Below are 113,415 nucleotides of genomic sequence, written 5' to 3'. Positions count from 1 at the left end.
CGGCCGAGGATCTCACGCCGGAGCTATCCGCCCATATTCAACGGCTGGCCAAGCGCATCTACCGGACGCTGGGGCTCGACGGCTATGCGCGCATCGACTTCCGCCTGTCCACCAACGGCGTTCCCTATTTCATCGAAGCCAATCCCAATCCCGAGATCGCCAAGAGCCAGGAGTTCGCGACCGCCGCCGGGCATGACGGGCTGGACTATCCGGATCTTCTGCAGCGCATCGTGACGCTCGGGATAAGCCGCGCCAAGGCCGGCGCATCGCTGGGCTGACTCGAGGCCGCTAGATCATGATGCGTTTCCACAGAATCGCATCATGATCTCATCTCCTTGTTTGAGCATGATCTTTTCGGAAAACCGGTTTCCACTTTTCCGGATCATGCTCTAAAGGCTGCGCTGCATCGGATGGCGTCGCGCTTCTTTGGGAATGAACATCGCAAACGTTTCCCTAACGCGCGCGGCCGGCGTCACGGTGCCGGCGGCCGCGGACACCGGGGCCGCCGTCGGATGAAACGCGTCCGGTTCCGGCCAGCGCCGTGCAAGGATTTCGTTTACCGAAACCGGCATGGCGAGCCCATCACTGCGGAAGCTGTCGTAGACGTACAAACCGGCAAGAAAAATCGATACGACAACAAGGATCGTCCTGAAAATCGGCATTGTGCTTGCGCCTTCTTGATTGAGGCGAACAATGCCCGGTGACGGTGAACCGCGCGTTTAGCGCTGCGGCCGATCAGCCGATACGGTTCCCAACTCATGAATGGGCTTGCGTAAACGGCCCGCTTACCAATGCCTTCAAGGTTGCGGCAACCAGCTTTCCTCACCGGCGGGAAAGGAGTCTCTGGCATTGAAAGACCAACAACAAGACTGAGGAGGCACCATGTTCGTCGCCATTCGAGTCATGATCCTGATCGCCAGTGCATACGCCGGCTCGGCCGTTGCAGAGATGCAGTTTGCACCGCTGCCGAGCCTTGCGGCGTCGTCCGCGCCGTAGCGCCGGCAAGCGAGACGGCGCGCACTACGCCGGATTGGGCGCCGCCGCGCCGACCCCGATAGCGCGGGCCGCGTTTTCCGTCATCCTCGTTGCCGTCAAGCGCAGGAAATACAGCGACAGTCCCGGGTTGCGCTCGCACAGCTTCCTCAGCGCGCCGTCGCTGATCCAGAGCAGCTCCACATCGGTCGCGGCTTGAGCCGTTTGCGTGCGGCGGCGCTCGAGCGAAAACAGCCCGATCTCGCCGAACAGTTCGCCCGCCGAGACCCCGCGATCGATCTCGGGAAACCTGACCTCGCCGGACACGACCATGTACAGCAGGTCGGCGTCGTCGCCCTTCCTGAAGATCGTTTCTCCCGCCTTGAGATGCTTCGGCTGCATGAACGGCTGCAGCCAGTTCGGAGAAAGGTCCGTCGCTGCAGCACGCTTCGCTTTCCGAAGCAGCCGAACCATCTGGAACAGCAACACCACGTTCAGCGGCAGCAGAATGATATGCAGGATGAGCACCGGGTAGATCCGGTCGCCCAATCCATAGCTGATGAATGCCAAATTGCTGAATATCGCGACAGCGCGCAGGCTCAACATCGTACTCATGCAGAACGTCAGCAACACAAGCGCCGACGCCAGATAACCCAAACCATCGATCAACGTCATGACAACGCCCACTGGGAAATGAAAATTGCAAGCAAACCGATCTCAAAACGACCGGCAACATACACCAGTGCGCTCAGTTTCCTGAGCGGAAATATCGCCGGCCCACGCTTGCGGCAGTGCACGCGTCGTGACGCGACCTCAGCTCGACGAGCGCACCCGCGAGGCCACGTGAATGGCGCGGGTCTTGCCGGATTTCGTTTTGGCGGCGACGACGGTCGGGCGCGCCTTGCCGAGCCGGGCCGCGCCCGGCGAGCTCTTTCTGAGCACGAGCGCGAGCCGCTTGCGCGCGCGGCCGGCGACCGACCTTGCCGCCTCTCGCGCGGCCTCGGCCTTGCGGATGATCGTCGTCACCGCGGACGCCGGCGACGCCGCGACGAAGGCGACATCCTTCGCCTTCGAGAGGCCGCCTATGCCTTCGCACGGCGCTTCGCCCGGCAAGTCGACGCGGATGGCGAGCGTCTCGGCATGCTCGACCCAGTCCTCCGCCTTGGTGCCGGTGATGATCCGGACATAGTCGCGGGTCTCGCGCGGCAGCTCGCTCTGCCGGGCGAGCCATTTCTGGACGCGGCCGCTGCCGGCATTGTAGGCGGCCGCCGCCAGGCCGAGATTGCCGAAATCGTCGCGCAGCTTGCGCAGCAGTCTTGCGGATGCGGGCAACGCCTGCAGCGGATCGAAGGGATCGTCGAGCCCGACTTCGGCCGCCGTCTCCGGCATGAACTGCGCAACGCCCTGCGCACCGGCATGGCTGATCTCGTTCGAGCGAAAGCGGCTCTCCTGCCAGATCAGCCGCGCAAAGAACGCAACGGGGATTTCGCTCGCCTGCGCCGCGTCCTTCAGGCTATGGCAGAACTTGTCGATCGCGGACAGCTGTGACTCGGCCGCGGCATCGCTCGGCTGCGCCGCAGGCGCGGGCGTCTTGTCCGCGTCCGTCGCAGCGGGTGCCTCGCTGGCATCAGCGCTTTCGATAAAGCGTGCGGCAAACGGAACGGCGTCGGATGTCGGGTCGCGCGAGAATGTCGGAGCTTGGGTTGAGGCATTGATCGAGCCGGGCGACCGATCGAAGTCGAGCATCAAGACAAGAAACGCGGCAAGCGCCGCGATGACAAATCGCATTTGCTTCCAGAGACCTGAATTGTGATGTGAGTTGCGCGCAAATGCACTTCGGATCGCGACTTTTTAGCGGGTCGATTGCGGCGAAGCCGCGAAATCAGCTGTTCCGCCGCGGAACTTGGCCGCTATTCGCATTGGAACTTCGACGCTTTCCGTAGCTTTACGGAAGATGATCACGGTGGGATGCACGATGTTCCGATCGTTTTCCGTTGCACGTTTTGCGATTGCACTTTTGCTTGTGTCGGCCGCGCCGGCGGTGGCCGCGGGTCTTGATGCCGCCGCGATCAACGACGTGGCCGCGCCGCCGGCAAAATTGCCGGACCGTCGTCAGCTCAGCGCCTTCATTGCCAAGCTCGAGATCCTGCTCGACCGCGCGCATTTTTCTCCCGGCGAGATCGACGGCAAGCTGGGCGACAACGCGCAGAAGGCACTCAGGGCGTTTGCCGAGGCGAATGGATCGTCCTTCGACAAGACGGTGACGCCGGAGCTCTGGAGCGGGCTCACAGCCGCCAGCGACGGGCCTGCGATCGTCAGCTACACGATCGTCGATGCGGACGTGAAGGGGCCGTTCGCGAAGAGGATCCCCGCGAGGATGGAGAGCATGAAGAGCCTGCCGGCGCTGGGTTACATCAGTCCGCGCGAAGCGCTCGCGGAGAAATTCCACATGAGCGAGGCGCTGCTTCAGGCGCTCAATCCAGGACAGACGTTCGACAAGGCCGGCGAGACCATTGCGGTTGCCAACGTCGTCAACGCCGAAAAACCGCCGCCGGTCGCGCGCGCCGAGGTCGACAAGACGCGGCAGGCGCTCAGCACGTTCGATGCAGCAGGCAAGCTGCTCGGCTTCTATCCTGCGACGGTCGGCAGCGCGGAGAAGCCGACGCCGAGCGGAACGCTGAAGGTGACGGCGATCAACAAGAACCCGACCTATCACTACAATCCGAAATACGCGTTCAAGGGCGTCAAATCGAAGACGCCGTTCACGATCAGGCCCGGTCCGAACAACCCGGTCGGTGTGGTCTGGATCAACCTCTCGGGTGAAGGCTATGGCATTCACGGCACGCCCGATCCCGGCAAGGTCTCCAAGGCGGAGTCCCACGGCTGCGTCCGGCTCACCAACTGGGACGCGCAGCGCGTCGCGGCCGGTGTCGCGAAGGGCACGCCGGTTGCGTTCATCGATAGCGCGACAAGCTCAGCAACGGCGGCGCGCTGACCTTGACGCAACATCGTCACAGATCAGCAACCGACAGAAATGTCGGCGCGCTCGGCCTCGGGCCGGGCGCCCGCGCGCTCGGGAGATGATGCGCAAGCCTGCGAGCAAAGCGGCTCCGCTTTCCAAGCCTAGCGCGGGATTCGCTGGTATGCCAATGTCGCGTCGTGCCAAACCCGCAGGAGGTCAGCATGCGAACGATCATAACGAACATAGTGGGAGCACTCTGCGCCATCGCGATGGTTGCGAGCGCACACGCAGCGGTCAAGGAAGAGCCGGTCACCTATAGCGATGGCGAGACCACGATGAAGGGCTTCGTCGTCTATGACGACGCGACCCAGGCCAAGCGGCCCGGCATCGTCATGGTGCACGAATGGTGGGGCATCACCCCGCATATCCATAACGAGGCGCGGAAGTTCGCGGAGCAGGGCTACGTGGCCTTCATCGCGGATATGTACGGCGACACCAGGACTGCCGACAACCCGAAGGATGCCGGCGCGCTCTCGGGCTCGGTGATGAAGAACCCGAAGGTGATGGAGCAGCGCTTCAATGCCGCGCGCGAGCAACTCGCCAAGCAGGCCTCGGTCAATCCGCAGCGGATCGGCGCCGTCGGTTACTGCTTCGGCGGCGCGGTGGTGCTGAACATGGCGCGCACTGGCGCCGATCTTGCCGCCGTCGCGGGCTTCCACGCCTCGCTCGGTCTCAACACCCCCGCACCGGCGCCGGGCACCGTCAAGGCGAAAATCCTGATCCTGAACGGCGCGGACGACCCGTTCGTGAAGCGCGAGCAGTATGATGCGCTGAAGAAGGATTTCGACGCCGCGAAAGCCGATTACCGCATCGTCGAGTATCCCGGCGCGGTTCACGCGTTCACCAACCCCGAAGCCACCGAGCTCGGCAAGAAGTTCAACCTGCCGCTCAGATACGACGCCAAGGCCGATCAGGAATCCAAGGCCGAAGCCGCAAAGCTGTTTGCCGCCAACCTCAAGAAATAAGCAAAAGGGCCACCTAAACGGTGGCCCTTTTCTTTGGCTGGTTCGGCCGCGGAAGTGGCAGGGCCGCGGCCTCGCTGGCGCGGCCGCGCCTTGAAGCCATGCGGAAGACGCAGCCGGGCGCGCGGATGCTGGCCGTCTCGCACGGTTGCCACGGGGCGCTCCCCGGCCGATGATGCGCAAGACGGATCAGAACAATCGAGAGGGAGCGAATGCGCGGGCGTCGTGTGCTGATGGAATCGTTCGTGTCGCACGGCGTGCGTCATATCTTCGGCAATCCTGGCACGACCGAAACGCCACTGCTTGACAGCCTGCCGGCATTTCCGCAACTCGAATACATCATGGCGCTGCATGAAGGTGTCGCGGTCAGCGCCGCCAGCTTCTACGCGCAGGCGTCGGGGCGTGTCACGGTCGCGAACCTGCACGTCGCTCCCGGCCTCGGAAACGGCATCGGCTCGCTGTACGGCGCGCTGAAGGCGGGTTCGCCCGTGGTCGTGACGGCCGGCCAGCAGGATACGCGAATGCGGCTGAAGAATCCGCTGCTCGGCCATGACCTCGTCGCGATGGCGGCGCCGGTGACCAAGTGGAGCGTGCAGATCGAGCGCGCCGACGAGATCGCGCCGATCATGCGCCGCGCGTTCAAGGTGGCGACCGATGCGCCGCAGGGGCCGGTGTTCGTGTCGCTGCCGATCGACGTCATGGAACAGGAGACCGCGGTCGATGCTCTGGCGCCGGACAATTTGTGGCGCTCGACGCGCCCCGATCCGGCCGGCATCGAAGCGCTTGTCGCGCTGCTTCTGAAGTCGAAGAAGCCGGCCATCATCGCCGGCGACGACGTGGCACGATCGGGCGGCGAGCAGGCGCTGGTGGCGCTCACGGAAGCGATCGGCGCCACCGTGTGGTTCGAGGGGCTGCGCCATCACGCGCCGTTCCCGACCAGCCATCCGAGCTATCGCCAGTCGCTTCCGGGCGACGCAAGGCAGGTGCGCAAGGCGCTCGGCGATATCGATCTCGTGCTGCTGATCGGCGGTCCGTTCTTTGAGGACATCTGGTTTGCGCCTGGTGGTCACATCCCTGACGGTGCGTCCCTGCTGCAGATCGAAGCCTCGGCCGAGCGTCTCGCGCTCAACAACCGGCTCGATGCCGGCATCGTCGGCGACATCGCCGTCAGCGTCAGTGCATTGTCGGAAGCGGTGCGTGCAAAGGCCAGCGCCGACTTCAGGCAGGCCGCGCAGAACCGCAATGCCGCGCTGGCCGAACTGCAGGCGAAGGAGAAGGAGGCCTATCGCGCGCGGGTCGAGAAAAGCTGGGACCGGCAGCCGACCGCGATGCCGCGTGTCACCGCGGAGCTTCGTCGCGGCCTGCCCGATGATGTCGTCATCGTCGATGAAAGCATCACGGCGAGCCTCGATCTCGCGCGCGCCTTCGACTATCGCGGCTTCGGCGATTATTTCGGCGGCCGCGGCGGCGGCATCGGCCAGGGCCTCGCCGGGGCGATCGGCGTCAAGGTCGCGATGCCGGATCGTCCGGTGGTCGCGATCTCCGGCGACGGTTCGGCGATGTACGCGATCCAGGCGCTGTGGACCGCCGCGCACCACAGGCTTGCGATCGTGTTCGTGGTGCTGGCCAACCGCGAGTACCGCATCCTCAAGCACAATGTGGACGTCTGGCGCCAGAACTTCGAAGCCGGCACCCAGCATCCCTATCAGAACATGGACATCACCGGCCCCGCGCTCGACTTCGTGCATCTCGCGGCCGGCATGGGCGTCGAGGCGGTCAGGGTCGAGAAGGCCGACGACATTGCCGGTGCCGTCGCAAAGGCTGTCGCGGCGCAGCGGCCGTACCTCGTCGAGATCGCAATCGAAGGCAAGCGCTAGAGCATGATCCGGAAAAGTGCGAAGCGATTTTCCGACAAGAACATGCTCAAACAAAGAGCTCATGCGCATTAATGATTCAGCCCAATTTCATCGCACTCTCATCGCGCTCGAGGAGTTTCTCATGGCAGGCATTCTGGACGGCAAGACCGCATTGGTGACGGGCGGCGGCTCCGGCATCGGCCGGGCGACGGCAATTGCCATGGCGCGTGAAGGCGCGCGCGTGGCGGTATCGGACCTCTCGAAGGACGGCATCGAGGAGACGGTCGCGCTGATCAATGCCGCCGGCGGCCAGTCGATCGCGATCCAGGGCGACGTCACCAACGAGGCCGAGGTCGCGAACATGGTGGCCCGCACGGTTTCGGCGTTCGGGCGCATCGATTGTGCGTTCAACAATGCCGGCGTTGCCGGGCGCTCCGTCGGCCCGCCCGGCCAGCGCATTCATGAACTCAGCCAGTCCTCGGTCGCGAAGATGTTCTCGGTGAACCTGATGGGCGTGTTCCTGTGCCTGAAATACGAGGTCGCGCAAATGCTCAAGCAGGGCGGTGGCGGCGCCATCGTCAACACGGCCTCGATTGCAGGCCTGGTCGGCCTCGCGACGTCGGGCCACTATGTCGCGACCAAGCACGGTGTCGTCGGGCTGACCAAGTCCGCCGCGATCGAATATGCCCAGGACGGCATCCGCGTGAATTGCGTCAATCCCGGATACATCAAGACGCCGATGACCAAGGAGACGATGGATGAACGCTACGACGAGATCATCGCCAAGGTGCCGGTCCGTCGCCTGGGCGTGCCCGAGGAAATCGCCGAAGCCGTGGTCTGGATGTGCTCGGACAAGGCGTCGTTCATGACCGGCGCATCGCACGTGGTCGACGGCGGTTACAGCGCGGCCTGATCTCTGAAGGCCTTGTTTAGGTTAGTGGCCCATTTGCACAAAGCCACGTTGATCTTCGCGACTTCAACGCTCTTGCTGTGAGTGGTGCATCTCAGCCAATATCGCGTTTGGCAACGAAGAGCTTCGAGGTGTTCAAACTCAATCGCATCGTCGGTTTCATCATTCTAGCAGCGCTCGTCTACGGCGTGCTCCAGGCTTACGGGTTACTTCCTGAGGGCGCACCTCGGCTGTTTCCTCAACGCAGCGGCTCGCCCGCGGCTTAAGATTGATGCTCCACATCCGAACGTCCGCTGCTGGACCCATAGCGGGTATCGTTTGACGCCGATTTTGATCGCCTCCTTCGGCAAACGGAACCGAAGCCGGTCCAGCCGGTTTGGTACGATTAGCCAAGGGAGGCCGGAATGAGGATCATTCTGATGACGACGATTGGCTGGGCGTTGTCGTGTGGATTCGCGCTAGCCCAGGCCGATCCCAACAAGGACGTGAACACGGCAACCGGGCGCTCGGCACCGGAAGAAAAAGGTCAGTTGCAGCCACAAGGTTGGACCGGGCCGCTAGAAACAAAATCAGGCGGTGCGCCGCCGGAAAGCCCGCAAGGCCAAAGCCCGCCGGGAATGCAGGGAGCGCCGGACGGATCGACAAAGACGGTGGTCGAGCCGCGGAAGTAGGTCCCACGTCTTGTCTGTGAAAGGCCAGCTTCCCTTAGGGTGAACCGGCCCTCGAGCTCGCACTTTGCGGCAAACGGACATTGCGGCAGCGCGGAATGACGTCAAAGCTTGATCCAAGCGGACCCTGGCTGGCTTGCGCCAACCAGCCGTGCGTATCGATGGGTTGATCCGCTTCCGGCACTAACGTAGTCGTTCGCGATGAGCGAACGCACGGCCGGCGCCAAGGCCGCACCCCTTCCGGATACGAAAGCCATCCTGCTCGGGGTCGCCTGCGGCCTCGGTGCGGCGCTGTGCTGGGCGCTCGGCTTCGTGGCGACCCGACACGGCCTGAGGGTCGGTTTCACACCCGTCGACCTGCTGATGCATCGCTTCCTGTGGTCGGGCATCGTCTTCCTGCCGCTCGTTGTGCGCGCCGGCCTCCGCGATCTCTGCGGCATCGGCTGGGGGCGCGGCATGGCGCTGATGCTGCTCGGCGGGCCGGTGATGTCGCTGATCAGCTATGCCGGCTTCATGTTCGTGCCGCTGGGGCATGGCAGCGTGATCCAGCCGTCCTGCGCGACGCTGGGTGGATTGTTTCTCGCGGTCGTCTTGCTGAAGGAAACGGTCTCGCTCTCGCGCGCAGCCGGCGCTGTCGTCATCGTCGTCGGCCTTGCCGTGATCGGCAGCGAGTCGATCGGCCATATGGGGCCGAGCGCCGTGATCGGCGATTTGATCTTCGTTGCGACCGGATTGATGTTCGCGGGCTTCGCCACGCTGGTGCGCTACTGGCGTGTCTCGGCGTTCTCCGTCGCCAGCGTCATCAGCGTGCTGTCGCTCTCGCTGTTTCCGCTGTATGCCGCCTCGGGTGGGCTCGCTCGCGATGCTTCCATCGGCCTGCCTGAAAACGCGCTGCAGGCCATCGCCCAGGGGATCCTGGCCGGGCCCGCGGCGATGTATTTGTTCGCGGTGTCGATCCAGCGCCTGGGCGTTGCCCGCGCAGCCGTATTTCCTGCGACCGTGCCGGTGCTGACCCTGCTGTTGGGATGGCTCCTGATCGGCGAGCCACCGACCACGCTGCAGGCGGCCGGGTTGGCCGCCGTGTTGGCCGGATTCTATCTCGCGCAGCGGCAGCGCTAGACGGCTTGCCGCTGTCCCGATTGGCGCGGTCGCGGCGACGATTGACAAGCATGCGAGGGATCGCGGATGGTGCGGCTCTCCGCCGTGTCGCATTGAGACGCCGATGCAAGTTCAACGTTTGGCGCTGCCGATGCTTGCAGGGCTCGTGCTTGCAGCTTCGGCTTTGTCGGGCGCAGCCCGGGCGCAAGGCGCCGCCGAGCCGGTGCGGCAGAACTGGCAGTGGCAGACCTCGACGCCGGAAGAGCAGGGGATGGATTCCGCCGCGCTGGCGCGGCTCGTCAAGGATGGCGCGGCCCACAGTCTCGATAGCCTCCTGATCGCGCGGCACGGCCGGATCGTGCTCGACGCCTACTATGCGCCCTACACGCCGGAGATCCCGCATCTGTTCAATTCCGTCACCAAGGCGGTGACCGGCACGCTGGTCGCGATGCTGCTCAGGGATGGCGTGCTCGACAGCCTCGACCATCGCATGGTGGACTTCTTCAGCGATCGCACCATCGCCAATCTCGACGACCGCAAGCGGGCGATCACGGTCCAGTCCATGCTGGACATGACCTCGGGAATGGCCTGGACCGAAGGCGTCGAGGGTGGTCGGCCGGACTCGCTGATCGAGTGGGGTCGCAGCCCTGATGCGATTCAGTTCATCCTCGACCGCCCGATGGCGAAGGCGCCGGGCGAGGCGTTTGATTACAACACCGGCAATGCGCAGCTGTTGGCCGCGATCATCAACAAGCTCACCGGCATGAGCGCGCGGGACTATGCGGTGACGAAACTGTTTCGCCCGCTCGGGATAGCCGCGCCGTACTGGCACAGCATCGGTCCCGGACTGACGCAGGGCGGCGGCGGGCTTCAGCTCGCGCCGCGCGACGCGGCCAGGATCGGTCTGCTCTATCTGCATGACGGTGAATGGGACGGGCAGCGCTTGCTGCCGACCGGCTGGGTCGACCGCATCAGGCATGCGACGACGGAGATGCACGCCTCGTTCGACTCATCGTTGCGCTACGCCAATTTCTTCTGGGTGATGCCGCAGCGGCAGGTTGTCATGGCGGTCGGCGACCGCTGTCAGCTCGTCATGCTGTTTCCCGCGCTCGACATCGTCACGGTCGTGACCGCGCGCGACTATTGCTCGTTCGGCAGAATGGCCGACGAGATTTCGGGCGCGGTCAAATCCGACACGGCGCTGCCGGTGAACTCCGTCGGCGGCAATCAGCTCGCGGGCGCGCTGCGCGATATCGCAACCGAGAAGCTGTCGACGGTTGGTGCCGTGCCCGAGACGGCCGCCGCCATCTCCGGCAAGACCTGGCGCTTCCCGGCCAATGGCTTCAATTTGCGGGCACTGACGCTGCATCTGACGGATCAGCCCGCGCACTACGAACTCGAAACGGCGACGCCGGATTCGGCGAGGCCGGTGACGATACTGGCAGGACCGATCGGGCTCGACGGTGCCTACCGTCTCGGTCAGCCAACGGCGCTCGGCGTGATGGCGCTGAAGGGGACGTGGCAGGACAACCAGACATTCGCGATCGACCTGCGTCTGGTCGGCGGCGATACCGACCGCCGATGGCTGCTGTCATTCGACGGCGGCAAGGCCCGGCTCAGCGGCAAGGATCGCTTCGGCCGCGACGTTAAGGCCGACGCTGAAGCGCCGGGCGCGCAATAGCTCGAGCGCGGGCCGCGTCCCTGTCCATTTCGGGCACGTGAAGCTCGGCTTCCTTCGCGTCGTCCCGGCGAAGGCCGGGACCCATACGGCGCGGCGGACGTTGTAGCTGGGGCTGGTCGTTGCAATAGTGCAGAAGGCGTCGTGCCCGCGCAGCGACCTCGCCGGCATGGCCGCAGGAAATCACGACCGGCGTACGCCAACACGCACACCGGCCATGGCAGACGGCCGCGCGAATCGACAATGCTAAGGAAACTATGCGCCCGAGGCTCTCAGCGCGGCGGCGACCTTATTGGTCCACCTTCGGCGTCTTGCCCACAATGTCGAGGCCGAACCGGAGCGCGCGCTCCTGGCGCTCTTCCGTCAGCAGCTTCAATTCCCGTTCCAGCGACCGCGCCACCTCGTCCTGGGTTTCCTTGGAGCGGCGACGGGAGTCGCCTTGCGGTTTGGCCGGTTCGGCAGTCACGGGAGAAGCCCTTGTCATCACAGTGTCACAGGCCCTGATCGCACGGCGGGAGTCGGGGCGACAATCAAAAAGAATTCAGTGGGCGCATCTTTGGAAGGTTTGTTGTGCGTCTGACTCAAATTTGGGCAGAAAATTCTCTTAAGTGTTGCCTCGAATGGAGCCGAACCCCTTCGGCCTACGGTCTCATCAATTCGGATGAGAGAGCCCGGTTCCGACGAAATCATTTCCGGATTCGCACTCCTGAAACCGACAAGGTCTAACCTTAGTAGCGTTGTGAAGGACGGCTGCCTGGTGAGACGCTGAGGACCGCGGTGGTGAGATTCACAACCTGGGTCGCAAGGTCAGTCGGTCCTGCTGAGACGTTGGGGATGATCCCGGAAATGAAGAAGTTGAATGCTGTGCCATATGTCTGGGCGGCCGCGCTGATTGCGGTCGCGATCTGGGGCGTGAGCGGCACCCCGCAGACGGCACACACCTCTGCCAGCACCCATCTGGCCCGGGTGCGCTAGAGCTTCGGCCGCAGCGAGCGCTGCATATCCATCGTGTAGGTGTAGCGCCCCTCGGGGTGCGTGGTGATGGTGACCTCGAACAGTTCCTCGCGCTGGCCGTAGTAGCGGCGTACCACGGTGAGCGCCGGCGAGCCGGTCTTGACGCCGAGCGCTCTGGCGATCGGCGCCGGCATGCCCCGCACGAAGATTTCCATCTGCGCGCGCTCGGTGACCTGGCCGTACATCCTGGCAATCTGCTCATGCACCGGGGTGCGGCCGTGGTCGGGCCGGGTCACGACATCGGCGAACCTGCGCAGCACGTAGATCTCGGCCCAGCCGAGCGGGGCTGCGAACTGGTCGGAGCGGCGCACCGCCTCGATCAGGAACCAGCTCTTGCCGGGCTCGCATTTCAAGAGCCCGGCCAGCTTGCGGTCGGCGACGATGTCGCTGCTCGCAACGACCTCGCGGTAGGTTTCGTTGGAATAACGCAGCCACTCGCCGAGCGACTTGACGCTGTGGGTAAACAGCACCGGCGGCTCGGATGCGATCACCACCGAGCCGAGGCCGGCGCGGCGCACGATCAGGCCCTGGTCGATCAGGATGCGCAGCGCCTCGCGCACGGTCTGCCGGCTGGCCTGATAGCTCGCCATCAGCTCGGTCTCGGTCGGCAGCAGATTGCCGACCGCGTAGGTGCCGAGCCGGATGTCCTTCTGCAGTCCGGTGGCGATGTCGCGGTAGCGGGACGATCGCGCTCGGTCCGGTTGTTCAGACATGGCGGATCACTGGTATGCCGTATGGCAGACGATCGGATGTCCCGATTGCATCGACTGCAGCGCGGCCTCGAACGCGGCGAGCGTCGCCAGCACGTCTGCCTCGATCACCGGGAACGTCTGCTTGCCTTCGACGGCGTCGGCAAAGGCCGATAGTTCCGCGGTGAGGGTGTCGATTGCCGGATAGCGCGTCGTCGCAGGCGCCTCGCCGGATTTCCGCAGCACCATCGTCTGTTCGTCGAGCACCTCGGCGGATCCCTTCGTTCCGAACACATGCACGCGCCAATAGAACGGTGTTGCGCGAATTGTCGCAAGGGTTGCGCTCACGCCATTCACAAATTCAATCGCCAAGGTTGCAGTGTCGAGCGGCGGCGGTCCCGCCTCGCGCGCACTCAACCGGGCATAGACCTGGCGCGCGGGACCAAGCAGGCTGACGAAGCCGTCGAGCACATGCAGCCCCGCGCCGGTCAGCCCGCCGCCCGGTGATTCCTCGGGCGACAGCCGCCAGCCCTGCGTGATGGCCTGCGAGTTCTCGTTGCTGTTGTGGCCCTCGACATGCAGGATGGTCCCGAGCTCGCCGCTGGCTGTGATCGTGCGCAGCGCCTGCATCGACGGCCAGAACCGGCGGTTATGCCCGACCGCGAGCACCACGCCGGCGCTGCGGCAGGCGGCGAACATCTCTGCGGCAGCGGCGCGCCGAAGCGCCAGCGGCTTCTCGCAAAACACCTGCTTACCGGCGCCGGCTGCCGCGATCACCTGGCCCTTGTGCAGCGAATGCGGCGTCGCCAGCAGCACGGCATCGATGCGAGGGTCGGCGAGGACATCGTCCAGGCTTGCTGTGACGGAGAGGCCGTGCGCCTCGCAAAAGCCGGCGGCGCCGTTGGCGTCGGGTTCCACCGCGCGGACGATCCTGAGCCGCGGCTCGTTGCGCGCGGCTCCGACCAGTGCGCGGCCCCATCGACCGAGGCCCGCGATCGCACAGTTGATCATGACTGTCCCTCACCGTGGCGGCCGGCCCGGATCGCCTCGATGACCGCGGCGCTGTCGCTGTCCGGCCCTTGCAGCGCGATCGCCGCGCGCAGCAGTTCGGCCTGCACCGAGGTCAGCGGCAAGGGCAGGCCGTGCCGACCGGCCTCCTGCAGGATCAGTTCGGCATCCTTCAAGGTCTGCGCGATATGCGATTGCGGCGAGAAATCCCGCGCCAGCATCTTCGGCCCCTTGCTGTCCATCACCTTGGAATATGCCGCCGATTGCCGCGCGGTCGCAAGGAACGCCGCGCCGTCGAGGCCGAGGCTTTCGGCAAAGGCGATGCCCTCGGCCAGCGCGGCGCGGTTGTTCTGCAGGATCAGGTTGATGGCGAGCTTGGTGCGGCTGGCATTGCCGATCGCGCCGACATTGACCCGCTGCGGGCAGAGAATATCGAGCGTCGTCGCGGCGGCGTCGATGATGTCGGCATCGCCGGCGACCAGCGCGGTGGCCGTGCCCGCCCGGACCTCGGCACTGGTGCCCGAGATCGGCGCTTCGATGAAGGCGAGGCGCGAGCGGGAGGCGAATTCGGCGATTGCCACGATCTCACCCGGCGCGCAGGTGGTGGTGCAGATGACGCGCGGCGGCGGCGTCGCGTTGGCGAGGTCCGGCAGCAGCGTCCTGACCTGGGCCGCGTCATACACCGCGATGACGATGGTCCGGCAGCGCGCTGCCACGTCGGCGGCAAACGCCGCGAACTCGGCGCCGCTGGCTCTCAGGCCATCGGTCTTCGCCGCGTCGATGTCGAAGCCGATCACCCCGATGCCGGCGTCGATCAGCCGCGCGGAGAGCGCCGATCCCATCAGCCCGAGGCCAATCATGCCGACAGGTGTCTCGCAAGCCATGATGCGACGCCGCCTCGCTTTATTGCGGCTGGATGCCGGCCGCCTTGACCTCCGCCGACCAGCGCACGACCTCGCTCCTGACGAAGGCGCCGAACTCGGCGGGCGCGAGCGGCGCCACCATCACGCCGACATCGGCGAGCTTCTTCCTCGTCTCCGGCATCGCGAGGTACTTCGCACACTCGGCGTAGAGCTTGCTGACCACGGGTTCCGGCGTGCCGGCGGGCGCGAACAGGCCGTACCAGATCGTGGCCTCGAAGCCCGGCATCGCTTCGGCGAGCGCGGGCAGGCCGGGCGTCAGCTCGTTGCGGGTCGCCGACGTCACGGCGATGCCGCGCAAGGTGCCGCCCTGCATCTGCGGGATCGCGACCGAGAAGTCGCCGAAGGTGAGATCGATCACCCCCGCCATCACGTCGGTCATCGCCTGCGGGACGCCGCGATACGACGCCGCGACCAGCGACAGGCCGCCGCGCGATTGCAGCTGGGCGATCGAGATCTGCGATGCGCCGGAACCGTAGCCCGCGGTCAGGTTGGGATTGGCCTTGGCGTAGCTGAGGAACTGCGGCAGGTCCCTGGCCGCGAGCTTCGGATTGACCAGCAGCACCATCGCCGTCGTGGTGGTGCGGATGACCGGCGCAAAGTCCTTCACCGGGTCGTAGGGCAGGCTCTTCAGCGTCGCGACGTTGCTGGCATGGGTGGTGTTGGTGCCCATCAACAGCGTGTAGCCGTCGGGCGCGCTGCGGGCGACCTCCTGGGCGCCAATGCTGCCGAGCGCGCCGGCGCGGTTCTCGATCAGCACGGTCTGGCCGAACGCGTCCTGCAGATGCTGACCGACCAGCCGCGCGACATTGTCGGGACCGGCGCCGGCCGGGAATGGCACGATGATCTTGAGCGGCCGTTGCGGGAAATCGTCGGCGGCGAAAGCCGGCAGGACCGGAAGCGTCGCAAGCAGGACGACGAGCAGCCCCAGCCGTAACTTCATCCCGGTCCCCTCCCGTGTCTGCTTTTGCAAATTTATACGGACAAATACGTCAGAAAGGCAAGCGCCAGGCCTGCTGCAATGTTGAGGTGTACCATATTTATCCGTATAAATGGCCCATTCAGGGGAGCCCGACGACGATGGTGGACATCAGCGATCTCCATGCGCGCGGACTGCGCCGGCGCCAGAAGATGTTCGGCGAGGGCGATGTCGCCAAGCGGATGGCGGCTGCGGGCGATTTCGGCACGCCGCTGCAAAACATCATCAATGCCTATGTCTACGGCGACGTCTGGGAGCGCAGCGGGCTGTCCGACCAGATCCGCAGCCTCGTGATGCTCGGCATCACCGCGGCGAGCAGCAAGCCGGCCGAGTTCCGCGTGCATGCCAAGGGCGCGCTGGCCAATGGGTGCACCGCCGCGCAGGTGCAGGACGTGCTGCTGCTGGTCGCGATGTATTGCGGCATTCCGGCCGCGATCGAGACCAGCAAGATCGCTGCCGAGGTGTTCGGCGAGGTGTCCCCGGAGGGGTAGGGCACAGGCCGGCGCCGTGATAGGGACGTTGCCGTCTGCGACCGGCAACAGGATCTGCCCATGTCCGCCTTCCCGACCTCGACCACCGTGCTCGATTCCGTATTGTTTCGCGATGCCTTCGGCACGCGCGAGATGCGCGAGGTGTTTTCCGACCTGCGGCTGATCGAGCGCTATGCCGAGGTCGAGGTCGCGCTGGCAAAGGCCGAAGCGCGCTGCGGCGTGATTCCTGCTGAAGCCGCCGCGGAGATCGCAAAACGGACCGATGTTGCCGCGCTCGATTTCGATCTGCTGCGGCAGGAGACCGACGTCGTCGGTTACCCGATCCTGCCGCTGGTGCATCAGATGGCGAAGCAGTGCGGCGAGGCCGGCCGCTACGTCCATTGGGGCGCGACCACGCAGGACGTTATGGACACCGCCGTCGTGCTGCAACTGCGCGATGGATTGAAGATCATCGAGGACGACATCGCTGCGCTGCGCGGCATCCTGGCCGATCTCTCGAAAAAGTACCGCGACACGCCGATGGCCGGTCGCACCCATCTGCAGCAGGCGCTGCCGGTGACGTTCGGCTACAAGACCGCGATCTGGCTCGCCGCGTTCGATCGCCACGCCGCGCGGCTCGTGGAGCTGAAGCCGCGCGTGCTGGTCGGCCAGTTCGCCGGCGCCGCCGGCACGCTGGCCTCGCTCGGCGACAAGGGTTTCGAGGTTCAGCAGGCGCTGTGCGAGGAACTCGGCCTCGGCGTGCCCGTCTCGACCTGGCATGTCGCCCGCGACGGTCTGGCGGAAGCGGTGACTTTCCTCGCGCTGGTCACGGGAACGCTCGGCAAGATCGCGCTCGACATCATGATCATGGCGTCGACCGAGTTCGCCGAGGTCTACGAGCCGTTCGTGAAGGGGCGCGGCGCGTCCTCGACCATGCCGCAGAAGCGCAACCCGATCTCGTCGGAGCTGATGCTCGCCGCCGCCAAGGCGGTGCGCCAGCATGCCGGCCTGATGCTGGATGCGATGGTGCAGGATTTCGAGCGCGCCACCGGTCCGTGGCACGCCGAATGGATGGCGATCCCGGAAAGCTTCGTGCTGACCGCGGGCGCGTTGCACCAGGCGAGGTTTGCGCTCGGCGGTCTGATCGTCGACGAGCAGCGGATGGCCGACAATCTCGACATCAGCCGCGGGCTGATCGTGGCCGAAGCCGTGATGATGGGCCTCGCGCCCGCGATCGGCCGGCAGGAAGCACATGACGTGGTTTATGACGCCTGTCGCCTCGCCAACGACAAGGGCCTGACGCTGGCCGAGGCACTGGCGGCGGATGATCGCGTCGCCAGCCGGATCGATCGGGCGACGATCGACCGCCTCACCGCGCCGAAAAACTATCTCGGCCTCGCGCCTGAGATGGTCGACCGGGTGCTGGCCTCGGTGAAACGGTAAAATTCGGAGCAATTGCTCGCCGTCGCGTGATCGAGCGCGCCGGCCAGGAACCTTGCGGATGCGGATCGAATTGGACTACGAATCCCGAGGGTTCCTCAAACGACACGGCGCTTCATGACCGCACATCAACGCAACCTTTCCGCATCGATCGATCCCGTGAAGCTCGACCGGCTCGCCGAAGTCGCGATCAAGGTCGGCCTGCAGCTGCAGCCGGGGCAGGATCTGCTGCTCACGGCGCCCGCCGGAGCGATGCCGCTGGTGCGGCGGGTGGTGGAGCATGCCTACAAGGCCGGTGCTGGTCTCGTGACCCCGTTCTTCTCGGACGAAGAGCTCACGCTGGCGCGCTACCGTTACGCCAACGATGCGAGTTTCGATCGCGCCGCAAGCTGGCTCTATGAGGGCATGGCGAAGGCGTTCGGCGCCAACACCGCGCGGCTTGCGATCGTCGGCGACAATCCGATGCTGCTGTCGGGCGAAGACCCGGTCAAGGTGGCGCGCGCCAGCAAGGCCAATTCGATCGCCTACCAGCCGGCACTGGAGAAGATCGTCAATTTCGACACCAACTGGAACATCATCGCTTATCCCAGCACGTCCTGGGCCAAGCAGGTGTTCCCCGACGATGCCGAGGACGTCGCGGTGGCCAGGCTTGCGGATGCGATCTTCTCCGCCTCCCGCGTCGATCAGGACGGCGCCGTCGCCGCCTGGGCACAGCACAATGCGAAGCTCCGCGAGCGCACCGAATGGCTGAACGGCCAGCGCTTCCACGCGCTGAAATATTCCGGACCCGGCATGGACCTCACGATCGGCCTAGCCGACGGTCATGAATGGGAGGGCGGAGCGTCGACCGCCAAGAACGGCATCGTCTGCAATGCCAACATCCCGACCGAGGAAGTCTTCACCACCCCGCACTGCCGCCGCGTCAGCGGCCACGTCGTCAGCTCCAAGCCATTGTCCTATCAGGGCACGCTGATCGACAATATCTCGGTCAAGTTCGAGGAAGGCCGCATCGTCGAGGCCAAGGCCTCGCGCGGCGAGGAAGTGCTGAAGAAGGTGCTCGACACCGACGAGGGCGCGCGCCGCCTCGGCGAGGTCGCGCTGGTGCCGCACTCCTCGCCGATTTCGAAGAGCGGGCTGCTGTTCTTCAACACGCTGTTCGACGAGAACGCCGCCTCACACATCGCGCTCGGCCAGTGCTACTCGAAATGCTTCGTTAATGGCGACAAGCTGACGCCGCAGCAGATCGCCGAGCAGGGCGGCAACAAGAGCCTGATCCATATCGACTGGATGATCGGCTCCGCCCACACCGACATCGACGGCATCCACGCCGACGGCCGCAGCGTGCCGGTGTTCCGCAAGGGCGAGTGGGCGTAAGGGGGCCGACGCTCTTCACCTCGCCCCGCGTGCGGGGAGAGGTCGGATCGCATCTTCAGATGCGATCCGGGTGAGGGGGCGCCTCCGCGAATGCAGCTGTCACCGAATATGTGGAGAGGCCCCTCACCCCAACCCTCTCCCCGTAAGAACGGGGCGAGGGAGCGCAATCCCGTCGCCGTCGCTACCGACCCAATGTCATCGCGCTCTACTGAAACCTCCGCCCCCGCGCGGCGAGCAGGTCGCCGCGTGGCGCGCTGAAGCGACAGGTCTCGTGCTGCGGCCGGAATCCGAGCCGGCGATAGATCTTCAGCGCGGGAGCGTTGCGGCTCGAGACGTTGAGCCAGCACGGGTGCTCGATCGAGACGTCGTGTGCAGCCAGCACGCGATACACCAATAGCTGGCCGAGCCCGCGTCCCTGCCGCACCGGATCGACGGCGACCGACTCGATCCACATCGAGTTCCGTTCCGGCTCGGTCAGGCAGAAGCCCGACATCTGTCCATCCTCCGACGCGATCCAGACTTCGCTTTCGGTCAGGACCTGCGCCATCTCCTCCGGCGAGTACAGGCGGAAGGCGGCGTCTGAGGCATAGGCGGCATTGTGGATGCGCGCGACCTCGCCCGCGCAGGCGCTGACGTCGCTGACCTGCTCGATGGTGGCGCGCGCGGCCGCGAGCGTGCGCGCCGGCTGCAGCGGCTCGACGCACTTCATCCCGATCTCGGACTCGACATGAACAAAACCGAAGGCCGCGACGAAGGCCATTCCGGCCGGCCAGTCGCTGCTCACCAGCGTCTGCACGGTGAGATCGGCATCGGCGTCGATCGCAAGCACCTCGTCGAACAGCGCGAGGCCAATCCGGCGGCGGCGCATCTCGGGCGCCACGACGATCTTGAGGAATCGGGTGTGATGCGCACCCTGGTCGCGCAACGAGGACTCGGCGAGGCCAACGAGTGCGCCATCGCGCTCAGCAACACGAAAGCCGCGCCCGCCGCGGTTCTGCGGCAGCTTCAGGAACTGGTCCCATTGCGGCAGCGTGACAGGGCCTAGCCGCGGTTCCACCGCGGCTGCCTTTGCGTAAAGTTCGACCACCGCTTCCGCATCAGCCTCTCGAAGCGGCCGGATGGTGATGCCGTCATCCATGAGTCGAGAGTTTACCCGATATCGAGCCGATAGACATCCTTTGCCGTCTTCAAGAACAACGCCGTCTTTTCGGCTTCGCTATATTGTGATGCAAGCCGTTTAAAGGTGTTGAAGATGACCTGGTAGCTGCATTGCCCCTTATCAGGTGGGAAGTTGCTCTCGAACATGCAACGGTCCGGACCGAACGCCTCGATGCAGGTCTCGACATAAGGCCGCCAGGCGGCGGCAAGTTCCTCCGACGAGGGCGGCCTGGGGCGGAGGTGAAAGTCGTAGCCGAGCAGGCACATCGCCAGCCCGCCGAGCTTGACCACGACGTTCGGGCATCTGGCGATCTCCCGGATCGACGCTTGCCAGACCGGAAAGGTTTCCGCGCGCTTGTCGGCGAAACGGCCGGTGCCGACCGGCCCGCCGCAATGGTCGAGCACGATCCTGGTATCGGGGAAGGTGCGGGCGAGGTCGGTCAGCTCGCCGATCTGCGGGTGGAACAACCAGGCATCGAAGCTGAGCCCGAGCGGTGCCAGGCAGGCGAACCCCCTACGAAAGGTGGAGTCCAGCAGAATGCCCTTCGGTCGGTTCGCGTACATATGGGCGACGTTGGGGTCTTCATCCCAGGCCGAGGAGTGGCGGATGCCGCGGAACCGGCCGTTGCCGGCAGCAATCTCCGCCTCCAGCACCGCCTTGGCCTGATCGCCGATCAGAAGGTTAACGTGGCTGACGATGCCGGCGCAGATCGCCGCCTTGCCGTAGCCGCCGCTCGCCGCCATCGCCGCGACGCCGTTGGCGAACTCGACCTCGCCAACCGGACGGAACGCCTCCGGGCCGTCGGCGCGGTACATCGACCGGCAATCGACATAAACGGTCGCCACGATGTTGTGGCCGGACGCGATGTCGTCGCGCATCTCCTCGATCAGATAGCGCAAGCCCCCACGGTCCCAGAGATGGTGATGCGGATCGACGATCGGCCGGGCCGGATCGATGATCTCCTCGGTGTATTGGGCGAGCCAGTCTTCGCGCGGATTGGCATAGAGCCCGCTGGCGGAGGCGGGCAGAGTGCTGGCCATCGATGATGCTCCCTGTTCTTGCTCTTGTCGGCCGCCGATACGATGTCGGCTGCGTGGAGGATAACGAGCCGCGCAGCGACGCGTCAAACCCGGGCCTCTGCCTGACCTCTGCCTGAGGAGGCATGCGTACGTCTGCGCGTGCCGGTCAACCCGACCGTATTGCCGGTCGCGACCATGTCATCGACTGAGCTTGCCTCGCCGACGCCGGCGATGCCTGCTCGGCGCGCCAGGTGATGATGACCGAGGCGATGACAAGAAGCGCTCCAAACAACATCGTGACGGAAAACGGCTCGCCCAGAATCAGCGTGCCGAGCAGCACGGCGATGATCGGGTTGACGAAGATGTAGGTCGAGACCATGAACGTCGACACATTGTCGAGCAGCCAGCGAAATGCCGTGAAGCCGATGACGCTGCCGGCAATGGCGAGATAGATCACGGCCGCGAGCGAGGGCGCCGAAACGTCGCGCGGCGAGAAGCCTTCCAGTTCACCGGACGCAAGACTGATTGCAAACAGGACCGCGCCGCCGATCGACAGTTGCATGCCTGACGACAATGTTGGCGAACCATGATCCGAAGTCCGGCGCGACAGCACCGTGCCCACCGCCCAGGAGAACGCCGCAGCGAGCAGCAGCAGAATGGGAAGGATACTGAAATGGCCCTGTTCGGCCGATTGCCAGCCCACGATTGCAACACCAGCAAGGCCGGGCAGCAATGCGGCGAGCGTCATGGTCGCGGGACGCCGGGTTTGCGGATACAGGAAATCGATGAGCAACACCCAGAACGGGATCGTAGCAAGCATGATCGCGGCGATGCCGGACGGAACCGATTGCTGGGCATAAGCGAGAACACCATGGCAGCCGACGAAGAACAGCACGCCGCAAAGTGCTGCGGTCAGCCAGTTCCACCGCGAAACACGCGTGACGTCCGCCCCGTTCAGCGCGATCAGGATCAGGCCGCCGCCGAGCGAGCGAAGGCCCATCAGCAGGAACGGCGGGATCGACTTCAAGCCGAGCGCGATCGCGAAGTAGGTGGAACCCCAAAGCAGATAGATGGCGGCGAACGCGCCGACAATCAAAAGGCGCTTGGACATACGAGGCTCCCGAGCTAGATTCTAACCCCTTAATGGGTTATCAAATCCAACCCATTAAGGGGTTATGCGTTCCAGAGGAGTTGCTGGACCATGCCGCGCGTTCCTTCGCCTGAGGCGTCGTCCCGGGAAGAGCTCAGCATCAAGTTCGTCAATACCGTCGCATGGCGTCTCCGCGACCTGGTTGAGGATCGGATCGCGACCTCGGATTCCATTCTGAAATGGCTGGTCGATGCCGAACTGGCGGATCGCCGGATCGCCGCGCAACTCAGGGCGCGATGGAAAGCCTCACCGCACGAGGCCGATGCCTTTCTGAATGCGGCGCATGGTCTGCGCGAGGCGCTCTACAGGATCTTTATCGGCCGCATCGGAGGCGGCCGGATCGATCCGACGGCGCTGGCCGATATCAACCGATACCTCGAAGCCGCGTTGGGCGGTGTTGCGCTCGGACCTGTCGGCGACACCCTGCGGTGGCTGCCGACAGCCGGGAAAGTTGCGCCCGAGACGCTGCTCAAGCCGATCGCATGGTCGGCGGTGAGCCTTCTGACCGGGCCCCGTGCGCTGAGGGTGAAGCAGTGCCAGGATGAGCGGGGTTGCGGATGGTTGTTCGTTGACGAGAGCCGTACCCAGAACCGGCGGTGGTGCTCGATGGGCGATTGCGGCAATCTTGCCAAATCGCGGCGGCACTACCGGCGCAGCCAGGCGGCGGAGGAATGAGTCCGTTGAGCCTCACACCCCATCCAGGATGATCACCGTCGGCGTCGCCGGCAGAGTGTCGCGTGAAATCCGCAAAGTGCGCTCGCCGCCGCGGCGATCGATCTCGAACTGCTGGCCGATCAGGCGCATGAACTCGTCGAGCGGGGTGGCGAAGCGGTGCATCGGCAGCACGACGGCGGCGCGCAATCGCCTGGTGATCTCGGAGATGCCGTCGAGCGACATCGTATAGGTGCCGTCGATCGGCACCATCACGATGTCGAGCCGGCCGATCGCCGCGAAATGGCTGTCGTCGAGCTTGACGTGGAGGTGGCCGAGATGGCCGATGCAGAGGCCGGCGACCTCGAAGATGAAGATCGAATTGCCGTCCTTGATCATCTCGCCGCCGGAGTCTTCGCCCCAGTAGCGGCGGATGTCGGTGGTGACATTGCGGATATAGACGTCGCCGATGCGCTCGGCGTAATGCGCGGCCTGGCCGTTCTCGCCCCAGCCATGCAGCACGTGGGGAATCTTGGGATCGGGAAACAGCGTGTAATGGGTCGCGTGGGCCCGGTTCATGGTCGCGACGTCGGGCAGCCGCCCGGTCCGATAGACGCCGTTGTAGTCGGTCGCGATCCGGATGCCGCCGGGCGTGTCGATGTAGTAGGTCGAATGGCCGGCATAGGTGATCGCGACTTCGTCGGACTTGGTCGCGGTCTTGTCCGCGACGCGGCGGTAGCTCACGGGGACGGCGCGCGGCGGCGCGTTGGCCATCGCCAGGCATTCGCTGCGCCGGGCATCCTGCGCGAAAGCGTGACCGGTCAATGATCCCAGCAAGACCAGCGCGGCGAGCAATCTCAGCATGACCTGTTCCGTCTGCGGCGGCATCCGCGGGCGGAAGACTAGCGCGCATTTGGCGCGCCGTCATGATGAGGCCCGTGCATCGCTCCATGGCGCGGGCTGCAACACGAGCCGGGCGATTATTGCGTCGGGACACGCTAGGATGCCGCGCAAACGATCGAGATCAGGGAGTTTTGCGTGACTGATACCGTCTCTTCGCAGCGCGCGCCTTCGACCAAACGGCTCGAGCCATTGCGCCATGTCGACGCCGGTGTGCTCAACATCGCCTATTACGAAGCGGGCCCTTCCGATGGGCCGGCCGTGCTGCTGATGCATGGCTTCCCCTACGACATTCACTCCTATGTGGACGTCGCGCCTGTGCTGGCGGCGCAAGGCTGTCGGGTCATCGTGCCCTATCTGCGCGGCTACGGACCGACGGCGTTCCGCGACAAGGCGACGCCACGCTCGGGCGAGCAGGCGGCGGTCGGCGCCGACATGATCGCGCTGATGGACACGCTCGGCATCGAGCGCGCGGTGTTCGCCGGCTATGACTGGGGCGGCCGCGCCGCATCGATCGGTGCGGCGCTGTGGCCGGAAAGATGTATCGGACTCGTCTGCACCAACGGCTACATGATCCAGGACATCGCGCATGCGATGGTGCCGGCGCCGCCTGATCGCGAGGTGCCGCTTTGGTATCAGTACTACTTCCAGCTCGAGCGGGGGCGGGCGGGGCTCGCCGCCAACCGGCGCGGCATCGCCAAAATCCTGTGGTCGCAATGGTCGCCGAACTGGGCGTTCGACGACGCCTGCTTCGAGCGGACTGCGGTTGCGTTCGACAATCCTGATTATGTCGACGTCGTGATCCACAGTTATCGCCACCGCTACGGCGTTGTCGACGGGGATCCGCAATATGCGGATTTGCAGCGGCGGCTCGACACATTGCCTGTCATCAGGGTCCCCGCCATCTCGCTCGACGGCGCCGACGACGGCGTGACGTTCGCGACCGACGGCAGTCGCACCGCGGCAAAGTACACCGGCCGCCTGGCCCATCGCCTGATTCCGCATGCCGGCCACAATCTGCCGCAGGAAGCGCCGGAGGCGTTTGCCGCGGCGGTGATCGAGGTGATGAACGCTAGCGCCGCGGGCTGATCTTCCAGGCGATGGCAAGCGTCAGCAGCGTCAGAATGCCGCTGACCAGCGCGGCCGTCGGGATTGTCAGGGCCAGTGCCGCGGTTGCGGCCCAGCCGATCGAGGAGAAGGCTTCCGCGAAGGTGGCGATACGGGAGGAGGTCTGACGCCGGCGGAATTGGCTGCGCTTGGCCTGCGCGCGGAACCAGAGCTGGACCGCGGCGGCGGATGCGGTCGCGATGAGGATTGCGATCGCCGTGACCGCGGCCTGCCCTGGCGAGGCAAACGCCAGCAGGGCCACCAGCGGGGCGAAGACCACGGCGATTGCGATCAGGACCACCTCGACCTTGGCGCGGGTCACGCGTGACGGCGGCAGCGGCGCGGTCGCCACCAGATCGGGCGCGTCCTCGCCGGAGATGGTCAGCCAGGCGAGCCCGCCGGCGAGCTGGCCTGCGGCCATCACGATGACGGGCGTAATCAGCACGATCGCGGTCGACGTACCGGAGAAGCTGCGCCACAGCATCAGCGCCGGAGGCAGCAGATAGAGCATCTGCATCAGGCTCTGCGACAGCAGCCACGGATCGCGGCGCAGCAGCAAGAATTCCTTGCGCCGCAGCGCCTGCTGCCGCGAGCCGGCCCGGAAGGCGCGGGCGCGTCCCCGCGTCACCGCAGCCGGATTGGCGGCGACGCTGGCAACCGTATCGGCAAACCGCGGTGCGAATAGCGCCATCACGCCGCCGAGCATCACCAGCGCCGCGGCGAGCAGCAGCAGCATGATTTCGAGGTCGCCGAGCGATGCCCGCGCCGGCCACCACAGCAGGCTGTCGGGGGCGGGGGCAATTCGCGCCGCGGTTTCCGAGGTAAGAAAGGCAAAGCGCGACAGCGTGCCGTAGGACAGCACGGCCACGACCTGCAGCGCGATGACGAAGCCGGCGCCGATCACGGCGGAGACGACCTGCGCTACCAGCCGCGTCCGGCTCGGCCCGATCAGGCGGAACAGGAACGCGGTGACGGCGATCGCGGCGGCTGCCGCCGACAGCCCGATCGCAAGGACGACGCCGAAGCCGGCGAGCCAGCGCGGGCCGCTGAGATAGACCAGCACGTCGATGAACGGCGTCGACAGCAAGAGCGCCATGCTGCTCACCGTCAGCGCGATCGCGGCGATCCGGATCGAGAAGATGTTGGTGAGTTTTGCCGGCGACGACATGATCAGATCGAGATCGGCGCGGGCGTAGAACACGCGCGTCACCGACTCGATCGCCTGCGAGAGCATCAGCGCCCAGGCCAGGAAGATCGTCGCGGTCAGCACGATCAGCGACGACGGGTCGAGCGGAAACCGCAGGTCGGCATAGCGGTTGACCACGGCATAAGCCGGCAGATGCAGGATCGCCGCGAAGATCAGAAGGCCAATCACGGCGCGATTGCGCCGGCGCCGGCCGCCGGTCATCATCGCCAGCCATTCGCGCCACGCCAGGCGGAATTCGTGCCGCGCGAACCAGGTGAGGTGGGCGACCGAGCTCACGCGGCCGCCGCTTCGGTATCGACCAGCGCGATGAACATGTCCTCGAGGGTGGTGTCGTGGCGGCCGTTCTGCGCGCGCAGCTCGGCCAGCGTGCCCTCGGCGATCAGCCTGCCGGCCGCGATCACGCCGATCCGGTCGGCCATCCGTTCGGCGACTTCGAGAATGTGGGTCGTCATGATCACGGTGCAGCCGGCGCGGACGCGCTCCTGCAGCAGTCCCTTGACGTGACGCGCCGACAGCGCGTCGAGGCCGGTCAGCGGTTCGTCGAGAATGATCAGGCGGGGATCGTGCACCAGCGCGCCGGCCAGCGCCACCTTCTGGCGCATGCCCTTGGAGAACCCTTCGCAGCGCTCGTTGAGATGCGGCTCAAGCCCGAGCGACATCAGGAGATCGCGCGCCGAGCTCTCCGAGGTGCGCGGATCGATGCCCCACAGGCCGGCGACGAATTCGAGATATTCCAGCGGCGTCAGCTTGTCGTAAATCATCGGCTCGTCGGACACCCAAGCCATGATCTGCTTGGCGGCGACCGGATCGGCGAGCGCATCGATGCCGAGGATCGACACCGAGCCGGCATCGGGCCGCAATAGCCCCGCCACCATGCGCAGCGTCGTGGTCTTGCCGGCGCCGTTCGGTCCGAGCAGCGCATAGAACTCGCCGATACGGATCGTGAGATCGAGCGCGTCGACCGCCGGGCGATCAAAACGCTTGGTTAACCCTCGCACGGCGAGTGCGGACAGTTCAGGTGTCATGGCGTGGCGGCGATCCGGAATTTCGCTCGTCGGTTGCGCAAAGCTTGGACAAAAACCGTTTCGGTGCAGTGAATCGCACGGGGCAAATCAAAGGTGATATCCGTATTAGTCCGTGCTGCGGCAAATCTCCGCAAATGTGATGATACAGCGACAACAGCGGTTTGTTGACAGGGATCGGGCCTTTTGGCTCAATCGGGGCGGACATAGGCGGCTTTCGGCGCTCCAGACACAAGGGCGTGAAGGCGGGATGCAACGAGCGATCGGATAAGAATCGCCGGGCATCGGGGAGGGAACGATGCTGGACTTTGTTCAGCAGCTCGTCAGCGGCATCGCGCTCGGCTGCGTTTACGGCCTGATCGCGCTCGGCTTCGTGCTGGTCTACAAGGCAACTGAGGTCGTCAATTTCGCGCAGGGCGATTTGATGATGCTGGGCGGCTTTTTCGCCTTCACCTTCATCGGCATGCTCGGGCTGAATTACTGGGTCGGGTTCGCCGGCGCGGTGATCTGCATGGCGTTGTTCGGCATGCTGGCCGAGCGGCTCGTGGTGCGGCCGATCCTCGGCTACCCGCAATTCTCCATCATCATGGCGACGATCGGGCTCGGCTATTTCCTGCGCTCGGTCTCCGGCATGATTTGGGGCACCGACGACTTCAAGATCGAGACGCCGTTCAGCCGGGGCGTCCTGCGGATCGGCAGCCTGGTGCTCGCCTACGACAAGCTGTCGGTGATCGCGGCGACCATCATCTTGTGTGCGCTGCTCTATCTGTTCTTCAACCGGACCACGCTCGGCACCGCGATGCGCGCCAGCTCCGAGAACATGCTGGCTGCCTATTACATGGGCATTCCGGTCAAGCGGGTGGTCTCGATCGTCTGGGCGATCTCGGCCGCGGTCGCGACCTGCGCCGGCGTGCTGCTGGCGCCGATCACCTTCATCCATTCCAATGTCGGCCTGGTGCTGGGGCTAAAGGCGTTTCCGGCCGCGGTGCTCGGCGGCTTCGGCTCGATCCCGGGCGCCGTGGTCGGCGGCGTCCTGATCGGCGTGATCGAGAGCATGGCCGGCTTCTATCTGCCGCAGGGATGGAAGGACGTCGCGCCCTACATCGTGCTGCTCGCGGTGCTGCTGCTCAAGCCCGAGGGCCTGTTCGGCCTTCATGTTCGGAAGAAAGTCTGAGGAGCAACGGATGCGGTTTCTCTTCAAGACCGATTACGAAGACGACATCAAGCTGTTCCCGCATTCGGGCTACATCTATTCCTACGGCCTGTTGCTGCCGGTGCTGCTGATCGCGCCCTACGTGCTCTCGAGCTATCTGATGAGCCAGCTGGTCTTCGTCTGCATCTACGCGACCGTCGGCGTCGGGCTCTTGATCCTGACCGGCTTCACCGGGCAGGCCTCGCTCGGCCATGCCGCCTTTCTTGCGATCGGCGCCTATACCGCGGCCTATCTGCAGCAGTTCAATGCGCCGTTCCCGGTCTACTTCCTCGCCGCGGGGCTGTTGACCGGCGTGGTCGGCGCGCTGGTCGGATTTCCGGCGCTGCGGCTGCAGGGCATCTATCTGGTGATCGCGACGATCTCCTTTGCGTTCATCGTCGAGGAGATCCTGGCGCGCTGGGAAAGCGTCACCAACGGCAATGAGGGCATGCGGGTCAAGACCATGCAGCTGCTCGGCACCACGGTGTCGCGCGACGGCCCGACCTTCTATTACCTCTGCCTTGCGGTGCTGGTGCTGACCATCGTCGGCACGCTCAATCTGCTGCGCTCGCCGACCGGGCGCGCCTTCGTCGCGATCCGCGACAGCGAGACCGCGGCGCGCAGCATGGGCATCAATGTCGCGCTCTACAAGGTGAAGTCGTTCGCGATCTCGGCGGCGATCACCGGTTTTGCCGGCGTGCTATTCGCGCACAAGCTATCCTTCATCTCGCCCGAGATGTTCACGCTGCAGCTTTCGATCGAGTTCATCATCGTGATCCTGATCGGCGGCACGTTCAGCCTGCACGGCGCGGTGCTGGGCGCGATCTTCCTGGTCATGATCGATCCGTTCCTGACCTATCTGAAGGACGATATGCCCGGCGTGATCGGCGGCATGGCGGCGACCCTTGGTGCCGGCACCGAGCGCGCGGGCCACATCCAGGACGCGGTCGCAGCATTCGCCTCCGCCAACGGGCTGAAGGGCGCGATCTACGGCATCATCATCGTGCTGTTTGTGCTGTTTGAACCGCTCGGACTCTACGGCCGCTGGCTCAAGATCAAGCTCTTCTTTCAGCTGTTCCCGCTCTACAAGCGCGCAACCTTCAAGCGGCAGAAGATCTATGTGAAATCGGAGCGGAACAGATGAGCTATTTCCGCGCCGAGAACCTGTCGCTGCACTTCGGTGGCCTCAAGGCGGTCGATGCGGTCAGCTTCGCGGTCGAGAAGGGCGAGATCCTCTCGATCATCGGGCCCAACGGCGCCGGCAAGAGCTCGATCTTCAACCTGATCTCGCGGATCTATCCGCCGACCTCCGGCAAGATCTTTTTCGAGGATCAGGACATCACCCAGGAGCCGGCCTACGATATCGCGAAACTCGGCATCGCCCGCACCTTCCAGAACATCGAGCTGTTCGAGAACGCGGCCGTGCTGAGCAATCTGCTGGTCGGCCGCCATCGCCATTCCACCACGCGGCTGTGGCAGGAGCTATTGTTCCTGCCGAGCGTTCGCGCCGGCGAGAAGGCGCATCGCCGCCGCGTCGAGCAGGTGATCGAATTCCTCGATCTCGAGCCCTACCGCGACAAGCTGATCTCGGGATTGCCTTACGGCGTGCGCAAGGTGATCGAGCTGGCGCGGGCGCTGTGCTCGGAACCGAAGCTGATCCTGCTCGACGAGCCGTCCTCCGGCCTCAATGTCGAGGAGACCGACGACATGTCGTTCTGGATCCGCGACATGAAGAGCGAGCTCGGCATCACCGTGCTGATGGTCGAGCACGACATGACGCTGGTCAACCGCGTCTCCGACCGCGTCATCGCGCTGAACTACGGCCGCGTGCTGGCGATGGGCTCGCCGTCCGAGGTGCAGCACCATCCCGACGTCGTCGCAGCGTATCTCGGCGCATGAGGATGATGCCATGAGCACAGCGGACATCATCCTGAAGCTCTCCAACATCGAAAGCTATTACGGGCCGATCATGGCGATCCGCGGCATCAGCCTCGAGGTGCCGCGCGGCCGGATCGTGACGCTGCTCGGCGCCAACGGCGCCGGCAAGACCACGGTCCTGAAGACGATCTCCGGCATCCTCGACCCGCAGAAGGGCTCGATCGAATTCCTCGGCAAGCCGATCCAGCGCATGGAGGCCGACAGGATCGTGCGGCTCGGGCTGAGCCATGTGCCGGAGGGGCGCGAGGTGTTTCCGTTCCTGTCGGTGCGCGAAAACCTGATGATGGGCGCCTATCTGCGCAAGGACCGCGACGGTGTGGCGCAGGACCTCGAGCGCGTCTACGGCTATTTTCCGCGGTTAAGGGAGCGGCTCGGCCAGCCGGCCGGACAGCTTTCGGGCGGCGAGCAGCAGATGCTGGCGATCGGGCGGGCGCTGATGAACCGGCCGACGCTGCTGTTGCTCGATGAGCCGTCGCTCGGGCTGTCGCCGATCCTGGTGAAGGAGATCTTCACCATCATCCGCCGCGTCAATGAGGAGCAGGGCATGTCGATCCTGCTGGTCGAGCAGAATGCCAAGATCGCGCTGGAGACGGCGCATTACGGCTATGTGCTGGAGATCGGCCGCGTCGTCATGAACGATACCTGCGAGCGGCTGATGAATTCACCCGATATCCAGGAGTTCTACCTCGGCGCCAAGGAAGCCGGTGCGCGCGGCGAGCGGCGCTGGAAAAAGAAGAAGACGTGGCGTTGAGAATGACTGGGCGCTGGCAATGGCGCCGAGGAAGGTTTGGCACTGAACGAGAGTTGGAGCTAGATTTCAGGCCAGTTTCGCCAACAAGACCGGCAACACAAGCCGGCGCGTGAGACCGGCGGCAGAGGAGGGAGCGCGCATGGCAGGGCCAGCGGTGCTGACGGTTGCCGACACGATCGCGAGAAGCTTTCTGCTCGCGGTTCAAACGCGTGGCGACAGGCCCGCGATCCGCGAGAAGAAGTTCGGCATCTGGCAACCGACCAGCTGGCGCGAATGGCTGCAGATCTCCAAGGACATCGCCTACGGCCTGCATGCCACAGGCTTCCGTCCCGGCGACGTTGGCTCGATCATCGCCAACGCGGTGCCGGAATGGGTCTATGCCGACATGGGCATCCTGTGCGCCGGCGGCGTCTCCTCCGGCATCTATCCGACCGATTCGGCCGCGCAGGTCGAATACCTCATCAACGATTCCCGCACGCGGGTGATCTTCGTCGAGGACGAGGAGCAGCTCGACAAGGTGCTGACCTGCCGGTCGCGCTGTCCGACGCTGGAGAAGATCGTCGTGTTCGACATGGAGGGCCTCTCCGGCTTTTCCGATCCGATGGTGCTGTCGCTCGCGGAATTCACGTCGCTCGGCCGCAATCATGCCTGGGGCAATCCGGCGCTGTGGGACGAGATGACCGGCAGCCGCACCGCCTCCGATCTCGCGATCCTGGTCTACACCTCCGGCACCACGGGCCCGCCCAAGGGCGCGATGCACTCCAACCGCAGTGTGACGCACCAGATGCGCCACGCCAACGATCTCTACCCCTCGACCGACAGCGAGGAGCGGCTGGTGTTCCTGCCGCTCTGTCACGTCGCCGAGCGGGTCGGCGGCTACTACCTCTCGCTCGCGCTGGGATCGGTGATGAATTTCGCCGAGAGCCCGGAGACGGTACCGGACAATCTTCGCGAGGTGCAGCCGACCGCATTCCTCGCGGTGCCCCGGATCTGGGAGAAGTTCTATTCCGGCATCACCATCGCGCTGAAGGATGCGACCCCGTTCCAGAACTGGATGTATGCCCGCGCGCTCGCGATCGGCAACCGGATGACCGAGTGTCGGCTGCAGGGCGAGACGCCGCCCTTGTCGCTGCGGCTCGCCAACCGCGCGGCCTATTGGCTGGTGTTCCGCAACATCCGCCGCATGCTCGGGCTCGACCGCTGCCGGATTGCGCTGACCGGCGCCGCGCCGATCTCGCCGGATCTGATCCGCTGGTATCTCGCGCTCGGCATCGACATGCGCGAGGTCTACGGCCAGACCGAGAATTGCGGCGTCGCGACCATGATGCCGGCGGACCGCATCAAGCTCGGCTCGGTCGGCAAGGCCGCGCCCTGGGGCGAGGTGATGATCTGCCCGAAGGGCGAGATCCTGATCAAGGGCGATTTCCTGTTCATGGGCTATCTCAACCAGCCGGAGAGGACCGCCGAGACGATCGACGCCAAAGGCTGGCTGCACACCGGCGACGTCGGGACGATCGACAATGAAGGCTATGTCAAGATCACCGACCGGATGAAGGACATCATCATCACCTCCGGCGGCAAGAACATCACGCCGTCCGAGATCGAGAACCAGCTCAAGTTCTCGCCCTATGTCTCGGATGCGGTCGTGATCGGCGACAAGCGGCCGTATCTCACCTGCCTGATCATGATCGACCAGGAGAATGTCGAGAAATACGCCCAGGATCACGACATCCCCTTCACCAATTACGCAAGCCTGTGCCGCGCCCGCGAGATCCAGGATCTGATCCAGCGCGAGGTCGAGGCGGTCAACGTGAAGTTCGCGCGCGTCGAGACCGTCAAGAAATTCTATCTGATCGAGCGCCAGCTCACGCCCGAGGACGAGGAGCTGACGCCGACCATGAAGCTGAAGCGCAGCTTCGTGAACAAGCGCTACGCGGCCGAGATCGCCGCCATGTATGGCGAACGCGCGGTGGCATAGAGCATGATCCGAGAGAGTGTGAAGCGGTCTTCCCTCGCGACAAGCGCGCAGCGCTTGCGCGGAGATCATGCTCAAAGAAGGATTCGACGACACCGAATTGGCGAAGGAGCGAGCAGGCCCGACCCTTCGCTTAACATGGGCCATGTAAGGAGGAGACTGCAATGTCGAAATCGCTGAAGGCGCTGGGCCTTGCGGTGAGCGCGCTGGCGCTGACCTGTCTGCCGGCCGCAGCCCAGACCAAGGTCACCAATGAAGGCATCTCGCCGACCGAGATCGTGATCGGAACGCATCAGGACTTGTCCGGCCCGATCAAGGTCTGGGGCGTTCCGGTGTCCAACGGCATGAAGATGGCGGTCGAGGAAATCAACGCCGGCGGCGGCATCAACGGCCGCAAGATCAAGATGATCCTGGAGGACAACGGCTACGATCCGAAGAAGGCGGTGCTGGCCTCGCAGAAGATGGTCGAGCGCGACAAGGTGTTCGCGATGATCGGCCCGATGGGCTCGCCGACCGTGCTCGCCGCGCAGGACATCCTGTTCGATGCGGGCGTGTTGCAGCTGTTCCCGCTGACGGCCGCCGAATTCACCTTCAAGTTCGATCCCGCCAAGCCGCAGGAGCGGCTGAAGTTCAACAACCTCCTGCCCTATGTCGAGAGCACGCGCGCCGCGCTCAAATACATGATGGAGTGGAAGAACTTCAAGAAGCCCTGCATCATGCATCAGGATGACGAGTACGGCAAAAACGTGCTCGACGGCTTCACCCAGCAGCTTGGCGCGATGAAGGTGCAGCCGGCCTCGGTCACGAGCTACAAGCGCGGCGCCTCCGACTTCTCGGCGCAGGTCGCCAAGATGAAGGCCGACGGCTGCGACCTCGTCGTGCTCGGCACCGTGATCCGCGAGACCATCGGCGCGATGAACGAGGCCAAGAAGCTCGGCTGGGACGTGACCTTCCTCGGCGCCACCCCGACCAACGTGCTCGAAGTGCCGGCACTCGGCAAGGAAGCCGTCGAAGGGCTCTATGCGGCCTCGGGCTTCGAGATTCCCTACGAGGACACGGCCAAGGGCAAGGTGAAGGACTGGCTGGTGAACTACAAGAAGATGTTCAACACCGACGCCAACACCCAGGCGATCATCGGCTACAACGCGGTGATGACCTTCGCCTTCTACGCGCAGAAGGCGGGCAAGGATCTCTCCGGCCAGAAGATGCTGGACTCACTGGAGTCAGGCGACAAATTCCTCGACATCTTCAGCTCGCCGCCGACCAAGTTCTCCAAGACGGATCATCTCGCCAACACCATCACCCAGGTGCAGCAGGTCAAGGGCGGCCGCTGGGTGCTAGTGAAGGACAATCTGATGTTCTGACGGGCAGTCGCTCATCTGGATTCACTCGTCATTGCGAGGAGCGAAGCGACGAAGCAATCCATCTTTCCGCGGAGGGATGGATTGCTTCGCTTCGCTCGCAATGACGGAAAGGTATGTCTGGCCGGCTCTTAGTTCGTCCGCGCCGCCGGCCGCCACGCAGCCTCGGCGACGAGCGGGGCATCGACATAGCGGCTGACGCCGTGCTGGTCGATCACGAAGGTCGGCCGAAAACTCCTGATGTCGCTGTCCTCGATCATCGCCATGCGGCGGTTGTCGAGGGTCAGCCAGCGGCCGTCGAGCCGCGCGGCGAGCACCGCATGGTCTTCGCCGCCGAGCAGGTCATGCAGGACGACGATCCGCAGATCTTCCGGCGCCACGCCGGCCTTGCGCAGCGCCACCAATTTCGCGATCGCATAGTCCTCGCAGTCGCCGCTGCCGCGGGCGAAGGTGGCGAGCGGCGTCGCCCAGACGTCGGGCTCGCCATAGGCCACGAGATCGCTGCCCGGACGGATCGCAAGGTTGATCGCGCGGTTGATCTCGCCGAGCCGGGCGCGACCCTGACGCGCCCGTCCGGCATCGACGATCGCCAGGAATCGCAGCGCCGCCGGCGACGCGCAGCCGGCGCGGTCGCTCTCGCAGGCTGCCAGTTGCTCCAATTCGTCGGCGAGCTGGCGCTGCACGCCGAGCCATTTGTCGTGCAGGCCGCCGTCGGCAAGCAGGCTGGTTATCAGGCCGAACGGCTCGGTCGACTTTCTGATCAGCGTCGCCGGACCGGGCGAAAGCAGCGAAGCGGCATTGAGCTCGGCAACCGGCGCGGCCAGGGCCAGGCCGAAGCCCAGCATGACGGCGCGCAGCACAAGCGGGCGAAGCGAGAATCTCATCTGACACCCCCTGTCCGCTCTTCGGCGGGTGGACATTGCACCGCGCACGCGACCGGATCGTTTCATGCCGGGCAGCATGGCGAACGATCCATTCGAATCGACTTAAGATGTGGGGAATCAGGGGAAGAGGCTAAAGGGCGCCTGCTTGGGGTCCCGAAAACTTTACCGGTTTGTGAAAGGAAGCGGCGAACCTTTTTCCACTGCTTTGCAACTCATCCTTGCCCTCTGGTTAACCCGGCCGGTCCGCGCACGGGACTGCTGTGATTTGTAAGCTAAGTCACAGCTTTGGCCGGGAAATTGGGGTCAAATGCCCGCTCTGGGCTAAGGGGAAATAGAGGCAAGTACAGAAATGCCAATCAATACCACGAATACGTGGCTCAGTACGTATCTTGGCTTGAATCCCACCTTATGGTACCGTCAAGCGAATCCGAACTACACGGCTCTTCACAGCGTGAGCCAAGTCACATCCAGTCAAACCGCACAACAGGGCCACCTTGCGCAAGCACAGAGTGGTTTCGCCAAGCTTTATCCGATGATATGCAGGCATAATCATTCGGATATTTTAACAATATTAACTCCCGTGCGGTGATCCGCAGTGAACTTTGTCGAGAAATTCGACGGCCTGTTGCCGAACACGGACGCTTATGCCCGTGGATACGTGCACGTCGACAGCGTTTCCACGCATGCTCCCCCCGGCGCGATCATCGTCGCCGACGGGCAATTGCTGTTCACCGGCGACTTCAAGCGGACCGGGCTCGATCTCGTCATCGCGAAGGACGATCGGGAACTCGTCCTGCACGACTACTTCAAGGGCGAAAAGCGCGCGCCGCTGGCGTCGCCTGACGGCGCGCATCTCACCGGCGATCTCGTCAACGCACTCACCGGCTACACCCAATATGCCCAGGCCGGCGGCGCGGCGGAGCCGGCCAAGGTCATCGGCCATGTCACCAAGCTGACCGGGAACGCCACGGCCATCCGCAATGGCGTCGCGATCGTCCTGAACCAGGGCGACAACGTCAACAAGGGTGACGTGGTGCAGTCCAGCGGCGACTCGACGCTCGGCATCACCTTCATCGACGGCACCGTGTTCGGTCTCGGACCGAACGCCAAGATGGTGCTGAACGAAATGATCTACGACCCGAACGGGTCGAGCAATACGTCGCTGATGAGTCTGGTCTCGGGCACGATCTCCTTCGTGGCCGGCGCGACCGCCAAGCACGGCGACATGAAGGTCGATACGCCGGTCGCGACCATGGGCATCCGCGGCACCGCGGTGCTGGTCGAGATCGATTTCGACGTGCAGGGCACCGGCGGCGTGCCGCCGGCCAAATTCCAGGTGCTGGTCGAGCCCGATGGCAGCACCGGCTCCTACATCCTGTTCGACAAGACGACGCTCAATCCGATCGCGACCGTCGATCAGGCCGGCACCCAGACCATCGTCAACGGCCAGGGCAGCGTCAGCTTCGTCTCGTCGGCGCAACTGTCGACCGATGCGCAGAAGCTGATCTCCGACGTCTTCGCGCTGAAGTTCACCGACAACAACAATCCCAACACCAAGCTCACCACCAACTTCACGGACAGCGTCGTCCCGGTATCGAGCAGCTTCAAGCTCACCAGCAGCGACGGTGGCGCGCCGATCATCATTCTGCTGACCTTCGTCAACACGACCGGCCCTCAGGCCGGTGGCGTTCCCAACAGCAGGATCGACCACATCCCGGGGCCGCCGCAGGTCGTGACCCAGGACGCGGCATTTACCGAGCGGCCGGGGCTGACCCAAAGCGGGCTGTTCGACACTGCGACGGGCCAGATCAAATGGCTGGACCTCAATGTCGGTGACATACCGAGCGCGAAGGTCGACTATTCCGCGTTCAGCTACCGGGACGCCAACGGCAGCGACGTGACCTCATCGCTGACGGCAGCGCAGCTTGCGGCCATCAAGACCGTCGAGATCCCGTTGCTGCTCGAGCCCGATCCGAACAACAAGAATGCCGGTTCGGCGACCTGGACCTACAACCTTGCCGACAGCGCGTTCGACTTCCTGGCTGCCGGAGAAACGCTGACGCTGGCCTATGTCGCGCGCGTCGATAACAATTTCGCGCCGAACAACGAGACCACGTTCAAGACCTTCACGATCACGATCACCGGCACCAACGACACGCCGGTGGTGACGTCCTCGGCGCAGGCCGGTTCGATCACCGAACTCCCAGCAACGACGAATTCCGCCCAGCCTGATACGGCGCACGGCACGCTGACATTTACCGATGCGGATCTGACCGACACGCATACGGTCACCATCACCGGCGTCACCGAGGCCGGCGTCACCACCGGACTTGCCGGCCATGCCACCGTGCTGAGCTGGCTGTCGTTGGGCGCGCTGACGGATTCGACCGATGGCGTGACGGGATCGCGCTCCTGGACGTTCTCGGCCGCCGACAGGAGCTTCGACTATCTCGCCACCGGCGAGACGCTGACGCTGACCTACACGGTCGAGATCGACGACCATCAGGGCGGCGTCGTCACGCTGCCGGTCACCATCACGATCGTCGGCACCGACGACAGGCCGGCGATCACCTCGCCGACCCAGTTGGCCGCCATCACTGAAGCCGAGGAGACGACCGGCTCGGTCGTGCCGGATACCGCATCCGGTACCGTGACCTTCGTCGATGTCGATCTCAGCGACACCCACAGCGTCACCGTGGCCAGCGTCACCGAAACTGGCGTTACCGCAGGGCTTCCCGATCAGGCGACGATACTGGGCTGGATGTCGCTCGGCACGCTGACGGATTCGACCGGCGGCGTAACCGGATCGCGCGCCTGGACTTTCTCGGCCGCCGACAGGAATTTCGACTATCTCGCCGTCGGCGAGACGTTGACGCTGACTTACCTGATCCAGGTCGACGACCACCACGGCGGTGTCGTCACCCAGCCCGTCACCATCACCATCACGGGCACCAACGACGTGCCGACGTTCACGTCGGAGCCGCCGACCGCCACGGTCCCCGAGATGATCGGCGAGACCGGATCGATCAAGCTCGACGTGGCCCAGGGCGCGGTGACATTTGCCGACGTCGATCTCAGCGACACCCACATCGTGTCCATCACCGGCGTCGCGGAATCCGGAACGACCACAGGCCTGCCTGAGGACGAGTCCATCATCCTGAACTGGCTCTCGCTGGGGACGCTGACCGATTCGACCGGCGGGATCGCCGGATCCCAGGCCTGGACCTTCTCGGCCGCCGACCGCAATTTCGATTATCTTGCCGACGGTGAGACACTGACACTGACCTATACGGTCGAGGTCAATGACCATCATGGCGGCGTGATCAGCCAACCGGTGACGATCACGATTACCGGCAGCAATGACGCGCCGATCGTCACGTCGGTGCCTCAGGCGGCCATCATCCCCGAACAACCCGATACGACCGGTTCATCGACGCTGGACAGCGCATCCGGCACCGTGACGTTCACCGACGTGGATCTCAGCGACACCCACACCATGACCATCACTGGCGTCGCCGAATCCGGGGCGACCACGGGCCTGCCGGACGAGTCCACGATCCTGAACTGGCTGTCGCTGGGTACGTTGACGGACGCGACCGGCGGTTCAACCGGATCGTCGACCTGGACGTTCTCGGCCGCGGACCAGAATTTCGACTATCTCGCCCTCGGCGAGACGCTGACGCTGACCTACACGATCCAGATCGACGACCACCATGGCGGCGTCATCAACGAGCCTGTGACGATCACGATCAACGGCGCCAACGACGCGCCGATGCTCGCCGACGTCAATGCCGGCACGCTCACCGATACCGCTGATAACGACACGTTCGGCACGCTGACCGGCACGCTCCATGGCAACGACGTCGACCATGGCGAAACCGCGACGCTGACTTATGCCGCGCTCAATTCGGACCACGCCGCGGTCACGCAGATCGCAGGCCTCTACGGCTCGCTGACCGTCAACCCGGACGGCACCTACAGCTATGTTCCCGATGCTGCCGCGATCAACGCGCTCGGCAAGGGCACCTATGCCGACACGTTCGATGTGGAGACGATCGACGCGCATGGCGCCGTCGGGACCGCGAAGCTGACGATCGACGTGATCGGCGCCAACGACACGCCCGTGATCCATACCGACAACGTCAGTATCATCGAACATCCCAACGGGACCGAGACGATCTCCGGCCTGACCGTGACGGACGCCGATGCGACGGCCGACGAGACCTTCACCATGGCCGCGGCGACGACGCCCGGTGCGGGCAGCAGCGTTGCGCCTTCGTCGCAGGAGGGGCTTCTCTCCGGCATCAACACCGCGCTTGGATCGTCGGGTCTCGTTTACAACTCCGGCCAGACGGCTCCGGCGACCGACACGATCGCGCTTTCCGTGACCGATGGCCATGGCGCAACCGATACGGTCAACCTGATCTTCAACGTCCAACAGGATCGGCCCGAGCCCGTGATTCTGACCGGGACCAGCGACAAGGACGTGTTTTTCGGGTCGGGTTACCAGGACAAGTTCGTGTTTGCGCCGAACTTCAACCACGACACGATCCTGAACTTCACGCCAGGCGAGGACCAGATCGACCTGTCCACGGTCGTCTCGGCAAGCACCTTCAGTAGCTGGTTCGATCAGCATGTTGCGATATCGCCGACCAATTCGGCGGATACGCTGATCACGATCGACAGCGCAGACACGATCACATTGCACAATGTCGCCAAGGCGAGCCTGTCCCAGAACGACTTCATTATTCATTTTACGTGACGGGCGCGCGGCCGTGCCGCCAGGGGGCTGGCCCGGCTGATTGTGCACTGCGCATGCTTGCTCGATTGGAACAATTCTGCGCGCGTGATATCCAGATGGCATGAAACGGCTGAAGGCGATACGCAGGTGGTTCGCACGGCGCTTCGGCTATGCGCGGCTGGTCTGCGTGGCGCTGTTGATCGGCATTGCTGCGCTGCGGATCGTGGATCCGGCTCCGGTCCAGGAGCTTCGTGTCAGGACGTTTGACACATTCCAGGCGCTGCAACCGCGCCAGAAGACGGCGCGGCCGGTCACCATTGTCGACATCGACGAAAAGAGCCTCGCCGATCCCCGGCTCGGACAGTGGCCGTGGCCGCGGACCCGGCTCGCCGACATCGTCACCAATCTCACCCGGCTCGGCGCCGTGGTGATCGCGTTCGACGCAGTGTTCTCCGAGCCGGATCGTCTCAATCCCGATATCGCCGCCGATACCTTCAGCAGCCTCGATGAGGAGATGCGCGCCAGGCTGCGGCAGCTGCCGAGCAACGACAGCATCATGGCCGAAGCCATCAAGAACTCGCGCGTGGTGCTCGGCGAATCCGGTGGACCCAACGTGCGCGCCGACCTCAACGAAAAGCTTCCGGTCACCGGACTTGCGATGCTCGGCGAGGAGCCGCAGCCTTTCATGTTCATGTTCCCGGGGCTGCTGCGCAACGTGCCGTTGCTCGAGGAGGCGGCTGCCGGGCGCGGCCTGTTCACGATCAGGCCGGAGCGCGACGGCATCGTCAGGCGCGTGCCGATGATCATGGTGGCGCAGGGCATCACGATGCCATCGCTGAGCTTCGAGATGCTGCGGGTGGCGAGCGGCTCGGGCACGATCCTGATCAAGGCCGACAAGGCCGGTATCAAGAGCCTGGGTCTCAAGGGCTTTGCGATCCCGACCGATCTCCACGGCCAACTCTGGATCCACTACGCTCGCCGCGATCCCTCGATCTATGTCTCGGCGGTCGATGTGCTGGACGGGCGCGTCTCACCGGACCGAATTGCCGGCAAGCTGATCGTGATCGGCACCTCAGCAACCGGGCTGAACGACATCAAGACGACGCCGGTGACGCCGGCGATGCCTGGTGTCGAGGTTCACGCCCAGGTGCTGGAGAGCGCGCTGACCGGCGATGTCGTTTCGCAGCCGAATTACGGCATCGGCATCGAGTTCTTCGCCGCGCTGATCATGGGGCTCCTTGTCATCGCCTTCGCGCCGAAGTTCGGTCCGATCACGCTGGTCGCCGTCGGCGGAATGTTTGCCTCGGTGCTGATCGGCACGTCCTGGTATTTCTATTCCCAGCACCGGCTGCTGATCGACTTCACCTATCCGCTGATGTCGACCACGGCGATCTATCTCACGCTGATCTTCTCCGCCTTCGTGCGCGAGCAGCAGCAGCGTCGACAGATCAGGTCGCAATTCGTGCAGTACATGTCGCCCGCGCTGGTCGAGCAGCTGGCGCAGTCGCCGGAGCGGCTGGTGCTCGGCGGCGAGGAACGCGAGATGACCATCATGTTCTCGGACATGCGCGGTTTCACCTCGATCTCGGAAACCTACAAGAGCAATCCGCAGGGCCTTACGGCGCTGATGAACCGCTTCCTTACTCCGCTTTCCAACGCGATCCTCGCCCGCAAGGGCACCATCGACAAATATATGGGCGACGCCATCATGGCGTTCTGGAACGCGCCGCTCGATGACAAGCAGCACCAGCTCAACGCCTGCGATGCGGCGCTCGACATGCTGGAGCGCGTCGACGACCTCAACCGGGAGCGCGAGCAGGAGGCGAAGGACGGCGGCCACGTCTATGTGCCGCTCAACATCGGTGTCGGTCTCAACACCGGCTCCTGCGTGGTCGGCAATATGGGCTCCGACGTGCGCTTCGACTATTCGGTGTTCGGCGACAGCGTCAATCTGGCCTCGCGGCTCGAGGGACAGTCCAAGGAGTATGGCTTCCCGATCATCGTGGGATCGAAGACTGCGCTTGCGGTGAAGGAGAAGTTTGCGATCCTCGAGCTCGACTTCATCATGGTCAAGGGCAAGAAGGAGCCCGAGGTGATCTATGCGATTGCCGGCCGCGAGGATGTCGCGAGCTCCGGCCGCTTCCAGCGGCTGCGCAATCTGACCATCGAGATGCTCGCCTGCTACCGCGGCCGCGATTGGGACGGCGCGCTCGCCGCGATCGAACGCGGCCGCAAGACCGACGACGCGCAGACGCTGCAATATCTCTACCGCCTCTATGAGGCGCGCATCCACGCCTTCCAGAAGGAGCCGCCGCCCGACGACTGGAACGGCGCATTCGCGTTGACGACGAAATAGACTCCGCAGGCCCGCTGTCGTCCCGGCGAAGGCCGGGACCCATACGCCGCGGCCCGCGCAATGGGCAAGCGGCCAGGCGGCCTTCTAACAACACCCCTTCGTGGTCATGGGTCCCGGCTCCCGTACGCAATTGCGCACCAAGCCGGGACGACGATGGAATGTTTACTCCAACCCGATCTGGGTCAGATCCTGGAACCAGTGCTGCGCCTGCACGAAGGTCTTCACCTTCGGCGACAGCGCGTGCGGATTGGTATCGTGCACCACCCACACCAGCGCCGCATCGTCGACGATCAGCGCGTGTGCCTGCGCCAGCAGCGCATCCTGTTTGGTGGTATCGAAGGTCTGCTTGGCCTCGTCGATCAGCGCATCGACCTTCGGGTTCTTGTAGCCGCCCCAGTTGACGCCGACCGGCGCGACCTGGCCGGAATGGAAGAACCGCACGATGGCGTAGAGCGGATCCGACGTGACATAGGCGATGTTGTTGGCGGTGATGCCGGCGTTCATCTCGTCCGCCGCGCCCTTGCGCCAGTGCGTATATAATGTCTCGAGCTCGACCACCTTGAAGTCGATGTCGATGCCGATCTCCTTGAAGCTCTGCTGCAGGAACTCGTTCATCGGCAGCGACAGCATCTGCCCGGTGCCGCCCTGGGCGATGATGAAAGTTGTCTTCAGCGGCTTTTCCTTCGAATAGCCGGCTTCCTCCACCAGCTTCCTGGCGGCTGCGAGATCGTATTTCAGTTCAAAGGTCGGCTTGCCGAACCACGGGCTCGACGGATCGACCTGGCCCTTGGCGGGCTTGGCGAGGCCGTTCATCAGGCCAACCACCGCGTCGCGGTCGATCGCGAGGTTGAGCGCCTTGCGCAGGCGGATGTCGGTCCATGGCGAGCCCGGCAGCACGCTCAAGTGATAGTTCCAGACATGCGGCGTCACGTTGTCGACGATCCTCATGCCGGCGGCCTTGAGCTGCGGCACGGCATCGGGCGCCGGTGTTTCGATCAGGTCGACCTGGCCGGCCAGCAGCGCGTTGGTGCGGGTCAGCGCTTCCGGCATCGGAATCAGGATCATCTTGTCGACCTTCGCAAGCCGCTTCTTGTCCCAATAGTCCGGGTTCTTCGTCAGCTCGGCGAGCTCGCGCGGCACCAGCTTGGTCAGCTTGAACGGACCGGTGCCGGAGGGCTGACTGGCGAACTTGTCCCAGTCCTTGCCGAGCTTTTCATATTGCGCGGGGCTCGAGACCAGGAACCAGAGCATCTGATAGGGGAAGAAGGAGTCGACCGTCTTGGTGGTGATCTCGATGGTGAAATCGTCGACCTTGGCGTAGCTCGCAACCGAAGGCAGGCGGGTCTTGACCTGCGCGCTCTGCCGCTTGTCGAATTGCGGTGCCTTGTCGTTCAGCACCTTGTCGAGATTCCAGATCACCGCGTCGGCATTGAAGTCGCTGCCGTCGTGGAATTTGACGCCCTTGCGCAGCGTGAAGCGCCATTTGGTCTTGTCGCTGTCGTCGACCTTCCATTCGGTCGCAAGCCCCGGCACCAGCTTGCCCGGCCGGTCGGCAACATCCATCTCCCAGGCAACCAGCGGATCGTAGATCGTGTAGGCGGTGAACTGATAGGCGCCGGCGCCGCGATCGGGCTGGCCGGTGGTCAGCGGAATGTCGGCCATCGAAATGCCGTAGCGCACAATGGACTCTGCTTGCGCCGACATGGCCGGCCAGCCCGCGGTCAAGGCAAGCGCCATTGCCGCCATCAGGATCGAATTGCGCGCACGCATATGAAGGCTCCGTTGGAAAGACGTTGGAGTCAAATCCTGCAAGCATGATGCCAGAATAGGCATCTTCGCTCCGTTCGGGCCCGAGGTGGGAAGAAATGACGCGCCCGGCGGTTATTTGCTGATGAACTATTCCCCTTGGCACAGGCATTGCATACGCTTGCCCAAGAAATAATCACCAAAACGTCACCAGACTCGAAGGGGCTGCTCAGATGCGTAACAGGAAAACCAATGCGACGGCGATCATGCTGGCGCTTGCGATAGCCACAGGCGTGCCGGCGATCGCCGGCGCCGAGACTGTGCTGCGCATTGGCATGACCGCTGCCGATATTCCGCGCACGCTCGGCCAGCCCGACCAGGGTTTTGAGGGCAATCGCTTCACGGGTCTGACGATGTATGACGCGCTGACGATGTGGGACCTGTCGTCGTCGGACAAGGCGAGCGCGATGATCCCCGGCCTCGCTACCGAGTGGAAGGTCGACGATGCCGACAAGACCAAGTGGATTTTCAAGCTGCGCTCTGGCGTCACCTTTCATGACGGCTCGCCGTTCAATGCCGACGCCGTGGTCTGGAACGTCGACAAGGTCTTGAAGCAGGACGCGCCGCAATACGATGCGAGCCAGGTCGGCGTCACCGCCTCGCGCATGCCGACGCTGGTCTCGGCGCGCAAGATCGACGACATGACGGTGGAGCTGACCACCAAGGAGCCGGACAGCTTCCTGCCGATCAACCTCACCAATTTGTTCATGGCGAGCCCGGCCAAGTGGCAGAAATTCTACGACAAGGCCGAAGGCGCCGACGCCAAGGCGAAGTCGCAGGCCGCGTGGGCCGCGTTCGCCAAGGACGCGTCGGGCACCGGACCCTGGAAGATGTCGAGCTTCACCCCGCGCGAGCGGCTCGAGCTGGTGAAGAACGAGAACTACTGGGACAAGGCACGGGTGCCGAAGGCCGATAAGATGGTGTTGCTGCCGATGCCGGAGGCCAATGCCCGGACGGCGGCGCTGCTGTCGGGGCAGGTCAACTGGATCGAGGCGCCGGCGCCGGACGCCCTGCCCGAGATCAAGCAGCGTGGTTTCAACCTCTATTCCAACGAGGAGCCGCATGTCTGGCCGTGGCAGTTCTCGCGCGTCGAGGGCTCGCCGTGGAATGACATCCGCGTCCGCAAGGCGGCCAATCTCTGCATCGATCGCGAAGGGCTGCGTGAGGGCCTGCTCGCCGGCCTGATGGTGCCGGCGACCGGCACCTTCGAGCCCGGTCATCCCTGGCGCGGCAATCCGACCTTCCAGATCAAGTACGACAAGCCGGCCGCGCAGAAGCTGATGCAGGAGGCGGGCTTCGGTCCGAACAAGAAGCTGACGGTCAAGATCCAGACCTCGGCATCGGGCTCGGGCCAGATGCTGCCGCTGCCGATGAACGAGTATCTGCAACAGGCGTTGGCCGAGTGCTACTTTGATGTGCAGCTCGACGTCATCGAGTGGAACACGTTGTTCACCAATTGGCGGCGCGGCACCAAGGATCCGACCGCCAACGGCTCGAACGCCATCAACGTCACCTATGCGGCGATGGATCCGTTCTTCGCGCTGGTGCGCTTCCTGCAGTCGGGCATGGCGCCGCCGGTATCGAACAATTGGGGCTTCAACAACAACCCGAAGTTCGACGAGCTGGTCAAGAAGGCCCGCCAGACCTTCGAGCCGGCGGCGCGCGACGCCGCGCTGGCCGAGCTGCATGCGGCCTCGGTCGACGACGCGGCCTTCCTCTATGTCGCCCACGACGTCGCACCGCGCGCGATGAGCCCGAAGATCAAGGGCTTTGTGCAGCCGAAGAGCTGGTTCGTCGACTTCTCTCCGGTCACGGTCGCGCCGTGAGGCGCTAGTCGCGCAACAGGTGCACCCTCTCCCCTTGTGGGAGAGGGTGGCTTCGCGAGAGCGAAGCCGGGTGAGGGGTTGTCTCCGCGGACACGCCTCCCTGGGAAATGATTGTATCCGCGGATAGAAACCCTCATCCGGCGCGCTCGGCGCGCCACCTTCTTCCACAAGGGGAGAAGGAAGAAAGAACGCAACGTGTTCGCCTATACGTCCAGACGGATCGTCTACGTCATTCCGATCGTGCTCAGCGTGGCGCTGGTGTGCTTCCTCCTGGTGCACATCACGCCCGGCGACCCCTTGGTCGCGGTGCTGCCCGCCGATGCCTCGCAGGAGCTCGCCGCGCAATTGCGCACGGCCTACGGCTTCGATCGCCCGTTGCCGGTGCAATTCGGCCTGTGGCTGTGGCGCGCGATCCATGGCGATCTCGGCAATTCGATCGCAACCGGGCGGCCCGTCCTGACCGAGGTGATGCGTGCCGTCGGCAACACCGTGATGCTGGCGATCGCGGCCGCGATGATCGGCTTTACGCTCGGCCTGCTGTTCGGCCTGATCGCCGGCTATTTCCGCGACACCTGGGTCGACAAGGTCGCGACCTCGGTGGCGATAGCCGGCGTGTCGCTGCCGCATTATTGGCTCGGCATGGTGCTGGTCATCATCTTCTCGGTGCAGCTCAACTGGCTGCCCGCGGTCGGTGCCGGGCCCGGCGGCTCCGGCGCCTGGGCGTGGGACTGGGAGCATCTGCGTTATCTGGTGCTGCCGGCGATCACCACCTCGGTGATCCCGATGGGCATCGTCACCCGCACGGTGCGCGCGCTGACCGGCGACATCCTGAGCCAGGACTTTGTCGAGGCGTTGCGCGCAAAGGGCCTGCGCGAGACCGAGGTGTTCCGCCACGTCATCAAGAACGCGGCGCCGACCGCGCTCGCGGTGATGGGCCTGCAGCTTGGCTACATGCTGGGCGGCTCGATCCTGATCGAGACCGTGTTCTCCTGGCCGGGTTCGGGCCTGCTGTTGAACTCGGCGATCTTCCAGCGCGATCTGCCGCTGCTGCAGGGCACCATCCTGGTGCTGGCGCTGTTCTTCGTGCTGCTCAATCTCCTGGTCGACATCGCGCAGGCCGCGATCGATCCGCGCATCAAGCGGAGTTAGAGCATGAGCGCGATGAGCGATACTGCGTTGCAGGCTGCCCCGACCACCAAGGCGCGCGGCTATTGGGCGACGGTTGCGCGCCGCATCAGGCGCGACAAGGTCAGCATGGCCTGCGCCATCATTTTGGTGCTGATCTTTGCCTCGGCGCTGCTCGCACCATGGCTGCATCTCGCCGATCCCTATCAGGGCTCGATGATCCGCCGCCTGCGCCATATCGGCACGCCGGGCTATCCGCTCGGTACCGACGAGCTCGGCCGCGACATGCTGGCGCGGCTGATCTATGGCGGACGGCTGTCGCTGGTCATCGGCATCCTGCCGGTGATCTTCGCGTTCGTGATCGGAACCTCGCTCGGCCTCGTCGCCGGCTATGTCGGCGGCAAGCTCAACACCGCGATCATGCGCACCGTCGACGTGTTCTACGCCTTCCCGTCGGTGCTGCTGGCGATCGCGATCTCGGGAGCGCTCGGCGCAGGCATCACCAATTCGATCGTGTCACTGACCATCGTGTTCGTGCCGCAGATCACCCGCGTCGCCGAAAGCGTCACCACGGGCGTGCGCAACATGGATTTCGTCGAAGCGGCGCGGGCGTCCGGCGCCGGCCCCTTCACCATCATGCGCGTCCACATGCTCGGCAATGTGCTCGGCCCGATCTTCGTCTACGCCACCGGCCTGATCTCGGTGTCGATGATCCTTGCGGCCGGCCTCTCGTTCCTTGGGCTCGGCACCAAGCCGCCGGAGCCGGAGTGGGGTTTGATGCTGAATACGCTGCGCACCGCGATCTACGTCAATCCGTGGGTCGCGGCGCTGCCGGGCGCGATGATCTTCGCGGTCTCTATCTGCTTCAATCTGCTCAGCGACGGCATGCGCAGCGCCATGGACATCAGGAATTAGAGCATGAGCGACGCCAATCTCTCCGTCGATATGCTGGAGCCGGTCGCCGACATCGGCGGCGCCGCGCAGCCGCTGCTGCAGGTCAAGGGACTGACCAAGCATTTTCCGGTGCGCGGCGGGCTGTTCAGCCCGCGCAAGACCGTGCGCGCCGTCGACGACGTCACCTTCGCGGTCATGAAGGGCGAGACCGTCGGGATTGTGGGCGAATCCGGCTGCGGCAAATCGACCACGGCGCGGCTGTTGATGCACCTGATGGCACGCGATGCCGGCGACATCATCTATGACGGCCGGCAGGTCGGTCCGTCGCTCTCGCTGCGCGATTTGCGGCGCGGCGTGCAGATGGTGTTCCAGGACAGCTACGCCTCGCTCAACCCGCGCCTTACCATCGAGGAATCGATCGCCTTCGGGCCGAAGGTCCACGGCATGGCCGACGACACGGCGCGGACGCTGGCGCGCGAGCTGCTCGGCAAGGTCGGCCTGCGGCCGGAGATTTTCGCCAACCGCTATCCGCACGAGGTGTCCGGCGGCCAGCGTCAGCGCGTCAATATCGCGCGTGCGCTCGCGCTGTCGCCACGGCTCGTGATCCTCGATGAAGCGGTGTCCGCGCTCGACAAATCGGTCGAGGCCCAGGTGCTCAATCTGCTCGCTGACCTGAAGCGGGAATTCGGCCTGACCTACCTGTTCATCAGCCACGATCTCAACGTCGTCCGCTACATCTCCGATCGCGTGCTGGTGATGTATCTCGGCGAGGTCGTCGAGCTCGGCCCGGTCGATGCGGTCTGGGACGCGCCGGCGCATCCCTATACCCGCGCGCTGCTGGCGGCGATGCCGTCATCCGATCCCGACAAGCGCACCGAGGTGCCGCCGATCTCGGGCGATCCGCCCAATCCGATCGATCCGCCGTCGGGCTGCCGGTTTCACACCCGTTGCCCGTTTGCGGAGCCGCTCTGCGCAAACGACACGCCAAAACTCAGCGATCTCGATACAATGGGCCATCAAGCGGCGTGCTACATGACCATTCCTGGCTCGGGGCACAGCCGCGCGCCGGCAAAAGCAAAAGGAGAAAACGCGGCATGACCAGACCTACTCCCAAGGATGTCAAGGTGATCGCGCACGTCGCCGACGTGCCCGCCGCCGACGAAGTCGCCACCCGGATCGCCAATTCGATCGGCCCGGCATTCGACGGCTTCGCGCCGATCTCCGGCACGCTGCCCTTCGATCTCGAACCCGCGAGCTTCCTGCTGGCGCAGATCGCGCAGAAGATCGAGAAGGTGTCGAAATGAGCTCTGATCCGGCCCTGATGACGCTGACCGCAGTCGCCAAGGCGATTGCCGACAAGAAAGTTTCCTCGCATGAGGTGACGCGCGCCGTGCTGCATCGCATTGCGGAATGGCAGCCGCGCCTCAACGCCTATATGGCGATCGAGTCCGAGCAGGCGCTGGCCGCCGCCACCGAGGCCGATGCCGCGCTCGCCAGGGGCAATAGTCGCGGCGCGCTGCACGGCGTGCCGCTGGCGCACAAGGACATGTATTACGACGCCGGCAAGGTCGTGACCTGCGGCTCGCTGATACGCCGCGACTTCGTGCCGAAGACGACCTCGACCGCGCTGCAGCGGCTGAAGGATGCCGGACAGGTCCGTCTCGGCTCGTTGCAAATGGTCGAGTTCGCCTATGGGCCGACCGGCCACAACGTGCATTACGGCGCGGTGCGCAATCCCTGGAATACCGAGCACATCACCGGCGGCTCGTCGTCGGGCTCGGGCTCGGCGGTCGCCGCGCGGCTCACCTTCGCGGCGCTCGGCTCCGACACCGGCGGCTCGGTGCGCATGCCGGCGCATTTCTGCGGCGTCACCGGCCTGAAGACGACGGTCGGCCGCATCAGCCGCGCCGGTGCGATGCCGCTGTCGCAGTCGCTCGATACCGTCGGTCCGCTGGCGCAGACCGCGGAGGACTGCGCGCTGCTGCTCGGCCTGATGGCCGGCGCCGACCCCGAGGATCTGACGGCGTCGACGCAGCCGGTGCCGGACTATATGGCCGCGACCAAACAGTCGCTGAAGGGCCTGAAGATCGGCGTGCCGACGGCGTTCTATGTCGACGACCTCGATCCCGAGGTGGCGCGTATCCTCGACGAGAGTATCGCCACCCTGAAAAAGGAGGGCGCCAAGATCATCAAGGTCGAGTTGCCCGATCAGCGCCAGCTCTCTGCGGCATCGCAACTGGTGCTCGCGGTCGAGGCTGCCGCCTTTCACAAGCGCTGGATGATCGAGCGGCCGCAGGATTACGGCGCGCAGGTCCTGATGCGGCTGCAGAACGGCCTGACCATTCCGGCGGTCACCTATCTCGAGGCGATGCGCTGGCGTGGCCCCGCGCTCGCCGCGCACAACGCGGCGGTCAACGGGGTCGATGCGGTGATCGCGCCGTCGTCGCCGGTGCCGGCGCCCACGATTGCCGAGAGTGATGTCGGCAATGGTCCGGGCGCCGACGCGGTGCTGCAGCGGCTGACGCGCTTCACCCGCCCGGTCAACTATCTCGGTCTGCCGTCGCTCTCGATTCCCTCCGGCTTCACCAAGACGGGTCTGCCGGTCGGCATGCAGCTGATCGGCCGCTCCTTCGAGGAAGCGGTTCTGCTTCGGATCGGCGCCGCGTTCCAGCGCGCCACCGATTTCCACGCCAGGGTGCCCAAGCTCGCATGACCAACCTCGTCGAGATCGACAACCTCAACATCCGCTTCACCGGCGATCGCACGGTTCATGCCGTGAACGATCTCAGCCTACAGCTCGGCGAGGGCGAGGTGTTGGGGCTGCTCGGCGAGTCCGGCTCGGGCAAGAGCGTGACGCTGCGCGCGTTGATGCGGCTGTTGCCGAAGAAACGCACGCAGGTCTCCGGCAGCGTCAAGGTGCTGGGCCAGGAGGTGCTGGCGATGGACGATGAGGCGCTGTCCGCGTTCCGCGGCCAGACCGTCTCGATGATCTTCCAGGAGCCGGCGCTGGCGCTCGATCCGGTCTACACCATCGGCCGCCAGATCGCGGAAACGGTGATGCGTCACGAGGGCAAGAGCGAGCGCGAGGCTACGGCCCGCGCGCTTGAAATGCTCGAGGTGGTGCGGATTCCCTCCGCGAGGCGGCGGCTGGACTCTTATCCGCACGAAATGTCGGGCGGCATGCGCCAGCGTGCGATGATCGCGCTGGCGCTGGCCTGCAAGCCGAAGATCCTGCTCGCGGACGAGCCGACCACGGCGCTCGATGCCACCGTGCAGATCCAGATCCTGCTGCTGCTGCGCGAATTGCAGCGCGAGTTCGGCATGTCGGTGATCTTCGTCACTCACGACATCGGTGTCGCGATCGAGATCTGCGACCGCGTCGCGGTGATGTATGCCGGCCAGATCGTGGAGCAGGGCGCCTTGCGCGATATCGTGCGCTCACCGGTGCATCCCTATGCCAAGGGCCTGCTGGCCTCGACCATTCACGGCGCGATGCGCGGCCAGCGGCTGGAAACCATTCCGGGCACCCCGCCCTCGCTCGATCATGCGCCGGCCAGTTGCTCCTTTGCACCGCGTTGCAAGTTCGCCGAGCCGCGCTGCAGCGAGCGCTTGCCGCCGGTCGTGCAGGTCGCTCCCGGCCGTTTGGCACGGTGCATCCTGGCCGAGCAGGCGCCCGCCACGGCCTAGCTCGCCCGCGCGACGGCGTCCGTGATCCAGCGCCGCACCGCCGCGATGCGGCGGTCCCGCGCCTGCTCGGTGCGGGAGACCAGGTAGATCGTCTCGCTGTGCGCCGCCTCGAACGCAAACGGCGCCACCAGCCGCTTGCCGAAGCCCGGCCGCGCCTTGATCAGCGGCGCGATCGCAATCGCGACGCCGAGCCCGTGTTCGGCGGCCTCCAGCATCGCCGGCACGCTGTCGAGCCACAGATGTCCGCGCGGAGCGAGATTCGGCAGCCCGGCCTCCCTCAGCCAGGCCGGCCACGCCCGCGGCTGCGTCGTGACATGGATCAGCACCTCGCGCGACAGGTCCGCTGGGGTCCGAAGACCTGCCTTGACCAGCGCCGGCGTACAGACCGGCAATCCTTTGACCTGTACCAGCGGCTCGACCTTCAGCCCGGTGGCATGTTCCCGCCCGTAACGGATCGCGACATCGACGCGTGATCCGTTGAAGTCGGCATATTGGTGGGTGGCCTCGATCCGCAGCGTCAGTTGCGGATGGCGCCGCTTGAACTCCGGCAGCGCCGGCAGCAGCACGGCACTGGTGAAGAACGGCAATGAGCTGATCCAGAGCTCGCTGCCGGCCTCACCGCGTCGCCGCAGCATGTCACGGCTCGCCTCCTGCAGCGTCGCCAACGCGGCCGACACTTTTGCAAGGTAGCGCTCGCCGTCGTCGGTCAACCGCACCTGGCGCGCGCCGCGGACGAACAGCTTGGTGCCGAACTGCTCTTCCAGCCCGCGGATCTGGTGGCTGATCGCCGACGGGCTCAGCGACAGGTCTCGCGCGGCGCGCCGGAAGCTGAGTTGGGTGGCCGCGCGCTCGAAGGCGAGCAGCGCCGGCAGCGGTGGGATCACCCGCGGATCGGGGGCATCCAATGGGTGAATCTTGCTCACCTGAAGTGATGAATGGCCTTTTGTCATGGCCGCTATTCTTGGATGAGATTGGCCGAACGCTCAATCCTGGTCATCTCAGGGGACCATTCGCCTTGGCCATCTTCGAACCGCTCGCCACGCCCCATCACTGGAAGCCCGCGGCGCTGGCGGCCGGGCCGTTCACCGGCCTTCAGGGCGGGGCGGTCGCAAGCCTGCTGACCGGCGAGGTCGAGGCCATGGCCGGTGCGCGCAATTGGGGCACCGCGATCTCGGCGGCGGCCTGGTTCCTGCGGCCGACGCCAATGGCGGAACTGCGCACGCACGTCACCGTGGTGACCGAAGGCGGCCGGGTCAGCGTCGTCGACAACACGCTCTGGCCGGCCGGCGAGGAGCAGCCCTGCGCGACGGTGCGTGTGACGCTGTCGCGCGAGCGTGCCGTTGAGGTCCCGGGGTTTTACGGGAGCGCAGCCGATCCGGTGGATCCCACGGTGTTTCCGTTGCGTAGCCTGCGCGCCGTCCATGGCCGCAGCTGGTTCATGGATGCGATGGAAGCCCGTGCCGGCGGCGATACCGCCTGGTTTCGCTTGCATCACGCCGTCATTGCGGACGCCGGCCCGCTGGCGCGGGTGCTCGGCCCGGCTGACTGGACCCACGGCATCGCGCGGCCGGTCCAGAACGTGGTGGCAGACCCCAATCCGAACCTTGCGGTGCAGCTGTTCCGGCCACCGCGGGGCGCCTGGATCGGCGTTCGCGCCGATGCGCGCTGGCGCCCGGAGGCCGGGCTCGGCGTCGGCAGCGGGGTATTGCTCGATGTGGATGGCGAGATCGGCCGGGTCTCGATGTCGGTCATTCTCGTGCCGCTTCCGGGAAGCGCGCCCGCGCAGGGCCAGGGTTCCGCCGCCGGTTAACCCTAATTTATTCCGTCAACTGTCGGTGCGATCACAGAATGAGGCCGCGAACCATGCTTTGGTTCACGCGACTTAAAATGGACGGTGGTCGCAAACGTCTATACAACGTGGTGATCACGTAACTCTTTTGTTTTGCAGAGATCAGTTTTTATGGCAGCCGCGCCCGCTGTCCGGCGTTCCGAACTGGCTGAGGCGCTGCGCGCTTGCCGCAGCGCCTTTATCGGCGTCGGCCTCATCAGTTGCATGATCAACCTGCTCTACCTGACAGGTTCGATGTTCATGCTGCAAGTCTACGACCGGGTGCTGCCGAGCCGCAGCGTTCCGACCCTGGTCGGCCTCGTGGTCATCGCCGCGGTCCTCTACATGGCTCAGGGCGTGCTCGACCTGCTGCGCGGACGGATCCTCGGCCGCGTCGGCACCTCGCTCGACGAAGCGCTCAATGCGCGGGTGTTCGACACTGTCGTGCGGCTGCCGCTGATGGCCGGCAATCGCAGCGAGGGCCTGCAGCCGCTGCGCGACCTCGACAATGTGCGCTCCTTCCTCGGCAGCATGGGTCCCGGCGCGTTCTTCGATCTGCCATGGCTGCCGTTCTACATGGTGATCTGCTTCGCCTTCCACTGGCTGCTTGGCGTCACGGCGCTGGTCGGTGCGATCATCCTGGTGACGTTGACGCTGATCACCGAATACTTGTCGCGCACGCCGGCCAAGGAAGCGATGACGCTCGCGGCGCGGCGCAACGATCTTGCCGCCTCCAGCCGCCGCAACGCCGAAGTGCTGGTGGCGATGGGCATGGCCGGCCGCATGAACAGGCGCTGGAACGAGGCCAACGAGGAATACCTGTCCGGCAACCAGCGTGCGAGCGACGTCACCGGCGGGCTCGGCGCGGTCGCCAAGGTGCTGCGCATGATGCTGCAGTCCGCGGTGCTCGCGGTCGGCGCCTATCTCGTGATCCATCAGGAGGCCACCGGCGGCATCATCATCGCCGGTTCGATCCTGAGCGCGCGGGCGCTGGCGCCGGTCGATCTCGCGATCGCGCATTGGAAGGGCTTCGTCGCCGCGCGGCAGAGCTGGCAGCGGCTCAACCGCCTGCTGCAGCAGATGCCGGCGCGGCCCGAGCAGACGCTGTTGCAGGCGCCGGAGAAGAAGCTCTCGGTCGAGGCCGTGACCATGGTCGCGCCGGGCGACCAGCGCGCCATCGTGCAGGACATCACCTTCGCCGTCGAGGCCGGCAGCGGTGTCGGCGTGATCGGCCCGAGCGGCTCCGGCAAGTCGTCGCTGATCCGGGCGCTGGTCGGCGTCTGGGTTCCGGCGCGGGGCAAGGTACGGCTCGACGGCGCCGCGCTCGACCAGTGGTCGTCGGACCAGCTCGGCCGTCATGTCGGCTATTTGCCGCAGGACGTCGAACTGTTCGCCGGTACGGTCGCGCAGAACATCTGCCGGTTCGATCCCAATGCCAAGTCCGACGGCATCATCGCGGCGGCCAAGGAGGCCGGTGTGCATGAGATGATCATCAAGATGCGCGAGGGCTACGACACCCAGGTCGGCGAACAGGGCACTGCGCTCTCCGCGGGCCAGGCGCAGCGCGTGGCGCTGGCGCGGGCGCTGTACGGCAACCCGTTCCTGATCGTGCTGGATGAGCCGAACTCCAATCTCGACAGCGAAGGCGACGAGGCGCTGACCCGCGCGGTGCGCGGCGCCCGCGAGCGCGGCGCGGTCGTCATCGTGGTTGCGCACCGGCCGATCGGCATCGAGGGCGTCGATCATCTGCTGGTGCTGAAGGACGGACGCATGCAGACCTTCGGGCCGAAGGAGGCCGTGCTCGCGCAGGTGCTGCAGCGTGCCGCGCCGCCGATGCCGACGCCGATCAAGATCGTCGCCGACGCGGGGGCCGCCAAATCATGAGCGACCGCATGACCGATCAACCGCGCAACGCACATCGCTCGATCCGCAAGCATCTGATCGTCGGCCTCGCCGTGGTTCTGGTTCTCGGCGGTGGCGTCGGCGGCTGGGCCGCAACGGTACCGATCTCGGGCGCGCTGATCGCGCCGGGCTCGGTGGTGGTCGAATCCAACGTCAAGAAGGTGCAGCATCCGACCGGCGGCGTGGTCGGCGAGGTGCGGGTGCGCGACGGCGACGTGGTCAAGGCGGGCGACATCGTCGTGCGCCTCGACGAGACCGTCGTGAAGGCCAGCCTCGCAATCGTGGTCAAGACGCTGAACGGTCTTTATGCGCGCGCGGCCCGGCTCGAGGCCGAGCAGCAGGGCCGCGACAAGATCGCCTTCCCGCCGCAGCTGCTCGAGCAGGCCAAGGAGCCGGACGTTCGCGACATCATGGCGAGCGAAACCAAGCTGTTCGAGGTTCGCGTCAACGGCCGCACCGGCCAGAAGGCGCAGCTGCGCGAGCGCGTCACCCAGCTCAACGAGGAGATCTCCGGCCTGCAGGCGCAGGAGAGCGCCAAGGACAAGGAGATCGCGCTGGTGCAGCAGGAGCTGGTCGGCGTCCGCCAGCTCTATGAGCAGCATCTGGTGCAGCTGACGCGCCTGACCACGCTCGAGCGCGACGCGGCGCGGCTCTCCGGCGAGCGCGCGCAGTACATCGCCTCGCGCGCGCAGGCCAAGGGCAAGATCACCGAGACCGAGTTGCAGATCATCCAGGTCGACAAGGACATGTTGTCGGAGGTCTCGAAGGACCTGCGCGAGACCAACGACAAGATCGGCGAGTTCGTCGAGCGCAAGGTCACCGCAGAGGACCAGCTCCGCCGCATCGACATCCGCGCGCCGCAGGACGGCGTCGTGCTGCAGTCGACCGTGCACACCGTCGGCGGCGTCATCACCGCGGGCGACGCCATCATGATGATCGTGCCGAAGGCGGACGATCTGTCGGTCGAAGCCAAGGTCAATCCGCAGGACATCGACAAGCTGCAGGTCGGACAGAAGACCGTGCTGCGGCTCTCCGCCTTCAACCAGCGCACCACGCCGGAGCTGAACGGCGTCGTCACCCGCGTCTCCGCCGACGTCACCACCGACCAGCGCACCGGGCAGAGCTATTACACCATCCGCGTCTCGATGCCGCCGGAAGAAGTCGCGCGCCTCGGCAGCGAGGTGAAGATCATCCCGGGCATGCCGGTGGAAGCCTTCGTGCAGACCGGCGACCGCACCATGCTGTCCTATCTGATGAAGCCGATGAGCGACCAGTTCATGCGCTCGTTCCGCGAGAAGTGAACCCCGCGCTGCTCTTGTAGCCCGGATGAAGCGCAGCGAAATCCGGGAACAGTCGCGCAGCGGATGAAGTCGTCCCGGATTGCGCTTCGCTTCATCCGGGCTACGCCGTCCTCGTTAGATTGCAGGCTCTTTCCCCAAGTCGTCCCTGCGAAAGCAGGACCCATAACCACAGGATCGAGTTGTTGAAGCGGGCTGTGGCTCCAGCGAACCATCGTCAATGGCCATCGGTGGTTATGGGTCCCGGGTCGCGCTTCCGCGTTCGCTCGTTGAGCTACAGCGGACAAGTCGCTTGCCCGGGACGACAGCGGAGATTTATTGCTCCAAATTCCTCAACAACAACTCCAGCGCCGCTTTCGCAAATGCCTGCATGTTCGCCTGCCGGTCGCCGCTGGCGGTTTCCAGCGTGATCACCTGCTGCCGGGGGCCGGCGACCGCCATGCAGCTGTGGCCGGCGGCATCGCCGTAGCGGTTGCCGGTCGGGCCGGCGGCACCGGTCTCCGACAATCCCCAATCGGTTGCGAGGCGCTCGCGAATCTGCCGCGCCAGCAATTGCGCGTAGGGTTCCGACGACGAGCGGAGCCCACGCATGGCATCGTCGGAAATATCCATCAGCGCGCGCCGCGCGTCGCGGGTGTAGATCACGCCGCCGCCGAGGAAATAGGCCGACGCGCCGGGAACCGCGAGCAGCGATGCGGAGATCAGTCCGCCGGTTGAGGATTCCGCGACCGCAATCGTCTGCTTGTTCCCGATCAGCTTTGCGGCGACCTGTTCGGCGATGGATGTGAGCGCGTTCATCGGCCTTCTTTCTCGTTGCTTGCCATGAAAATCCCGTGGGGCGTTCTGCCTTCCTAGCACAGCACGCAGGCCCTTGCCGAGTTGCAGGCCGCGGCATGGCCTGCTTGAATGCGAGCCAAGAACCAAGCGCCGCCCGACAAGCTTGTTGTGAGAGCGTGCGCGGAGGAAACATCATGACGTCGCCGATCGCGGGCGGCGTGGATTGCGATCTGCATCCCGCCGTACCTCACCTCACCAGCCTGCTGCCGTACATGAACGACTACTGGCGCGACCAGGTGACGACGCGCGGCATGACCGACCTGATCTCGCAATCCTATCCGACCAATTCGCCGATCTCGTCGCGGCCGGACTGGCGTCCTGCACAAGGCAAGCCGGGCTCGAGCCTTGCGGACATGCAGCGGCAGGCGCTCGACAGGTTCGGCACCGCCTACGGCATCTGCAATCCGCTCTACGGCGTGCAGATGGTGTTCTCCGAGGACATGGCCGATGCGTTCTGCCGCGCGCTGAACGACTGGCTGGTCAAGGAATGGCTCGACAAGGATGATCGCCTGCACGGCTCGATCGTGATCCCGGTGCAGAGCATCGAAAAGGCGGTCGCCGAGATCGAGCGCTGCGCGCAGGACAAGCGCTTCGTGCAGGTGCTGATGCTGGTGATGGGTGACATGCCGCTTGGCAAGCGCCACTACTGGCCGATCTACGCCGCGGCCGAGCGGCTCGGCCTGCCGATCGGCATCCATGCCGGCAGCGCCTATCACAATCCGCCGACCTCGGTCGGCTGGGGCTCCTATCACATCGAGGATTATGTTGCGCAGGCGCAGGCGTTCCAGACGCAGCTCACCAGCCTGATCGTGGAGGGCGTGTTCGCGCGCCATCCGAACCTGAGAATGGTGATGCTGGAATCCGGTTTCACTTGGCTGCCGCCATTCCTGTGGCGGCTGCACAAGTTCTGGCGCGGCGTGCGCATGGAGACCCCGTGGGTCGACCGCGCGCCGCTGGAGATTGTGCGCAGCAACATCCGCTTCTCGCTGCAGCCGGTCGATGCGCCGCCGGACGGAGACACGCTGAACCGCCTGTTCGACCATATGCAGTCGGACGAATTGATCCTATTCTCGTCAGATTATCCGCATTGGCAGTTCGACGGTGACGAGGTGCTGCCGCAGAGGTTGTCGCAGGATCTGGTACGCAAGATCATGATCGATAATCCGCATGCGACCTATGGCCGGCTCAAGGTGAAGGAGATGACGCCATGAACATCCAGCTCCGCGAGCGTCCCGAAACCGCATCGCCGACCAGCATCAAGACCGCGATCGCCGACTGCGACATCCATCCGGCCCGCGCCACCAAGGATGAATTGTATCCTTATCTCGAAAAGCGCTGGCATGCGCATCTCGAGGCCTTCGGCGTCCATGCCTATCAGGGCATGATGGGAGGCCCGCCCTATCCGAAGGCGCAGCCGAATGCGTCGCGCCGCGATGCCTATCCGCCGGAAGGCGGCCCGCAGGGCTCGTCGCTGTCCTTCATGCAGAAGCAGCACCTCGATCCCAACAATGTCGCGCTCGGCGTGCTCAACCCGCTCAACACCGGACAGGGCATCCGCAACCAGGATCTCGCCGGCGCGATCTGTTCGGCAATCAACGACTGGCAGATCGAGAAATGGACCAGCAAGGATTCCCGCCTGAAAGGCTCGGTCGTCGTCGCCAATGAGGATGGCATGTCGGCCGCCGCCGAAATCCGCAAGCGCGCGGGCGACACAAATTTCGTCCAGGTGCTGCTGCTCAGCCGCAATGTCGAGCCGCTCGGCCAGCGCCGTTACTGGCCGATCTATGAGGCGGCACAGGAAGCCGGCCTTCCGATCGGCGTGCACGCCTTCGGCTTCGGCGGCAACCCGATTACCGCGTCGGGGTGGCCGAGCTACTATATCGAGGAGATGGTCGGGCATTCGCAGTGCCAGCAGACCGCGCTGGCGAGCCTCGTGCTCGAGGGCGTGTTCGAGCGCTTCCCGAAACTGAAGATGGTGATGGTCGAGGCTGGCTTCGGTTGGGCGCCGTCGCTGGCCTGGCGGCTCGACAAGGTGTTTTCGCGGCTGCATGCCGAGGTGCCGCATTTGAAGCGCAAGCCGTCGGAATATATCCGCGACCACATCTGGTGGACGACGCAGCCGATGGAGGATCCGGAGAGCCGCGACCATCTGTTCCAGACCATCGAGTGGATCGGCTGGGACAGGCTGCTGTTCGCGACCGATTACCCGCATTGGGATTACGACGAGCCGTCGCGCGTGCTGCCGGCCGGCGTCAGCGATGCCAATCGCCAGGCGTTCTATCTCGACAACGCCAAGCAGCTGTACGGTATCGCATGATCCGAAAAAGTGGGAACCGGGTTTTCGAATCAGATCATGCGTGAGAACGATTGATGGCGCGGCATGTGATAGCCCCAGTGGACGAACTGCCGCCGGGCTCGCGAAAATTTCTCGAGATCGACGGACGGCCGATCGCCGTCTTCAACGTCAAGGGCGAGTTCTTCGGCCTGCTGAACCGTTGCCCGCATCAGGGTGCGGCGCTGTGCGAGGGGCCGCTGATCGGGCTCGCGTCGTCGTCGGACCCCGGCGAGATCGAATACACCAAGCTCGGCGAGATCCTGCGCTGTCCCTGGCACGGCTGGGAGTTCGACATCCGCACCGGCCAGTCCTATTGCGATCCGCGCCGCTTCCGCGTGCGCGCCTATCCGGTCAGCGTCGAGCCGGGCACCAATGTGGTGAAGGGGCCGTATGTCGCCGAGACCATCAAGGTTGCGGTGGAGAGCGACTACGTGGTGGTGGATCTGTAGCCGCGACCGTCCCGAAACCCTGTTCACCGGAGATGGCAATCGGTGAGCGTCATGCAAAGCATCCTCTTGCGTGCGTTTGGCCGTCCTCGGGGCCTCCTGGGGAGGCTCGGCGGCATGATCATGGCGCGCACCAATGCCGATTGCGGCGCGTGGGTCGCAGATCGCCTCGAGGTCGGACCTGATGACAGCGTTCTCGAAGTCGGGTTTGGTCCGGGCGTCGTCATTCAACGCCTGTCGACATTGGTGCCGGCGGGACGCGTCGCGGGCATTGATCCGTCGCAGGAGATGGTCGGGCAAGCTCGCGCCCGGAACGCGGCCGCGATCGAGGATGGTCGTGTCGAGCTTCGGCTTGGCTCCGTGGAGCGCATGCCATTCGATGCGGACAGCTTCGACGCGGCGCTGGCGATCAACTCGATGCAAGTCTGGCCGGACGCCGTCGCCGGGCTGCGGGAGGTCCGGCGCGTGATGAAGCCGAGCGGCGGGATCACACTCGGCTTTACGCGTTACTCCGGACAGCCCAAGGAAGGGGTCGCTGAAAAGCTGGCAGCAGCCGGCTTCACGAGGGGTCACCTTGTTGAGACGGATGAGTGGTTCTGTGCCCTGGCGACGAAGCCCGATGCAGAATGATTTCGTAAGCCGGGCTTACGCTGCGCTACCCACCACCATTCATTCCGCCATCATCTGCCGTTCGCGCGCATAACGCACCAACGCGACGAAGCGGTAGATGCCGTGCACGAATTTGCCGTAGGGCATGGTGATGAACAGCGCGAACACCACGCCGAGATGCAGCGCCAGCAGCGGGCCCATCGCGGCGGTCTCGCGCCATAGCAGCAAGGCGAGGCCGGTGATGCTGGTCAGGAACAGCATCAGGATGAACGCGGTGTCCATGCCCATGCGCTGCTCGTCGACCAGCACGCGGTCGCGCTTCCATTTCTCGCCGAGCAGGCCGAGTGGGCCGACCACGAGCCCGATGCCGCCGAGCGTGCCGAGCACGACGGGCAGGTCCCACCACGCATAGGGCGCCTCGCGCGCCAGGAGGTAGTGATACAGCGTGCCGACGCAGGTCGCGGCGAAGCACAGCGCGAAGCCATAGAAGGTGAAGTGGTGATACAGCTTGCGGCGGTCGGTCGGTTGGTCGTCCTCGTTGAAGCAGCCGACGCCGCCGCCGTCGAGATAGCGCAGCTCGCCGGCGTCGCGGACCGCCTGCAACAGCGCCTTCGCATCCGTCGTCATGCCGACCGGCTCGCCGATGTCGCGCCAGAACGCGCGCACGCCCATCACCAGCGCCAGGATCGCGTAGAGCAGGGCGGCGCCGAACAGCAGCGCCATCGCATTGTGCGGCATCAGTTTGTAGAACGCGCCGGGACCGGTGTGGATGCCGGTGAGCACGCCTCGATCATTGACCGCGGCGAAGCCGAAGATGAAGGCGGCGACGCTGAGCGCTGCGATCAGGCTGATGACGAGGCCGTTGCGCGCGAATGCGCCGGCAAAGGCGCGCGGCCAGGCATAGGCGGCATAGGATTCGGCGCGCGCGACCGCCAGCGTCTTCGGCACATTGACGTTGAATTCGTGCGGCGGCGAGAACTGGCAGTCGGTGTAGCAGGCGCCGCAGCTATGGCAGAGGTTGGCGAGGTAGTTGAGATCGCCGTCGGAGAAGGCGCGGCGCATCTCCATCGCGGGAAACACCGCGCACAGGCCCTCGCAATAGCGGCAGGAATTGCACACCGTCATCAGACGGTCGGCTTCCTGCAAGATCCTCGTCCCGTGCATCGCGTCAGTCCCGCCTTCAGTTCCGCGCATTCTTGGCTGCTTCCCGGCCGGCGACGCGACCGAACACGCTGCCGATGGTCATGCCGATGCCGGCGGCATAGCCCTTGCCGAGCACGTTGCCGGCCATGATCTCGCCGGCGGCGAACATGTTGGCGGACGGCTTGCCGTCCTTCATCAGTATCCGCGCCTCCCTGTTCACGCGGGTGCCGAGATAGGTGAAGGTGATGCCGGGCCGCACCGGATAGGCGAGGTAGGGCGGCGTCTCGATCCGGCGCGCCCAATGCGTCTTCGCTGGCGTGATGCCTTCGGTAGCGCAGTCGTCGAGGATGGTGTGGTCGAAGGTGCCGGGCTGCACTGCGGCGTTGAACTCGGTGATGGTCTTTTCCAGCGCGGCTGCGTCGAGCTCGAGCTTGCCGGCGAGCTCGGCAATCGTCGCGCCCGCGATCGGCGGAAACAGCGTCGGCATGAAGCTCGTCACCACGGTCGAGTCGAAGATGATGTAGGCGATCTGGTCCGGCTGCGCGGCGACCAGGCGGCCCCAGATCGCATAGCGCTTCGGCCAGATGTCCTCGCCCTCGTCGTAGAAGCGCTCGGCATGCTTGTTGACGACGATGCCGAACACGACCGAATCGTGACGCGTGATGATGCCGCCGTCGAATTTCGGCGCGCGGGCGTCGATCGCCACGGCATGGCATTGCGTCGGATCGCCGATCTCCTGCACGCCCTTGGCGAGCAGCATCTTGAGGATCGCGCCGCGATTATAGGGCGTGCCGCGGATCAGGAAATTGTCGGCCGCATCGCCCCAGGATTCCTTCAGCCATTTGACGTTTGCCTCGAAGCCGCCGGCGGCCGCAACCAGGGTCGAGGCGCGGACTTCGGTCTTGCCGCCGACCGGCTGCTTCAGCTGCGCCGAAAGGAACATGCCGTCCTCGACCGTGAGGTCGATGACCTCGGCATCGTAGAGGATGTCGACGCCGAGCTCCTCGGCGGTGTGATAGAGCGCGTTCAGCATCGCGCGGCCGCCGCCGAGGAAGAACGAGTTGGTGCGGCCAAGGCTCAGCGTGCCGCCGAGCGACGGCTGCCAGCGCACGCCCTGCTCGACGATCCAGTTCAGGATGTCCTTGGATTCGTGGATCATGAAGCGGGCCAGTTCCTCGTCGGTCTGGCCGCCGGTCACCAGCAGCAAATCCTTCCAGAATTCCTCCTCGGTGTAGGGACCGGTGAGGATTTCGGTCGCTGCGTCATGGGCGCAGCGCATGTTGCGGGTGTGGCGGGTGTTGCCGCCGCGATAGAATTTCGGGGCGCCTTCCAGCACCAGCACCGAGGCGCCGGCGCGCCGTGCGCTGATCGCAGCGCACAGCGCGGCGTTGCCGCCGCCGATCACCAGGACGTCGAACCTGCGCGTCAGATCAACCATGCGCTCTTGTTATCGTTGTTGGCATGGAAAGCAACACGGCCGGGCGCATGAGCATGATCCGGAAAAGCGTGTCGCGATTTTCCGGAGAAGTCATGCCCAGCGAGCCCGCCCGGCCGCGAAGTGGAATATCAGGCCGCAACCGTCTCGCGCTGCTCGATGGTCTGGCCGCCACGATAGACGATCAGCGCGGCGACGATGCCGAGAGCTGCGGCGCACATCAGCCAGTAGCCGGGCGAAGCCTTGTCGCCGGTCCGCTGGATCAGCCAGGTCGAGGCGAACGGCGTGAAGGTGCCGAACAGCCCGGCCGCCAGTGCAAAGGCCAGCGAGAAGCAGGTGGTGCGGACATGCGCCGGCACGATCTCGACCAGGCAGCCCAGCATGGTGCCGCTGTAGACGCCGAAATAGAACGAGAACATCATCTCGACCGCCAGCATCTTGCCGAACGACGGATTGGTCACCAGCCAGTGCAGCGCCGGATAGGCCGTGATGAGGGACAGGCCGGCGATCGCCAGCAGCACCGGCTTGCGGCCGATCCGGTCCGACACCGCGCCGCCGACCGGATTCCAGATGAAATTGGTCACCGCAACCAGCAGCGTCACCAGCAGCGCATCCTGGGTCGAGAGCTTCAGCACGGTCTTGCCGAAGGTCGGCGTATAGACGGTGACGAAGTAGAAGGTGGTGGTGGTCAGCACCGCGATCATCATGCCGAGCACGACGATGCGCCAGTTCGCGATCGCCGAGGCGAACACCTCGCTTGCGGTCGGATGCTTCTTCATCGCGAGGAACGCCGGGGTCTCCTCCAGCGTCCGGCGCAGGAAGAAGATCACCGGGATGATCAGGCAGCCGACGAAGAACGGGATGCGCCAGCCCCAGGAGGCAACGGTCGCGGCCGGCATGCTTTCGCTGAGGACGAAGCCGAGGATCGAGGCGACGAAGATCGCGACCTGCTGGCTCGCCGACTGGAACGAGGTGTAGAAGCCGCGATTGCCGGGCGTGGCGATCTCCGCGAGATAGACCGAGACGCCGCCGAGCTCGACGCCGGCGGAGAAGCCCTGCAGCAGGCGCGCGATCAGCACGATGATCGGCGCCGCAATGCCGATGGTCGCATAGCTCGGGCAGAGCGCGATCACCACGGTGCCGATAGCCATGATCGACAGCGTCACGATCAGGCCCTTGCGGCGGCCGATGCGGTCGATATAGGCGCCGAGCACGACGGCGCCGACCGGGCGCATCAGGGCGCCGAGCCAGAACACGCCGAACGCGTTGAGCAGCGCCGCAGTCTCGTTCTCGGAGGGGAAGAAGGCCTTCGCAATCGCCTGGGCATAGAAGCCGAACAGGAAGAAGTCGAACTGCTCGAGGAAATTGCCGCTGGTCGCGCGCAGGATGGCGCCAAGACGCGATTTGATCTGCGGGACTTGCGATGAACTCGACTGCGACATAACGCCCTTTCCTCCCCGTGACGAAACGGCCGGCGCAAATTGTTTCGCCGGCCAAAGCAGTTAACTGCCATGTGCGGCAATTTGGCACGCCTGTCCGGCGCGACCAACCCGAAATCACGCGGGGGGCTATGGGAAAAAAGCCGTAGGTGGAAATCGCAGGGAGCCTTTCGAGCGAAGGGGATATTGGTTCGCGCGAAGAAACCTCGTCAAAACAATGATCTAGTGCTTCGGCCCAGGTTCAATCAGAACCGAAGCCGGCGCGTGCGCCGCATCAAGGCGCGGCGTGCGCCGTTGTGCCGAGCCAGCTCCGGAACGCGGAGAGCTTTGGCGTATCGGCGCGTCCCTGCGGCGAAACCAGGTAGAAGCCGGCGTCGGCCGGCAGCGTGATCTTGAAGGGAACCACGAGGCGGCCCTTGGCGATGTCGTCCTGCACATAGGAGGTGCGGCCCATCGCGATGCCGATGCCGTCGATCGCGGCCTGGATCGTCACGAACAGCAGGTCGAAGGTGACGCCGGGCTGCTTGGAAATATCGGTCGGCAGCCCCGCCGCGGTCAGCCACAGCCGCCAGTCGTCGCTGTTGGCGTTGCTGGTGTGGAGGAGCGTGTGATCCCTGAGGTCTTCAGGGCATTTCAGCGGTCTGGTTCCCTGCAACAGCGACGGGCTGCACACCGGAAACAGCTCATCTGCCATCAGCCAGTCGGCACGCAGGCCCGCCCATTGGCCGCGGCCATAGCGGATCGCCGCATCGACCTTGTCGCGCTGGAAGTCGACCAGGCTGGTCGAGGTGGTGATGCGAACGTCGATGCCGGAATGCGCCTCCTGGAACGCCGACAGCCGCGGCAGCAGCCATTTGGCGGCAAGCGATGCCAGCGTCGAGACCGTCAGCACGTGATCGTCGTCCCTGCGCAGCAGGCGATCGGTGGCGAGCCTCAGGTCGTTGAAGGCGGCGCGGACGCCGGGAAGGTATTCGCTAGCCTCCGGCGTCAGGCTCAGCGAGCGGTTCTGGCGGACGAAGAGGCGGACGCCGAGCTCCTCCTCCAGCCGCCGGATCTGATGGCTGATCGCGGTCTGCGTCACGTTCAGTTCGGACGCCGCCAGCGTGAAGCTCATATGCCGTGCGGCGGCCTCGAACGCTCTCAGGCCATTCAGCGAAGGCAGGCGGCTGGTCATCCCCGGCTTGTCTCCAGATACATGACTTTAATTCATCCGAAACGGTACAAAGTGTCGTTTGTGAACGAGCCGAATGGCGCAGATATTACCGCCAACAGGTTACCGATAGGAGCCGCAGATGTCCATTTTCACCCATGAATCGATGACAAATCATCATACGCCAAATCATCACGCGTCGGGGCTGCTGAACCAGGTCGGCGAGACGCTTCACGTCTGGTGGGAGCGCTACGAACGCCGCCGCGAGCTGTCGCAATGGACCGAGCGCGACCTGCACGACATCGGCATGTCCCGCAGCGACATCGTGTTCGAAACCGAGAAGCCGTTCTGGCGGGCCTGAGAAGGACGCCTTCGCTGGCGTCGCCTCGATCGAGGGACGCCGGCCAATTTCTTCACCCGAGGAGCGTGTCATGGTTGCGCTGCATCTCGACGATCTCAAGCAATACTCTGACGTGCTGCGCGCCAAGAACGGCGGCGAAGTCAAGGTGCGCTTCGTCGAGCCGCGCGACCGCGAGGAGCTGCAGAGCTACATCCGCTCGCTCTCCGCGGGGTCCCGTTACAACCGCTTCCTGGGCGCGTTGAGCGAGCTGCCGAAGACGGAGCTCGAGCATTTCATCCATGTCGGCGAGGCTGACCGGTTCACGGTGGTCGCGACGATGCCGGTCGATGGCTTTGAGACCATCGTCGGCGAAGCCCGCTACGCCTTCCATGCCGATAATTCGAGCGTCGAGTTCGGCCTGTCGATCGATGACCGGTGGCAGGGCCACGGCATTGGCAAGGCGCTGGTCAGGAATCTCGAATGCCGCGCGGCGTCCTTCGGAGCCGAGCGCATCTTCGGCGATACACTGCGTTCCAATGCGACGATGGTCGGCCTCGCCCGAAAGTCGGGCTACGCCTTCACCCAGAGCCCCGGCGACTGGAAGCTGGTGCGCTTCGTGAAAGAGATCCACGTCGAACCGCAAGACATTCCCTGTGCCAGCTGGCGGCTTGCCGCCACTTCCCGCTTGGCCGCGATGTCCTCGCTTGCGGTTTGACTGACTAGGCCCGGTTCTGGCCCCTCCAGAACCGGGCCCTTTTCTTTTTGATTGCTCCGACCCCGTAGCCCGGATGAAGCGCAGCGTAATCCGGGGTCGTACCGCCGCGAGACTTGTCCCGGATTTCGCTTCGCTTCATCCGGGCTACGGGTTCTCACCTCCCCCTGAAAAGGGGGAGGTGAGCTTTGCTCGCCAGAGCAACGCGGGTGGGGATCTTCTCTCTCCCCGGCAATGGCGCGTGTGGCTGACCCCCATCCCGACCTTCCCCCTTTCAGGGGGAAGGAGAAGAGATCGCGCTCAACTCCCCCGGAACACCGGCTTCCTCTTCTCGATGAAGGCCTGCACCGCCTCCTTGTGATCGGCCGTCGTGGTGAGGCGGATCAGCCGCTCGGCCTCGTGGTCGCGCGCGGTGGCGAAGTCGAACTGCAGCGCCTCGTCGAGATTGTCCTTCATGTAGCGCAGCGCGAGCGTCGGGCCCTCGGCGATCGACTGCGCCAGCGCAAAGGCCTCGTCCTGCAGCGTCTCGTCCGGCACCACGCGGTTGACGAGACCGATCTGCTCGCATCTCGCGGCGTCGACCTTCTCCGAGGTGAACATCAGCTCGCGGGCGCGCGAGGTGCCCACCAGCCGCGTCAACAGCCAGGCCATGCCGTAATCGCCGCTCAGCGCCACGCGCAAGTAACCGGTCGAGATGAAGGCGGATTGTGCCGCGATCCGGATGTCGCACGCCATCGCAATCGCAAGGCCGGCCCCGACCGCGGGGCCGGGAAGGGCGGCAATGGTCGGCTTGCGCACCGAGGCCAGCGCGCCAGTGAGCAGGCGCTGGCGCTCCTGCAAATCGGCGACCTTGTCCTCATAGGACATCTCGAGCTTCTTCTTGTCGCGATGCGCGCCCATGCCCTTGACGTTGCCGCCGGCACAGAACGCCTTGCCGGCGCCGGTGACGAGCAGCACGCCGACCTCGGGATTCTCGCCGCAGGTCTTGATCATGGTGCGCAGCGCCGGCGTCAAGGTATCCGACAGCGAGTTGCGGGCGTCAGGGCGGTTCAGCGTGATGACGGCGACGCGATCGCGGATCACGCAGAGCAGTTCGTCGGTGCCGGTCTCGATCTTGATTTCAGCGGTCATGTCGTCGCTCCCCATGTCTGTTTGTTTCGTCATTCCGGGGCGATGCGAAGCATCGAGCCCGGAATCTCGAGATTCCGGGTCTGGTGCTAGCGCACCATCCCGGAATGACGGTGAAAGTTACTTCACGCGGTGAGCAAAAGGCGCCAAGCCTCGTGCGCACCGCCTCACAGCTTGCTCGCGATCTTGATCACGTTGGCGTTTCGTGCAGCCTACGCTGCTTACATGATCTCCGTCATCTCAAAACTTCTCAACCCAGGGCCGCAATTCCAGCTCCCAGGTCCAGGCGCTGCGCGGCTGTTGCAGCACGTTCCAGTAGCTGAGTGCAATCGCGTCGGGATCGAGCATCGAGTCCGGCCGATCGGCGGGCTCGGTGCGGGCGGCGCTGCGGATGCCGCCGTCGATCACGAAATGCGCGACATGGATGCCCTGCGGCGACAGTTCGCGTGCCATGCTCTGCGCGAGGCCGCGCAACGCGAACTTGCCCATCGCGAACGGCGCCGACTGCGCATAGCCCTTCACGCTGGCAGAGGCGCCGGTGAACAGGATCGCGCCTTTCTTGCTCGGCAGCATGCGCTTCGCCGCCTCCTGCGCCACCAGGAAGCCGCCGAATGCCGAGACCGCGATCGCCTGCTCGACCTCTGAAGGCACGAGTTCAACGAACGGCCCGCGCGAGCGGCCGCTGGCGTTATAGACCACGAGATCAGGTGTTCCGATCTCGCGCTCGACCAGACCAAAAAGCCGTTCGACATCCTCGGCCTTGGTGGTATCGCAGGCATAGGCGCGTGCGCCGGTTTCGGTGCAGAGCGCGCCGAGTTTCTCGATGCTGCGGGCGCCCAGTGCCACGCGAATTCCCTCCCGCGAAAATAGCCGCGTCAAGGAGGCGCTGAGGCCCGCGCCGGCACCGACGATCAGGGCGATCTTGTATTTTGGAATATCCATTGGGCTTTCCTTTGCTCGGCCGGAGGAGGATAGTCGTGCCCAAACAAATGAGCACCGAAGCCGGGAATTCAATGCAGCCGCACAAGCAGGACCCGAAAACGTCAGCCGCCACCAACCAGCCGGGGCTGCTGGCGCCCGACACGACGGGAATGAATTTCTACCGGGCCGATCCGGCGCTGACCGACCTTCTGAAGCTGCATCTGCCCGAGGCATTGTTCCGCCACATCGAGCCGCATCTCGACCGCCTCGGTGGGTTAGCCGGAGGCTATCTCGACGAATGCGCGCGACTTGCTGACCGGCATACGCCGGTGTTGCACCAGCGTGACAAGTTCGGCCGCGACGTGCAGCACATCGAATACCATCCGGCCTATAGCGAGATCGAGAACGCCGCGTTCGGCGAGTTCGGCATCCACGCGCTGTCGCTCCGCAAGGGCATCATGGGTTGGCCCGACAAATACCCTGTGGTGGCCAAGCACGCCTTCACCTTCCTGTTCAACCAGACCGAATTCGGCATGGGCTGCCCGATCAACGTCACCGACGGGTGTGCAAAGCTGCTGGCAAATTTCGGCAGCGAGGCGCTGAAGGCGAAATATCTCGACGGCCTGACCCAGACCGACATGAGCAGGCTGACGCAGGGCGGCCAGTTCATGACCGAGAAGGAGGGCGGCTCCGATGTCGGCACGCTGACCACGCGCGCCGTGCAGGAGGGCGACCACTGGCGGCTCTATGGCGAGAAGTGGTTCTGCTCCAACGCCGATGCCAAGGTGGTGATGCTGCTGGCGCGGCCGGAAGGCGCCGGGCCGGGCACCCGCGGCGTCGGCCTGTTCCTGATGCCGCGTTTCCTCGACGACGGTTCGCAGAACCATTACCGGATCGTGCGGTTGAAGGACAAGCTCGGCACCCGCTCGATGGCCTCGGGCGAGATCAAGTTCGACGGCGCGATCGCCTACGCCGTCGGCAAGCTCGACCGCGGCTTCGTGCAGATGGCCGAGATGGTGAACTCGTCGCGGCTCTCCAACGGCGTGAAATCGACTGCGCTGATGCGCCGCGCCTGGCACGACGCGATGACAGTGGCGCGTGGCCGCGTGGTGTTCGGCCAGCGCATCATCGACCTGCCGCTGGCGCGGCGGCAGCTGATGAAGATCATGCTGCCGACCGAGCAGGCGCTGTCGATGAGCTTTCTGACCGCCGACGCGCTCGACCGCGCCGAGGCCGGCAGTCAGGACGCCGCGGCGCTGCTTCGCATCCTGACGCCGACGCTGAAATTCCGCGCCACTCGCGACGCCCGCAAGGTCTGCGGCGATGCGATGGAGATGCGCGGCGGCATCGGCTACATCGAGGAATTCGTCACGCCGCGGCTGCTGCGCGACGCGCATCTCGGCTCGATCTGGGAGGGCACCGGCAACATCGTCGCGATCGATGCGCTGAAGCGCGCGGTCGGCCGCCATGGCGCCGACAATGCGCTCGCCGCCGATCTGCATGCGCGGCTCGATGACAGCCCGACTGTTCCGCAGGCCTGGCGCAATCGGCTGCGTGACCTCAGTGACCGTGCGGTCGCGTTTGCGCGCGAGGTGGCGAGCCGCATCGACAATGAGGGCGACGCGCGGCGCGCCACCAGCCTGCTCTATCATGTCGCAAGCGCGGTCGCGCTGGCGTGGGAGGGCGGGCGCATCCACCAGATGCGCGGCGATGCGCGCCGGCTGTTGCTGTCGCGGATGGTGATCGATCACCGCGTGCTGCCGGGCGATCCGTTCCGGCTAACGGAAAATACCGTTCAGCGCAGGATGACCGAGCACCTGCTCGGCGATCGCGCGGTCGGCATGGCCGAGGTTGGCGAATTGCTTGACGCAGCGTAGGCTGCTGCGCGAGCGAACTTTTCAAACAATCAAAAACGTCAAGGGAGACCCCGATGAAGGCCGCCGTCCTGCATGAAGTCAATCAGCCGCTGGTGATCGAGGACGTCAGCGTGCCCAATCCGGGGCCGCGCGAGGTCCTGATCCGCACCGCGGTCGCGGGCCTCTGCCATTCCGATCTGCACTTCATGGAAGGCCTCTATCCGCATCCGCTGCCGGCGGTGCTCGGCCATGAATCGGCCGGCGTGGTCGAGAAGGTCGGCTCCGACGTCAATTACGTGAAGCCCGGCGATCACGTCGTCACCTGCCTGTCGGTGTTCTGCGGCACCTGCGACAACTGCACCACCGGCCGCACCGTGCTGTGCACCGACACCACGGTGAAGATGCTGCCCGGCGCCTCCAACCGCCTGTCATGGGGCAGGAAGGAGAAGCTCAACCAGTTCCTCAATCTGTCGTCGTTCGCCGAGCAGATGCTGGTGCACGAGAACGCCATCGTGAAGATCAAGAAGGAGATGCCGCTCGATCTCGCCGCGCTGATCGGCTGCGGCGTCATCACCGGCTATGGCGCGGTGGTCAACACCGCGAAGGTGACCGCCGGCGAGACGGTGGCGGTGATCGGCTGCGGCGGCGTCGGCATGGCCGCGATCAACGGCGCGCAGATCGCCGGCGCCGGCCGCATCATCGCGATCGACACCAATCCGGCGAAGCTGCAGCTTGCGACCAAGCTCGGCGCCACCGATATCGTCGATCCGGCCCGCGGCGACGTGGTCCAGCAGGTGCGCGAGCTCACCGGCGGCGGCGTGCAGCACTCCTTCGAGGTGCTCGGCCGCAAGGACACCGCCGAGCAGGCCTTCGCCATGCTGGCGGCGGGCGGCACCGCGACCATCGTCGGCATGATCCCGTTCGGCCAGAAGATCGAGCTGCACGGCTTCGACTTCCTGCGCGAGCGCCGCATCCAGGGCTCGTCGATGGGCTCCAACCACTTCCGCGTCGACATGCCGCGCCTCGTCGACTTCTACATGCGCGGCAAGCTGCATCTGGAAGACTGGATCTCGGCCAAGCTGAAGCTCTCCGAGATCAACGAGGGCTTTGCCAACATGAAAGCCGGCAAGACGCTGCGCAGCGTGATCATGTTCGACAGCTGAGCGTCTGTCGTCCCGGCGTAGGCCGGGACCCATACGCCGCGGCCTCGCTTTGGGCACGTGGGTGGACGACTTTCTTTACTCACCACAAGCTGCGGTGGTTATGGGTCCCGGCCTGCGCCGGGACGACACCTGAATCGCTCACCGCGCCACGTGCGCGGATACCGCGAGCCATTTTCCGTTCTGCCGCGCCCAGCAATCGGTGTAGCGGCCGGACGCCGGCTCGCCGTCCGCGTTGGTGTAGCTGGTCTGGGCGTGGATGATGGCGAAATCGCCGAGGATGCGGATTTTGACGTCCTCGGCCTTCAGCCCCTTGATCTTCACCGGGATCGCCGTCTGCTTCAGGAAGGCAGCGCGGTCGACCAGGCTCTTGTCGGGATTGGTGCAGTAGAAGTCCTGCGCCAGAATTTCGTCGAAGCGCTTGACGTCGCAGTTCTGAACGGAATCGACGTAATCCCTGTTGAGCTTTGTCAGCTCCTCGAGATCGTTGCTCATTGGCCTTCTCCCTGGTTTTGTTGTCCGTCATTGCGAGCGCAGCGAAGCAATCCATCTCGCCGCTCGTTGAGATATGGATTGCTTCGTCGCTTCGCTCCTCGCAATGACGGTTTTTTCCAGCACCTAATCATCGAACATCTTCGGCGGCACGAAGCCGCCGAATTCGTGCTCGATCAGCTCGGCGAGCTTGAGCGGCGTGCGGTCCTCGAGCCATGGGCCGACGATCTGCACGCCGACCGGCAATCCGTCGGGCGCAAAGCCGGTCGGGATCGCAGTCGAAGGCAGGCCGGGCAGGGTCGCGATGCCGGGCCAGGCGAGCTGGTCGGTGTAGATGTAAGGCTCGCCGTCGATCAATATTCGCCTCTGCTCCTGGTCGGGCGCATGATCGTGCGGATAGGCCGGCGTTGGCATGATCGGGCAGATCACCGCGTCGAACGACTTGAACAGCTCGCGCCATTGCGCGCGCAGCCGCGAGCGGGCGACCGTCGCCTGCACCCAGTCGCGGTGGCTGAGCGCGATGCCGCGCAGCCGTTCGGCCTGCAGGCTGTTGTCGCTGGCCGGCAGCGCGGCTGCCGCCGCGCAGGCGCCGGCATAGACCTCCGGTGGGAAGGTCGCGGCGAGGAACGACAGCAGCATCCGCATATAGAGCCGCGAGGACGCCGCGAAATCCGGCAGCAGCGGGCTCGAACGCGATATTTTCGCGCCGGCCTTGTCGAGGTGGCTCGCGAGCTTGTCGATGCTGCCGCGAACCGCCTTGTCGGTCGGCAGCACCGGATCGGTGTCGATGACGAGGATGCGGAAATCCTTCAGGCTGGCGTGGCGCGCCGCCGGCAGGTCGAGGCGATAGGCCTTGCCGCCATCGAGCGGATCGGGAGCGGCCATCACGTCGAGCAGCAGCGACAGGTCGGCCGCGCCGCGCGCCATCGGGCCGGTCACCGCAAGGTCGCGCTCATAGATGATGGGCGGCGCCGGCGGCGCGGTGTGGCCGCGCGACGGCAGCAGCGCGAAGGTCGGCTTGTGCGCATAGACGCCGCAATGAAACGCCGGCACGCGCAGCGAGCCGCCGATGTCCGAGCCGAGCGACAGCGCGCCGTAGCCCGCGGCGAGCGCCGCCGACGATCCACCGGAGGAGCCGCCCGGTGTGCGGCCGAGGTCGTAGGGGTTGTTGGTGGTGCCGTAGACCTCGTTGTAGCTCTGCCAGTCGGCGAGCCCGACCGGCACGTTGGTCTTGCCGAGGATCACGCCGCCGGCGTCCTTCACGCGCTGAATCGACAGCGCGTCCTCGGTCGGGACAAAGTCCTTGTGTGGCAGGAAACCCCAGGTCGTCGGCAATCCGGCGACGTTGTAGGATTCCTTCACCGTCATGGGGATGCCGAGCAGCGGCCTGTGCTCGCCGCGCGCGATCGCGGCGTCAGCGGCGCGCGCAGCGGCGAGGCCGCGCTCGAAATCGCGCACGCAGACCGCGTTGACCTTGCCGTCGTGGCGCTCGATGCGGCCGATCGCGTCCTGTGCGAGCTCGACCGCCGAGACCTGCTTGTTGCGCAGCGCCTTCGACAATTCGACGGCGGTCTTGAAGCTGTATTGCGATTTGGCCACGGCGTGCTCCCGGTTTGTTGTTGGCGCGATGATGGGCAGTTTGGTTGCCGCCCGCAAGCGCTGTAGCCGTGACGGTGTCGCCGTGTTTGATCGGAATTGCTCTGCTTTACCTCGCCCCGCTTGCGGGGAGAGGTCGCCGCGCGCTTGCGCGGCGGGTGAGGGGGTACATGTACGTCCACTTGCGTCACGTGTGGATATGGCCCCTCACCCCAACCCTCTCCCCGTAAGAACGGGGAGAGGGAGAATTGAACCGTTGCTACGCCGCGCCGATCAGGATGCCGACCGCGAGCACGATCGCGCCGCCGAGCACGATCTGGAATACCGCCTGCAGGAATGGCGTGTCCATGTAGCGCGCGCGGATGAAGGCGATCGCCCACAATTCGAAGAACACCACGATGCCGGCAATCGCGGTCGCGATCCAGAATGCGTTCGGCCAGGCGTCGGGCACCAGATAGGGAATGGTGTGGCCGAGCCCGCCGAGCGTCGTCATCAATCCGCAGGTCAGGCCGCGCAGCCAGGGCGAGCCGCGGCCGGTCAGCGAGCCGTCGTCGGACAGCGCCTCGGCAAAGCCCATGCTGATGCCGGCGCCGATCGAGGCGGCAAGCCCGACCAGGAAGGTTTGCCAGTTGTGATGCGTTGCGAAGGCGGCGGCGAACAGCGGCGCCAGGGTCGAGACCGAGCCGTCCATCAATCCGGCGAGACCCGGCTGCACATATTGCAGCACGAACATCCGCCGCCGCGTGCGGTCTTCCTCGGCGCGCACGTCCGGCTTGAGGATCTCGCCGGTCAGCTTCACCGCGAGCTTCTCGTGGCCCTTCTCCTCCTCGGCGAGATCGCCGAGCAGCCGCCGCACGCCGACATCCTCGGCCTTCTCGGCGGCTTTGGCATAGAAGCGCTCGGCTTCCAACTCCATGGTCTCGACTTCCTTGCGGATGGTGTCGAGCGGCAGGTTCTTGGTGAGCCAGATCGGGCGGCGGCGCAGGAAGCCTTTGACGTCCTCGCGCCGGATCGGCGGCAGATGCGCCCCGAAGCGCTGCTCGTAGGTTTCCAGCAGTCGGTGGCGATGGCCGCGCTCCTCCTCGGCCATCTCCTCGAAAATCTTGGCGGTATCGGGATAGCGCCCGGCGAGATCCTCCGCGAACGTCATGTAGATGCGGCTGTCCTCCTCCTCGGAGGCGATCGCGACCGCCAGCACCTCGCGCTCGGTCAGATCGGCAAAGTTCTTCACGGCAACGCCTTGTTCACGGAGTTTAAAATTAGAATAGTTCTAAACTATAGGGTTGCACCGGCGCCGGGTCAAATCCGGATCGGCGCGGATTCGCTGCCGCAGCACCGGCAAGCCGCGCGGGTTGAGCGAAGAAAACGCCTGAGATCAACGGGATGCGACGCGACCGCCGAACGGGTGCCTAGCGCTGTGCGCCGGCGTCTCGCAGGAATGTGAGCAGCAGCCGGTTCACCTCATCCGGCTGTTCCTGCTGCACCCAATGGCCGGCGCCGTCGACCAGATGGCAGCCGATCATGTTGGTGCAGGCTTTCGTCTGCATCGCCTCGAACACGCCGGGCCGCTGATAGGTGCCCCAATCCTGCTTGCCGGAAATGAAGGCCGACGGCTGGTCGATCGTGCGGCCGCTCCAGGTCTGCAGTTCCGGGACGAAGGCCCCCGAGGTGCCGCAGCGATACCATTGCAGCCCGCCCTGAAATCCGGTGCGCTGATACTCGGCGCTGTAATAGGCGAGCTCGCTATCCGGCAGCCATGTGTTAGCGGCGATCGCCTCGCGTGACGGCATCTCCTCGGCGACAGTGGCGGCCATGTCCTTGGCGAAATCCATCACGTAATAGGTCGGCAGTTTCGCCAATTCGCCCGCCGACCAGGATTGCGGCGGATACGGCTTGTTGTCGTTCCAGTCCGCGCTCTTGTGGTGGTAATAGGCGCGCAGGAAGTCGTGCACGCCCTGCGGCGCGCGATGCATGTCGTCATTGGCCGGGCGCGTCGAATAGTACCATTGGTAGTGCTTGCGCGGCCGCGGCAGCGCGGCGAGCTCGCGATGCGCGGGGTCTTCGGTCGCGGGCCTTGCCGGTTCATTTGCTGTGTTGAACGGCAGCGACGGCGGTCCCGAGAACGGCGCGCTCATCATCACCACCGCGCGGAACACGTCGGGCCGGATCAGCGCGCACCACGCCGCAACCGAGGAGCCGAAATCATGCCCGATCACCGCATCGACATGCTTGTAGCCGAACGCTGCGACCAGCCCGAGCGCATCGCGCACCAGATTGGGCAGGCGGAACGACGCGAGATCGCCGTCATACTCCGCGCTCCAGCCGGTGGTGCGGCCATAGCCGCGCTGGTCCGGCGCGATGACGTGGTAGCCGGCAGCGGCGAGCTTCGGCATCACCTTGCGCCAGGAGAACGCCAGCTCGGGAAAGCCGTGCAGCAGCAACAGGCAGGGCCGGCCGGATGTTTCAAAGCCCGCTTCCAGCACATGCATGCGCAGGCCGTTGATCTCGTCGACATAACGCGAGCGGATGGTGGAGGGCAGCGGGACGTCGGGGAGGGCTTCCATCGTGCAGATCACCTGTTGGGCATCGCCGCAGAACCAGCGCATTTGGCTGTATGCTGACGGTCATTATTGAACGATAGCAATTTTGCCCAGGGGATGCATACCGCATGCGCCACGCGAGGATTGCAGAGCTGCCCGGCTGGATGTCGCGTCTCGGCGTGATGATCGTGGCGGCAAGTCTGGTGCTGTTGTCGGCGGTGCGTGCCGCCGACATCAAGCAGCTCACCGAGAAACTGCCGCGCGCCTATGTCGGCGAATTCCTGTGGGACGGCGACAACGCGGTGCAGAACGTCGTCATTACCTTCGACAAAGTGCAGGCCCTGAACGAGCAGAACGCGGAAGCGCGCGGCTGCGGTTCATATGAGGTCGGTCGCCACGTGACCAAGATCGGCGTGCAGATGTTCGTCCGGCTGTCCGATCTCGAGGTCGAGATCTTCGAACGCTCGCCCGATGGCAATGGGGCGTTCGAAACCGACGGCAGTCATCGCGGCAAGCTGTCGGAAGATTTTCAGCAGATCGATGCGCAATGGACCACCACGGCATCAGGCAAGCACGGCCAGCTGCATTTGCGTGCCGTGGCATCGGCTGCCTGCGAGCCGGCGGAGGAGTTGTAGGTCGGCGGGCTCGGCGCAAGCGGCGTCCCGCATGCGCTCTTCATCCTCCCTGATGGGCGGGGCGGATCGTTTGCACTATTTCGGAATATTGGAAATATATAGCTGAGTTGCCCGACATGTCAAGCTGCCTTGTCGAATGCCGGCAGCCGCCAGCTCCTTTGCATGGGGTTGTTTTCGATATTTTGGCCGCGCGCGGCGGCGGCCCCTCCGGGGAGGGGCGAACCGCGGTCACCCCCTGGCAGGCGCCTTCGGCCAATAGCGGTCGCGCAGATGGCGCTTCACCAGTTTGCCGGTCGGCGTACGCGGCAGCTCTTGCTCGAAGTCGATGCTCTTGGGGCATTTGATCGGCGACAAGTGCTGCCGGCAGAACGCGATCAGCTCGGCCTCGAGCTCCTTGCCGGCCCTGGTGATGTCGTGCGGCTGCACCACGGCCTTGACCTCTTCGCCCATCTCCTCGTTCGGCACCCCGAACACCGCGACGTCGGACACCGCCGGATGCGTGATCAGGACGTCCTCGGTCTCCTGCGGGTAGATGTTCACGCCGCCGGAGATGATCATGTAGCTCTTGCGGTCGGTGAGATAGAGGAAGCCCTCTTCGTCGAGGTAGCCGACATCGCCGAGCGTCGACCAGCCCTTGGCGTTGTAGGCCTTCTTCGTCTTCTCCGGATCGTTGTGATAGGAGAACGCCGGCGCGTCGGCGAAATAGACCTGGCCGATCTGGCCGGTCGGCGCCTCCTCGTCGTTCTCGTCCAGGATCTTGACCTTGCCGACCACGGCGCGGCCGACCGTGCCGCGGTGGCTCAGCCATTGCTGCGAGGTCGAGACGGTGACGCCATTGCCTTCGGAGCCGGCGTAATACTCGATCAGGATCGGTCCCCACCATTCGATCATCTTGGCCTTGACGTCGACCGGGCAGGGCGCCGCGGCGTGGATCGCGCCTTTCAGCGACGAGACCTTGTAGCGGGCGCGCACTTCGTCGGGCAGCTTCAGCATGCGCACGAACATGGTCGGCACCAGCTGCGACTGCGTCACCTTGTGCTTCTCGACCTGCTTCAAAAATTCCTCGGCGTCGAAATGCTCCATGATGACGGAGGTGCCGCCGAGCACGGTGGCCATCATGTTGAAGCGTAGCGGGGCGGCGTGATAGAGGGGCGCCGGCGACAAATAGATGCTGTCCGCATTCATGCCGCACATGTCTGCGGTGAGAATCCGCAGGAACGGGTTCGGCACGTCGATCCGGTTGCCTTCGAACTGCTTCTTGATGCCCTTTGGCCGGCCGGTGGTGCCGGAGGAATACAGCATGTCGTAGCCGGCGACCTCGTCGGCAACCGGCGTGGTCGGCTGCGCGCCGGCTTCCTTGTCGTAGGAGCGGAAGCCCGGTGAGGGCTCGTCCATCATGTAGAACAGCGGCTCGCCCGCCTCGCCCTTGATCAGGCCCTTCACCTTGTCGGCGCATTGCGGCGTGGTGATGAACACCTTCGCGCCGCAGTCCTTGATGATGTAGGCGATCTCTTCTTCCGTCAGGTAGCGGCTGATCGCCGTGTAATAGAGACCCGAGCGCTGCGCGGCCCAGCAGATCTCCATGAAGGCGAGCCGGTTTTCCATCAGCAGCGCGATGTGGTCACCGGCCTTCAGGCCGAGCGAGCGGAACAGATGCGCGCCCTGGTTCGAAAGCTCGTCGAGCTCGCGATAGGTGATGGCCTTGCCGGACGCCGCCATCTGGTAGGCGATCTTGTTCGGATGGGTGCGCGCGTGGATCGACGGATGGGTCACAGACGTTTCCTCAAACAAGGTGGTCGTCCCTGCCTAGTGCGCAATTGCGCACGGGAGCAGGGACCCATAACCACCGATCTTATTTATTGAAATGAGCTGGGGCCTCAGCTCGCCATAACCACATCGACCTGTGGTTATGGGTCCCGGCTCAAGGCCGGGACGACACCTTTTGTATGGAGGCTCTTGCGGCCTCTCAAACGCTTCTTAAAGGTCAGGCGCTCCTACAGCCGCTCGACAATCGTCACATTCGCCATGCCGCCGCCTTCGCACATGGTCTGCAGGCCGTAGCGCTTGTTGCGCTGCTTGAGGGCATGCAGCAGCGTCGTCATCAGCTTGGTGCCGCTGCCGCCGAGCGGATGGCCGAGCGCGATCGCGCCGCCATTGACGTTGAGCCGGGCCGGATCGGCGCCGGTGGTCTTCAGCCACGCGGTCGGCACCGAGGCGAAGGCCTCGTTGACCTCGAAGAGATCGATGTCGTCGATCTTCATGCCGGCCTTCTGCAGCGCGCGCTGGGTCGCCGGCAACGGCGCTTCCAGCATGATCACAGGGTCGCCGCCCATCATGGTGAGGTGATGGATGCGCGCCATCGGCTTGACGCCAAGCGCCTTCAGGCCCTTCTCGTTGACGACCATGACGCCGGAGGCGCCGTCGCAGATCTGGCTGGCGCTCGCCGCGGTGAGCTTGCCGTTCTCGGCGATCAGCTTGACGCCCTTGATGCCGTCGAGGCTGGCATCGAAGCGGATGCCTTCGTCGATGTGATGGGTGTCGGTCGAGCCGTCGGCGCGGGTGATCTTGACCGGCACGATCTCGTCCTTGAAGTGGCCGGCCTGCGTTGCCGCGATCGCGCGCTGATGGCTGTTATAGGAGTATTCGTCGAGCTCATCCTTCGACAGGCCGTACTTCTCGGCCATCATCTCCGCGCCGGTGAACTGGCTGAACACGATGTTGGGATACTTCGCCTCGATGCCCGGGCTCTTGTAGTGGCCGAAGCCGTTCTTGGCGGGCAGCGAGGAGGCGAGGCCCATCGGCACGCGGGTCATCGATTCCACGCCGGCGGCGATCACGCAGTCCATCGTGCCAGACATCACGGCCTGCGCCGCGAAGTGCAACGCCTGCTGCGAGGAACCGCACTGGCGGTCGATCGAGGTCGCCGGCACGCTCTCCGGCAGCTTCGAGGCCATCACCGCGTTGCGCGCGATGTTGGTGGACTGCTCGCCGGTCTGCATCACGCAGCCCATGATCACGTCCTCGACCAGCGCGGGGTCGGCGCCGGTGCGCTCGACCAGCGCATCGAGCACGGTCGCGGCCAGATCGGCCGGATGCCAGCCGGCGAGACGCCCTCCCTTGCGGCCGCCCGCGGTGCGAGCGGCGGCGACGATATATGCCTCGGCCATGTCTGATCTCCCTGATGTTTCCGGATTGGGCGGTCTGAAAGTTGGGCCGGATTTAAGGGGTGGCTCAGCATTTAGTCAATCAATCAATTAACTCTTGAGTGCGGCCCCGCCATGGGCTTATGTGCGGCCTCGATTTACCGTCGAACCCTGACCTAGAGCGGGACCAGAGCGCAGTTGAATACCAGCGTACCGACGAAACTTCCGGCCGGCAAAAATGCCACCGCCGACAAGCTTTTGGTTGCGGCCAGTGAGCTGATGATCGAGCGCGCCTCGATCGAGGTCTCGTTGTCCGACATCGCGCAGAAGTCGGGCGTCAACGCCGCGCTGGTGAAATATCATTTCGGCAACAAGGACGGGTTGTTGCTGGCGCTGCTGGCGCGCGACGCCGCCACCGAGATATCGCAACTCGAATATCTCATCAGCCAGCCGATCACGCCGTCCGCGAAATTGCGGCTGCATATCGGCGGCATCATCCGCGCCTATCACCAGTTCCCCTATATGAACCGGCTGATCCATTATCTCCTGCACGAGAGCTCGCCTGCCGCTGCGAACGAGGTGTCGAAATTCTTCGTCGCGCCGCTTTTGGATTTTCACCGCCGGCTGCTCGCAGAAGGGATCAAGGCCGGTGAATTCCGCAAGATCGATCCGGTGCTGTTCTACACCAGCCTGATCGGCGCCTGCGATCATCTGTTCTTCGGCCGTCACGCGATGTCGCGCGCGGTCGGCGTCGGCCCGGTCACCGACGAGGTCTGCCGCGATTACATCAAGCACATGGAAGCCTTGATCTTCGGCGGCGTGCTCAATCCCGATAAGGAAACGGCAGCAGTCGCCGCCGGATAACAAGTTCGAAGTCTAGAGAAGAAACGCCCAAGGAAAGGTTGTATCCATGCAGTTGAAAGACGTTGCCGTTCTCATCACCGGCGGTGGCTCCGGCCTTGGTGCCGCAACCGCGCGCGCCATGGCCGCCAAGGGCGCCAAGATCGGCGTGATCGACCAGAACAAGGAAAACGCCGAGAAGGTCGCCGCCGAGGTGAAGGGCGTTGCCCTGCATGCCGACGTCACCGACGAGGACGCGATCAAGGCGGCGATCGCCAAGGCCGAGGCCGCGCACGGCATCGCGCGCGTGCTGATGAACTGCGCCGGCATCGGCGGTTCGCAGCGCATCGTCGGCAAGGACGGCGTCTATCCGCTGGCCAAGTTCGTCCGCATCATCAACGTCAATTTGATCGGCACCTTCAACGTGCTGCGCCTTTTCGCCGAGCGGCTGGCGACCGAAGCCCCGATCGGCGAGGAGCGCGGCGTCGCGATCAACACCGCGTCGGTCGCGGCCTATGAAGGCCAGATCGGCCAGATCGCCTATTCCGCCTCGAAGGGTGGCGTCGTCGGCCTCACGCTGCCGGCCGCGCGCGACCTCGCCAGCCTGAAGATCCGCGTCAACACCATCGCGCCGGGCCTGTTCCTGACGCCGCTGTTGATGGGTCTGAACGAGGAAGCGCGCAAGAGCCTCGGCGCCCAGGTGCCGCATCCGGCCCGCCTCGGCGATGCCTCGGAATACGGCAATCTCGCGGTCCACATCGTCGAGAACCCGATGCTCAACGGCGAAACCATCCGCCTCGACGGCGCCATCCGCATGGCGCCGCGCTAACGGCGAATCCCGCTGTCGTCCCGCCGAAAGCCGGGGCCCATATTCCGCGGCGTCTGTAACAGGCAAGCTGGCAGACGCCGCGCAAAACAACAAAAGCCTGTGGTTAGGGGTCCCGGCTCGCGCTTCGCTTAGCCGGGACGATGGTCGGGAGGACCATGCGCGTGTCTCAGCCGCTGCTGATCGAACATCACGACGGAACAGATTGGGTCACGCTCAATCGCCCCGAGAGCCTCAATGCGCTCGATCCTTCGCTGATCGACGCGCTCAACGTCTATTTCCAAGGCCTGCAGCGCAATCGCGACACCCGCGTCGTGGTGCTGAAGGGCGCCGGTGCGAATTTCTGCGCCGGGCTCGATCTCAAGCACGCGATGGCGCGCCGTGGTGGACAGACCGAGCCGCCCGGCGTCACAGAGTCGCTGGACTCGCAGCGCCGCATTGCCGACATCGTGATGCTGATGCGGCGCGCTCCGCAGCCGATCATCGCGCTGGTGCAGGGCGCTGCCGCCGGCGGCGGCTTCGCGCTGGCGCTTGCCGCCGACATCCGCATCGCCGCGAAGAACGCGCGGATGAACTGCGCCTTCATCAAGCTTGGTCTCGGCGGCTGCGATATCGGCACCAGCTATTTCCTGCCGCGCCTCGTCGGCGTCTCGGTTGCTTCCGAATTGATCCTCACCGGGCGCTTCATCCATGCCGACCGCGCGCTTGCGGTCGGCCTGGTGTCCGAGGTGGTCGAGGCCACCGATCTTGATGCTGCGGCCAATCCTTATGTCGAGGCGATGATGACGGCCTCGCCGGTCGGTCTCCGCCTCTCGAAGGAATGCATCAACATGAGCATCGATGCCGGCTCGATCGAGGCCGTGATTGCGATGGAGGATCGCAATCAGGTGCTGTGCAGCCGCTCGGAAGATTTCCAGGAGGGAATCAGGGCCTTTCTCGAGAAACGAAAGCCTGTCTATATCAGGCGCTGAGAACAGATCCTCTAAAGGACAAGAATTCCGGGAGACGCAAAATGGATGGAGACGCGGCGATGCTGACGAAACCTGCCTTTCGCAAGGTGGATTGGCTCGCACGTGACATCGCGGTCGAGCGGCGCGGTGACGGCACCGTCGTCCTGAAGTCGCGGATTCCGCTCCAGGCCTACGAGACGCATATTCCGGCTTATCTCGCCAAATGGGCGGCGCAGGCGCCGGAGCGGATCTGGCTCGCGCAACGCGGTGGTCCCGACCGGCAGTGGCGCAAGGTCTCCTATGGCGAAGCCAAGCGCACCGTCGATGCGCTGACGCAAGGCCTGCTCGATCTTGGCGTTGGCGACGGCCGGCCCGTCGCGATCCTCTCGGGCAATTCTATCGAGCACGCGCTGATGACGCAGGCCGCGATGCAGGCGCGGCTGCCGGCCGCGCCGGTGTCGCCGGCCTATTCGCTGATGAGCCAGGATCATCTCAAGCTCAAATACCTGTTCAACCTGATCAAGCCGGCCGTCGTGATGGTGCAGGACGGCCCGACTTTCGAGAAGGCGCTCAAAGCGATCGATCTCACCGGCATCACGGTCGTCCACGTCCTGCGTCCCTGCGAGGGCATCAGGAGCGCGGCCTTTGCCGACCTCGCGGCAACGCCGGTGACGGCTGCGGTCGGCGAGTCCATCGCGAAGATCACGCCCAAGACCGTCGGCAAGCTGCTGTTCACCTCGGGCTCGACCGGCATGCCCAAGGCCGTCATCAACACCCAGGAGATGATGTGTGCCAACGCGGCGATGATGATGCAGGTGCGCCCGCGTGAAACGGAGGGACCGATCGCGACGGTGCTCGACTGGATGCCGTGGAATCACACCATGGGCGGCAACGCCGCGTTCAATCCGGTGCTGGTCGACGGCGGCACGCTCTATATCGACGACGGCCGGCCGATGCCGTGCCAGCTCGAGGAGACCATCAGGAACCTGCGCGAGGTGTCGCCGACCTATTACGCCAACGTGCCGGCCGGCTATGCCGCGCTCGCCGCCGCGATGGAGAAGGACGAGGCGCTGTGCGCGAGCTTCTTCAAGAACCTCTCGATCATGGCCTATGGCGGCGCGCGGCTGCCCGACGATCTCTATGACCGCATGCAGGCGCTGGCGGTGAAGACCACGGGCGGGCGCATCGTGTTCTACACCGGCTGGGGCTCGACCGAGACCGCGCCGACCTCGACCGGCACCTATTGGGACACCGAGCGCGTCGGCCTGATCGGCCTGCCGTTCCCCGGCGTCGAGCTGAAGATGGTGCCGTGCGGCTCGAAATATGAATTGCGGCTGCGCGGCGTCAACGTCACGCCAGGCTATTTCGGCCAGGCGGACCTCACGGCCAAGATGTTCGACGAGGAAGGCTTCTACTGCATCGGCGATGCCGGCGTGTTCGTCGATCCCGAAGATCCGCTGCAAGGCATCATCTTTGCCGGCCGGGTGGTCGAAGATTTCAAGCTGACCACCGGCACGTTCGTGCATGTCGGCTCGTTGCGCACCGATGCGATATCAGCCGCGACGCCGGTCGTGCATGACGCGCTGGTTGCGGGGCAGGACCGTGAGTTCATCGGCCTGCTGTGCTGGCCGAACCTGCACGCCTGCCGCCAGCTCGTCGGCAATGCCGATGCCAGCTACGAGGACGTGATCCGGCATCCCGAAGTGCTTGCCTGCCTGAAGAAGGGTTTGCAGGCGCACAATGCGTCCACCACCGGCAGCAGCATGCGTATCGCGCGTGCGATGCTGATGGTCGAGCCGCCGTCGATCGACGGCAACGAGCTCACCGACAAGGGCTACATCAACCAGCGCGCCGGCCTCGAACGCCGCGCCGCACTGGTCGAGAAGCTGTATGCCGGCAAGCCCGGCGACGACGTGATCATCTTGAATTGATCCTACGAAAGCAAACGCGTCATTCCGGGGCGCGCGAAGCGTGAACCCGGAATCCAGAGGTTCCTTACGTCGAGATTCCGGGTTCGATGCTGCGCATCGCCCCGGAATGACAGCAAGAAAAGGTAAGCGCCATGAATTTCGATTTTTCCGACGAACAGAAGCAGATGCGCGACGAGGCGCGGAAGTTCCTCAGCGAACAGTGCCCGCCGAAGGCCGTGCGCGAGGTGCTCGACGGCAAGGCGCCTTACGACAAGGCGCTGTGGAAGGGCCTCGCCGAGATGGGCTTCCTCGGCGTCGCGATCCCGGAACAGTTCGGTGGCGCGGGCGCCGGCCATCTCGAGCTCTGCGTGATCGCGGAGGAAATGGGCCGCGCGCTGGCGCCGGTGCCGTTCTCCTCCACCGTCTATCTCGCCGCCGAAGCGATCCTGATCGCAGGCAGTGACGCGCAGAAGCAGAAGTGGCTGCCGAAGATCGCCGCGGGCGAAGCCATCGGCACGCTGGCGCTGTTCGAGGGCAAGGGCAACCCGTCGCCGAAGGCGATCAAGGTGACGGCCAATGGCGGCGTGCTCAACGGCGTCAAGAAGCCGGTGCCTGATGGTGCGATCGCCGATTTCGCCGTGGTCGCCGCGCGCACCGGCTCGAGCGGACGCGAGTCCGATATTTCCTTGTTCATCGTCGACCTCAAGGCCGGCGGCGTCGAAATCAAGTCGCTGACCAACATCGACCTGACCCGCGGCCAGGCCGAGTTTACCTTCAAGGATGCGAAGGCCGAGCCGCTCGGCGCGGCCGGCGAGGGCTGGAGCGTGATCACCCAGGTGCTCGATCGCGCGGCCGTGTTGACGGCGTTCGAGCAGGTCGGCGGCGCCGACCGCGCGCTGGAGATGGGCCGCGATTATGCGCTTGATCGTATTGCCTTTGGCCGTCCGATCGGCTCGTTCCAGGCGGTCAAGCACATGCTGGCCGATATGTATGTGTCGGCGACCTTGGCGCGCTCGAATTGCTACTACGGCGCCTGGGCGCTCTCGACCAATGCCGGCGAATTGCCGGAAGCGGCCGCCGCCGCGCGCATCAGCGCGACGCAGGCATTCCAGCATTGCGCCAAGAACAACATCCAGGTGCATGGCGGCATGGGCTTCACCTGGGAGTTCGACTGCCACATGTACTACCGCCGCGCCAATGCGGTGGCGCTCGGTCTCGGCAGCCTGTCCTATTGGGAAGACGCGCTGATCGACCGCATGCGCAAGAAGAACGCGGCGTAACGATACGATTCGTCATTCCGGGGCGCGCGTAGCGCGAACCCGGAATCCAGAGGTTGGGAAATCGAGATTCCGGGTTCGATGCTGCGCATCGCCCCGGAATGACGGAAAGAAAGCCACCATGAATTTCGACGACACCCCGCAGGAGGCCGCATTCCGCGCCGAGGCGAAAGCCTGGATCGCGGCCAATGCACCGAAGCAACATGAAAACGAGCTGCGCAAGGCCTCGCTCGGCCGTGTTGCGCTCAAGGGCGCCAACATTCTCGAGGTCGCGAAGGCCTGGCAGAAGAAGAAGGCCGATGCCGGCTGGGCCTGCCTGCACTGGCCGAAGGAGTATGGCGGCCGCGGCTCATCGCCGATCGAGCGCGTGATCTGGCAGCAGGAGGAGGGCCCGTTCGGCCGCCTCAGCTCGATGTTCATCATCGGCCACGGCATGTGCGGCCCGACCATGATGGCGTTCGCCGGCGAGGAGCAGAAGCGCAAATATCTGCCGCCGCTTGCCTCCGGCGAGAAGATCTGGTGCCAGCTGTTCTCCGAGCCGGCCGGCGGCTCCGACGTCGCCGGCCTGCGCACCCGCGCCGAGAAGCATGGCGACGAGTGGGTGATCAACGGCCAGAAGATCTGGACCTCGGGCGCGCATTATTCCGACTACGGCATCTTGCTCACCCGCACCGACCCGACCGTGCCCAAGCACAAGGGCCTCACCATGTTCTTCCTGGACATGAAGAGCCCGGGCGTCGAGGTCAGGCCGATCAAGCAGGCGAGCGGCGCCTCCGACTTCAACGAGGTCTATTTCACCGACGTGCGCATTCCGGACTCGCAGCGGCTCGGCAATGTCAATGACGGCTGGAACGTGTCGCTGACCACGCTGATGAACGAGCGGATGTCGATCGGCGCCGGTGTCGCCACCGGCTTTCCCGAGCTGTTCGACTTCTGCAACAGCCTGATGCTGGAGGACGGCCCCGCGATCGAGAACCGCGCGGTGCGCTCCAAGCTCGCCAACTGGGCCGTGAAGGCGAGCGGGCTGAAATACACCAGCATGCGCGCAATCTCGGCGCTGTCGAAGGGCGAGCGTCCGGGACCGGAGAATTCGATCGGCAAGCTGGTCGCCGGCTCGATGATCCAGGACGTCGCGACCTACGCGCTCGATCTGCAGGGCGCGGCCGGCGCGCTGAACGGGATCGAGGATGCCGAGGTCGCCGGCAAATTCCAGGCGATGCTGCTGCGCGCGCCGGGCACCCGCGTCGAGGGCGGCACCGACGAGATCATGCGCAACATCATCGCCGAACGCGTGCTGGGCCTGCCCGGCGACATCAGGGTCGACAAGGACGTCCCCTTCAACAAGATCCCGACCAAGGGAAGAGCTTAACCGTCGTTCCGGGGCGGCGCGAAGCGGCGAACCCGGAACCTCGAGCGACATAACTTCTAGATTCCCCGATGCGCAACCGCGCATCTGAGGTTCGCGCTGCGCGCGCCCCGGAATGACAAAGAAAAGGAGCCGCCATGAATTTCGATGACACGCCGCAGGAAGCCGAGTTCCGCGCCATCGCCCGCAAGTGGATCGCGGCCAACGCGCCGAAGGAGTTCGAAGAGGAGCTCTCGAAGTCTTCGCTCGGCCGCATCCGGCTCGCCAGGCACGACATGGTCGAGGTCGGCAAGGCCTGGCAGAAGAAGAAGGCAGAGGGCGGCTGGGCCTGCCTGCACTGGCCGAAGGAATATGGCGGCCGCGGCGCCACCCCGATCGAGCGCGTGATCTGGCAGCAGGAAGAGGGCGTCTACGGCAAATTGACCCAGCCGTTCCAGATCGGCGAGGGCATGTGCGGCCCGACCGTGATGGCGTGGGGCAGCGAAGACGCAAAACGCCGCTATCTGCCGAAGCTCGCCTCCGGCGAGGAGATCTGGTGCCAGCTGTTCTCGGAGCCGTCGGCCGGCTCCGACGTTGCGGGGCTGCGCACCCGCGCCGAGAAGAAGGGCGACAATTGGGTCGTCAACGGCCAGAAGATCTGGACCTCAGGCGCGCATTACTCCGACTACGGCCTGTTGATCGCGCGCACCGATCCGAATGTGCCGAAGCACAAGGGCCTCACCATGTTCTTCCTCGACATGAAGAGCCCCGGCGTCGAGGTGCGGCCGATCAAGCAGGCCAACGGCATGCAGGAGTTCAACGAGGTCTATTTCACCGACGTCGTGATCCCGGACAGCCAGCGCCTCGGCGCGGTCGGCGAGGGCTGGAGCGTGTCGCTGACCACGCTGATGAACGAGCGCATGTCGATCGGCGCGCGGCTCGCCACCGGCGTGCCCGAGATGTTCGAGTTCTGCTCCAATTTGATGCTGGAGGACGGTCTCGCGATCGACGATCCGGCGGTGCGCTCCAGGCTTGCGAGCTGGGCGGTGAAGGCGAGCGGGCTGAAATACACCAGCTACCGCGCCATCTCGGCGCTGTCGAAGGGCGAGCGACCGGGCCCGGAAAACTCCATCGGCAAGCTCGTCTCCGGCCTGATGCTGCAGGATATCGCGACCTATGCGATGGACCTGGAAGGCGCGGCGGGCAGCCTCACCGGCACCGACGAGGAGCAGGCCAACGGCCAGTTCCAGCAGATGCTGCTGTCGTCGCCCTCGATGCGCATCGCCGGCGGCACCGACGAGATCCTGCGCAACATCATCGCCGAGCGCGTGCTGGGCCTGCCCGGCGACATTCGCGTCGACAAGGATGTGCCCTACAACAAGATCCCGACCAAGGGGCGGGGTGGTTAGTCGTCATTCCGGGGCGATGCGAAGCATCGAACCCGGAATCTCGAGATTCCGGGTTCACGCTTCGCGTGCCCCGGAATGACGAAAAAAGAGGATATATCATGGACGCGAAGACACCGAACCCGCGCTACGCGACCGAGGACCGTATCGGCGCGCTCGAGGAACTGCTCAACGAGCGCTACTCGGTGCGCGCGTTCCAGCCGCGCGAGGTGCCGCGCGAGGTCATCGAGCACATTCTGTCGACCGCGCAGCGCACCGCATCCTGGTGCAACAGCCAGCCCTGGCAGGTGCTGATCGTCTCCGGCGAGGCCAAGGAGCGGTTTCGCAAGGCGATCTATGCCGAGGCCTCGCGCGGCCTCGGCGAGGACTACGACTTCACGCCGCCGCGCGAATATGTCGGCGTCTATCTGGAGCGCCGCCGCGAAAGCGGTTTCCAGCTCTACAACACGCTCGGCATCGCGCGCGGCGACAGGCCGGCCTACGCAAAACAGGCGCTGGAGAACTACAATTTCTTCGGCGCGCCGCACATTGCCGTGGTCCACACCAATGAGCCGCTCGGCATCTATGGTGCGATCGACTGCGGCGGCTATGTCTCGAACTTCATGCTGGCGGCGCAGGCGCTCGGGCTCGGCACCATCCCGCAGGCGGCGATCGCGCGCCATTCCGGGCTGATCCGCCGTCATTTCAACCTGGCCGACGATCGCCGGGTTGTCTGCGGTATCTCGTTCGGCTATGCCGATCATGCGCACAAGGTGAACAGCTACCGCACGTCGCGCGCGACCGTGGAAGATACTGTCACATTCGTCGATGTATAATTTCCTCAAGGCGGGAAGGCCGGTTCGCCCTCCCGCCGAGGACAAGAAGAGCTACAAGAAGAAACGACAAGAACAACAATGGCGAATAACGCCTCCCTGACGCCGGCGGAGATCAGCTGGCAGCTGCACCGTCTGCCTGCACTCGAGCGCGACGCGTTCGTCGCCGCGCATTATCTGGGACGGCCCGTTGCCTGGAAGACCCGCTTCTTCGACGCGATCGATTGGGGCGCGGGCTCGGTGCTGCAATTCAGCTTCCTGCAGCGCGGCTGGCATCGCCATTCGCGGCTCGACAATCCGATCTATGCCTATATCGACATCGAGCAACATCCGGAAACCCGCGGCCTGCGCCGCGGCCGGCGGATCGATCTTGAGGGCACGATCAAGGGCGTGGACTTCGTGACCGGGATTACGCTGACGCTGGAGCGGTTCGAGATCCTGCCGGTCAATTTTTTCGACCGCTTCGTGATCAGCTCCGACAGCCGCTACTAGCAAGCAGCGAACCGCAGACTCTGCTCCACCTCGCCCCGCGCGCGGGGAGAGGTCGGAACGCATCGTTAGATGCGTTCCGGGTGAGGGGGAGTCTCAGCAAGCGCAGCTATCACCGTATGCGCGGAGACAGCCCCTCACCCCAACCCTCTCCCCGTAAGAACGGGGCGAGGGAGCGCACTGCTCCTGCGGCTCCATTCAACCCAATCTCATTACGCTTCAGCGTCCCGCCACCGCGCGGCGGGCTGGCGCGTCGGCATAGCGCGCGGCCATCGCGCTCGTCAGCTCGGCCATCTTCTCGCGCAACTCTAACGGCGCGACCACTTCGGCCTCGGCGCCGAGCCGCAGCAATTCGGTCGCCGCATGCCACACCGTCTTGCCGACCGGCATGGTGGCGAGCCGCCAGCCGTCGGCGTCGGTGCCATCAGTGAGCCTCATCCGCGCCTTCACGTAAGGATGCGCAAGCGCGTCGAACAGTTTCAGCCCGAGCGGCGACAGCCGCACCGTGGCCTCGTTCGGATGCAGCTCGGCCTCCAGCCGCTCGATCGAGGCGCGCCAATAGGCGGCGAGGTCGAACGCCGCCGGCCGTGCGAACGGGGTCTCCAGCGCGGTGCAATCCAGTACGCGCGCGACGCGGTAGGTGCGCACATTGCCGTCGACGAGGCCGGCGAGATACCAGCTGCCGCCCTTCAGCACGAGGCCGAGCGGCGCCACGCGCCGCCGCTTCTCGGCTTTCCAGCTCTGGTAGCGGATCTCGAGCATGGTCTCGCCCAGCACGGCGCCGGCGATGGCGCGCAGATGCTCCGGCTCCTCGGTCTCGCCGAACCAGCCGGGCGCGTCGAGATGGAAGCACTGCTGCATCCCTCTCGCGTTGGGCCGCAGGTTCTCCGGCAGCGCCGCCATCAGCTTGGTCTGCGCCGCCGCCATCGCGGCATTGAGGCCGAGCGCGGCGGCGGGCCCCGGCAGTCCGGCCATGAACAGCGCCTCGGCCTCGCCCTGCGACAGGCCGTTGAGCCGCACGCGATAGCCGTCGAGCAGGCGATAGCCGCCCTCGGCACCACGGTCGGCGTAAACCGGAACGCCGGCGGCGGCGAGCGCGTCGATGTCGCGATAGATCGTGCGCACCGAGACCTCGCAAGCTTCCGCCAGCTCAGGTGCGGTGACCTGCCCCCGCGCCTGCAGGGTGGTGACGATGGAAAACAGCCGGCTCGCGCGCATGGTCAAATCATACCTGACACAAGATGTCAGGTATAGGCGGGCATAACGGAGCCATGCCCGACGGCGCAAGGAGACCCGCCATGACCACCCCCACCGACCGCGTCACGTTGTATTATTCGCCGCAAAGCCGCGCCACCGGCACCCGCGTGCTGCTGGAGGAACTCGGCGCGCCGTATGACCTGCACGTCCTGAACATGAAGTCCGGCGAGCAGCGCAAGGCCGCCTATCTCGCCATCAATCCGCTCGGCAAGGTGCCGGCGATCCGCCATGGTGACGCGCTGGTCACCGAGCAGGTCGCGATCTTCATCTATCTCGCCGATCTGTTTCCGCAGGCCGGCCTGACGCCGGCGCTGAACGACCCGCGCCGCGGCCCGTATCTGCGCTGGATCGCCTATTACGGCGCATCGTTCGAGCCGGGCGTGATCGACCATTTCATGAAGCGCGAGCCCGCGCCAATCACGCAGTCGCCCTATGCCGATTACGACACCATGCTGGGCGCGCTGGAATCGCAGCTGGCAAAGGGGCCCTATCTGCTCGGCGAAGAGATCACGGCGGCCGACATCCTCTGGGGCATCGCGCTCTCTTGGACCATGATGTTCGGCATCGTGCCGAAAAGGGACGTGTTCGTCCGCCATGCCGAACGCATCGCCGCACGCCCGGCCTTCCAGCGGATATCGAAGGCCGATGACGAGATGGCGGCGCAGCATGCCGCGGCCACCGGAGTGTGATACGGATCGGGCCGATGGCGAAAGTCCTGCACAGCACCAACTGCTTCAACACCCTGATCCGCGTCGCGGAGGACTGTCCGGCGCAGCGCGGCGAGGAGCCGCAGTTGCGCGGTGGCCAGCCGACGGTTGCCTTGCTGCAATACCGGATGATCGCGGGCGCGCCCTACAAGTACACCTCCGACGATGTGGTGTTCGCGACGTCGGCGGCCGGCCGTGCGCTCGATGCGAAAGTGGCGAAGAAAGCGCGCAGCCTCGCCCGCGAGACGTTCTTCTCGCGCGGCCAGGCCTGCATGCGCGCCTCGCCGCTCGGCAAGCGTTTCGGCTGGGGTGTCCATGCCGACGCCGAGGGCCGCATCGCGCTCTACGCCGTCGACAGCAAGCGCTACCAGGCACTCGCCGCGGATCCTGACATCGCGCAGGTCCGCGCGATGCGGAGCAAGCGGGCGTGAGGGGAGGTTGATACGGCCGTCATTGCGAGGAGCGATAGCGACGAAGCAATCCATGCCACCGCGTTCGCGCTGAAATGGATTGCTTCGCTTCGCTCGCAATGACGTCTCAAAGGCTGAGCGCGCCATTAGACCCGTCATCCCCGCGCAAAGGCTTCGCCTTTGTCGCTGGAGGTGCGAGCGGAGCGAGCCTCGAAGGATGAATCGGCCACCAACCGGGCCGTCGACCCTTCGAGACGCCGCTACGCGGCTCCTCAGGTGACGGGATAAAGGAGCCGGGACGCCGACCTAAAACCGCGGCGCCCGCTTCTCGGCGAAGGCCTTGATGCCTTCCTTGATCTCGTCGCCGCGCATGCTGTCGCGGTGGCGGGCGTCGGCGGCGGCTTCATCCAGTGCGCCGCGGGCGAATTCGTTGATTGCGCGCTTCATGCCGGCCATCGCCTTGGGCGCGTTGCCCGCCAAAATCGTCGCGAGCTTGTCGACTTCCTCGTCGAGCAGGTCGAGCGATACCATCGCGGTGAGGTAGCCGATCCGCAGCATCTCCGGCGCCGATATCTTCTGCGCGGTCAGGAACAGCATCCTGGCGTTGTCGACGCCGAGCCGCGTGACGTAGCGCTGAATGCCGCTCTTGTAATAGTGCAGCCCGAGCCGCGCCGCCGGCATGAACATCTCGGCGGTATCGACGCCGATGCGGAAGTCGCAGGCGAGCGCGAGGTCGGTCGAGCCGCCATAGACCCCGCCATTGAGCCGGCAGATCGTCGGCACGCTGAGATCCTCGAGGCGGTTGACCACGACCTCGAACGCCGAACCCGCGCTCTGTTGTTCGCTGGCGCTCACCGCGCGCTCGGCGACGGAGTTGAGGTCGTAGCCGGCGGAGAACGCGCGGCCGGTTCCGGTCAGCACCAGCACGCGGATCGCGGGATCGGCCTCGATCCGGTCGAACAATGTCAGCAGCTCGCCGAGGTCCTCGGCCTGCAGGCGGTTGAGATGCTTCGGCCGGTTGAGGCGGATCGTTGCGCGTGCGCCCGCGATTTCGAGCACGGGTCCGCTGGCGGTGTCGGCCGCGTCAGCCATCTTGGTCTCCATCATTATTGATTTTCACGTTCGCGCCGCTTGGCCTCGGCGTCGATGGTCTCGGCGAGATCGGGATGCCTTGCCATCAACAGGCGGAAATCGACCAGGTCAAGCACCAACAACCTGGTCACCTTGCTGGTCGAGACGCTGGCGCCGCGCTTGGTGTTGCCTAGCAACGCCATCTCGCCGAAGAACTCGCCTTCGCCAAGCTTCACCTTGCGCCCGGGCAGGTCGACCTCGACCTCGCCGGCGGCGACGAAATACATGCAGTCGCCATTGGTGTCCTTGCGGATGATCATGGTGCGCGGCGGCAGGTCCATGGTCCGCAGCATTTGGGTGACGTCGGCGATCGCGGCCGGGCCGAGATGCGCGAAGAACGGCACCTTGCTGACGGTCTCCCAGGTTCTCAAGAAATTGTCGCGGCGGGTTTCGGCGGCAAAACCGGTCGCCAGGATACCGGTCCACAGCCCGAACACGCCGAGGCCCGAGATCATCACCATGGCGGCGACCACGCGGCCGAGCGGGGTGATCGGCACCACGTCGCCGTAGCCGGTCGTGGTCAGCGTCACCACCGCCCACCACAGCGCCGCCGGCACGCTGCCGAAGGTCTGCGGCTGGACGTCCCGCTCCAGGAAATATTCCGCAACGGAGGCCAGGAACACCACCATCAGGAAGATCACGAGCACGCTGAGCAGCGGCCCGGATTCCACCACCAGCACGCGCCGGAGCTGGCGCAGGCCGGGAATGCCCGGCACCACCTTGAGCACCCAGAGTACGCCGAGCAGCCAGGCGGTCTTCGGCTCGACGCCGGACAGCAAGGCCACCGGCACGGCCAGCGCGCCGATCGCGTCGACCACGCCGGCGCTGGACAGCGCGTAGAACCAGAATTTGCCCTGCCGGCCCATGTGGCGCAGCCGCACCAGCCATTCGAATACGAAATAGGCAAGGCAGGCCCACAGCAGCGCATCCACCCAGCGCGGCGCCGCGTCATGGGCCGGCGCGACCGTCAGCAGCGTCATCATGGCGACACCGGCCGCGACGGCGACATAGGCCGCCGTGGTCATGTTGCGGCCGGCGGTGGCGGAAACGAAGCGCGTCAAGGCCGGAAGGACGAGCCGCTTGGACATCGGAACGGAGCTTGCCTGTCGATGAATTGCTGGAATTGAGGCCCTGCGAACGGCAGAGCCGATGTCACAACGTGCCTCTCCCGGTTGAGGCCGTCAACGCGCAGGCCATGGCGGGATGCTCGCGGCGGAAGACCCATCAGTTGGACGAAAGGCCTAACCATGTTGGCCCGATTTTGCGCCCGCGAATGTGAGAAATCGGACAAAACGTCGCTTTTTCCCCGTATATCAGGGATGCTGGTCGCCGATGCGACCTTGGCCGGAATGAAGCGACTAATAAGGCGATCTTATTCACTTCTTGAGAAATTGGTTGGTTTCCGATGGATACCTCACATCTCGCGGAGCACGCAGGCGCCGCCGGCAGTTTCTTCGCATCGATCTTCGTGGTTGCCACGCTGTCGATGCGGACCATGATCCCGTTGCGCGTCTTCGCCATCCTGACCAACATCATCCTGATCGCGACCGCCGTCCCGACCCACAATTACGCGACGCTGATCCTGCATGCCGTGCTGTTGCCGGTGAACACCTATCGGCTGCACCAGATGCTGCAACTGGTCCGCAACGTGAAGAAATCGGTCAACAGCGATCTGTCGATGGAATGGCTGAAGCCGTTCACGACGGAACGCAAATGCACCGCGGGCGAAGTCCTGTTCTACAAGGACGAGAAGGCCGACAGCATGTTCTACATTGTCAGCGGCCGCTTCCGCCTGGTCGAATCCGGCATCGAGCTGCCGGTCGGCGCCCTCGTCGGCGAGTTCGGCATGCTGTCGCCGTCGAACACGCGAACCCAGACGCTGGAGTGCGTCGAGACCGGCATGGTGCTGTCGGTGACCTATGACCAGGTCGAGCAGCTCTACGTCCAGAACCCGGCGTTCGGCTTCTACTTCCTGCGCCTCGCCAGCGCCCGCCTGTTCCAGAATATCTCGACGCTCGAGCAGCAGCTCGCGCAGCACGCCACCCCACAGGTCGCGGAGCCCAAACCTGCATGAGCCCCGTGACGAGTTCTGGAGGCGCCGCAGTGGCGGATGACGACGGTCTCCTGGCTTCGCTCCGTTACCTCTTTGCCGATATCATCGGCGATGAGGACGAGGGGCCGCCGGTGCTGCCCGACGCCTGCCCGGACCATCTCGGGCCGGCCGTCACCAAGGCCATCGATCTGTTGATCGCCTATCAGAGCACGAGCTACGCACAGCTCTATATCGACCGGCTCAAGCGCTTCGTCGGCCGCCGCGGCGTCGACGACGCCCTGCTTGCCGAGATCGGCCGCCTGATGGCGGAGCGCATGGCGTATGAGGACGCGATCCGCATCGCGCAGCTCAAGCTTGGCGAAGTCAGTGCGGCGGGCGGCCTTGCGGCGCGCTCGGCCGACGACGTCAAGAAGTTTCGCCTGGACGAGTTGATCGACGCCCTGCCGGCCGTGGTCGCCGATCCGGTGCTCGGCGTGCTGGATCAGTTCGGCTGGCGGCGTCGCCGGGTCTCGATCCGCTTCAGCGCCAACAACCGCTTCAGCGTTCGCCGGCTCAGGATCGAGGCGGGCCTGAAGCGCTGGCGGCTGTTCTCGGGACGCTATGCCAGGGAGCGCGTCTGGGTCGAGCGCTGGCTGCACATGATCGACCGCAGCCTGACCAAGCAGCCGGGCGCCACCCCGGCGGTCGTGCAGACCGCGACCATGATCCAGGGTTACGGCGATCCCTACCGCCAGGGCATCGCGGACTGGCACGTGATCATCGACGGACTCGCCAAGCCGACCTTCGACGGCGTGCTCGTGCTCCCCGACCTTGCCGGCGCCATTGCGGAAGCGCGCGCTGCCACCATGCCCGATCCGCGGCAGGCAGCGCTGAAGCGCAAGATCGCGGAGATCCGCGCCCGGGCGCCGGCGGTGTCGTAAGAACCTTCGCCGTCATTGCGAGGAGCGAAGCGACGAAGCAATCCAGTTCCCCGCTTGCGGCGCTGTGGATTGCTTCACTTCGCTCGCAATGACGCGGGAATCTGCCGAAGCTATCTACCGCTTGATGTGCGGCGGCTCGTCGTAGCCGCGGCGGCTGGAATAGAACAACAGGCCCATCAGGCCGATGCAGACCGCGGCCAGAAGCGCAATGCCGATCGTGAACACCACGATGCCGTAGGTCGGCACCGGAGCATCCACGGTCAGGCCTTCATAGGCGTAGGCGCCGACGGCGGCCAAAAAGGCCAGCAGGCCGATGCTGATTGCAATGCGCATGCGTGGCTGCCTCTGCTGAGGGCCGAGGGCAACAGGCACTTACGCCGGTTTTCACGCCGCGGCGGTGGCCTTGGCCAACGCCTGCCGTCCGGCTTCGGTCAGCTCGGAAAGCGTCGTCCTGCCGCTCTTGGCGCATTTGATGATGTATCGGGCAACGCGGCGGCGGGTGTCATGTTCCTCGCCGTGAGGTGCGTCTGCGCAAACGCGATCGAGCGCAACGTTCATGGCGAAGAGCGTGCGTGAGTCAAACCGTTCCTCGATCATCGCAGCTCTCCTTTGCGACTCGCGGCTACTTGCGGAACGTCAGCCATTCGCTGACTTCCATCACAGTCTCGGTCTGTCTGGCCTTCTTCATCAGCATTTCGCGTTCCCGTCCCGGCGGCAGCTTGCGTGCCGCAATGCGCGAATCTTCGGCGAATTTTTGCAAGCGGTTTTCAAACGATCCGGGAGGCCGCGACCTGTTGCGCTTCTTCTTGATCATGCCGTCTCCGAGCTGGAACCAGCAATACTAGGCTTGTTCCCGGGAGGCCGTCGTTAACCCATGACATCGGTCGAATTGAAAAAAACGCGCGCCGGAAATTGCGATCCAAGATCGCGACCTGGGATCGCGAAGATCGCAGGAACGATCTTCGGTGCTCCGCGTAGCACCCGTGCGTTCGCTGCTTTGCTCCCCGAAAGGCGGTGGACCACTCCGGTGACGGGCCTCGGCGAATTTGATCGCCGGGGCCCGCATGTCTTCAAGCAAGGCAGCCAAGGCAACAAGAAGGACATAAGCAGTGGCACATTCCAATCAGGGCATCGTGAAAGACAACAAGGGGCAGGAGCAGCCGGCCGACAAGCAGCGCGCGCAGACCGCGCATAAGACCGACCCGCGAAAGTCGAATGCGCGCGAAGCGACGCGTGATCCGAAATTGAACGATGCCGACAAGACGCCGGGATCCGGCATGACATCGGACGACCGCGGCGATCCTCCAACGGGCTGAACGGCGTTCCGCTCTGCAGCAATCGCGGCAATGCGGCAGGAACGATGACCCGGGCCGACCGTTGGCGTCGAGGGATCAATGGAGAACTGACATGGCGATGGACGAGAAGGAGGTCGGAAACCTGATCGGCAGCGACAAGGTCGAGGGCACCGCGGTCTATGGCTCCGACGAGCGCAAGATCGGCTCGATCGAACGGGTGATGATCGACAAGAAGAGCGGGCGGGTGTCTTACGCCGTGCTCGGCTTCGGCGGCATTCTCGGTCTCGGCAACGACCATTATCCGCTGCCCTGGCAGTCGCTCAAATACGACACGAGGCTGGGCGGCTATGTCACCGGCGTCACCGAGAGCCAGCTGCGCGGCGCGCCGAAATACGGCAGCGAGCGCGAGTGGAATTGGTCCGATATCGGCACCACGCGCGCGGTGAACGACTACTACGGCGTGCCGTTCGTCTGAACGTCCCTTAGACGTCCCCCCGAGCCGGGGGACCCGTATTTCACCGGTGGTACCCACCGGGAGCCGAGGTGTGCGTGATGCTCGGGATGTAACCGTCGCATCCTTGGGACGTCTGTACACTAGTGAACATACGTCAATAGCTGTGCAAGGTAACATACGTAATTGAAGTCGGTCCTGCAGTTGCCCGATTAAACATGCGGGAGACCAATCGTTGGCGTCGCTAATCCGGAAATTGGAGCAGTTTGCACGGCTTTCGCCGGTAGACCAGGTCCTTCTCAATCGCGCGTCTACCGAGCGCGTCCGCCATTTTGGTCCGCGGGTCGACATCGTCCGCGAGGGCGAGAAGCCGAAGGACGTCCATCTGATCCTGTCCGGCTGGGCCTATCGCTACAAGCAGCTCGAGGACGGCCGGCGTCAGATCGTGGCCTTCTTTCTGCCCGGCGACATTTGCGACGTGAACGTCTTCATCCTGCGCGAGATGGATCATTCGATCGGTACCGTCACGGCAGTGTCGATCGCCGACCTCTCCCGCGAATTCTTCGACAAGGTCGCGGCCGGACATCCGCGCATCGTGACCGCGTTCTGGTGGGAAACCCTGGTCAACGCGGCGATCCAGCGCGAATGGACCATGAGCCTCGGCCAGCGAACGGCGCTGGAGCGGATGGCCCATCTGCTGTGCGAGATCTGGCTCCGGCTACGTGCTGCAGGCCTGACCCAGGGCGACAGCTGTGATTTCCCGCTGACCCAGGGCGATCTCGCCGATGCCACCGGGCTCTCCAAGGTTCACGTCAACCGAACGCTGCAGGAATTGCGCGCCGGCGGCCTGATCGTACTCAAGGGAAAGACCCTGGTCGTCCCCAATCTCGAGCGGCTGATGCACGCCGGCCTGTTCAACCCGAACTACCTGCATATGGATCACGAGGGACGGCAGCTCGACGCCGCTGCGACGCCGACGGACGCGGCGGTCGGGTAGTAAGCGCTGCGCTCCGGTGCATGTCGAGAGCGTGCGGATGTATGGTTCACCGGCCGTTTAACATAGGCGGTGTTGTCCTGGCGAAAGCCAGGACCCATTACCCCAAGTCTCAATTGTTGCGCGATGCTGGGGCCGCGATCCCGTTCATCAGCAAAAGCGGTGGTAATGGGTCCTGGCTTTCGCCAGGACGACAGTGGTGCATGTGGCGCGATCGCAGGGACGACAGTTGTATCTGTGGCGTGACCAGCGGCTTGGTTTCACCCGTTGGCCGCCTTCACCACCACGAGGTTCTCGTCCGGCGTCGCCGGGTGGCGCTTGAGGTGATCGCGGCGCAGTGCGATCTCGTCGCGGACCAATTCGTAGCCGAGCTTGAACGTGTCCATTCCGTCGCCGGAAACGGTGCCGTCGCGCAGGCCGGTCACCGCGCCGCGCAGGATCGCCTCGAGCTCGTCCTGCAATTCGTCGAGATGCTCGCCGCAAGTGGCGTGCTCGACGCGCTCGCCGATGTCGAGGATCCTGCCCGCCAGCTCGCTGGCCTTCTCCGGTGCGACGCGGGTGATCTTGGTGTAGATCGCGGCGAAGATCGAGCCGATGATGCTGAGCGCGGCGGCAGCGAGATACATCACGTCGCTGTAGCGATCCATGAACGACTTGGTATCGTCGTTGATGTATTCGGCGGCGCCCTGATGGGCGACGATGAAGGCGTCCTTGTCGGTCGCCGCCGGCTCGATCTTGGAGGCGAAGCCGTCGTCCAGCGCGAGTTCCGACTTGTTCTCATAGATGATGCGCGCGAGCTCAGCAGCTGTTGTCGTGGACATCGAGGATTGCGCGACCAGCAGCCATTCCAGCCCGATGGTGTCGACCTCGTCATCGGGGATCGCCGGCGAGGACGACAGCATGCCGGTCGAGACCGTCTCCTCCGAAATCGCCGGGTATTTGCGCGCCAGCGCCTTGGCCGCGTCGATCGCATTCAGCGTGAAGCCGCCGGCGCGCTTGGCATATTGCTCGTAGGTCTTGTCCTTCACGATCTTCGAGGCGTGCTCGATCGCGATCACGGCGGCAAAGCCGGAGGCGAACAGCTTGTCGAAAGGCGTGTTCGGCGGCGCCTGCTGTACCCGCTGCGCCGCGTCGGGGCTGTCGGCAATCTCGAGCGCGCTGCGGACGAAATTGACGCTGTTCTCGCCGTCGCCGACGACCGCGATCCGCTTCTTCTTGAGCTCGCTCAGCGATTTGATCTTCTTGCCGCCGGGGCTGAGCACCAGCACCACGTCATGCTCGAGGATCGCGATGGCGCGGGCACGCGGCGGCACCCTTGCGTCGGTACGCAGGATGGCAAGCGAGGCGTCGCGGCGATCGAATTGCGCCAGCGCCTTGGCGTTGTCGGGGTTCGGCGCGATCTTCAGCCGCAGCCGCGACGAATTGTTCTTCAGCACGGTGGCGAGCTTGGCGGCGAATTTCGCCTCCGGGCCGTTGGCATCGCCGACCGCGAACACCAGCGTTTCGGAATTGCGCAGCCAGAGCCGGCCGCCGATCACGGTGACCGCGCTCAGGAGCAGCGTCAGCAGGGTGAAGACGATGATCTGCGCGCGGTTGGTCTTGACGACCGGTTTGGCGACCGGAGGGCGCGGCGGCGGCATCGGCGCAGGCGAGGGGGCTTCGGCACTCATGGCTGATTACCTGGCTCATCACCCGTCCGGGACGGCCCGTTGCCGCGACCCGATCGGCGCGGCGCTGCCCGGTGAATCCGTAAATGGCTATAAAAGAAAGAAAATTTCCTATGTTGCCGACGATATACCTCCCCGGGGGGAATGCAAACCGGCCGCCGGCCGTAACCTTAATCTCGGCCGGCCTGCGCCGCGATGCCACATGACCATTGCCACTATCCACGGTCGGAGCGAGATGTGATTTTCGAGGAGGCGCAGGTGCATTCCGGCGCCGGAGATGTCATAAATGAGACACGCTTCGGTTTGCGGAATTGTGCTGACGACCTGACCCGGATTTCTTGCAATCACATTCATCGAAGTAAAAGGGCGTCAGCTTGTTGTTTCCCTCCATGTCATCGTCGGTGTCGGTTGGTGCCCTGGTGGGATGGATGTTGCTTCTCACCGCAAAGCACATCATCGCCGACTTCATGCTGCAGAACGCCTGGATGGCGATCGGCAAGGACCAGAAAACCGGCTGGGCGCTGCCGCTGCTGGCGCATTGCCTGGTCCATCTCGCGGTCGCGCTGGCGCTGATCCTGGTGGTGGCGCCGCGGTTCTGGTACGTCGCCTTCATTGACTTCGTGATCCACATCATCGTCGATCGGGCCAAGGGCATCTGCGCCTCGCATTTCGGCGTGACGCTGGAATCCGGCCACCCCTGGTTCTGGACCCTGATCGGGGTCGACCAGGCGCTGCACCACCTCACCGGCTTCGCGCTGTCGATCTACATGGCCGCGAACTGAGCGGTTCGCGCGCACCTTTCCTCACATCCTGGACCAGGAAGCCAGCCGGGCCGCGGCGGGCGGATGTGATTCGCGCGCAACGGGCAAGACCCTCCGGAAGCGACCGGAGGCCGTGGTTAACCTTTCGTTAGAGGATTACGCGGCATCTTCCCCATCGAGGGGGATTTGCAAATGTTTTCAAGCCGCGACGCCTTCGAGAACGATGCCTGCCCGGTTGCCGACGACCTGCTCGGCCAGATGTATCGCGCCAATCCGAACGGGCTCTCGTTGCTGGTTGCCAATGTCGCGCCCGATGTCAGGGCGAGGCTCGCGCTGTTCTGCTATCGCCGCAGCCATCTGCACGCGCTCGCGGTCGCGATCGCGTCGAGCTGCAGCGAGTGGGAGCTGGCGAATTCGGGCGGCCGTGTCGGCTCGACGCTCTACGCGCTGTCGCGCGAGCCGGCCCGCGCCGCGACCGTTTCGCATGGCGGCCGCAAGCCGATCACGCTGTCGACCAAGCCGCTGACGACCTTCGCACCGATCGTCGATGACGAGCTCGACGACGAGGACGTCAGCGAGACCGTCACGGCGTAACGTCTGGTTAGATCGGCTGCGCGCTCGCGATGAGCGGCAGCCCGTGCCGGCGCCGCGCCATCGCGCATTCCGCGTCGCCCGGCTGGCAGGTCCGGCATACTTCCGGCCGCACCGCATAGACTTCGCAGCGCGTGGCCTTTCCGATCTTGCCTGACAGCGCCGAACAGCGGTCGCCCTCGCAGCGCATGCCTGATTGCCGCGCGTTGACGAATTGCGGTGGGATCAGATCGAGCTGCGCGTCGTCCTCGATGGTGAAGCGCGGCCAGTTCTCCGAATAGCTGCAGCAGGCGCCGCAGGACTGGCAGGGGCTTGCGTCGGCTGCGTCGATCGCGTTGTCGGCCATCAGGTGTCCCTCGGCGCTTCCCAGACCAGGCTGCGCCGCCAGCGCGCCCTGAGCAGGTCGCGCCGCTCCGGATATTTCTCGTCGTGATAGACCGCCGTGACCACGCGGTCGGTGCGGAAGCTGCGGAAATCCTTGCGCAGCTCGCACCAGGCGGCGAGCAGCCGCACCGCCTCGTGATAGCCGACCGCGATCGGCCAGATCGTGCGCTCAGAGTCGCGGCCATGCTCGTCGCGATAGTTCAGCGTGATCTTCTTGCCCTCATGGATCTGGCTGCGGGTCCTGACCATGTCGATGCGGTCGGGCTCCCGGTTCCAGGCCGAGCGGGCCCGGCTCGCCGGCTCCAGCACGAACGGCCGCAGCCGGTCGGGCACGGTCTCGGCGATCTTGGCCATCAGGTCCTCGGCCGCGCGCGCCAGCGCGGGATCGGCGTGGCCGACCACCCATTGCGCGCCGAGCACGCAGGCCTCGATCTCGTCGGGTGTCAGCATCAAGGGCGGCAGGTCGAATCCCTTCTCCAGGATGTAGCCCATGCCGGCCTCGCCGCGGATCGGCACCCGCTGCTCGATCAGGCTGGCGATGTCGCGATAGATCGTCCGCTTCGATGTCTCGAGCTCGGCGGCGATTGCATCGGCAGTCAAAGGCTTACGGGTGCGTCGGAGCACCTGGATGATCTGAAACAGCCGGTCGGCGCGTCTCATGGCAACTCTCTCGATCGCTCTCTTGGCACGTGTCTTGTCGACTGTCTCGGTAGCTGTTTTGGCAGCCGTCTTGACGAGTGTCTTGACGGGTCTCGTCGTCTCTCGGTGCGCAGGCTTTTCTGGGTCCCGTCCGGCTGCTGCTGACAGCATGTTGGCAGCAGGTGGGGGCTATATCAGGACAACACCTCAAGTGAAGGGAATTTGTCCATGACGAATCTTGACGAACTCGGTTTCCGGCAGGCGCAAGGCTTTGCGCTGGAACAGCTGGTCACGGTCTACTCCACCTCCGGCGACCTGCGCTGGGCCCTGGTCGCGCTGATCGCACAGTCGATCAGCACGGTTTGGTCCTACGGGCGGGCACGGCTGGTCAAGCGCGTTCGCGAGGCGGTTCGCCGCCTCGCACCCGTCGGCCCGTTCGACAGTGAATGCCACTACTGCTGACACCATGCTGGCAGCAGGGGACGGCTAGCTTCAATTCACGACCACAGGCGATCGGGAGCTTCATATGATTACGCTTTTTGGCTTTGGCACGGGCTTCGGCTTGCCGGAAATTAGCCCCTTCGTGACCAAAACCGAGGTCCAGCTCAAGATGGCCGGGCTCGACTATCGCAAGGAGAAGGCGATGCCGCCGGCGTCTCCCAAGGGCCAGCTGCCGTTCATCGCCGACGACGGCGAGACGATCGCCGATTCGACCTTCATCCGCGCCCATATCGAGGGCAAATACGGCTTCGATTTCGACGCGCCGCTCAGCCTGCAGGCGCGCGCCCAGGCCTGGGCCTTCGAGCGCATGATCGAGCATCACGTCTACTGGGCGCTGGTCGGCGCGCGCTGGGTCGACGACACCAATTTCGCCAAGGGGCCCGCGCATTTCTTCGACGGCGCGCCCGACCATATGCGCGACAAGATGCGCGAGGACGCCCAGTTCCGCGTTGCCGAGAACTATCTGCTAAGCGGGCTTGGCCGTCACGGACCGGACGAAGACGTCGATCTCGCGATCCGTTCGCTGTTCGCGCTGTCGGTGCAGCTCGGCGACAAGCCGTATCTGATGGGCGATGCGCCGTGCGGCACCGATGCCACCGCGTTCGGCGCGCTGGCGGGAATCCTCACCCCGTTCTTCGATTCGCCGCTGCGCGAGCGCACCGAGAAGTTCGACAATCTCACCGCCTATGTCGGCCGGATGATGCGGCAATATTATCCGGAATTCGCTTGGGCGCCGCTGCAGCAGCAGGCGGCCTAAAGCGCGATCGCGCTTTAGGGGTAGTTCTGGGCATGATCCTTTCGGAAAACCGCTTCGCACTTTTCCGGATCATGCCTAAGCCGGCGCGGCAGGTGCGCTCTGGCCCTTCAATGCGGCCAGCTCCGCCTCGAGCTTGGCGATGCGCTGGTCGCGTGAGGCCAGGGCTGCCGCCACATCGGCCGCGTCGAACTTCTGCGGAATGTGCTGCGGGCAGTTGGTGTCCCACGCTGTGACCTTGAACAGGATCGCCTGCTCGGGCCGCGCCCGATAGCCCTGCGGCATCAGCGTGCGCGTCAGCGCCGGATCGTCCTCCACCACCTTCGCCTCGCCCCATAGCTTGACGCGGCGGCGGTGCGCGTAATCCATCACGAAGATATACGCTTTCGCATTTTCCGACAGATTGCCCTGCGTGATGAACTGGCGGTTGCCGCTGTAATCGGCGAACGCGATGGTGTGCTTGTCGAGCACCTTGATGAAGCCCTTCGGTCCGCCGCGGTGCTGGATGTAGGGCTGGCCGTCGGCCGAGGCGGTCGCGAGATAGAAGCTGTTCACCTCGCCGAGGAAGCCGGCGAGGTTCTCGTCGATCTCGCTGCGCCAGCCGCCATGTGCCTCGACTTCGGCGTAGGTGGCGCGTGAGCCCTTGCGGGTCTGGATCGCCTTCACCGCCGGACTGAATGCGACGTCGCTCGCACAGCTGTGACCATCTGACATCGGAGCCTCCCATGACGGGCGCCTTAAGCGGTTGTCCTCGCCGCTTAAGATGGACATTCCCAGATCGTAAGCAATCTTGTGCATTGACACTTCACTGTTGCCGATTATGCGATAGTGCCATGGACCGGATCGACGCCATGCAGGCCTTCGTCGCGGTGGCGGACCTCGAGGGGTTCGCCCCCGCCGCCCGCAAGCTCGGCCTGTCGCCGTCCGCCATCACGCGGCTGATCGCGGCGCTGGAGGAGCGGCTCGGCGCGCGGCTGCTGCAGCGGACCACGCGGCAGGTGACGCTGACGGACGCCGGCTCGCGCTATCTGGAGCGGGCGCGCCGGATCCTCGCCGATGTCGAGGAGGCCGAGGACGCGGTGGAGAACGAGCGCACCCGCCCCGAGGGGCGGCTGGTGATCTCGGCACCGTTCGGCTTCGGGCGGCTCCATGTCAGCCCGGTGGTGAGCGCCTATCTGAAGCGCTATCCCGGCGTCGGCGTCGACCTGCGGCTGTCGGATCGCAGGATCAATCTGGTTGAGGACGGCGTCGACCTCGCGGTCAGGCTCGGGCACCTGCCGGATTCGACGCTGGTGGCGCGGCATGTCGGCCGGATGCGCCGCATCGTGGTGGCGTCGGCCGGCTATCTCAAGCTTCGCGGCAGGCCGAAGCGGCCGGCGGACCTCACCGCCCACGACACGATCCAGTTCGGCGCCATGACCGCGACGCCGGATTGGCGCTTCATGGAGGATGGCCGCGAAGTCCGCATCACCCCTACGCCGCGCTTCACCAGCAACAGCTCGGACGCCGCCATCCAGTACGCCGAGCAGGACGGCGGACTGACCCGGGTGATGGCCTATCAGGCGGCCGAATCGCTGAAGGCGCGGCGGCTCCAGATCGTGCTCGCCGAGTTCGAGCAGCCGGCGGTGCCGATCCACGTCGTCTATCCGACGACGCGGCTGTTGTCGGCCAAGGTGCGGACCTTCATCGATCTCGTGACCGAGATCACCGACTGGTATTTCGACTAGCTCACCGGCGGCTTCTTCGGCACCACGCGGAAGGTGCCGTTGGCGCGCGCGATGGTCGCCCCGTCGGCCTTGATCAGGCTCTGCGCGAAGCAGATCGTGCTGCCGGTCTTGATCACGTCGCTCTCGATCGCGAGCCATTGCCCGACATTGGCGGAGCCGACGAAATCGACCGCGAGCGAGATCGTCACGAACGAGGTGGTCCAGCCGGTCGCCTGGCCGCAGCTATAGCCCATCGCGTTGTCGGCAAGGGCTGCGATCAGGCCGCCATGGATCAGGCCGCGGCCGTTGGTATGCGGCCTCGCCAGCCGCAGGCCGATGATGACGGCACGCTCGGTCTTCTTCTGGTAAAGCGGCTCCCAGGGCTCGGTGAGCGGGCTCTTGCGGAACAGCGGCTCGAAGCCTTGAGGGACGTCTTGGGGATTGTCGGGCGCGACTTGCGTATCGGTGCTCATCTGAAGCTCGCATATGACGTTGGGTTGACGCCATTGAACGCGATGTCGATGACGGTTTCACCGCCTACAAAGTTTTAAACGGGATTTGCACGGCTGTTTGAAGCTCGCTCGCGCCGGGTGCGGGATACAATGTCAGCATCGCGGCCGCTTCCCAACCGTGACGCAGTTCACGCGCATCCGGCCGCAGTTTGTGACATGCTCCGCGCCGCGTCCATGGCGTGAGGAGAGACCATGTCGGCCGAGACCCGCCTGACCTGCCTTCGCATTGCGCTCGTCGCGGTCGGTCTGATCGCGATTTTCGCTGTCTATCCGCTGTTCCAGCTCTGGCCGTCCGGCTGGTCCTGGGGCCACGGCCATTCGCACTACCCGATGATGATCGTCGGCATCTATGCGACGCTCGGCGTATTCCTGTTGCTCGCCGCGCGCGATCCGCTGCGGCACCGCAGCCTGATCTGGTTCACGGTGTGGTCGAGCGTCGTGCATGGCGGCATCATGGCCGTGCAGGCGATCAGTGACGAGGCCGAGCGCGGTCACTTGCTGGGCGACGTCCCGGCGCTGTTGCTGATCGCGCTGGTGCTGGCCTGGCTGATGCCGAAGCCGGCCGTTGCGGCTGCCTAAGCCCAGGCATTACGTCCCGTTATCTCGAAGGATCGACGGCCACCGGCCGGGCCGTGCATCCTTCGAGGCTTGCTGCGCCGGCACCTCCAGCGACAACGGCAAAGCTTTTGCGCCGGGATGACGAAGCCGGCAGTCGGTGATCAGAACGGCAGCCCCACATAATTCTCCGCCAGCGAGGTCGAGGCCGCCTTCGAGCTGACGAGGTAGTCGAGCTCGGCGATCTGGATGCGCGCGGCGAATTCGCCCTCGTCGGGGAATTTGTGCAGCATCGAGGTCATCCACCAGGAGAAGCGCACCGCCTTCCAGACCCGCGCCAGCGCACGTCCCGAATAGGAATCGATGCCGGCGGAGGATTTCTCGTCGTAATATTCGCGCAGCGCCTGCGACAGATAATGCACGTCGCTGGCGGCAAGGTTGAGGCCCTTGGCACCGGTCGGCGGCACGATGTGCGAGGCGTCGCCGGCCAGGAACATGCGGCCGAACCGCATCGGCTCGGCGACGAAGCTGCGCAGCGGCGCGATGCTCTTTTCGATCGAGGGGCCGGTGACGATCTCGTCGGCGGCCTTCTGGTCGAGGCGCCGCTTCAATTCGTCCCAGAACCGCTCGTCCGACCATTGGTCGACATGATCGTCGAGCGGGCACTGCACATAGTAACGGCTGCGGTGGGTCGAGCGCATCGTGCACAGCGCAAAGCCGCGCGCATGGTTGTTGTAGATCAGCTCCGGCGAGACCGGCGGCGTCTCCGAGAGGATGCCGAGCCAGCCGAACGGATACACCCGTTCGTAGCTGGTGATCGCCGACGCCGGCACGCTGGCGCGGCTGATGCCGTGGAAGCCGTCGCAGCCGGCGATGAAGTCGCAGGCGATCTCGTGGGTGACGCCGTCCTTGACGTAGCTGACGCGCGGATGATCGGTGTCGAAATCAAGCGGCTTGACGTCGGCCGCCGAGTAGATCGAGGTCAGGCCGGCCGCCTTGCGGGCATTCATCAGGTCGAGCGTGACCTCGGTCTGGCCGTAGATGGTCACGGTCTTGCCGGTCGAGCCATGCAGGTCGATGCGGTGCCGTGCGCCGCCGAACGCCAGTTCGAGACCGTGATGGACGAGGCCCTCCTGGTGCAGCCGGGCAGCGGCGCCGACGTTCTCGAGCAGCGACACGGTGCCTTCCTCGAGCAGCCCGGCGCGAATCCGCCCCAGCACATAGTCCGGGGTCTGCCGCTCAAGAATGATGTTGTCTACGCCGAAAGTATGAAGTAGTTGCCCAAGCAACAGTCCGGCCGGACCTGCACCAATGATTGCTACTTTTGTCCGCAATACCTTGTCCTCCCGATCGGATAGGCTTTTAGCCGGTGCCCGCGCCGGCAACTTGCCAAGGCAACTATATCATATAACGATTTTGGCAAGGCGGATTTGCGCGGGACCCGCGCGTTCGCCGCAGCGCAAGATGCGGTGGCGCGGGACCGGGCGGAGGGTGCGACGAGGCGTCCGTCCGGCGGATTTCGTCTTGAATATCCCGTCCGAATTAGATAACATGTTAAGTAATGAGACCGGGCAGCAAGCCCGCCCTTGGAGAGGAGGAGACGTGATGAGGAAGACAATGTTGGCGGTGTTGATGGCCGCCGCCATCGTGCCGGCCGCGGGATCTGCCGTCGCGCAGGACAAGACCGTCAATCTCAAAGTGTCGCTATGGGTGCCGCCGGCGCATCCGCTGGTGCCCGCGACCCAGGCCTGGGCCGCCGACATCGAGAAGGCATCGGGCGGCACCATCAAGGTCACCGTGTTTCCGTCCGAGCAACTCGGCAAGGCGTTCGACCATTACGACATGGCGCGCGACGGCATCGCCGACGTCACCTATGTCAATCCTGGCTATCAGCCCGGCCGTTTCCCGATCGCGGCCGCCGGCCAGCTTCCGTTCACCTTCTCCGACGGCAAGAAGGGCACGCTGGCGCTGAACGAGTGGTATCACAAATATGCGCCGACCGAGATGAAGGACACCAAGCTGTGCTTCGCCTTCATCCACGATCCGGGCGCGCTGCACGGCAAGAAGAAGATCGTGCTGCCGAGCGACCTCTCCGGCGTCAAGGTGCGTCCCGCGCAGAGCACCATCGGCGAGATGGTGAAGATGTTCGGCGGCACCAATGTGCAGGCCTCCGCGCCGGAATCGCGCGACGCGATCGAGCGCGGCGTGGCCGACGAGATCACCTTCCCCTGGGGCTCGATCTTCCTGTTCGGCATCGACAAGGTGGTGAAGTACCACATGGACGTGCCGCTCTATTCGACGGTGTTCACCTACAACATGAACCTCGCCAAATATAATTCGATGTCGGCTGCCCAGAAGAAGGTGATCGACGATCACTGCACGCCGGAATGGGCCTCCAAGGTCACCGACCCCTGGACCGATTTCGAAGCCAATGGCCGCACCAAGATGAAGGCGCTGGAAGGCCACGAGGTCTATCCGCTGACTTCGGATCAGCTCGCCGAGTGGAAGAAGGCGGTCAAGCCGCTGCGCGACAGCTGGGCCGAGGCGGTGAAAAAGGCCGGCGGCGATGCGGCAAAGATCGATGCCGATCTGCAGGCCACGCTGAAGAAGTTCGAGGCGGGGATCTGATCCCGCTCCCCTTCACCTCTCCCCGCTTGCGGGGAGAGGTCGGATCGCATCGTCAGATGCGATCCGGGTGAGGGGGTACAGGTCTCACCGCATTCACGACTCGTGGAAGCAGCCCCTCACCCCAACCCTCTCCCCGCAAGAGCGGGGGAGAGGGAGCTCATCGAAGCAACGCATGACGCAATCTGCCGAAGTTTCCCAAGACGGCGCGATCACCGGCCCACCCGAGCCGGCGCGCAAGAATTTCATGGATCGCTTCATCGATTCGATCGAATGGGTCGCGGCCTTCTTCGTCGGCGTCGTCGCGCTCAACACCTTCACCGCGGTGTTCATGCGCAAATTCTTCGCGGTGACGATCCCCGACTACTACAATTTCGGCCAGTTCCTGCTCGGCATCCTGATCTTCTGGGGAATTGCGGCGACGAGCTATCGCGGCACCCACATTACCGTGGATCTGGTCTGGGCCAATGCCTCGCCGCGCTACCAGCGCTGGATCGACATCTTCGCGACGCTGGTGCTGCTGTTCGTGGTGAGCGTGCAGACCTACACGCTGGTCGACAAGGTGATCGACACCAGGAACAGCCATATCGTCACCATGGATCTCGGCGTTCCGGTCTGGCCGTTCTTCCTGGTGTCGTGGATCGGCGACGTCTCCGCGGTGCTGCTGATCGCGATCCGCACCTACCGCCTGATCTTCCATCCGGAAGATATCCATGATGCCAAGATCAAGACCGCGGAGTAGACGGCCATGAGTCTCGATCTCAGTCCCGAGACCGTCGCCGTCATCGGCTTTGTCAGCCTGTTCGTGCTGATGCTGCTCCGTGTCCCCGTCGGCATGGCGATGGGCCTCGTCGGCATCACCGGCTTTGGCTATCTCACCGGCTTCGCGCCGGCGCTCAAGCTGGTCGGCCAGACCACGATGCGCACGGTGACGGATTATTCCTTCGGCGTGATCCCGATGTTCCTGCTGATGGGCGCCTTCGTGTCGGTCTCGGGCATCAGCCGCGAGTTGTTCCGCGCCGCCAACACCTTCGTCGGCCATTGGAAGGGCGGGCTCGGCATTGCGACCATCGCCGCCTGCGGCGGCTTCGCCGCGATCTCGGGCTCGTCGGTCGCGACCGCCGCGACCTTCTCGGCCGTCGCCTATCCCGAGATGCGCCGCTTCGGCTATCCGCAGTCGTTCGCCGCCGGCGTGATCGCGGTCGGCGGCACGCTCGGGGCGATGCTGCCGCCGTCCACCGTGCTCGCGGTCTACGGCATCATCACCCAGCAGGACATCGGCAAGCTGTTCATCGCGGGCGTGGTGCCGGGCCTGCTCGCGATCCTGATGCACATGATCACGATCGGCATCATCGGCGTGACGCGGCCCGGTTTCCTGCCGGCGGGAAAGAAGGCGTCGTGGCACGAGCGCTTCGTTGCGCTGCGCGACGTCTGGTCGCCGCTGCTGCTGTTCCTGTTCGTGATCGGCGGGCTCTATGGCGGCTTCTTTGTCCCGACCGAAGCCGGCGCGGTCGGCGCGGTGGGCGCCTTCATCATCGGTATCCTCCGCGGCAAGCTGACCAGGGAAGGCATCCTGCAATCGCTGCTGCAGGCGACGCGCACCGCGGCCGCCGTGTTCACGGTGCTGATCGGCGCGCTCTGCTTCGGCTATTTCCTCACCATCACCCAGACGCCGCAGCACGTCACTGAATTCCTCACCGGGCTCGGCATCGGCCCCTATGGCGTGCTGGCGCTGATCCTCCTGATGTATCTGGTGCTCGGCTGCCTGATGGACGCGATGGCGATGGTGATCCTCACCGTGCCGATCGTGTTTCCGGTGGTGACCGCGCTCGGCTTCGATCCGATCTGGTTCGGCATCATCATCGTCATGACCGTCGAGCTCGGCCTGATCCATCCGCCGGTCGGCATGAACGTGTTCGTGATCAAGAGCGTGATCAAGGACGTCAACATGTCGACGATCTTTGTCGGGGTGCTGCCGTTCGTCATCACCGACCTGATCCGGCTGGTGATCCTGATCCTGTTCCCGCTGCTTGCGACCTGGCTGCCGCAGCGCATGATTGGTTAGGCCTATGAATCCCGAGCTTGAGACCAGATACGTCTTCACCATAACCGCCCGGATCGCGGAGGTGACGTCCGCCGGTGACATCGGCACCGGCGTCCGCCGCATCATTCCGATCGTCGGCGGCGAGGTGAGGGGCGAGAAGGTCAACGGCAAAGTGCTGGCGTTCGGTGCCGACTTCCAGATCATCCGGCCCAACGAGCTGATCGAGCTGGAGGCGAAATACGCGTTCGAGACCGACGACGGCGCCGTCGTCTATGTCGAGAACAAGGGCATCCGCTTCGGGCCGGTCGAGCTGTTGCAGAAGCTGAAGCGCGGCGAGCCGGTCGACCCGAAGCTGATCTATTTCCGCACCGTGCCGAAATTCGAAACCGGCGCCGAGAACTACCGCTGGCTGATGCAGCACATCTTCGTCGGCTCCGCCGCCCGCCACGCCGACCGCGTCGTGATCGACGTCCACCAGGTGCTTTAGTTTCGCGCACTTGCCGTCTCACCTGCCGGGATCCGCCAACATTCGGTGTCGTCCCTGCGCTTGTGTTTGGTCCCTGCTGATTGGTTTGATGGAATCGGTGTAGAACGAGGCGTGGCCTTTGTCAGGGAGCACCTCGGGTCATGGAACTGAGCCTGCACGCGAACGCCACGACGACGCCGAAGACGCGCGCCTATATCCAGCGCAGCCGGAAGTCGGTTGCCGAATTGGCGACGGAACTGGGGGTCAGCGAGACCACGATCTATCGTTGGCGCGACCGCACGACGGTCGAAGATCGCTCGCACCGGCCGAAGAACCTGGTGACCAGCCTGTCGGCTGTCGAAGAAAGGGCGGTTTGCGAGC

110 protein-coding genes (1 of these 110 only partly in view) are annotated in these 113,415 nt (G+C 64.9%); 68 read left to right on the top strand and 42 right to left on the bottom strand.

Annotated features, from left to right (window positions below):
- Positions 1-278: the 3' portion of a D-alanine--D-alanine ligase family protein gene (locus tag J6525_RS16655; RefSeq protein WP_050382451.1), read on the top strand. 757 nt of this gene lie to the left of the window's left edge; 278 of the gene's 1,035 nt are visible here — the last part of the coding sequence; its start codon lies off the left edge, out of view; its stop codon occupies positions 276-278.
- Between the two features lie 111 nt (positions 279-389).
- Here J6525_RS16655 and J6525_RS16650 read toward each other — a convergent pair whose 3' ends face one another.
- The 3 genes from J6525_RS16650 to J6525_RS16640 all read right to left on the bottom strand — a co-directional run bounded on the left by J6525_RS16650 (position 390) and on the right by J6525_RS16640 (position 2,760).
- On the bottom strand, positions 390-662 hold the full coding sequence (locus J6525_RS16650; RefSeq protein ID WP_225645455.1) for a hypothetical protein: 273 nt from the start codon (positions 660-662) through the stop codon (positions 390-392).
- A gap of 358 nt (positions 663-1,020) precedes the next feature.
- Entirely contained in the window at positions 1,021-1,605 is a 585-nt protein-coding gene (locus tag J6525_RS16645) for a Crp/Fnr family transcriptional regulator (RefSeq protein WP_225645454.1), read from the bottom strand.
- 180 nt (positions 1,606-1,785) lie between these two features.
- Positions 1,786-2,760 carry a lytic transglycosylase domain-containing protein gene (locus tag J6525_RS16640; protein ID WP_225645453.1) on the bottom strand — a complete coding sequence of 325 codons (975 nt, stop codon included), beginning with the start codon at positions 2,758-2,760 and terminating at the stop codon, positions 1,786-1,788.
- Between the two features lie 187 nt (positions 2,761-2,947).
- Between J6525_RS16640 and J6525_RS16635 the strand changes: the two genes are divergently transcribed.
- The 7 genes from J6525_RS16635 (at position 2,948) to J6525_RS16605 (ending at position 11,169) form a co-directional block, all read left to right on the top strand.
- Complete coding sequence (locus tag J6525_RS16635; protein WP_225645452.1) at positions 2,948-3,967, top strand: L,D-transpeptidase family protein; 1,020 nt, start codon at positions 2,948-2,950, stop codon at positions 3,965-3,967.
- Positions 3,968-4,155: 188 nt separating this feature from the next.
- Positions 4,156-4,959 (top strand): dienelactone hydrolase family protein, encoded by an 804-nt coding sequence (locus J6525_RS16630; protein ID WP_225645451.1) that lies wholly within the window; start codon positions 4,156-4,158, stop codon positions 4,957-4,959.
- Between the two features lie 209 nt (positions 4,960-5,168).
- Positions 5,169-6,833, top strand: a complete 1,665-nt coding sequence (locus tag J6525_RS16625) for a thiamine pyrophosphate-binding protein (protein ID WP_225645450.1) — start codon at positions 5,169-5,171, stop codon at positions 6,831-6,833.
- A gap of 121 nt (positions 6,834-6,954) precedes the next feature.
- Complete coding sequence (locus J6525_RS16620; RefSeq protein ID WP_225645449.1) at positions 6,955-7,725, top strand: SDR family NAD(P)-dependent oxidoreductase; 771 nt, start codon at positions 6,955-6,957, stop codon at positions 7,723-7,725.
- A 401-nt stretch (positions 7,726-8,126) separates the two neighbouring features.
- Complete coding sequence (locus J6525_RS16615) at positions 8,127-8,393, top strand: hypothetical protein (RefSeq protein ID WP_141340539.1); 267 nt, start codon at positions 8,127-8,129, stop codon at positions 8,391-8,393.
- Positions 8,394-8,591: 198 nt separating this feature from the next.
- Positions 8,592-9,509, top strand: a complete 918-nt coding sequence (locus tag J6525_RS16610; protein ID WP_225645448.1) for a DMT family transporter — start codon at positions 8,592-8,594, stop codon at positions 9,507-9,509.
- A gap of 103 nt (positions 9,510-9,612) precedes the next feature.
- Positions 9,613-11,169 (top strand): serine hydrolase domain-containing protein, encoded by a 1,557-nt coding sequence (locus J6525_RS16605; protein WP_225645447.1) that lies wholly within the window; start codon positions 9,613-9,615, stop codon positions 11,167-11,169.
- 286 nt (positions 11,170-11,455) lie between these two features.
- On the opposite strand, the gene J6525_RS16600 is transcribed toward J6525_RS16605, so the two are convergent.
- Positions 11,456-11,632 (bottom strand): hypothetical protein, encoded by a 177-nt coding sequence (locus tag J6525_RS16600; protein ID WP_225645446.1) that lies wholly within the window; start codon positions 11,630-11,632, stop codon positions 11,456-11,458.
- A 380-nt stretch (positions 11,633-12,012) separates the two neighbouring features.
- Between J6525_RS16600 and J6525_RS46945 the strand changes: the two genes are divergently transcribed.
- On the top strand, positions 12,013-12,141 hold the full coding sequence (locus J6525_RS46945; RefSeq protein WP_016847287.1) for a hypothetical protein: 129 nt from the start codon (positions 12,013-12,015) through the stop codon (positions 12,139-12,141).
- Here J6525_RS46945 and J6525_RS16595 read toward each other — a convergent pair.
- The 4 genes from J6525_RS16595 to J6525_RS16580 are packed head-to-tail and all read right to left on the bottom strand — an operon-like array spanning position 12,138 to position 15,740.
- On the bottom strand, positions 12,138-12,893 hold the full coding sequence (locus tag J6525_RS16595; RefSeq protein ID WP_028337580.1) for a GntR family transcriptional regulator: 756 nt from the start codon (positions 12,891-12,893) through the stop codon (positions 12,138-12,140). The genes J6525_RS46945 and J6525_RS16595 overlap by 4 nt on opposite strands.
- A 6-nt stretch (positions 12,894-12,899) precedes the next feature.
- Entirely contained in the window at positions 12,900-13,880 is a 981-nt protein-coding gene (locus J6525_RS16590) for a Gfo/Idh/MocA family protein (protein WP_225645445.1), read from the bottom strand.
- Complete coding sequence (locus J6525_RS16585; RefSeq protein WP_225645444.1) at positions 13,877-14,761, bottom strand: NAD(P)-dependent oxidoreductase; 885 nt, start codon at positions 14,759-14,761, stop codon at positions 13,877-13,879. The genes J6525_RS16590 and J6525_RS16585 overlap by 4 nt, the downstream gene beginning before the upstream one ends.
- A gap of 19 nt (positions 14,762-14,780) precedes the next feature.
- The gene (locus J6525_RS16580; RefSeq protein WP_225645443.1) at positions 14,781-15,740 is read right to left on the bottom strand and encodes a Bug family tripartite tricarboxylate transporter substrate binding protein; all 960 of its coding nucleotides are present in this window, start codon (positions 15,738-15,740) and stop codon (positions 14,781-14,783) included.
- A 137-nt stretch (positions 15,741-15,877) separates the two neighbouring features.
- Here J6525_RS16580 and J6525_RS16575 point away from each other — a divergent pair, with 137 nt between their 5' ends.
- The 3 genes from J6525_RS16575 to J6525_RS16565 all read left to right on the top strand — a co-directional run bounded on the left by J6525_RS16575 (position 15,878) and on the right by J6525_RS16565 (position 19,060).
- Complete coding sequence (locus J6525_RS16575) at positions 15,878-16,267, top strand: carboxymuconolactone decarboxylase family protein (protein WP_092089709.1); 390 nt, start codon at positions 15,878-15,880, stop codon at positions 16,265-16,267.
- Positions 16,268-16,327: 60 nt separating this feature from the next.
- The gene (locus J6525_RS16570; protein ID WP_225645442.1) at positions 16,328-17,689 is read left to right on the top strand and encodes a class-II fumarase/aspartase family protein; all 1,362 of its coding nucleotides are present in this window, start codon (positions 16,328-16,330) and stop codon (positions 17,687-17,689) included.
- A gap of 114 nt (positions 17,690-17,803) precedes the next feature.
- Positions 17,804-19,060 (top strand): aminopeptidase, encoded by a 1,257-nt coding sequence (locus J6525_RS16565; protein WP_225645441.1) that lies wholly within the window; start codon positions 17,804-17,806, stop codon positions 19,058-19,060.
- A gap of 205 nt (positions 19,061-19,265) precedes the next feature.
- Here the strand turns inward: J6525_RS16565 and J6525_RS16560 are convergent, their stop codons facing one another.
- From J6525_RS16560 to J6525_RS16550, 3 genes are all read right to left on the bottom strand, one after another.
- Positions 19,266-20,198, bottom strand: a complete 933-nt coding sequence (locus tag J6525_RS16560; RefSeq protein ID WP_225645440.1) for a GNAT family N-acetyltransferase — start codon at positions 20,196-20,198, stop codon at positions 19,266-19,268.
- 11 nt (positions 20,199-20,209) lie between these two features.
- On the bottom strand, positions 20,210-21,259 hold the full coding sequence (locus J6525_RS16555) for an amidohydrolase family protein (protein ID WP_225645439.1): 1,050 nt from the start codon (positions 21,257-21,259) through the stop codon (positions 20,210-20,212).
- 145 nt (positions 21,260-21,404) lie between these two features.
- Positions 21,405-22,349: an EamA family transporter gene (locus J6525_RS16550; RefSeq protein ID WP_225645438.1), complete on the bottom strand. Its 945-nt coding sequence runs from the start codon at positions 22,347-22,349 to the stop codon at positions 21,405-21,407.
- 90 nt (positions 22,350-22,439) lie between these two features.
- On the opposite strand from J6525_RS16550, the gene J6525_RS16545 reads away from it, so the two are divergent.
- Entirely contained in the window at positions 22,440-23,063 is a 624-nt protein-coding gene (locus J6525_RS16545) for a CGNR zinc finger domain-containing protein (protein WP_092089715.1), read from the top strand.
- A 12-nt stretch (positions 23,064-23,075) separates the two neighbouring features.
- Here J6525_RS16545 and J6525_RS16540 read toward each other — a convergent pair whose 3' ends face one another.
- On the bottom strand, positions 23,076-23,903 hold the full coding sequence (locus J6525_RS16540) for an MBL fold metallo-hydrolase (RefSeq protein ID WP_225645437.1): 828 nt from the start codon (positions 23,901-23,903) through the stop codon (positions 23,076-23,078).
- 174 nt (positions 23,904-24,077) lie between these two features.
- Between J6525_RS16540 and J6525_RS16535 the strand changes: the two genes are divergently transcribed.
- The gene (locus J6525_RS16535) at positions 24,078-25,028 is read left to right on the top strand and encodes an alpha/beta fold hydrolase (protein WP_225645436.1); all 951 of its coding nucleotides are present in this window, start codon (positions 24,078-24,080) and stop codon (positions 25,026-25,028) included.
- Here the strand turns inward: J6525_RS16535 and J6525_RS16530 are convergent.
- Both J6525_RS16530 and J6525_RS16525 read right to left on the bottom strand, forming a co-directional pair.
- Entirely contained in the window at positions 25,012-26,529 is a 1,518-nt protein-coding gene (locus J6525_RS16530; protein ID WP_225645435.1) for a permease, read from the bottom strand. The two genes, J6525_RS16535 and J6525_RS16530, sit on opposite strands and share 17 nt — an antisense overlap.
- Entirely contained in the window at positions 26,526-27,278 is a 753-nt protein-coding gene (locus tag J6525_RS16525; protein ID WP_225645434.1) for an ABC transporter ATP-binding protein, read from the bottom strand. The genes J6525_RS16530 and J6525_RS16525 overlap by 4 nt, the downstream gene beginning before the upstream one ends.
- Before the next feature lie 295 nt (positions 27,279-27,573).
- Between J6525_RS16525 and J6525_RS16520 the strand changes: the two genes are divergently transcribed.
- The 6 genes from J6525_RS16520 to J6525_RS16495 all read left to right on the top strand — a co-directional run bounded on the left by J6525_RS16520 (position 27,574) and on the right by J6525_RS16495 (position 34,495).
- Positions 27,574-28,449, top strand: a complete 876-nt coding sequence (locus J6525_RS16520; RefSeq protein ID WP_225645433.1) for a branched-chain amino acid ABC transporter permease — start codon at positions 27,574-27,576, stop codon at positions 28,447-28,449.
- A 10-nt stretch (positions 28,450-28,459) separates the two neighbouring features.
- Positions 28,460-29,611 carry a branched-chain amino acid ABC transporter permease gene (locus tag J6525_RS16515; RefSeq protein ID WP_225645432.1) on the top strand — a complete coding sequence of 384 codons (1,152 nt, stop codon included), beginning with the start codon at positions 28,460-28,462 and terminating at the stop codon, positions 29,609-29,611.
- Positions 29,608-30,366: an ABC transporter ATP-binding protein gene (locus J6525_RS16510; protein ID WP_225645431.1), complete on the top strand. Its 759-nt coding sequence runs from the start codon at positions 29,608-29,610 to the stop codon at positions 30,364-30,366. Before J6525_RS16515 ends, J6525_RS16510 begins: the two co-directional genes overlap by 4 nt.
- Before the next feature lie 10 nt (positions 30,367-30,376).
- Complete coding sequence (locus J6525_RS16505) at positions 30,377-31,156, top strand: ABC transporter ATP-binding protein (RefSeq protein ID WP_018269124.1); 780 nt, start codon at positions 30,377-30,379, stop codon at positions 31,154-31,156.
- Between the two features lie 139 nt (positions 31,157-31,295).
- A complete protein-coding gene (locus J6525_RS16500; protein ID WP_225645430.1) occupies positions 31,296-33,134 on the top strand; it encodes an AMP-dependent synthetase/ligase in 1,839 nt (612 codons plus the stop codon).
- 161 nt (positions 33,135-33,295) lie between these two features.
- On the top strand, positions 33,296-34,495 hold the full coding sequence (locus J6525_RS16495; RefSeq protein ID WP_050382511.1) for an ABC transporter substrate-binding protein: 1,200 nt from the start codon (positions 33,296-33,298) through the stop codon (positions 34,493-34,495).
- 128 nt (positions 34,496-34,623) lie between these two features.
- Here J6525_RS16495 and J6525_RS16490 read toward each other — a convergent pair whose 3' ends face one another.
- Positions 34,624-35,376, bottom strand: coding sequence for a transglutaminase-like cysteine peptidase (locus J6525_RS16490; protein ID WP_225645429.1), 753 nt, complete (start codon positions 35,374-35,376; stop codon positions 34,624-34,626).
- A gap of 595 nt (positions 35,377-35,971) precedes the next feature.
- On the opposite strand from J6525_RS16490, the gene J6525_RS16485 reads away from it, so the two are divergent.
- Together J6525_RS16485 and J6525_RS16480 are read left to right on the top strand one after the other, a co-directional pair.
- Positions 35,972-40,138: a VCBS domain-containing protein gene (locus tag J6525_RS16485; RefSeq protein WP_225645428.1), complete on the top strand. Its 4,167-nt coding sequence runs from the start codon at positions 35,972-35,974 to the stop codon at positions 40,136-40,138.
- A gap of 100 nt (positions 40,139-40,238) precedes the next feature.
- Entirely contained in the window at positions 40,239-42,473 is a 2,235-nt protein-coding gene (locus J6525_RS16480; protein ID WP_092089722.1) for a CHASE2 domain-containing protein, read from the top strand.
- Positions 42,474-42,635: 162 nt separating this feature from the next.
- Here the strand turns inward: J6525_RS16480 and J6525_RS16475 are convergent, their stop codons facing one another.
- Positions 42,636-44,243: an ABC transporter substrate-binding protein gene (locus tag J6525_RS16475; protein ID WP_225645427.1), complete on the bottom strand. Its 1,608-nt coding sequence runs from the start codon at positions 44,241-44,243 to the stop codon at positions 42,636-42,638.
- Positions 44,244-44,452: 209 nt separating this feature from the next.
- On the opposite strand from J6525_RS16475, the gene J6525_RS16470 reads away from it, so the two are divergent.
- The 7 genes from J6525_RS16470 to J6525_RS16440 all read left to right on the top strand — a co-directional run bounded on the left by J6525_RS16470 (position 44,453) and on the right by J6525_RS16440 (position 51,811).
- Positions 44,453-46,105, top strand: coding sequence for an ABC transporter substrate-binding protein (locus tag J6525_RS16470; RefSeq protein WP_376708522.1), 1,653 nt, complete (start codon positions 44,453-44,455; stop codon positions 46,103-46,105).
- 195 nt (positions 46,106-46,300) lie between these two features.
- Entirely contained in the window at positions 46,301-47,254 is a 954-nt protein-coding gene (locus J6525_RS16465) for an ABC transporter permease (protein WP_050382524.1), read from the top strand.
- A gap of 3 nt (positions 47,255-47,257) precedes the next feature.
- Positions 47,258-48,145 (top strand): ABC transporter permease, encoded by an 888-nt coding sequence (locus J6525_RS16460; RefSeq protein WP_092089726.1) that lies wholly within the window; start codon positions 47,258-47,260, stop codon positions 48,143-48,145.
- Between the two features lie 3 nt (positions 48,146-48,148).
- Complete coding sequence (locus J6525_RS16455; protein ID WP_225645426.1) at positions 48,149-49,222, top strand: ABC transporter ATP-binding protein; 1,074 nt, start codon at positions 48,149-48,151, stop codon at positions 49,220-49,222.
- Positions 49,219-49,428, top strand: coding sequence for a hypothetical protein (locus tag J6525_RS16450; RefSeq protein ID WP_225645425.1), 210 nt, complete (start codon positions 49,219-49,221; stop codon positions 49,426-49,428). Before J6525_RS16455 ends, J6525_RS16450 begins: the two co-directional genes overlap by 4 nt.
- Positions 49,425-50,837: an amidase gene (locus tag J6525_RS16445; RefSeq protein ID WP_225645424.1), complete on the top strand. Its 1,413-nt coding sequence runs from the start codon at positions 49,425-49,427 to the stop codon at positions 50,835-50,837. Before J6525_RS16450 ends, J6525_RS16445 begins: the two co-directional genes overlap by 4 nt.
- A complete protein-coding gene (locus tag J6525_RS16440) occupies positions 50,834-51,811 on the top strand; it encodes an ABC transporter ATP-binding protein (RefSeq protein WP_225645423.1) in 978 nt (325 codons plus the stop codon). Before J6525_RS16445 ends, J6525_RS16440 begins: the two co-directional genes overlap by 4 nt.
- Here the strand turns inward: J6525_RS16440 and J6525_RS16435 are convergent.
- Positions 51,808-52,761, bottom strand: a complete 954-nt coding sequence (locus J6525_RS16435; protein ID WP_225645422.1) for a LysR substrate-binding domain-containing protein — start codon at positions 52,759-52,761, stop codon at positions 51,808-51,810. The genes J6525_RS16440 and J6525_RS16435 overlap by 4 nt on opposite strands.
- A 65-nt stretch (positions 52,762-52,826) precedes the next feature.
- Here J6525_RS16435 and J6525_RS16430 point away from each other — a divergent pair, with 65 nt between their 5' ends.
- The 3 genes from J6525_RS16430 to J6525_RS16420 all read left to right on the top strand — a co-directional run bounded on the left by J6525_RS16430 (position 52,827) and on the right by J6525_RS16420 (position 56,842).
- On the top strand, positions 52,827-53,621 hold the full coding sequence (locus J6525_RS16430) for an acyl-CoA thioesterase domain-containing protein (protein WP_225645421.1): 795 nt from the start codon (positions 52,827-52,829) through the stop codon (positions 53,619-53,621).
- 150 nt (positions 53,622-53,771) lie between these two features.
- A complete protein-coding gene (locus J6525_RS16425) occupies positions 53,772-55,523 on the top strand; it encodes a type I secretion system permease/ATPase (RefSeq protein WP_225645420.1) in 1,752 nt (583 codons plus the stop codon).
- 8 nt (positions 55,524-55,531) lie between these two features.
- Positions 55,532-56,842, top strand: a complete 1,311-nt coding sequence (locus tag J6525_RS16420) for an HlyD family type I secretion periplasmic adaptor subunit (protein WP_018269119.1) — start codon at positions 55,532-55,534, stop codon at positions 56,840-56,842.
- Positions 56,843-57,154: 312 nt separating this feature from the next.
- Here J6525_RS16420 and J6525_RS16415 read toward each other — a convergent pair whose 3' ends face one another.
- Positions 57,155-57,637, bottom strand: coding sequence for a CinA family protein (locus tag J6525_RS16415; protein WP_225645419.1), 483 nt, complete (start codon positions 57,635-57,637; stop codon positions 57,155-57,157).
- Between the two features lie 173 nt (positions 57,638-57,810).
- On the opposite strand from J6525_RS16415, the gene J6525_RS16410 reads away from it, so the two are divergent.
- From J6525_RS16410 to J6525_RS16395, 4 genes are all read left to right on the top strand, one after another.
- Positions 57,811-58,887, top strand: a complete 1,077-nt coding sequence (locus tag J6525_RS16410; RefSeq protein WP_225645418.1) for an amidohydrolase family protein — start codon at positions 57,811-57,813, stop codon at positions 58,885-58,887.
- Entirely contained in the window at positions 58,884-59,993 is a 1,110-nt protein-coding gene (locus J6525_RS16405) for an amidohydrolase family protein (protein ID WP_225645417.1), read from the top strand. The genes J6525_RS16410 and J6525_RS16405 overlap by 4 nt, the downstream gene beginning before the upstream one ends.
- A 53-nt stretch (positions 59,994-60,046) precedes the next feature.
- Positions 60,047-60,460: a Rieske (2Fe-2S) protein gene (locus J6525_RS16400; RefSeq protein WP_016846808.1), complete on the top strand. Its 414-nt coding sequence runs from the start codon at positions 60,047-60,049 to the stop codon at positions 60,458-60,460.
- Positions 60,461-60,574: 114 nt separating this feature from the next.
- Complete coding sequence (locus J6525_RS16395; protein WP_225645416.1) at positions 60,575-61,087, top strand: class I SAM-dependent methyltransferase; 513 nt, start codon at positions 60,575-60,577, stop codon at positions 61,085-61,087.
- Between the two features lie 39 nt (positions 61,088-61,126).
- Here J6525_RS16395 and tcuB read toward each other — a convergent pair whose 3' ends face one another.
- The 4 genes from tcuB to J6525_RS16375 form a co-directional block, all read right to left on the bottom strand.
- Positions 61,127-62,230, bottom strand: coding sequence for a tricarballylate utilization 4Fe-4S protein TcuB (gene tcuB / locus J6525_RS16390; protein ID WP_092085276.1), 1,104 nt, complete (start codon positions 62,228-62,230; stop codon positions 61,127-61,129).
- Between the two features lie 16 nt (positions 62,231-62,246).
- Positions 62,247-63,647 carry an FAD-dependent tricarballylate dehydrogenase TcuA gene (gene tcuA / locus J6525_RS16385; RefSeq protein ID WP_225645415.1) on the bottom strand — a complete coding sequence of 467 codons (1,401 nt, stop codon included), beginning with the start codon at positions 63,645-63,647 and terminating at the stop codon, positions 62,247-62,249.
- A gap of 128 nt (positions 63,648-63,775) precedes the next feature.
- Complete coding sequence (locus J6525_RS16380; RefSeq protein WP_028336585.1) at positions 63,776-65,086, bottom strand: MFS transporter; 1,311 nt, start codon at positions 65,084-65,086, stop codon at positions 63,776-63,778.
- Between the two features lie 271 nt (positions 65,087-65,357).
- Positions 65,358-66,257, bottom strand: a complete 900-nt coding sequence (locus tag J6525_RS16375) for a transcriptional regulator GcvA (protein WP_092085280.1) — start codon at positions 66,255-66,257, stop codon at positions 65,358-65,360.
- Positions 66,258-66,375: 118 nt separating this feature from the next.
- Here J6525_RS16375 and J6525_RS16370 point away from each other — a divergent pair, with 118 nt between their 5' ends.
- Positions 66,376-66,594, top strand: a complete 219-nt coding sequence (locus J6525_RS16370) for a DUF1127 domain-containing protein (RefSeq protein WP_176937012.1) — start codon at positions 66,376-66,378, stop codon at positions 66,592-66,594.
- A 70-nt stretch (positions 66,595-66,664) separates the two neighbouring features.
- Positions 66,665-67,288, top strand: coding sequence for a GNAT family N-acetyltransferase (locus J6525_RS16365; protein ID WP_225645414.1), 624 nt, complete (start codon positions 66,665-66,667; stop codon positions 67,286-67,288).
- Between the two features lie 297 nt (positions 67,289-67,585).
- On the opposite strand, the gene J6525_RS16360 is transcribed toward J6525_RS16365, so the two are convergent.
- Both J6525_RS16360 and J6525_RS16355 read right to left on the bottom strand, forming a co-directional pair.
- Entirely contained in the window at positions 67,586-68,416 is an 831-nt protein-coding gene (locus tag J6525_RS16360) for an enoyl-CoA hydratase (RefSeq protein ID WP_225645413.1), read from the bottom strand.
- A 237-nt stretch (positions 68,417-68,653) separates the two neighbouring features.
- Positions 68,654-69,355 carry an SDR family NAD(P)-dependent oxidoreductase gene (locus J6525_RS16355; RefSeq protein ID WP_028339127.1) on the bottom strand — a complete coding sequence of 234 codons (702 nt, stop codon included), beginning with the start codon at positions 69,353-69,355 and terminating at the stop codon, positions 68,654-68,656.
- Between the two features lie 71 nt (positions 69,356-69,426).
- Between J6525_RS16355 and J6525_RS16350 the strand changes: the two genes are divergently transcribed.
- The gene (locus J6525_RS16350; protein WP_225645480.1) at positions 69,427-71,211 is read left to right on the top strand and encodes an acyl-CoA dehydrogenase family protein; all 1,785 of its coding nucleotides are present in this window, start codon (positions 69,427-69,429) and stop codon (positions 71,209-71,211) included.
- A gap of 53 nt (positions 71,212-71,264) precedes the next feature.
- Positions 71,265-72,353, top strand: coding sequence for a Zn-dependent alcohol dehydrogenase (locus J6525_RS16345; protein WP_018269116.1), 1,089 nt, complete (start codon positions 71,265-71,267; stop codon positions 72,351-72,353).
- Positions 72,354-72,491: 138 nt separating this feature from the next.
- Here J6525_RS16345 and J6525_RS16340 read toward each other — a convergent pair whose 3' ends face one another.
- The 4 genes from J6525_RS16340 to J6525_RS16325 all read right to left on the bottom strand — a co-directional run bounded on the left by J6525_RS16340 (position 72,492) and on the right by J6525_RS16325 (position 77,002).
- Positions 72,492-72,845 (bottom strand): nuclear transport factor 2 family protein, encoded by a 354-nt coding sequence (locus tag J6525_RS16340; RefSeq protein WP_092085288.1) that lies wholly within the window; start codon positions 72,843-72,845, stop codon positions 72,492-72,494.
- 123 nt (positions 72,846-72,968) lie between these two features.
- Positions 72,969-74,441, bottom strand: coding sequence for an amidase (locus tag J6525_RS16335; protein ID WP_092085290.1), 1,473 nt, complete (start codon positions 74,439-74,441; stop codon positions 72,969-72,971).
- 256 nt (positions 74,442-74,697) lie between these two features.
- Complete coding sequence (gene mbfA / locus J6525_RS16330) at positions 74,698-75,669, bottom strand: iron exporter MbfA (protein ID WP_057016287.1); 972 nt, start codon at positions 75,667-75,669, stop codon at positions 74,698-74,700.
- Between the two features lie 178 nt (positions 75,670-75,847).
- The gene (locus tag J6525_RS16325) at positions 75,848-77,002 is read right to left on the bottom strand and encodes an alpha/beta fold hydrolase (RefSeq protein WP_225645479.1); all 1,155 of its coding nucleotides are present in this window, start codon (positions 77,000-77,002) and stop codon (positions 75,848-75,850) included.
- Positions 77,003-77,106: 104 nt separating this feature from the next.
- On the opposite strand from J6525_RS16325, the gene J6525_RS16320 reads away from it, so the two are divergent.
- Complete coding sequence (locus J6525_RS16320; protein ID WP_225645412.1) at positions 77,107-77,613, top strand: hypothetical protein; 507 nt, start codon at positions 77,107-77,109, stop codon at positions 77,611-77,613.
- Between the two features lie 228 nt (positions 77,614-77,841).
- Here J6525_RS16320 and J6525_RS16315 read toward each other — a convergent pair whose 3' ends face one another.
- A complete protein-coding gene (locus J6525_RS16315; protein WP_225645411.1) occupies positions 77,842-79,386 on the bottom strand; it encodes an acyl-CoA synthetase in 1,545 nt (514 codons plus the stop codon).
- A gap of 221 nt (positions 79,387-79,607) precedes the next feature.
- A complete protein-coding gene (locus tag J6525_RS16310; RefSeq protein WP_092085296.1) occupies positions 79,608-80,780 on the bottom strand; it encodes an acetyl-CoA C-acetyltransferase in 1,173 nt (390 codons plus the stop codon).
- Positions 80,781-80,954: 174 nt separating this feature from the next.
- Here J6525_RS16310 and J6525_RS16305 point away from each other — a divergent pair, with 174 nt between their 5' ends.
- From J6525_RS16305 to J6525_RS16265, 9 genes are all read left to right on the top strand, one after another.
- Positions 80,955-81,620, top strand: coding sequence for a TetR family transcriptional regulator (locus J6525_RS16305; RefSeq protein ID WP_057016282.1), 666 nt, complete (start codon positions 80,955-80,957; stop codon positions 81,618-81,620).
- A 46-nt stretch (positions 81,621-81,666) separates the two neighbouring features.
- Positions 81,667-82,425 carry an SDR family NAD(P)-dependent oxidoreductase gene (locus tag J6525_RS16300; RefSeq protein WP_016847447.1) on the top strand — a complete coding sequence of 253 codons (759 nt, stop codon included), beginning with the start codon at positions 81,667-81,669 and terminating at the stop codon, positions 82,423-82,425.
- A gap of 161 nt (positions 82,426-82,586) precedes the next feature.
- Complete coding sequence (locus J6525_RS16295; RefSeq protein WP_092085451.1) at positions 82,587-83,393, top strand: enoyl-CoA hydratase/isomerase family protein; 807 nt, start codon at positions 82,587-82,589, stop codon at positions 83,391-83,393.
- A 41-nt stretch (positions 83,394-83,434) separates the two neighbouring features.
- Positions 83,435-85,303 (top strand): AMP-binding protein, encoded by a 1,869-nt coding sequence (locus J6525_RS16290; protein ID WP_225645410.1) that lies wholly within the window; start codon positions 83,435-83,437, stop codon positions 85,301-85,303.
- Positions 85,304-85,434: 131 nt separating this feature from the next.
- On the top strand, positions 85,435-86,562 hold the full coding sequence (locus J6525_RS16285; RefSeq protein WP_092085302.1) for an acyl-CoA dehydrogenase family protein: 1,128 nt from the start codon (positions 85,435-85,437) through the stop codon (positions 86,560-86,562).
- Between the two features lie 118 nt (positions 86,563-86,680).
- Positions 86,681-87,928: an acyl-CoA dehydrogenase gene (locus tag J6525_RS16280; RefSeq protein ID WP_225645409.1), complete on the top strand. Its 1,248-nt coding sequence runs from the start codon at positions 86,681-86,683 to the stop codon at positions 87,926-87,928.
- Between the two features lie 134 nt (positions 87,929-88,062).
- On the top strand, positions 88,063-89,313 hold the full coding sequence (locus tag J6525_RS16275) for an acyl-CoA dehydrogenase (protein WP_225645408.1): 1,251 nt from the start codon (positions 88,063-88,065) through the stop codon (positions 89,311-89,313).
- 98 nt (positions 89,314-89,411) lie between these two features.
- A complete protein-coding gene (locus tag J6525_RS16270; protein ID WP_225645407.1) occupies positions 89,412-90,125 on the top strand; it encodes a nitroreductase in 714 nt (237 codons plus the stop codon).
- 78 nt (positions 90,126-90,203) lie between these two features.
- Entirely contained in the window at positions 90,204-90,614 is a 411-nt protein-coding gene (locus J6525_RS16265) for a hypothetical protein (RefSeq protein WP_225645406.1), read from the top strand.
- A gap of 216 nt (positions 90,615-90,830) precedes the next feature.
- On the opposite strand, the gene J6525_RS16260 is transcribed toward J6525_RS16265, so the two are convergent.
- Complete coding sequence (locus J6525_RS16260; protein ID WP_225645405.1) at positions 90,831-91,829, bottom strand: helix-turn-helix transcriptional regulator; 999 nt, start codon at positions 91,827-91,829, stop codon at positions 90,831-90,833.
- 80 nt (positions 91,830-91,909) lie between these two features.
- Here J6525_RS16260 and J6525_RS16255 point away from each other — a divergent pair, with 80 nt between their 5' ends.
- The gene (locus J6525_RS16255) at positions 91,910-92,557 is read left to right on the top strand and encodes a glutathione S-transferase family protein (protein ID WP_225645404.1); all 648 of its coding nucleotides are present in this window, start codon (positions 91,910-91,912) and stop codon (positions 92,555-92,557) included.
- Between the two features lie 14 nt (positions 92,558-92,571).
- Positions 92,572-93,006, top strand: a complete 435-nt coding sequence (locus J6525_RS16250; protein WP_092085315.1) for a DUF6157 family protein — start codon at positions 92,572-92,574, stop codon at positions 93,004-93,006.
- A gap of 285 nt (positions 93,007-93,291) precedes the next feature.
- Here J6525_RS16250 and J6525_RS16245 read toward each other — a convergent pair whose 3' ends face one another.
- Positions 93,292-94,077 (bottom strand): enoyl-CoA hydratase/isomerase family protein, encoded by a 786-nt coding sequence (locus J6525_RS16245; RefSeq protein WP_076832869.1) that lies wholly within the window; start codon positions 94,075-94,077, stop codon positions 93,292-93,294.
- A 14-nt stretch (positions 94,078-94,091) separates the two neighbouring features.
- Positions 94,092-95,204 (bottom strand): cyclic nucleotide-gated ion channel, encoded by a 1,113-nt coding sequence (locus tag J6525_RS16240; protein ID WP_057016272.1) that lies wholly within the window; start codon positions 95,202-95,204, stop codon positions 94,092-94,094.
- A gap of 317 nt (positions 95,205-95,521) precedes the next feature.
- Between J6525_RS16240 and J6525_RS16235 the strand changes: the two genes are divergently transcribed.
- Complete coding sequence (locus J6525_RS16235; RefSeq protein ID WP_016847460.1) at positions 95,522-96,190, top strand: Crp/Fnr family transcriptional regulator; 669 nt, start codon at positions 95,522-95,524, stop codon at positions 96,188-96,190.
- 29 nt (positions 96,191-96,219) lie between these two features.
- Positions 96,220-97,089, top strand: coding sequence for a DUF6537 domain-containing protein (locus J6525_RS16230; protein ID WP_225645403.1), 870 nt, complete (start codon positions 96,220-96,222; stop codon positions 97,087-97,089).
- 114 nt (positions 97,090-97,203) lie between these two features.
- Here J6525_RS16230 and J6525_RS16225 read toward each other — a convergent pair whose 3' ends face one another.
- From J6525_RS16225 to J6525_RS16215, 3 genes are read right to left on the bottom strand one after another with little or no spacing between them, the layout of a single operon-like run.
- On the bottom strand, positions 97,204-97,422 hold the full coding sequence (locus tag J6525_RS16225; RefSeq protein ID WP_016847462.1) for a hypothetical protein: 219 nt from the start codon (positions 97,420-97,422) through the stop codon (positions 97,204-97,206).
- A 51-nt stretch (positions 97,423-97,473) separates the two neighbouring features.
- Positions 97,474-97,686 carry a hypothetical protein gene (locus tag J6525_RS16220; RefSeq protein WP_016847463.1) on the bottom strand — a complete coding sequence of 71 codons (213 nt, stop codon included), beginning with the start codon at positions 97,684-97,686 and terminating at the stop codon, positions 97,474-97,476.
- Between the two features lie 25 nt (positions 97,687-97,711).
- The gene (locus J6525_RS16215; protein WP_016847464.1) at positions 97,712-97,903 is read right to left on the bottom strand and encodes a hypothetical protein; all 192 of its coding nucleotides are present in this window, start codon (positions 97,901-97,903) and stop codon (positions 97,712-97,714) included.
- A gap of 295 nt (positions 97,904-98,198) precedes the next feature.
- Here J6525_RS16215 and J6525_RS16210 point away from each other — a divergent pair, with 295 nt between their 5' ends.
- The 3 genes from J6525_RS16210 (at position 98,199) to J6525_RS16200 (ending at position 99,832) form a co-directional block, all read left to right on the top strand.
- Positions 98,199-98,405 (top strand): hypothetical protein, encoded by a 207-nt coding sequence (locus tag J6525_RS16210; RefSeq protein WP_028339101.1) that lies wholly within the window; start codon positions 98,199-98,201, stop codon positions 98,403-98,405.
- 91 nt (positions 98,406-98,496) lie between these two features.
- Positions 98,497-98,859 carry a PRC-barrel domain-containing protein gene (locus J6525_RS16205; protein WP_016847466.1) on the top strand — a complete coding sequence of 121 codons (363 nt, stop codon included), beginning with the start codon at positions 98,497-98,499 and terminating at the stop codon, positions 98,857-98,859.
- 211 nt (positions 98,860-99,070) lie between these two features.
- The gene (locus tag J6525_RS16200) at positions 99,071-99,832 is read left to right on the top strand and encodes a Crp/Fnr family transcriptional regulator (RefSeq protein ID WP_092085323.1); all 762 of its coding nucleotides are present in this window, start codon (positions 99,071-99,073) and stop codon (positions 99,830-99,832) included.
- A 257-nt stretch (positions 99,833-100,089) separates the two neighbouring features.
- On the opposite strand, the gene J6525_RS16195 is transcribed toward J6525_RS16200, so the two are convergent.
- On the bottom strand, positions 100,090-101,499 hold the full coding sequence (locus tag J6525_RS16195; RefSeq protein ID WP_225645402.1) for a TAXI family TRAP transporter solute-binding subunit: 1,410 nt from the start codon (positions 101,497-101,499) through the stop codon (positions 100,090-100,092).
- Between the two features lie 425 nt (positions 101,500-101,924).
- Here J6525_RS16195 and J6525_RS16190 point away from each other — a divergent pair, with 425 nt between their 5' ends.
- Together J6525_RS16190 and J6525_RS16185 are read left to right on the top strand one after the other, a co-directional pair.
- Positions 101,925-102,278 carry a DUF3307 domain-containing protein gene (locus J6525_RS16190; protein WP_016847469.1) on the top strand — a complete coding sequence of 118 codons (354 nt, stop codon included), beginning with the start codon at positions 101,925-101,927 and terminating at the stop codon, positions 102,276-102,278.
- Between the two features lie 171 nt (positions 102,279-102,449).
- Positions 102,450-102,851 carry a hypothetical protein gene (locus J6525_RS16185; protein WP_092085327.1) on the top strand — a complete coding sequence of 134 codons (402 nt, stop codon included), beginning with the start codon at positions 102,450-102,452 and terminating at the stop codon, positions 102,849-102,851.
- Positions 102,852-102,858: 7 nt separating this feature from the next.
- On the opposite strand, the gene J6525_RS16180 is transcribed toward J6525_RS16185, so the two are convergent.
- On the bottom strand, positions 102,859-103,194 hold the full coding sequence (locus J6525_RS16180; RefSeq protein ID WP_092085329.1) for a YkgJ family cysteine cluster protein: 336 nt from the start codon (positions 103,192-103,194) through the stop codon (positions 102,859-102,861).
- Positions 103,194-103,892, bottom strand: a complete 699-nt coding sequence (locus tag J6525_RS16175) for a helix-turn-helix transcriptional regulator (protein ID WP_028336549.1) — start codon at positions 103,890-103,892, stop codon at positions 103,194-103,196. The genes J6525_RS16180 and J6525_RS16175 overlap by 1 nt, the downstream gene beginning before the upstream one ends.
- A gap of 207 nt (positions 103,893-104,099) precedes the next feature.
- On the opposite strand from J6525_RS16175, the gene J6525_RS16170 reads away from it, so the two are divergent.
- The gene (locus J6525_RS16170) at positions 104,100-104,333 is read left to right on the top strand and encodes a hypothetical protein (RefSeq protein ID WP_028336548.1); all 234 of its coding nucleotides are present in this window, start codon (positions 104,100-104,102) and stop codon (positions 104,331-104,333) included.
- 64 nt (positions 104,334-104,397) lie between these two features.
- Positions 104,398-105,129, top strand: coding sequence for a glutathione S-transferase family protein (locus tag J6525_RS16165; protein WP_038384864.1), 732 nt, complete (start codon positions 104,398-104,400; stop codon positions 105,127-105,129).
- 75 nt (positions 105,130-105,204) lie between these two features.
- Here J6525_RS16165 and J6525_RS16160 read toward each other — a convergent pair whose 3' ends face one another.
- A complete protein-coding gene (locus J6525_RS16160; protein ID WP_225645401.1) occupies positions 105,205-105,840 on the bottom strand; it encodes a pyridoxamine 5'-phosphate oxidase family protein in 636 nt (211 codons plus the stop codon).
- A 119-nt stretch (positions 105,841-105,959) separates the two neighbouring features.
- On the opposite strand from J6525_RS16160, the gene J6525_RS16155 reads away from it, so the two are divergent.
- Positions 105,960-106,853, top strand: coding sequence for a LysR family transcriptional regulator (locus tag J6525_RS16155; RefSeq protein ID WP_225645400.1), 894 nt, complete (start codon positions 105,960-105,962; stop codon positions 106,851-106,853).
- Here the strand turns inward: J6525_RS16155 and J6525_RS16150 are convergent.
- Positions 106,850-107,305 carry a PaaI family thioesterase gene (locus J6525_RS16150; protein WP_225645399.1) on the bottom strand — a complete coding sequence of 152 codons (456 nt, stop codon included), beginning with the start codon at positions 107,303-107,305 and terminating at the stop codon, positions 106,850-106,852. The two genes, J6525_RS16155 and J6525_RS16150, sit on opposite strands and share 4 nt — an antisense overlap.
- Positions 107,306-107,536: 231 nt before the next feature.
- Here J6525_RS16150 and J6525_RS16145 point away from each other — a divergent pair, with 231 nt between their 5' ends.
- On the top strand, positions 107,537-107,923 hold the full coding sequence (locus J6525_RS16145) for a DUF6632 domain-containing protein (RefSeq protein WP_225645398.1): 387 nt from the start codon (positions 107,537-107,539) through the stop codon (positions 107,921-107,923).
- Between the two features lie 140 nt (positions 107,924-108,063).
- Here J6525_RS16145 and pobA read toward each other — a convergent pair whose 3' ends face one another.
- A complete protein-coding gene (gene pobA, locus J6525_RS16140) occupies positions 108,064-109,233 on the bottom strand; it encodes a 4-hydroxybenzoate 3-monooxygenase (RefSeq protein WP_225645397.1) in 1,170 nt (389 codons plus the stop codon).
- A 271-nt stretch (positions 109,234-109,504) separates the two neighbouring features.
- On the opposite strand from pobA, the gene J6525_RS16135 reads away from it, so the two are divergent.
- The 5 genes from J6525_RS16135 to J6525_RS16115 all read left to right on the top strand — a co-directional run.
- The gene (locus J6525_RS16135) at positions 109,505-110,527 is read left to right on the top strand and encodes a TRAP transporter substrate-binding protein (RefSeq protein ID WP_225645396.1); all 1,023 of its coding nucleotides are present in this window, start codon (positions 109,505-109,507) and stop codon (positions 110,525-110,527) included.
- 172 nt (positions 110,528-110,699) lie between these two features.
- On the top strand, positions 110,700-111,266 hold the full coding sequence (locus J6525_RS16130) for a TRAP transporter small permease (RefSeq protein WP_057015996.1): 567 nt from the start codon (positions 110,700-110,702) through the stop codon (positions 111,264-111,266).
- 6 nt (positions 111,267-111,272) lie between these two features.
- The gene (locus J6525_RS16125) at positions 111,273-112,589 is read left to right on the top strand and encodes a TRAP transporter large permease (protein ID WP_028336540.1); all 1,317 of its coding nucleotides are present in this window, start codon (positions 111,273-111,275) and stop codon (positions 112,587-112,589) included.
- A gap of 4 nt (positions 112,590-112,593) precedes the next feature.
- Positions 112,594-113,055 carry a DUF3237 domain-containing protein gene (locus tag J6525_RS16120; RefSeq protein WP_225645395.1) on the top strand — a complete coding sequence of 154 codons (462 nt, stop codon included), beginning with the start codon at positions 112,594-112,596 and terminating at the stop codon, positions 113,053-113,055.
- Positions 113,056-113,195: 140 nt separating this feature from the next.
- Positions 113,196-113,415: helix-turn-helix domain-containing protein (locus tag J6525_RS16115; protein WP_225645394.1), on the top strand; the 220-nt coding region annotated here is incomplete at its 3' end.

Source organism: Bradyrhizobium australafricanum (assembly GCF_020329495.1).
GTDB lineage: Bacteria > Pseudomonadota > Alphaproteobacteria > Rhizobiales > Xanthobacteraceae > Bradyrhizobium > Bradyrhizobium australafricanum.
This window is presented reverse-complemented; position numbering and strand designations above follow the sequence as displayed.

Bases quoted from the DNA above. Each gene is read 5' to 3' on its own strand.
- J6525_RS16650 (WP_225645455.1), bottom strand. From the start codon at position 662: ATGCCGATTTTCAGGACGATCCTTGTTGTCGTATCGATTTTTCTTGCC.
- J6525_RS16640 (WP_225645453.1), bottom strand. From the start codon at position 2,760: ATGCGATTTGTCATCGCGGCGCTTGCCGCGTTTCTTGTCTTGATGCTC.
- J6525_RS16635 (WP_225645452.1), top strand. From the start codon at position 2,948: ATGTTCCGATCGTTTTCCGTTGCACGTTTTGCGATTGCACTTTTGCTT.
- J6525_RS16630 (WP_225645451.1), top strand. From the start codon at position 4,156: ATGCGAACGATCATAACGAACATAGTGGGAGCACTCTGCGCCATCGCG.
- J6525_RS16625 (WP_225645450.1), top strand. From the start codon at position 5,169: ATGCGCGGGCGTCGTGTGCTGATGGAATCGTTCGTGTCGCACGGCGTG.
- J6525_RS16620 (WP_225645449.1), top strand. From the start codon at position 6,955: ATGGCAGGCATTCTGGACGGCAAGACCGCATTGGTGACGGGCGGCGGC.
- J6525_RS16615 (WP_141340539.1), top strand. From the start codon at position 8,127: ATGAGGATCATTCTGATGACGACGATTGGCTGGGCGTTGTCGTGTGGA.
- J6525_RS16610 (WP_225645448.1), top strand. From the start codon at position 8,592: ATGAGCGAACGCACGGCCGGCGCCAAGGCCGCACCCCTTCCGGATACG.
- J6525_RS16605 (WP_225645447.1), top strand. From the start codon at position 9,613: ATGCAAGTTCAACGTTTGGCGCTGCCGATGCTTGCAGGGCTCGTGCTT.
- J6525_RS46945 (WP_016847287.1), top strand. From the start codon at position 12,013: ATGAAGAAGTTGAATGCTGTGCCATATGTCTGGGCGGCCGCGCTGATT.
- J6525_RS16595 (WP_028337580.1), bottom strand. From the start codon at position 12,893: ATGTCTGAACAACCGGACCGAGCGCGATCGTCCCGCTACCGCGACATC.
- J6525_RS16590 (WP_225645445.1), bottom strand. From the start codon at position 13,880: ATGATCAACTGTGCGATCGCGGGCCTCGGTCGATGGGGCCGCGCACTG.
- J6525_RS16585 (WP_225645444.1), bottom strand. From the start codon at position 14,761: ATGGCTTGCGAGACACCTGTCGGCATGATTGGCCTCGGGCTGATGGGA.
- J6525_RS16580 (WP_225645443.1), bottom strand. From the start codon at position 15,740: ATGAAGTTACGGCTGGGGCTGCTCGTCGTCCTGCTTGCGACGCTTCCG.
- J6525_RS16575 (WP_092089709.1), top strand. From the start codon at position 15,878: ATGGTGGACATCAGCGATCTCCATGCGCGCGGACTGCGCCGGCGCCAG.
- J6525_RS16570 (WP_225645442.1), top strand. From the start codon at position 16,328: ATGTCCGCCTTCCCGACCTCGACCACCGTGCTCGATTCCGTATTGTTT.
- J6525_RS16565 (WP_225645441.1), top strand. From the start codon at position 17,804: ATGACCGCACATCAACGCAACCTTTCCGCATCGATCGATCCCGTGAAG.
- J6525_RS16560 (WP_225645440.1), bottom strand. From the start codon at position 20,198: ATGGATGACGGCATCACCATCCGGCCGCTTCGAGAGGCTGATGCGGAA.
- J6525_RS16555 (WP_225645439.1), bottom strand. From the start codon at position 21,259: ATGGCCAGCACTCTGCCCGCCTCCGCCAGCGGGCTCTATGCCAATCCG.
- J6525_RS16550 (WP_225645438.1), bottom strand. From the start codon at position 22,349: ATGTCCAAGCGCCTTTTGATTGTCGGCGCGTTCGCCGCCATCTATCTG.
- J6525_RS16545 (WP_092089715.1), top strand. From the start codon at position 22,440: ATGCCGCGCGTTCCTTCGCCTGAGGCGTCGTCCCGGGAAGAGCTCAGC.
- J6525_RS16540 (WP_225645437.1), bottom strand. From the start codon at position 23,903: ATGCTGAGATTGCTCGCCGCGCTGGTCTTGCTGGGATCATTGACCGGT.
- J6525_RS16525 (WP_225645434.1), bottom strand. From the start codon at position 27,278: ATGACACCTGAACTGTCCGCACTCGCCGTGCGAGGGTTAACCAAGCGT.
- J6525_RS16520 (WP_225645433.1), top strand. From the start codon at position 27,574: ATGCTGGACTTTGTTCAGCAGCTCGTCAGCGGCATCGCGCTCGGCTGC.
- J6525_RS16515 (WP_225645432.1), top strand. From the start codon at position 28,460: ATGCGGTTTCTCTTCAAGACCGATTACGAAGACGACATCAAGCTGTTC.
- J6525_RS16510 (WP_225645431.1), top strand. From the start codon at position 29,608: ATGAGCTATTTCCGCGCCGAGAACCTGTCGCTGCACTTCGGTGGCCTC.
- J6525_RS16505 (WP_018269124.1), top strand. From the start codon at position 30,377: ATGAGCACAGCGGACATCATCCTGAAGCTCTCCAACATCGAAAGCTAT.
- J6525_RS16500 (WP_225645430.1), top strand. From the start codon at position 31,296: ATGGCAGGGCCAGCGGTGCTGACGGTTGCCGACACGATCGCGAGAAGC.
- J6525_RS16495 (WP_050382511.1), top strand. From the start codon at position 33,296: ATGTCGAAATCGCTGAAGGCGCTGGGCCTTGCGGTGAGCGCGCTGGCG.
- J6525_RS16490 (WP_225645429.1), bottom strand. From the start codon at position 35,376: ATGAGATTCTCGCTTCGCCCGCTTGTGCTGCGCGCCGTCATGCTGGGC.
- J6525_RS16480 (WP_092089722.1), top strand. From the start codon at position 40,239: ATGAAACGGCTGAAGGCGATACGCAGGTGGTTCGCACGGCGCTTCGGC.
- J6525_RS16475 (WP_225645427.1), bottom strand. From the start codon at position 44,243: ATGCGTGCGCGCAATTCGATCCTGATGGCGGCAATGGCGCTTGCCTTG.
- J6525_RS16470 (WP_376708522.1), top strand. From the start codon at position 44,453: ATGCGTAACAGGAAAACCAATGCGACGGCGATCATGCTGGCGCTTGCG.
- J6525_RS16460 (WP_092089726.1), top strand. From the start codon at position 47,258: ATGAGCGCGATGAGCGATACTGCGTTGCAGGCTGCCCCGACCACCAAG.
- J6525_RS16455 (WP_225645426.1), top strand. From the start codon at position 48,149: ATGAGCGACGCCAATCTCTCCGTCGATATGCTGGAGCCGGTCGCCGAC.
- J6525_RS16450 (WP_225645425.1), top strand. From the start codon at position 49,219: ATGACCAGACCTACTCCCAAGGATGTCAAGGTGATCGCGCACGTCGCC.
- J6525_RS16445 (WP_225645424.1), top strand. From the start codon at position 49,425: ATGAGCTCTGATCCGGCCCTGATGACGCTGACCGCAGTCGCCAAGGCG.
- J6525_RS16440 (WP_225645423.1), top strand. From the start codon at position 50,834: ATGACCAACCTCGTCGAGATCGACAACCTCAACATCCGCTTCACCGGC.
- J6525_RS16435 (WP_225645422.1), bottom strand. From the start codon at position 52,761: ATGACAAAAGGCCATTCATCACTTCAGGTGAGCAAGATTCACCCATTG.
- J6525_RS16425 (WP_225645420.1), top strand. From the start codon at position 53,772: ATGGCAGCCGCGCCCGCTGTCCGGCGTTCCGAACTGGCTGAGGCGCTG.
- J6525_RS16420 (WP_018269119.1), top strand. From the start codon at position 55,532: ATGACCGATCAACCGCGCAACGCACATCGCTCGATCCGCAAGCATCTG.
- J6525_RS16415 (WP_225645419.1), bottom strand. From the start codon at position 57,637: ATGAACGCGCTCACATCCATCGCCGAACAGGTCGCCGCAAAGCTGATC.
- J6525_RS16410 (WP_225645418.1), top strand. From the start codon at position 57,811: ATGACGTCGCCGATCGCGGGCGGCGTGGATTGCGATCTGCATCCCGCC.
- J6525_RS16405 (WP_225645417.1), top strand. From the start codon at position 58,884: ATGAACATCCAGCTCCGCGAGCGTCCCGAAACCGCATCGCCGACCAGC.
- J6525_RS16400 (WP_016846808.1), top strand. From the start codon at position 60,047: ATGGCGCGGCATGTGATAGCCCCAGTGGACGAACTGCCGCCGGGCTCG.
- J6525_RS16395 (WP_225645416.1), top strand. From the start codon at position 60,575: ATGATCATGGCGCGCACCAATGCCGATTGCGGCGCGTGGGTCGCAGAT.
- tcuB (WP_092085276.1), bottom strand. From the start codon at position 62,230: ATGCACGGGACGAGGATCTTGCAGGAAGCCGACCGTCTGATGACGGTG.
- tcuA (WP_225645415.1), bottom strand. From the start codon at position 63,647: ATGGTTGATCTGACGCGCAGGTTCGACGTCCTGGTGATCGGCGGCGGC.
- J6525_RS16380 (WP_028336585.1), bottom strand. From the start codon at position 65,086: ATGTCGCAGTCGAGTTCATCGCAAGTCCCGCAGATCAAATCGCGTCTT.
- J6525_RS16375 (WP_092085280.1), bottom strand. From the start codon at position 66,257: ATGACCAGCCGCCTGCCTTCGCTGAATGGCCTGAGAGCGTTCGAGGCC.
- J6525_RS16370 (WP_176937012.1), top strand. From the start codon at position 66,376: ATGTCCATTTTCACCCATGAATCGATGACAAATCATCATACGCCAAAT.
- J6525_RS16365 (WP_225645414.1), top strand. From the start codon at position 66,665: ATGGTTGCGCTGCATCTCGACGATCTCAAGCAATACTCTGACGTGCTG.
- J6525_RS16360 (WP_225645413.1), bottom strand. From the start codon at position 68,416: ATGACCGCTGAAATCAAGATCGAGACCGGCACCGACGAACTGCTCTGC.
- J6525_RS16355 (WP_028339127.1), bottom strand. From the start codon at position 69,355: ATGGATATTCCAAAATACAAGATCGCCCTGATCGTCGGTGCCGGCGCG.
- J6525_RS16350 (WP_225645480.1), top strand. From the start codon at position 69,427: ATGCAGCCGCACAAGCAGGACCCGAAAACGTCAGCCGCCACCAACCAG.
- J6525_RS16345 (WP_018269116.1), top strand. From the start codon at position 71,265: ATGAAGGCCGCCGTCCTGCATGAAGTCAATCAGCCGCTGGTGATCGAG.
- J6525_RS16340 (WP_092085288.1), bottom strand. From the start codon at position 72,845: ATGAGCAACGATCTCGAGGAGCTGACAAAGCTCAACAGGGATTACGTC.
- J6525_RS16325 (WP_225645479.1), bottom strand. From the start codon at position 77,002: ATGGAAGCCCTCCCCGACGTCCCGCTGCCCTCCACCATCCGCTCGCGT.
- J6525_RS16320 (WP_225645412.1), top strand. From the start codon at position 77,107: ATGCGCCACGCGAGGATTGCAGAGCTGCCCGGCTGGATGTCGCGTCTC.
- J6525_RS16310 (WP_092085296.1), bottom strand. From the start codon at position 80,780: ATGGCCGAGGCATATATCGTCGCCGCCGCTCGCACCGCGGGCGGCCGC.
- J6525_RS16300 (WP_016847447.1), top strand. From the start codon at position 81,667: ATGCAGTTGAAAGACGTTGCCGTTCTCATCACCGGCGGTGGCTCCGGC.
- J6525_RS16290 (WP_225645410.1), top strand. From the start codon at position 83,435: ATGGATGGAGACGCGGCGATGCTGACGAAACCTGCCTTTCGCAAGGTG.
- J6525_RS16285 (WP_092085302.1), top strand. From the start codon at position 85,435: ATGAATTTCGATTTTTCCGACGAACAGAAGCAGATGCGCGACGAGGCG.
- J6525_RS16280 (WP_225645409.1), top strand. From the start codon at position 86,681: ATGAATTTCGACGACACCCCGCAGGAGGCCGCATTCCGCGCCGAGGCG.
- J6525_RS16275 (WP_225645408.1), top strand. From the start codon at position 88,063: ATGAATTTCGATGACACGCCGCAGGAAGCCGAGTTCCGCGCCATCGCC.
- J6525_RS16270 (WP_225645407.1), top strand. From the start codon at position 89,412: ATGGACGCGAAGACACCGAACCCGCGCTACGCGACCGAGGACCGTATC.
- J6525_RS16265 (WP_225645406.1), top strand. From the start codon at position 90,204: ATGGCGAATAACGCCTCCCTGACGCCGGCGGAGATCAGCTGGCAGCTG.
- J6525_RS16260 (WP_225645405.1), bottom strand. From the start codon at position 91,829: ATGCGCGCGAGCCGGCTGTTTTCCATCGTCACCACCCTGCAGGCGCGG.
- J6525_RS16255 (WP_225645404.1), top strand. From the start codon at position 91,910: ATGACCACCCCCACCGACCGCGTCACGTTGTATTATTCGCCGCAAAGC.
- J6525_RS16250 (WP_092085315.1), top strand. From the start codon at position 92,572: ATGGCGAAAGTCCTGCACAGCACCAACTGCTTCAACACCCTGATCCGC.
- J6525_RS16245 (WP_076832869.1), bottom strand. From the start codon at position 94,077: ATGGCTGACGCGGCCGACACCGCCAGCGGACCCGTGCTCGAAATCGCG.
- J6525_RS16240 (WP_057016272.1), bottom strand. From the start codon at position 95,204: ATGTCCAAGCGGCTCGTCCTTCCGGCCTTGACGCGCTTCGTTTCCGCC.
- J6525_RS16235 (WP_016847460.1), top strand. From the start codon at position 95,522: ATGGATACCTCACATCTCGCGGAGCACGCAGGCGCCGCCGGCAGTTTC.
- J6525_RS16225 (WP_016847462.1), bottom strand. From the start codon at position 97,422: ATGCGCATTGCAATCAGCATCGGCCTGCTGGCCTTTTTGGCCGCCGTC.
- J6525_RS16220 (WP_016847463.1), bottom strand. From the start codon at position 97,686: ATGATCGAGGAACGGTTTGACTCACGCACGCTCTTCGCCATGAACGTT.
- J6525_RS16215 (WP_016847464.1), bottom strand. From the start codon at position 97,903: ATGATCAAGAAGAAGCGCAACAGGTCGCGGCCTCCCGGATCGTTTGAA.
- J6525_RS16205 (WP_016847466.1), top strand. From the start codon at position 98,497: ATGGCGATGGACGAGAAGGAGGTCGGAAACCTGATCGGCAGCGACAAG.
- J6525_RS16195 (WP_225645402.1), bottom strand. From the start codon at position 101,499: ATGAGTGCCGAAGCCCCCTCGCCTGCGCCGATGCCGCCGCCGCGCCCT.
- J6525_RS16190 (WP_016847469.1), top strand. From the start codon at position 101,925: ATGTTGCTTCTCACCGCAAAGCACATCATCGCCGACTTCATGCTGCAG.
- J6525_RS16185 (WP_092085327.1), top strand. From the start codon at position 102,450: ATGTTTTCAAGCCGCGACGCCTTCGAGAACGATGCCTGCCCGGTTGCC.
- J6525_RS16180 (WP_092085329.1), bottom strand. From the start codon at position 103,194: ATGGCCGACAACGCGATCGACGCAGCCGACGCAAGCCCCTGCCAGTCC.
- J6525_RS16175 (WP_028336549.1), bottom strand. From the start codon at position 103,892: ATGAGACGCGCCGACCGGCTGTTTCAGATCATCCAGGTGCTCCGACGC.
- J6525_RS16170 (WP_028336548.1), top strand. From the start codon at position 104,100: ATGACGAATCTTGACGAACTCGGTTTCCGGCAGGCGCAAGGCTTTGCG.
- J6525_RS16165 (WP_038384864.1), top strand. From the start codon at position 104,398: ATGATTACGCTTTTTGGCTTTGGCACGGGCTTCGGCTTGCCGGAAATT.
- J6525_RS16160 (WP_225645401.1), bottom strand. From the start codon at position 105,840: ATGTCAGATGGTCACAGCTGTGCGAGCGACGTCGCATTCAGTCCGGCG.
- J6525_RS16155 (WP_225645400.1), top strand. From the start codon at position 105,960: ATGGACCGGATCGACGCCATGCAGGCCTTCGTCGCGGTGGCGGACCTC.
- J6525_RS16150 (WP_225645399.1), bottom strand. From the start codon at position 107,305: ATGAGCACCGATACGCAAGTCGCGCCCGACAATCCCCAAGACGTCCCT.
- J6525_RS16145 (WP_225645398.1), top strand. From the start codon at position 107,537: ATGTCGGCCGAGACCCGCCTGACCTGCCTTCGCATTGCGCTCGTCGCG.
- J6525_RS16135 (WP_225645396.1), top strand. From the start codon at position 109,505: ATGAGGAAGACAATGTTGGCGGTGTTGATGGCCGCCGCCATCGTGCCG.
- J6525_RS16130 (WP_057015996.1), top strand. From the start codon at position 110,700: ATGACGCAATCTGCCGAAGTTTCCCAAGACGGCGCGATCACCGGCCCA.
- J6525_RS16125 (WP_028336540.1), top strand. From the start codon at position 111,273: ATGAGTCTCGATCTCAGTCCCGAGACCGTCGCCGTCATCGGCTTTGTC.
- J6525_RS16120 (WP_225645395.1), top strand. From the start codon at position 112,594: ATGAATCCCGAGCTTGAGACCAGATACGTCTTCACCATAACCGCCCGG.